We start from the raw sequence: 115,343 nt of genomic DNA, 5'->3' as shown, positions 1-115,343 counted from the left end.
TGCGGCGTTGGGGTCACTACCTCTAATCGATTTTATAAAAGCTGATACAATATCATAGTGTTGTTCACCAGTTTTATCATAACGAACTGTATTATTCTGAATTTTTGATAGTACAAGCTTATTTGTAATTTCAATTTTATTATCAGCAGCTACTAAAAGTTCAAAAATGTTTAATAATTTACGAGCATCACCACCAGATACTTGTAATAAAGCATCAGTTTCTTTTAATTTAATTTCCTTCTTAGAAATAAATTCGTCTTTTTTCATTGCTCTATGCAGCAATGCTATTAAATCATCTTTATCAAAGGAATTTAAAATATATACTTGACAACGAGAGAGTAGGGCAGGTATAACTTCAAAACTAGGGTTTTCTGTAGTAGCACCAATTAAAGTTACCCAACCTTTTTCTACAGCACCTAATAAAGAGTCTTGTTGTGATTTACTAAAACGATGAATCTCATCAATAAATAGAATTGGATTTTTTTGAGTGAACAATCCTCCACCTTTCTTGGCTTTCTCAATTACTTCTCGTACATCTTTTACGCCAGAACTTATCGCACTTAAAGTATAAAATGGACGACCAGATTCATTCGCAATAATATTAGCTAAAGTAGTTTTTCCGATTCCTGGAGGTCCCCAAAGTATTAAAGAAGGGATTATTCCTTGTTTTATGTGATTTGTTAAAATTCCGTTTTCACCTACTAAGTGTTGTTGACTAATATAGTCTGATAAATGTAGTGGACGTATTCTTTCTGCCAAAGGTTGATTCATGCCGTAAAAATAGAAAAGATTTATGACAGATGTTCCGAAAATATTGTTTGGATTTATTTTTGTTATTTTAAGAATGATGAAAACAAATAATCAATTAAAATTTTCGAACAGTATTTTTCTATTTCCATTCACTGCTGTTTTTCTAATATGGTTTATCTATTGGATTGAAATTAAATTTGGATTTAATTTCAATAAGTTTGGGATTTTCCCAAGGGAAATAAACGGGATATTAGGGGTTTTTAGTTCGCCGTTTATACATGGTGATACTAATCATTTATTTAATAATTCTATTCCTTTATTTGTGCTGTCTACTTGCCTTTTTTATTTTTATAAAAAGGTAGCAGTTAAAGTTTTGGTATACGGAGGTTTACTTACAGGTATTTTAACATGGATTATAGCAAGAGAGTCTTATCACATTGGTGCAAGTGGAATTGTATATTTGCTTTTTAGCTTTGTTTTTTTTAGTGGCTTAATAAAAAAACATTATAGATTAGTTTCAGTTTCTTTAATTACAATATTTTTATATGGAAGTATGATTTGGTATGTGCTACCAATAAAGGAAGGAATGTCGTGGGAGGGACATTTATCGGGATTAATTACAGGTGTTATTTTGTCTTTTTTATATAGAAAAAGCGGAATTGTAAAAGAAAAATATGAATTTTCAAAAACAGAATTTGATAAAATGTTTGATGAGAACGGTAATTATGTACCACCAGTAATATTAGAAGAAGATGAATTACCTGAATTAAATTATAAATATTTTTATAAAGAAGAGAAATAAAAAATCCTGCATAAAGCAGGATTTTTTATTTTTAGATATTATTTTCTTTGTCTTATTGTCTCATACAGAAATACTCCACAAGCAACCGAAACATTTAAAGATTCAATTTCTCCCAATAAAGGAAGTTTAGCTTTATAATCAGCCATTTTTAAGACAGAGTTACTTACTCCTTTATGTTCAGAGCCCATTATAATAGCAATAGGTTGATTAAAATCTACATCATATACATTATCTTCAGTTTTCTCTGTAGCTGCTACAAATTTAACACCAGCTGCCTGTAATTGAAACATTGCGTCCTTAATATGATCTACTTTGCAAATTGGCATTTTGAAAGCTGCACCAGCAGAAGTTTTTATTGTTTCTGCATTTACTGGAGCACTACCACTTTTTTGAATAATTATACCATCTACACCTGTACATTCTGCTGTTCTAATGATAGCACCAAAATTTCTTACGTCTGATACTTGATCTAAAAGTAAAAATAAAGGCGTTTTGTCCGATTCTAAAGTAGTTTCAATTAAGGTTTCCAAATCATGAAAATTAATTGGAGAAATTTTAGCTACCGCACCTTGATGATTACTATGTTTAGATAAACGATCTAATTTTTCAGTAGGCACAACACTTGTTGATATTTTATTTTTCCTTAATAACCTGTCTAGTTCAAAAAATAAATCTCCTCTAAGACCTTTTTGTAAATATACTTTATTAAGTGAAGCGTCACTTTCAATAGCTTCAATTATAGCTCTAATACCAAAAATAGTAGTGTTTTCTTCCATATTGCAAATGTATAGAGTTAATATTTATAAAAAAATTAAAAATAAAAAAACCTGTAGAAATTTATCTACAGGTTTTAAATATCAAATAAAAAGTTTATTTGATGATAGTTTTAATTAGTTAAGACTGATAGTTGCTGTTGTTAATGGTGCAGAACCAGTTCTACCTACTCTAATTTCACCATCAGGGCTAGAAGCTCCCGTAAGTGTTATCTCAAGTACTCTTGTAGTAGCTGATAATACTGTAACAACTATATCTTCGTTATCAGCAAGGTTATCATTAGCATCAGTACCTTGACTATGCATAATTACAACACTACCACCAGCAGTAGTAGCTCCAGCAATAGTATAATCAACACCAAATACAGCAGTTCCACCAAAAGTGTAAGTAACTGTAGTGTTATCAAGAGCATTTACATTATTAGGTATTTCAACACTAACATCTAAATCATCTCCATTAGACGCAGCTAAACTATAAGTATTAACTGCTCCATCTGGGTTAAAAGCTACATAGGTACCAGGAATAACTTCTAGGTTTAAACCAGCTTCATCTGCATCAAAATTGTCATTACATCCTACTAAAAGGCTTAAAGACATAAATAATAATAATATATTTTTTTTCATCTTACTTTTTTTTATTATAAGTTTTCAAACCACATTGGTGTATTTGTAGGCAAAGGACTTGGAGTATTTACATTCGCACCAATCTCATCTGGTGGATAGTTAAATCTTTTAAGAAAAGTCGGAATACTTGAACCAGGAGGCGTTGCTAATACCGGAACTTTATTTCTTCTAACATTATTCCAAGCTAATACAGGCATTAAAAACGAAGCTAAATATTGTTCATTATAAACATCATTAATTGTAGGAGTAGTTAAAGTCCCTAAATAAAGGGCAATATCTGCATCACTAACAGTATTAACAATATTAGACCCATCTTTACCCCACCATTCTATAGAGTTTTTAATTCCATTCTGGTAGTTAACCATTGCTGAACCAGCAGTTGCAAAACCTTCTAAAGCCAATTGCGCTTTATATAAATCTATCTCAGAAGGTTGCATTAATACATCCGCAAGGGTAGCTCTTATAACATTGTTACTTAAAACAGATGTAGAAGTATCTGGGAAAACTGCATTACCAGGAGCTGGAAGTGTATTTCTAGCTACCCATAAATCCCATCTAGGATCACCAGAGCCATTTAATAAATTATCAATTGGATCACCAGGGCCAAAAACGTTTTGACTTTCATTATCAGGACCAAAAAAAGCAGTAATAATTGTAAATGTACCATTGCTTGCTCCAGGACCTCCTGCGTACTCTAAAAAAGCAGCTTCAGAATTACTCTGCATTAAAGGTTGTGAAAGAGCTGCATTAATTTGAGTTGTAACATCAGCGCCACCAGATTTAAGAAGCATAAGAGATCTTAATTTTAATGAATTTGCCAATATTCTCCATTTACTCATGTCTCCACCATAATACATGTCTGAGTTAGGGTTTATAATAAATGCATCAGCAGGAATAGCATCTATTAAAACAATAGATTCGTCTAATAAACGAACAACACCATTCAATACTGTTTCTTGATTGTCAAATTTAGGTGAAGGAAATGCTACTCCATCAAGAGCTTCAGTAAAAGGAACATCTCCCCATATACTAGTAGCTTCATAAAAGGCGTTAGCACTAAGTATTTTAGCAATAGCATTTACGTTATTACTAGTAGCACCACTAGCTTCAGCATCATTTATTACAAGTTGTAAATTTCCTAATATTTGAGAGTATAACATACCCCATGTATTACCACTAAGAGTACCACTAACATTACCTAGCTTTGGACTATTAAATGTAGCTGAGATGTATTGTGATACATCACAAATTCTTGTACCTAATTCTGTAACTTTTCTTGCTGAATGTTGTACAAAGACATATGGTAAAATTACATTAGGATCGGCTGAACTAGCAGACAACGGATCTGTATTTATATCTAAAGTATCATTACATGCTGTAAAAGAAGCTATAGCAACTGAACAAGCAAGTACGATTGATTTTATTTTTTTCATTTTTTTAATTTTAATTTTATTTAAAATGTCATTTTAACACTAAGTCCTACACTTCTTGTAGAAGGAGTACTTGCTCTTTCTATACCAAAACCACCAGCACCACCAGATCCGAATAAATTAGATTCAGGGTCAATATGTGGAACTTTAGAGTATAATAAAGCTAAGTTTCTACCTTCTACACCGATAGAAAGAGTCTTAAAAAAACCATTTCCATTGTTTAAATAACGAGACGGAAATGCGTAATTTAAACTAACTTCTCTTAATTTTACAAAAGAAGCATCAAATATAAAAGGAGCAGATACAGAACCGTCATCTAAAGAAGTCCAAAAATCTTGAGCGTTTCTTAAAGGAACATCATTATCTTTTCTTGTTACGACTCCAGTAATAGGGTCCGTTGTAACAAGAATACCTTCCGTATCAATAACAGTACCTTCACGACCAACTAATGTTTCTTTAACTAAACCACCTGTTTGTAAATTTTCAACAGTAGATGACTTCATTACACCACCCCATTTAGCATCAATAGTAGCATTTAAAGTAAAACCTTTATAACTGATACGATTTGTAAAACCAGCTGTCCAGTCAGGTAAAACAGAACCAAAAGATTTAAAATCACCAGCTTGCCTTCTACCAGTAGTAGGATCTATTATTGGTCTACCTGTCTCTTCATCTCTAATATAATCGTTAGCATATAATTGAAAAGGTTTTCCTGGTTCAGCAATAACTTGTACGTTACCAAAAGCAGAAGAAAGTGTAATACGTTCTAAACCTTCAACTAATTCAATAACTTCAGAATTAGCCTTAGAGAAATTTATCCCAGTATTCCAAGAAAAATTTTCTGTAGATATTGCAGTTAAATCAAGACCGATTTCAAAACCTTTTTGGTCTACTCGACCTACATTTGCTGTTTTTTGAGCAAAACCTGTAGATTCAGGAATAGCAATATTTAATATTTGATCCTCATTTCTACTATTAAAGTAAGAGAAATCAATTGATAACTTGTTCTTAAACATACGAAGATCAAAACCAAATTCATAAGAAGTTTGTGACTCTGGCTTTAAATTTGCAGGAGGTATTGTATTACTTTTAGAATATGCTAAAGCCCCATTATAAGGAAAATTATTATTTAAACCATATTGGCCGTTAGCAGTACTTATAGGGTTATAAGTGAAATCTAGTTGATATGCACCAGTATCATTACCTACTTGTGCCCAACTTGTTCTGAATTTACCATAAGTTAAAATATCGTTTGAAATATCAAAAGCATCAGTAAACACAAAAGCTAAACTAGCTGAAGGGTAAAAAAATGAATTGTTATCTTTAGGTAATGTAGAAGACCAGTCATTACGAGCTGTTAATGTAAGAGTTGCCCAATTTTTATATCCAAGTTCTGCAGAACCATAAGCTCCTATTAACCTTGATTCAGCAAAATCTCTTGTAGCAATAGTTTGTGCTGCATTACCAGGGCTAAATAACTCAGGAACAGCTAAATCAGTACCTCGAATACGTTGTCTTTCAAACAGTCTTGAATTATATTGAATACCAGTTAAAAGATTTAAAGATAAATCATCACTTAAATTAGTAGTGTAATTTGCGATAAAATCTCCAGTCAATACATTACGTCTAATATTATCAGAATCAAAAGTACCTAATAATCTACCTACAGTAGTTTTACTATTCTCTAATAGTCGTCTATCATCTTCTAAATCGAAACCAACTCTAGCAGATAAAGATAAATCAGTAATTGGCTTATATGCTAATTGAAAATAACCGATATAACGATCATCTTCTCTATCATTCTGATTTTCATTTCTTAAAAATAGAGGATTGTTAGCTAAAACTCTATCATCTCCTTTAACATGGTTTATTTGATTTCCATTAGTGTCAACCCAAGGAGAAAATAATTTTTGATCTAATGTACTACTAAAACTACTTAAACCAATTATATTAGGATCATTAGCTCCTGAAGGAGCTGTACCTATAGTTTCTGCATTTGTATATTGAATACCAAATCTAGACTCTAACTTATCACTATGTTTAACACCAGCATTAAAGTTAAAGTTTAAACGATTAAATTCACTTCCAGGTACTATACCTGTTTGATTAAGAGATGTTATACTTAATCTGTAATCCATTCTTTCAGTAGCATCTGAAATAGAAAAATTATTAATGTTTGTGTATCCAGATCTAAAGAAATCACGGATACCATTATCTTTTACAGCTGTTAATTTCCCTGTTAAACCTGTTACAGGTAAGTTATCTACAATTTGACCACTAATCTTCGGACCCCAGTCAAAACCAACACTACCTCCATTAAACTTACCTTGAGTACCCATTGCATATTCTTGCTGATAATCAGGTACTCTAAATAAGTCATCAACTCTAAGAGAAGAACTAATTGATACTGTAGCATTACCATCAGGGCTTGCTTTACCTCTTTTAGTTGTTACAATAATAGCACCTGCAGCTGCTCTAGACCCATATAATGCAGTTGCTGCTGCACCTTTTAAAATAGTAAGAGATTCTACATCATCAGGATTAACAACAGAAGCACCGTTTCCGAAATCTCTATTTCCTGAAATTCTACTACCTCCTGCAGTTTGACTATCATTAATCAAAATACCATCAACAACCCAGATAGGGCTATTTCTACCAGATAAAGAAGAAACCCCTCTAATAATTATTTTACTAGATCCACCTACATTACCGCCAGAGTTTGTTATTTGAACACCGGTAGCTTTACCTTGAATAGAGTTAAGGATATTACTTTCTCTAGCTACTACTAGATCTTTACCTTTTACAACATCGGTACCATATCCTAATGTTCTCGCTTCTTTTTTTATACCTAAGGCGGTAACAACAACTTCTTCAAGGAGATTATCATTCTCCATAACAAGGTTGATTTTACTCGAGTTAGATACTGTTTTTTGAATGGTTTTCATACCAACAAAACTAAAAACAAGTACATCTCCTGTTTTTGATTTGATAGAATATTTACCTTCAAAATCTGTTTCTGTACCACTTGTGGTACCTTTTTTTAATACAGTAACTCCAGGTAGTGGTCCTGACTCATCAGTGACAGTTCCCGAAATTGTTCTGTCTTGTGCGAAAGATATTTGCACAATTAACGCTAGAAATAGCGTTAAAATTCCATTAAACTTTGTTCTCATTGTGTAATTATTTGAATTAATTAATTGCTAAAATCATAATTTTATCTTAAAAAAACAATTTTTTTAACATAAAAAACGCTCTGATAAAATCAGAACGTTAAAAAATTGTGAAAATTATTTAGTTAATTCATATCCCAAAACAACTTTTGTTCAGCTGTATCTGTTCCTATGGCTGCAGCTGCAGCAGTATAGTTACTACCGTTTAAAGTTTGTTCGATTACAGGGTATGTATATCTGTTTGGAAATCCAGAAACAGCATCGGCGGGTGTTGCCATTGCTGGGAAATCTAAAAGTCTTATTGATGTCCATGCTTCTAATCCTCGGTTGTATAATGCAATCCATTTTTGATTACCAATAACTTCTTTCCAAGGCATAGTCGCAGTACTAGCAGCTAAAACAGTTGCATAATCTACAGTTGGTGCAGCTAAGTATCCTACTGCATCAGCAGAAGAAAGACCCCAGTCTTCAAAAGAAGCTGTAATTGCAGCATCATAATGTTCTTTAGCAGTACCACCTACTACAAAAGTACGAGCAGCAGCTTCAGCTAATAAAAACTCTACCTCTGCATAATCAAGAAGAACTCCTTTAGTGGTAGCAGCTTGAACAAAATCAGATACATGAGAGTGTTTGCTAAAACCGGCAGTACTACCAATTCCTCCACCTAAATATACTGTTTGGCTTACTGAGGGATCAGCGTCTATATTTGAGTCAAAATAATAAGCCATTCTAGGGTCTGTAAATGTTACAGATCCTGGGACAACTGTTGCAGCATCTTTTGTGTCTATTGTTCCGTCTTCGTTAGTATCTGTCAAATATTCATAAAGTCTTGGTTGCATTATTTCTATAATAGTTTTTGCAGCAACAAAATCACTTCTACCACTTAATACTAAGTTGTCATGAATAGGGTTTGTGTTTGGATCCGCAGAATAGTAGGTGAAATCGGCATTATCAGTATTACTTGTGAAAATACCAGTAGCAATTGCTGATTCAACGGTAGATTTTGCTAATGTATTGTCTACGTCAGATAGTAAAATACCCATTCTTAATTTTAAAGAAGCTGCGAATTTTTTCCATTTTGTTACATCTCCATCGTAAACATTATCTGCTGTACGATAACTACCTAAACTAGTATCTAGTGAGTTAATTGCAGTTGTTAAACGAACAATTAGATCTTTATACACTGTTAATCCATCATCATACTTTGGTAATGGGTTGTCAATGTCTAAAGCTTCTGTATATGGTACATTTCCAAAAGTTTCAACTAATAGCGCATAAGTGTAAACATTTAAAATTTCAATAATAGCTAGTTTATTAGGTTTTAAAGCATTCAAATCAGAAGTTGTGTAATTTGTTGCTGTAATAACTTTTTCAGCCTCATTTAAATCTTTTAATACATCTTTAAATAATATATCCCAATGTTGTTGAGGAATATTTCGAGTCAATTGATCGTAGTTACTCTCGTCTGTATACGTTGTTTCCTGAAGAAACTGCGACCATAGTTTTGTGTTGTTATTGTTGACGTTTAGATCAACAACTTGATCCGCTAATGCCTTTTGTGCTCCAGAGAATAAGCTTTCTCCAGGTACAGTGGCAGGGTCTTTTATGTTCTGATTTAGACTTTCTAAATTGTCAGAACAAGAAGCAATAAATATTGCTGCTACTAAAATTAGTATTTTTTTCATTGTGTTTTTTTTTTAGAATTGTAATTTAACGTTAAATCCAAAATCTCTTGTTGTAGGAAGAGATCCTACAGAATATCCTTGTAAGTTACCTGCTGATAAACCAGATTCTGGATCAGCGTGTGGAAGGTTCTTGTGTATTATCCATAAGTTAGAACCAGTAAAGCTAATTGAACCACCTGTTAAGAAAGTGTTATTTAATAATTCTTTTGTGAAGTTATATGTAATAGCAACCTCTCTTAATTTGACATAACTAGCGTCATAAACAAAAGCCGAATTAGGTAATCCTCTTCTGTATCCAAAAGCCCCAAATCTATCAGCTCTAATACGAGTGGTATTTACAGAGCCATCAGCATTAACGCCAGAGTTAATAAAACCACCACTTGTAGCTACATAACCAGCTGAAGGTATTCCTGCTCCATCTGTATCATATTGATTAAATACTAATGGATTTCTTACAGGGTTTCCTAAGTCATTAGTGTAAGCCGTTTCAGCATACAAACCTGTTGCTAAACCATAATATTGATCTAAAGAGAAAATACTACCTCCTTTTTGAATATCAATCAAGAAACTTAAAGAGAAATTTTTATACTTAAAGTTGTTTGAAATACCCATTAACCAATCAGGGTTAGTATCTCCAATTACTTTATCAGAAGTAGTTGATTTAACATACTGACCAGTTGCTGCATCAACAACCTTTTCTCCATCTAAATACGTGTAATCTGTACCTTGAATAACACCGTACGGTTGACCTACTGTTGCGTTAATAGTTACTCCACCTTGAAAAGAACCTAACTGTAAATTAGTAATTCCATCTTCTAATGAAAGAACTTTACTTTTGTTTTTAGACCAATTTACATTAGTATTCCAAGTAAAATTATCAGTTTTTATAGGTGTACCTGTTAAAGATAATTCTATACCTTTATTCTCGATTTCTCCAGCATTTAGTACTTTGTTTAAGTAACCTGAAGCTGTTGATACGGGAACTCTTACAATCTGATCTACAGAATTAGTTTTGTAATAAGCTATATCGAAGCCTAAACGATTTTTTAATAATTTCATATCTAAACCAATTTCAAAACTTTTTGTTCTTTCAGGTTTTAAATTTGGGTTCTTTTTTGTGTTATCTACAGATGTACTTGATGTTCCTGGAGGAATATTTACATCGTAAGTGTCATATAAAAAATCAAAAGGAGCACTATTACCTACTTCAGCATAGTTGGCTCTTAATTTACCAAAAGATAACCAATCAAAATTAGTTAATTTAGAGAATACAAAACTACCTGCAAAAGAAGGGTAGATGAATGAACTGTTGTCTTTCGGTAAAGTAGAAGAATGGTCTCTTCTTACTGTCGCATCTATAAAGAAAGTGTCGTTATAACCAAAAGAAGCACTACCGTATATACCGTCTACCCCAATTCGTTCGTCTCTTTCGATAGCTAAAGGTAAAGGACCTCCACTGTTTTGTAAAGAATAAAGCTTAGGGACACTCAGCCCACCTGCAGTTGAAGAATAAATAGATTTAAAAGTGTTTCGTCTAATGTTTGTACCTACTATAGCTTTTAAGTTTATTTTTTCAGTTAAATCTTTGTCAAGATTAAACATTAAGTCATAATTAGTTTCAGTGTTTGAGATATTTCTTCTACCATATCCAGAATCTACATTTCCTCGACTTACTCCAAATGCTGAAGCAACACTACCGTTAGCTCTTCTTTCTTCTTGTATTTCATTATAAGTATCAGTAGCAATTCTACCAGTTACATTTAGCCAGTCATTTATTTCATAGTTTAATGAAACATTACCTACAAAACGATCTCTAGAGTCACTTTGGTAGTTTTCATATCTTGCCCAATAAGGGTTGTCCCAAAATATTGGAACAGATCCAGCTTTTGAGGTCTTTGGATTCCATGTTACATTTCTTCCTGTAGCGAAATAGCTGTCTTTTTGTTGTTTTAAGTCAACGTTTGTTTGCCACCATTGTCTAAACATCGAATTTATGTTGTCGCCATATCCAGTAGAGTTACGTCCTTTGGCGCTAGTTTTTATGTAGTTAGCGTAAGCTGTGGCTGTGAATTTATCATTCATTTTAAGACTTCCACTCATTGAGAAATTGTGCTTCTTTTGCGAACTATTTGGCATTAACCCTGATTGATCAAACTGAGTATAATTTATTCTATAGTTACCTTTTTCAGTAGATTGATCTAAAGATATAGAGTTTGTTATTGTTACAGGAGATTCGTAAAATGTAATAGGGCCATTTTTTGCGTTAACCCAAGGGGTTGCAGTCCTGTAATTCGGAGATTCTGGGTCAAAAGAATCCCATTGGTAAACAAGTAAGCTGGGGTCAAATGCGGCACCATAAGAGCCATCTTCAGTATATACTGCAACTTGGTCGTCATTTCCATCACCAGTTACATCTTCAATGTTCCAGTGACTACCTGGTCCAGAATAATATGGTCCATAACCAGCACCATATTTAGTTTGGTAATTGGCAAAAGTGCTTTTGTCAATTTTACCAAATGTCATTCCAGAGTTGATTGTTACACCTATTCCTTGTGAATCCTTCCCTTTTTTTGTTGTAATCATTATAACACCATTGGCAGCTCTCGATCCATATAATGCAGAAGCGGCAGCTCCTTTAAGAATATTGATAGATTCGATGTCCTCAGGATTGATATCTGAAGCGGCATTACCATAATCATAGTAGCCACCTACAGCATTACCTTGACTCGTTGAATTTGAGTTTGCGTTACTAATTGGTACACCATCAATAACAAATAAGGCTTGGTTACTTCCTGTAAGAGAAGCATTACCACGTATTACAACGTTAGTAGAACCACCCATATTGTTATTCTTCCTGATTTGAATACCAGAGGCTTTACCAGATAGTGCGTTAACAAAGTTACCACTCTTATTTGTTGTAAGTGCCTCGCCTTTAACTTCTTGAGTTGAATAACCTAATGATTTTTTGTCTCTAGATATACCTAAGGCAGTAACAACAATCTCGTCTAAAACATTGTCACTAACCATAGTAATGTTAATAGCTATTGAGGTATCAACAGTTTTTTCAACACTCTTCATTCCTACAAAATTAAATACTAAAACATCACCAGTTTTAGCTTTGATTGAGTATTTCCCATTGAAATCTGTTTCTACACCAAGTGTAGTACCTTTTTTCAGAATACTAACGCCTGGTAGTGGACCAGTTTCATCAGTAACAGTTCCCGAAATTGTTCTGTCTTGTGCAAAGGAAATTTGCACAATTAACGCTAGAAACAGCGTTAAAATCCCATTAAACTTTGTTTTCATTGTGTAATTATTTGAATTAATTAACCGCTAAATTCATGAATTTATATTAAAATGACAACTTTTTAACGTAAAAAATATAATTAATTTAATATGTTAAGAGTATTTTAAGGTTGGTGTTGGTTTTTCGTGAAATTTGTAAAGTATGTTGTCTTATAATAGTATGTCTGGGTTTTAAAAATAAGTGATTTGCTGATGAAAGACTTTATTAAGTTCTTTTTTAAAATAATTCATTGATATTTGAATAGTTAGAAATTAATTGTACATTTGCACACTCTTTTGAAAAGAGTAATGTTAGTACAAATTAAAAACAAGTAATAATAGTATGCCAACTATTCAACAATTAGTTCGTAAAGGAAGAACCAAAATAACTAAGAAGAGTAAATCGGCTGCATTACAAGCTTGTCCTCAGAGACGTGGAGTTTGTACGCGTGTGTATACCACTACACCTAAGAAACCTAACTCAGCGATGAGAAAGGTTGCAAGGGTTAGATTAACAAATGGTAACGAAATTAACGCGTATATCCCAGGTGAAGGACACAACTTGCAAGAGCACTCGATAGTATTAGTTAGAGGTGGAAGGGTAAAAGATTTGCCAGGTGTTAAGTATCACGTAGTTCGTGGTGCGCTAGATACTGCAGGAGTTGAGGGTAGAACCCAACGTAGGTCTAAATACGGTGCAAAACGCCCAAAGAAGTAAAATTAATCAATTAACTTTTTTAATGTAAAGACATGAGAAAAAGAAAAGCGAAAAAAAGAGTTCTTTTACCAGATCCAAGGTTTAATGACCAATTGGTAACACGTTTTGTAAACAACTTAATGTGGGATGGTAAAAAATCTGTAGCTTTTAAAGTATTTTACGATGCAATGGATATCGTAAACGAAAAAAAGACTGACGAAGAAAAATCAGCCTTAGAAGTTTGGAAAGATGGTTTGTCAAATGTAATGCCACATGTAGAGGTTCGTTCTCGTCGTGTTGGTGGAGCAACATTCCAAATTCCAATGCAAATTCGCCCAGACCGTAAAGTGTCTATGGCAATTAAATGGATGATTACTTATACGCGTAAGCGTAATGAGAAAACAATGGCACAACGTTTAGCCGCTGAAATTTTAGCAGCAGCTAAAGAAGAAGGGGCAGCTGTTAAAAAGCGTACAGATACGCATAAAATGGCCGAAGCTAACAAAGCATTCTCACACTTTAGATTCTAAGAAATGGCTAGAGATTTAAAATTTACTAGAAATATTGGAATTGCTGCTCATATTGATGCAGGTAAAACCACTACTACAGAACGTGTATTGTATTATACAGGTGTTAGTCATAAAATAGGTGAGGTACATGATGGTGCCGCAACTATGGATTGGATGGAGCAAGAGCAAGAAAGAGGTATTACAATTACTTCTGCTGCAACTACTTGTGAGTGGAAGTTTCCTTTGAATAATGGAGAACCAACTGATGAAACCAAAGGATATCACTTTAATATTATTGATACTCCAGGTCACGTTGATTTTACAGTTGAAGTAAATCGTTCATTAAGAGTACTTGATGGATTAGTTTTCTTATTTAGTGCAGTTGATGGTGTTGAGCCTCAATCTGAAACTAACTGGAGACTTGCTGATAATTATAAAGTACCACGTATTGGATTTGTTAATAAAATGGACCGTCAAGGATCTAATTTTATGGCAGTATGTCAGCAAGTTAAGGACATGTTAAAGTCAAATGCAGTGCCAATTGTAATGAACATTGGTGATGAAGATGATTTTAAAGGTATTGTAGATTTAGTGAAGAACCGTGCTATCGTATGGCATGATGAAACTCAAGGAGCTACATTTGATATCATTGATATTCCAGAAGATTTAAAAGAAGAGGCTGCTGAATTACGTGGTAAACTTATTGAAGAAGTTGCTGCTTATGATGAGAATCTTTTAGAAAAATACATGGAAGATGAAAATTCAATTACTGAAGATGAAGTGCATGCTGCGCTTCGTGCTGCAGTAATGGATATGTCTATCATTCCTATGATTTGTGGATCAGCGTTTAAAAATAAAGGTGTTCAGTTCTTATTAGATGCTGTATGTCGTTATTTACCTTCACCAATGGATAAGGAAGCTGTTATAGGTGTAAATCCAGACACAGATAAAGAAGAGAGAAGAAAGCCAGATGTAAAGGAGCCATTTGCTGCTTTAGCATTTAAAATAGCAACAGATCCTTTCGTTGGTCGTTTAGCCTTTTTTAGAGCATATTCTGGTCGTTTAAATGCAGGTTCTTACGTTTTAAATAACCGCTCAGGTAAAAAAGAACGTATTTCACGGATCTATCAAATGCATGCTAATAAGCAAAATGCTATCGATTATATCGAAGCAGGAGATATTGGTGCTGCAGTAGGATTTAAATCTATTAAAACAGGAGATACTTTATCTGATGAAAAGCATCCTATTGTTTTAGAATCGATGGACTTCCCTGATCCAGTAATTGGTATCGCGGTTGAGCCTAAAACTAAAGCAGATGTTGATAAATTAGGAATGTCTTTAGCTAAGTTAGCAGAAGAAGATCCTACATTTACAGTAAGAACAGATGAAGCTTCAGGACAGACTATTATTTCTGGAATGGGTGAGTTACACTTAGATATTATTGTTGATCGTTTAAAACGTGAATTCAAAGTAGAAGTTAACGAAGGTCAGCCACAAGTAGAATACAAAGAAGCTATTACAGCTGTTGCGGAACATAGAGAAGTTTATAAGAAACAATCTGGTGGTCGTGGTAAGTTTGCTGATATTGCATTTACTATGGAGCCAGCTGATGAAGGTGTTCAAGGTTTACAATTTAAATCTGTAATTAAAGGGGGTAACGTTCCTAAAGAGTTTATTCCTTCTGTAGAGAAAGGATTCAAAGAAGCTATGAAGAACGGTCCTTTAGCAGGATATGAAATGGATTCAATGAAAGTAACTTTAAGAGATGGATCTTTCCACCCTGTGGATTCTGATGCATTATCTTTTGAGTTAGCTGCAAAAATGGGTTATAAAGCTGCTTCTAAAGCTGCTAAAGCCAGAATTATGGAGCCATTAATGAAGGTTGAAGTATTAACTCCTGAAGAAAATATGGGAGATATCGTAGGAGATTTAAATAGAAGAAGAGGTCAGGTTAACGATATGAGTGATCGTGCTGGAGCTAAAGTTGTAAAAGCATTAGTACCATTATCTGAAATGTTCGGGTATGTTACTGCTTTAAGAACTATGTCTTCTGGTAGAGCTACTTCTACTATGGAATTTTCTCACTATACTGAAACTCCATCAAACGTTTCTGAGGATGTAATTGCAAAATCTAAAGGTTAATAAGATATTAAGATGAGCCAAAAAATTAGAATTAAATTAAAATCTTACGATTACAACTTAGTAGATAAATCTGCTGAAAAAATCGTAAAGACAGTAAAGTCAACTGGAGCTGTAGTAAACGGACCAATTCCTTTACCAACAAATAAAAAGATTTTTACTGTATTACGTTCACCACACGTAAACAAAAAATCTAGAGAGCAATTTCAATTATCTGCTTACAAAAGATTATTAGATATCTATAGTTCTTCTTCGAAAACTATTGATGCTTTAATGAAACTTGAGTTACCTAGTGGAGTTGAAGTTGAAATTAAAGTATAAGTAAATGACTAACTTTCGGTTTAATTTTGTTAAACCGAAAGTTTTTTATACTTTTGCACACCGAAATCTAGGTTTCGTGGTGTAAAAATTCTGGTTTTAATCAGAGTTTAACATGTCCTGAGGGTTTCGCGAAGGAAAAATGGTAAAAACAAATTCAGAGTGAAGATGTTTTTCGCTCTTTTTTTTACGTTAAATTTAAAAGGAAAACTGAAACATTTGTTTCAAATAATTATTATTAATAGACGCGCTGGATAAAAATCTATCGTCTTAAAATTAACAAATATGTCTGGGTTAATAGGTAGAAAAGTAGGTATGACCAGCTTATTCGATGCAAACGGGAAGAATATTCCTTGTACAGTAATCGAAGCAGGGCCATGCGTGGTTACCCAAGTCAGAACCGAAGAGGTAGACGGCTATAGTGCGGTACAACTTGGTTTCGATGACAAAAAAGCAAAAAGCTCGAATAAAGCTTTAGATGGACACTTTAAAAAAGCTGGTACATCTGCTAAGAAAAAAGTCATTGAATTTCAAGGATTTGACGGAGAGTATAAATTAGGTGATTCAATTACTGTTGAGCACTTTACTGAAGGAGAATTCGTAGATGTTTCTGGGGTTTCAAAAGGTAAAGGTTTTCAAGGTGTTGTTAAACGTCATGGATTTGCCGGTGTTGGTCAAGCAACTCACGGTCAACATAACCGTTTAAGAGCTCCTGGTTCGATTGGTGCTGCATCATATCCTGCAAGAGTATTCAAAGGAATGCGTATGGCAGGTCGTATGGGTGGAGACAAAGTAAAAGTTCAAAATTTAAAAGTATTAAAAGTGGTTGCTGATAAGAATCTTATCGTAGTAAAGGGAGCAATTCCTGGTCACAAGAATACTTTTGTAACTATCGAAAAATAATGAAAGTAGCAGTTTTAGATATTACAGGAAAAGATACCGGTAGAAAAGTTGAACTTTCTAACGAGGTATTCGGTATTGAACCAAATGATCACGCAATTTATTTAGATGTAAAGCAGTACTTGGCTAATCAAAGACAAGGAACTCACAAGTCTAAAGAAAGAGCAGAGATAGCTGGTAGTACAAGAAAGATTAAGAAGCAGAAAGGAACAGGTACTGCACGTGCTGGTTCTATCAAATCTGGAGTTTTCAGAGGTGGTGGACGTATGTTTGGACCAAGACCAAGAAGCTACTCTTTCAAGTTAAATAAGAACTTAAAGCGTTTAGCACGTAAGTCAGCTTTAAGTATACAAGCAAAAGATAATAATATAGTTGTTGTTGAAGATTTTAATTTTGAAACTCCAAAAACTAAAGAATTTATCAATGTTTTAAAAGCTTTAGAATTAGACTCTAAAAAGTCTTTATTTATATTAGGAGAAGCTAGTGACAATGTTTACTTATCATCTCGTAACATAAAAGAAACTAAAGTAGTAAATGCTACAGGAGTTATTACATACAGTGTTTTAGACGCTAAGAAAGTAATTATTTCTGAAAGCACTTTAGAAGGAATTCAATCTAACTTAAGTAAATAGGCAAAGAAATGAGTATTTTAATAAAACCTATTATTACGGAAAAAGCGACAAATGATAGTGAGGTGAATAACCGTTATGCATTTGTTGTAAACAGTAAAGCTAATAAATTGGAAATCAAAGGTGCTGTTGAAGCAACTTATGGTGTAGCAATAAAGTCTGTTAAGACAATGAATTATCCTCTTAAAAGAAAAACTAAGCATACTAAGAAAGGTTTAGTTACAGGAATAACAAGTGGATACAAAAAAGCGATCGTTCAGGTATCTGAAGGAGAAACTATTGATTTTTATAACAATCTTTAAGAAAAGACAAAATGTCAGTTAGAAAATTAAAACCAATAACACCAGGTCAGCGTTTTAGAGTTGTAAATGGGTTCGACACCATAACAACTGATAAGCCGGAGAAAAGTTTACTTGCTCCGAAAAAACGATCTGGAGGTCGAAACAACCAGGGTAGAATGACTACACGTAACATCGGTGGAGGTCATAAACAAAAATACCGTATTATCGATTTTAAAAGAGATAAACAAGGTATCCCTGCAACAGTAAAAACTATAGAGTACGATCCAAATCGTACTGCATTTATTGCTTTACTTAGTTATGCTGATGGTGAAAAGCGTTATGTAATTGCACAAAACGGTTTAACAGTAGGTCAGGTAATCGTTTCAGGTAAGAACTTAGCTCCAGAAATTGGAAATGCTATGTACTTAAGCGAAATTCCTTTAGGAACTACAATTTCTTGTATTGAGTTACATCCAGGTCAAGGAGCTGTTATGGCTCGTTCTGCTGGTTCATTCGCTCAATTAATGGCAAGAGATGGTAAATATGCAACAGTTAAGTTACCTTCAGGTGAAACAAGATTAATCTTGTTAACTTGTATGGCAACTATCGGGGTTGTATCTAATTCAGATCACCAATTACTAGTTTCTGGTAAAGCAGGTAGATCAAGATGGTTAGGTAAGAGACCAAGAGTTAATGCTGTACGTATGAATCCTGTTGATCACCCAATGGGTGGTGGTGAAGGACGTTCTTCAGGAGGACATCCAAGATCAAGAAACGGTATTCCAGCTAAAGGGTTTAAGACTAGATCTAAAACTAAAGCTAGTAATAAGTATATTATAGAACGTAGAAAGAAATAAACCATGGCAAGATCATTAAAAAAAGGACCTTTCGTTCACTATAAACTAGAGAAAAAAGTGTTAACTAACGTTGAAACTGAGAGTAAATCAGTTATCAAAACTTGGTCAAGAGCAAGTATGATTACTCCAGATTTCGTAGGGCAAACAATTGCTGTTCATAACGGACGTCAGTTTGTACCAGTTTACGTTACAGAAAACATGGTAGGTCATAAATTAGGCGAATTTTCACCAACACGTTCTTTTAGAGGGCACGCTGGTGCAAAAAATAAAGGAAAAAAATAGTAGGAAATTATGGGAAGTCGTAAACATAACATGGCATTACAGTTAAAAGAAGCAAGAAAGTCAAGAGCTTTTGCTAAAATAACTAATTGTCCTACATCACCAAGAAAAATGCGTTTGGTAGCAGATCTAGTAAGAGGAGTAGAGGTTGAAAAAGCTTTACAAATTTTAAAATTTAGTCCAAAAGAAGCATCAAGAAACTTAGAGAAATTGTTAATGTCTGCAATTGCAAACTGGCAAGCTAAGAATGAAGATGCTAGTATCGAAGATGCTGGATTATTTGTGAAGACTATTTGTGTTGATAGCGCAGGTATGTTAAAAAGATTAAGACCAGCTCCACAAGGTCGTGCACATAGAATTCGTAAGCGTTCTAATCACGTTACTTTAGAGTTAGGAAGTAAAAATATTCAAAGTAATTAATTGAAGTAGACATGGGACAAAAAACAAATCCAATAGGGAATCGTTTAGGAATTATCAGAGGATGGGAATCTAACTGGTATGGTGGAAATGACTACGGAGATAAATTAGCGGAAGATTTTAAAATAAGAGAGTATATTAATGCTCGTTTATTTAAAGCAAGTGTATCAAGAATAATTATTGAGCGCACACTTAAACTTGTAACCGTTACTATCACTACTGCTCGTCCAGGTATCATTATTGGTAAAGGAGGTCAAGAGGTAGACAAGTTAAAAGAAGAGCTTAAGAAAATTACAGGAAAAGAAGTTCAAATTAATATTTTTGAAATTAAGCGTCCAGAATTAGATGCTAAATTAGTTGCAGCAAGTGTTGCACGTCAAATTGAAAATAGAATTTCTTACAAGCGTGCTACTAAAATGGCTATTACTGCTGCAATGAGAATGAATTCAGAAGGGATTAAAATCCAAATATCTGGTCGTTTAAATGGAGCTGAAATGGCACGTTCTGAGCATTATAAAGAAGGAAGAATTCCTCTTTCTACTTTTAGAGCAGACATTGATTACGCACTTGTTGAGGCACATACACAATACGGAAGATTAGGTATTAAGGTATGGATCATGAAAGGTGAGGTTTATGGAAAACGCGAATTATCTCCATTAGTAGGATTATCTAAACAAAAAGGTGGTGCTAATAAAGGTGGTGGTAATAAACGTCCACAACAACCTCGCAGAAGAAAATAATTTTTAAAATTAGAAATTAAAAATGTTACAGCCAAAAAGAGTAAAATACCGTAAGGTACAGAAGGCGAAAGGAAATATGAATGGTAACTCTGGTAGAGGTACTCAACTTTCTAACGGAATGTTTGGTATCAAATCATTAGATCAGAACTTACTTACATCTCGCCAAATAGAGGCAGCTCGTATTGCGGCAACTCGTCATATGAAAAGAGAAGGTCAGCTTTGGATTAAAATATTTCCAGACAAACCTATTACCAAGAAGCCATTAGAAGTACGTATGGGTAAAGGTAAAGGTGCACCAGATCATTTCGTGTCAGTTATTAAACCAGGAAGAATTTTGTTTGAAGTTGGTGGAGTGCCAATGAATGTTGCAAAAGAAGCTTTACGTTTAGCAGCACAGAAACTTCCAGTGAAAACTAGGTTTGTTATCGCAAGAGATTTTGATTTTAACGCTTAATTCTATATAGAATGAAACAATCAGAAATTAAAGAATTAACAACTACCGACTTACAAGGAAGGTTAGTAACGTTAAAGAAAAATTATACGGATCTTAAGATGGCTCACGCCATAACTCCATTGGAAAACCCAATGCAGATTAAAAGCTTAAGAAAAACTGTAGCAAGAATTGCTACAGAGTTAACTAAAAGAGAATTACAATAATTCTAGTCAGTTTTAAAGATGGAAAAAAGAAATCTTAGAAAAGAGAGAATAGGTGTAGTATCTAGTAACAAAATGGAGAAATCTATTGTTGTTAACGAGGTAAAAAGAACCAAGCACCCAATGTACGGTAAATTCGTATTAAAGACGAAGAAGTACGTTGCACATGACGAGAAGAATGACTGCAACGAAGGTGATACAGTTAGGATAATGGAAACACGTCCTATGAGTAAATCTAAACGTTGGAGATTAGTAGAAATCTTAGAAAGAGCTAAATAATATGTTACAGACAGAATCAAGATTAAGAGTCGCAGATAACACTGGAGCAAAAGAAGTTTTAGTGATAAGAGTTTTAGGAGGAACAAGAAAGCGTTATGCTAGTGTTGGAGATAAAATTGTAGTTACTGTAAAGTCTGCAACTCCAAACGGAAGTGTAAAAAAAGGTCAAGTATCTCGTGCAGTTGTTGTTCGTACTAAAAAGGAAATTAGACGTAAGGACGGATCATATATCAGATTTGATGATAATGCTTGTGTACTTTTAAATCCTACAGAGGAGATGAGAGGAACACGTGTATTTGGTCCTGTTGCCCGTGAATTACGTGATAAGCAATTTATGAAGATAGTATCATTAGCACCTGAAGTGCTTTAAATCGACATTAAGATGAAGAAGTTCAAAATCAAATCAGGAGATACTGTTAAAGTATTAGCAGGAGATCATAAAGGATCGGAAGGTAAAGTTTTACAAATTCTTAGAGATAAGGATAGAGTGTTAGTAGAAGGAGTTAATATGGTGTCTAAACACACTAAACCAAGTGCTGCTAGTCCTCAAGGAGGAATTGTAAAAAAAGAAGCTTCACTACATATATCTAACTTAGCATTAATCGAAAATGGTGAAGCTGTAAAAGTTGGTTATAAAGTAGAGGGAGATAAGAAAATTAGATTTTCAAAGAAATCAGATAAAGCAATATAACAATGAGTTACGTACCAAGATTAAAAGAGGAGTACAAGAGCAGAGTTATAAAAGCTCTTACTGAAGAATTCGGTTATAGTAATATAATGCAAGTACCTAAGTTACAAAAAATTGTTGTAAATAAAGGTGTTGGTGCAGCTATAGCAGATAAGAAATTAATAGAATACGCTATTGACGAGTTAAGTACAATTACAGGTCAAAAAGCAGTTTCAACTATATCTAAGAAAGATGTTGCAAACTTTAAATTACGTAAAGGAATGCCAATTGGTGTGAAAGTTACGTTAAGAGGAGTTAAAATGTACGAATTTTTAGATAGATTAGTTACGGCTTCTTTACCACGTGTAAGAGATTTTAACGGAATTAAAGCGAATGGTTTTGATGGTAGAGGTAATTACAATTTAGGAATTACTGAACAAATCATTTACCCTGAAATTAATATTGATCAAGTAAAAAAAATTAGTGGTATGGATATTACTTTTGTAACATCTGCAAACACTGATAAAGAAGCTAAATCATTATTAACTGAATTAGGTTTACCATTTAAAAAGAACTAAAAGATGGCTAAAGAATCAATGAAAGCGCGTGAGCGCAAAAGAGCTAAAGTGGTAGCTAAGTATGCAGAGAAGAGAAAAGCTTTAAAAGAAGCTGGAGACTACGAAGGATTACAAAAGTTACCAAAGAATGCATCACCAGTTAGAATGCACAATCGTTGTAAATTAACAGGACGTCCTAAAGGATATATGCGTCAGTTCGGAGTTTCACGTGTTACTTTCCGTGAAATGGCTAACCAAGGATTAATTCCAGGAGTTAAGAAGGCAAGCTGGTAAACAGCACTTTTTATACATAAACATAAGGTATACAACTTTTAACAGTTGTATACCTTTTTTGTTTTTACCTATTTTTTTTTGCTGTTTTAATTGTCTTTCTATGAAAAAAATAAACACATTAATAGCCAATAAATTAAGACTCAAAATGATAAGTCTTAAAAAGGTTCTATTTTACAAAAGTTTATGTATATTTGCATTCTGTTTTTATAGGATGAATTATGCCTTGTAGGTAAATACTAGTAAATAGTATAATGCTTATGAGATTCACCAGAAAAAGCAAAAAAAGAATATTAACTGGTTTCAGGTTTGATAATTATAATAATTATCGAATACCAAAACCTCAATTTAATTAATTATGTATACAGATCCAATTGCGGATTTTCTTACTCGAGTGAGAAATGCTATTGCAGCAAATCATCGAGTAGTTGAGATTCCTGCTTCAAAACTGAAGAAGGAAATGACGAAAATTTTGTTCGATCAAGGTTATGTTTTAAGTTATCAGTTCAATGACGATAAAGTTCAGGGAACAATTAAGATTGCTTTAAAATACGACAGAGACACGAAAGAATCAGTAATCAGAAAGATTCAAAGAATTTCAACACCAGGTTTACGTAAATACGTTGGCTCTAAAGAGATGCCAAGAGTATTAAACGGTTTAGGTATTGCTATTGTTTCTACATCTAAAGGTGTAATGACAAACAAGAAAGCTAAACAAGAAAATGTTGGTGGAGAAGTATTATGTTACGTTTATTAATCACTTTGTACAATGAGTAGAATAGGAAAAAATCCAATCGCATTACCACAAGGTGTTGAAGTTAAAGTAGACGGAAATGTGGTTACAGTAAAAGGTAAACTAGGAGAATTAACTCAAGAGTTAAAATCTGAAATTACTGCAGAAATTGAAGATGGTGTTTTAAGAGTTAAAAGAGCATCAGATAGTAAAGATCATAGAGCAGCACACGGTTTATATCGTGCTTTAATCAGTAATATGATTGAAGGTGTTACTAAGGGTTATACTAAGGAATTAGAATTAGTTGGTGTAGGTTATAGAGCATCTAACCAAGGGCAAAAATTAGATTTAGCTTTAGGTTTTTCTCATAACATTGTTTTAAACTTAGCTCCTGAAGTAAAGGTTGAAACAGTATCTGACAAAGGTAAAAACCCAATCATTAAGTTATCTTCATTTGACAAACAATTAGTTGGTCAAGTTGCGGCTAAAATCCGTTCTTTCCGTGCTCCAGAGCCATATAAAGGGAAAGGTATTAAGTTTGTAGGAGAGATATTAAGAAGAAAAGCAGGTAAATCTGCATAATAAATAAGAGAAATTATTATGGCATTATCAAAGCTTGAAAGAAGACAACGAATAAAGTATAGAATTAGAAAAGTTATTACTGGAACAGCTGTTAAACCTAGGTTGTCAGTTTTTAGAAGTAACAAAGAAATTTATGCTCAATTAATTGATGACGTTACTGGTGTAACATTAGCATCTGCATCATCAAGAGATAAAGAAATTACATCTGGTTCTAAATCAGAAGCTGCTACTGCAGTAGGTAAAGCGATTGCTGAAAGAGCTGCAGCAAAAGGTTTTGAAGCTATTTCTTTTGATAGAAATGGGTTTTTATACCACGGTAGAGTTAAAGTATTAGCTGAAGCTGCTAGAGAAGCTGGTTTAAAATTTTAAGAAATTATATTATGTTAGGATATAAAAACGTAGAAAGAGTAAAACCAAGCGGATTAGAGCTTGTAGATAAGTTAGTAGGTGTACAACGTGTTACCAAAGTAACTAAAGGGGGTAGAGCATTTGGTTTCTCTGCAATCGTAATAGTTGGAGATGGTAACGGTGTTGTTGGTCATGGATTAGGAAAATCTAAAGATGTAGCTTCTGCAATTGCAAAAGCAATAGAAGATGCTAAGAAAAGTTTAGTACGTATTCCTCTTTTAGACGGGACCTTACCTCACGAACAAAAAGGTAAGTTTGGTGGTGCGAAAGTATTTATCAAGCCAGCCTCACATGGTACGGGAGTTATCGCCGGTGGAGCAGTACGTTCAGTACTTGAATCTGTTGGTATTAAAGACGTATTATCTAAATCTCAAGGATCATCAAACCCTCACAACGTAGTTAAAGCAACTTTTGATGCTTTATTACAATTACGTAATGCTGCAACTATTGCAAAGCAAAGAGGTATTTCTTTAGAGAAAGTTTTTAACGGTTAAAATTTAAGACGATGAGTAAAATTAAAGTTACACAAGTAAGAAGTAAAATCGGTCGCCTTAAAAGTCAAAAAGCAACGTTAGAGGCATTAGGTTTACGTAAATTAAACCAAACTGTAGAGCACAATGCAACAGCTACAATTTTGGGTATGGTAAAAACAGTTTCACACTTAGTTTCTGTAGAAGAAATTAAATAAGACAATATAAGATGAGTTTACACAACTTAAAACCTGCAGTAGGATCTACAAAGAGCGGTAAAAGAATCGCTCGTGGAGAAGGTTCTGGACATGGAGGTACCTCTACAAGAGGTCATAACGGTCAGAAATCTCGTTCTGGTTATTCTCGTAAAATAGGATTTGAAGGAGGTCAAATGCCACTTCAAAGACGTGTACCTAAATTTGGTTTCACAAACATTAATCGTAAAGAGTATGTTGGTGTTAATTTAGATAAGTTACAGGGATTAGTAGAAAACGGAAAAATTACAGATACAATTACTTTAGAGGTTTTAGTAGAAAACCGCTTAGCTCGTAAAACCGATTTAGTAAAAATACTAGGTGGTGGTGAGTTAAAAGCTAAATTAAACGTAACTGTACATAAATTTACTGCAACAGCAAAAGCGGCTATCGAAGCAGCAGGAGGTGAAGTAGTTACATTATAATCACTGTAAATGATGAATTTTATAAATACATTAAAGGACATTTGGAAGATAGAAGAGTTAAAGGAGAAATTACTTTTAACTTTAGGTTTAATTGCTGTTTACCGTTTTATGGCGGCAGTTCCATTACCTGGAATTGACCCAACTCAGTTATCAGCTTTACAAGACAGTACTTCTGGTGGACTTTTAGGTTTATTAAACGCATTTACAGGTGGGGCATTTGCTAGAGCGTCAGTAATGGCTCTTGGTATAATGCCTTATATTTCTGCATCAATTGTAGTTCAGTTAATGGGTATCGCGGTACCATATTTACAGAAGTTACAAAAAGATGGAGAAAGTGGACGTAAGAAGATTACACAAATAACAAGATGGCTTACAATTGCTATTACTTTGTTTCAAGCACCAACCTATATTGGGATTATTCAAAACCAAATGGGATTAGGACCTGAAGCATTTTTAGTAACAGGAGCTACTTTTTGGGTATCATCTATAATACTTTTAACTGCAGGAACAGTTTTTGCAATGTGGTTAGGAGAGCGTATTACAGACAAAGGAGTTGGTAATGGAATTTCATTATTAATTACTGTAGGTATTATAGCTAACTTCCCAGCGGCTTTTATTCAAGAATTAGTTTCTAAGAATTCAGCTGGAGCAGGAGGTATTATGATGATTCTAATCGAACTAATAGTTTGGTTTGTAGTAATTTTGTTAACCGTATTATTAGTTACAGCAGTACGTAAAGTTGCAGTTCAATACGCTCGTCGTACAGCAGTTACAGATATTAAAGATGTTGACGGTGCACGCCAGTACATTCCTTTAAAATTGAATGCATCTGGAGTAATGCCAATTATTTTTGCACAAGCTATTATGTTTTTACCTGTAGCTTTAGGACAAAAATTCCCAGCATTAAACAGTTTAACCGACAATTTCGGATTATGGTATAACGTTATATTTGCAGTCTTAATTATTATTTTTAGTTATTTTTATACGGCGATTACGATCCCAACTAATAAAATGGCTGAAGATTTAAAAAGAAGCAATGGTTTCGTTCCAGGATATAAGCCAGGAGAAGAAACTGCAAATTATTTAGACGCTGTGTTATCTAAGATAACTTTCCCAGGGTCTTTATTTTTAGCAGCTTTATCAATTTTACCTGCTATCATTGTAAAGTTTGGAGTTACTCAAAACTGGGCAATGTTTTTTGGAGGAACATCTTTAATCATTATGGTTGGAGTTGCGATAGATACTATTCAGCAAATAAACTCGTATTTATTAAACAGTCGTTACGATGGTTTAATGAAAACAGGTAACAGTAACAGAAAATCATTAAAATAATATGGCTAAACAACCAGCAATTCAACAAGACGGAACGATTACAGAAGCATTATCAAATGCAATGTTTCGTGTAGAATTAGAAAACGGACATGTTGTTACGGCTCACATTTCAGGTAAAATGCGTATGCATTATATCAAACTATTACCAGGAGATAAGGTAAAGTTAGAAATGAGTCCGTATGATTTATCAAAGGCAAGAATTACTTACAGATACTAAAAACACACACTGATGAAAGTAAGAGCATCATTAAAGAAAAGAAGTGCCGAGTGCAAGATTGTACGAAGAAAAGGCAGATTATACGTAATAAACAAAAAGAATCCTAGATTTAAACAAAGACAAGGGTAATGGCAAGAATAGCAGGTATTGATATTCCAAAGAATAAAAGAGGTGTTATCGCTTTAACTTACATCTTTGGTATAGGAAACAGCAGAGCTAAAGAAGTTTTAGCAGCAACAAAAATTGACGAGAGCATCAAAGTTCAAGATTGGAACGATGATCAAATTGCAGCGATTCGTGAGCAAATAGGAACTTTTACTATTGAAGGAGAGTTACGTTCAGAAGTTCAAATAAGTATTAAACGTTTAATGGACATCGGATGTCAAAGAGGTATTCGTCACAGACTTGGTCTTCCATTAAGAGGTCAAAGAACTAAGAATAACTCTCGTACAAGAAAAGGTAAGAGAAAAACTGTAGCTAACAAGAAAAAATAAGTTAGATAAGTAATAAAGATCTAATAATAGTTGTAAAACTATAAAGTTAGAAAACTAAATTACTAAAACTATAATAATCATGGCAAAGTCTAAAATAACAAAAAAGCGTAAAGTTGTAATAGAATCAGTAGGTGAAGCTCACGTAACTGCATCATTCAACAACATTATTATTTCTTTAACAAACAAAAAAGGTGACGTTATTTCTTGGTCATCTGCAGGTAAAATGGGTTTTAGAGGTTCTAAAAAGAATACTCCATACGCAGCTCAATTAGCCGCAGAAGATTGTGCAAACGTTGCAAAAGAAGCAGGATTACGTAAAGTAAAAGTGTACGTTAAAGGACCAGGTAACGGTAGAGAATCTGCAATCAGATCTATCCATAATGCTGGAATTGAAGTAACTGAAATCGTTGATGTTACTCCTATTCCTCACAATGGATGTCGTCCACCTAAAAGAAGAAGAGTATAAGCTGAATTAGTTTTCAACTTATATTTTATCTAGTGTACTTTTGTGCGCAATTAAAAATATTTTAACTAAGGTAGGAATAAGATTATCGAAGGAGTAAGCCTTAATTCATAATCCCTACTAAAACAATAAGAAATGGCAAGATATACAGGACCTAAAACTAAGATTTCTCGTAAATTTGGTGAAGCAATTTTTGGAGATGATAAAAATTTCGAAAAAAGAAACTACCCACCAGGACAGCATGGAAATGCTAGAAGAAGAGGTAAGAAATCTGAGTATTCTACTCAGTTAATGGAGAAGCAAAAAGCGAAATACATGTATGGTATTTTAGAACGTCAATTCTCTAATTTATTTAAAAGCGCTTCTGCTTCTAAAGGAATTACAGGTGAGGTTTTATTACAATTATGTGAGTCTCGTTTAGACAATGTAGTATACAGATTAGGAGTTTCTAACTCTCGTAGTGGAGCTCGTCAATTAGTATCTCACCGTCACATTACTGTAAATGGAGAAATTGTAAATATTCCTTCTTATAATTTACAAGCAGGTGATGTTGTTGCTGTAAGAGAAAAATCTAAATCATTAGTAGCTATTGAAAGTGCATTAACAAACAATAGTAATGTATACGAATGGTTAAGTTGGAATTCTGATTTAAAATCAGGAACTTTTATTAAAGCTCCAGAGAGATTACAGATCCCTGAAAATATCAAGGAACAATTAATTGTAGAATTATATTCTAAATAATAAATTATTTATATTGTTACTTAGCCAAAGGGTCTGTTGGTATTTCTTCAAACTAACAAACCGCGCAACTAAGTAACAATTAAAACGAAGAAAAATGGCAATTTTAAATTTTCAAAAGCCTGACAAGGTAATAATGATTGAATCTACTGATTTTACAGGTAGATTTGAATTCAGACCTCTTGAACCAGGTTTTGGATTAACAGTTGGAAACGCTTTAAGAAGAGTTTTATTATCTTCATTAGAAGGGTTTGCTATTACATCATTACGCGTAGACAGTGTTGATCATGAGTTCTCAACAATTCAAGGAGTAGTAGAAGATGCAACAGAAATCATCTTAAACTTAAAACAAGTTCGTTTTAAGAAGCAAATTGAAGAGACTGATAGAGAAACAGTATCTATTGCAGTATCAGGTCAAGAGCAATTAACTGCTGGAGATTTACAGAAATTTACATCAGGTTTTCAGGTACTAAATCCAGATTTAGTAATATGTAACATGGATAAATCTGTAAATTTCAATGCTGAAATTACTATCGAAAAAGGTAGAGGTTTTGTACCAGCAGAAGAAAACAAAAGAGCAGGTGCACCATTAGGAACAATTTTTACAGATTCTATTTACACTCCAATAAAGAATGTAAAATATGCTGTTGAAAATTATCGTGTAGAACAAAAGACAGATTACGAAAAATTAGTTTTCGATATCGATACTGACGGTTCTATAAACCCTAAAGATGCCTTAACAGAAGCAGCTAAGATTCTAATCCACCACTTTATGTTATTCTCTGATGAGCGTATCACTTTAGAGGCAGATGAAATAGCTCAAACTGAAACATATGATGAGGAGTCATTACATATGCGTCAGTTATTAAAGACGAAATTAGTTGATATGGATTTATCAGTTCGTGCTTTAAACTGTTTAAAAGCTGCTGAAGTTGATACTTTAGGAGATTTAGTATCTTTCAACAAAAGCGATTTAATGAAATTTAGAAATTTTGGTAAAAAATCATTAACTGAATTAGATGAGTTAGTGGCAAATAAGAGCCTTAATTTTGGAATGGACTTAAGCAAATACAAATTAGATAGAGATTAACCTTTCATATTTTGCTCCCCAGAAAGGGTTGTAGCAAGATGAAAGCCAAAACCAAATGTCATGAGACACGGAAAGAAATTTAATCATTTAGGAAGACAAACAGCGCACAGAAAAGCAATGTTAGCAAATATGGGATGTTCTTTAATTGAACATAAACGTATTAACACAACAGTAGCTAAAGCAAAAGCTTTTCGTACGTTTATCGAACCTATAATTACAAAGTCTAAAACAGATACGACTCATAATCGTCGTACAGTATTCAGTTATTTACGTAGCAAAGAAGCTGTAACCGAATTATTCAAAGAAATATCTGTAAAAGTAGCTGATAGACCAGGAGGATATATACGTATCATCAAATTAGGAAACCGTCAGGGAGATAATGCTCCTATGGCAATGGTAGAATTAGTTGATTATAACGAATTATACAATCCAAAAGGAAACAAAGCTAAGAAGAACACTCGTCGTAGTCGTCGTGGAGCAAAGACTGCTGATGCAGCTGTTGAAACTCAAACTTCACAAGAAGAAGAATAAAAATGAAAATTTTTATAAACTATATCAAAGGGATAAACATTTAATGTTTATCCCTTTTTTTTTATATTTTTGCACTCAAAAGATACAACACAACATACACTAAATGAAATATCAACAACGTAAAAAAGCATTAGTTCTTTTAGCAGATGGAACCATTTTCTACGGGAAATCTATTGGAATTGAGGGAACTTCAACAGGAGAAATTTGTTTCAATACAGGAATGACTGGTTATCAAGAAGTATTTACAGATCCTTCTTACTTTGGTCAATTAATGGTAACAACCAATGCACATATTGGTAATTATGGAATTAACAAAGAGGAAGTTGAGTCTGAAAGCATTAAAATTTCAGGATTAATTTGTCGTAATTTTAGCTTTACGCATTCTCGAGTAGATTCAGATGGGAATTTATTTGATTGGTTTAAGGAACATAATTTAGTAGCCATTTCTGATGTAGATACAAGAGCATTAGTAGCATACATAAGAGACAATGGAGCTATGAATGCTATTATTTCTACTGATGTAGATAATATTGACGCATTAAAGAAACAATTAGCTGATACGCCAAATATGGTTGGTTTAGAGTTAGCTTCTAAAGTGTCAACTAAAGAACCTTATTTTGTTGGAGATGAAAATTCATCAATAAAAATATCAGCTTTAGACATCGGTATAAAAAAGAATATTTTAAGAAACTTTGTTAAAAGAGGAGCGTATATAAAAGTATATCCTTATAATGTTACTTTTGAACAGATGAGTGATTTTAATCCTGATGGTTATTTTATTTCAAATGGACCAGGAGATCCTGAGCCTTTGGTAGATGCACAAAATACAGCAAAAGAAATTATAGCAAGAAATTTACCTTTATTTGGTATCTGTTTAGGGCACCAAGTAATTGCTTTAGCTAACGGAATTTCTACTTATAAAATGCATAATGGACATAGAGGTATTAATCACCCTGTAAAAAATTTAATTACAGGAAAAGGTGAAATTACTTCTCAGAATCATGGATTTGCTATTAATAGAGAAGAAACTGAAGCGCATAATGATGTTGAAATTACACATGTACATTTAAATGATCATACAGTTGCTGGAATTAGAATGAAGTCTAAAAATGTATTCTCTGTTCAATACCATCCAGAAGCAAGTCCTGGACCACATGATGCGGAATACTTATTTGATGAATTTATAGAAAACATCAAAAAACAAAAGTAAAAGCGTAAACGTTTTCGTAATTAGTTTTTTCTAACTAATTAAAAAACAACTACTATTTGTAAATTAGCAATTATAAAAATAACATTCCCGTGGTTTTAAAAATCACGGGAATCTATATTAAAAATATAAAACTATGAGTATTATAATCAACATTCACGCACGTCAAATTTTTGACTCAAGAGGTAATCCAACTGTAGAAGTAGATGTTACTACAGATAATGGTGTTATGGGAAGAGCAGCAGTTCCTTCAGGAGCTTCTACTGGAGAACATGAAGCTGTTGAGTTACGTGATGGCGGAAAAGATTATATGGGTAAAGGAGTATTAAATGCTGTAAAAAATGTGAATACACTAATTGCTCAAGAGTTATTAGGAGTATCTATATTTGAGCAAAACATGATTGATCAAATAATGATTGATTTAGATGCAACATCAAATAAATCTGTTTTAGGAGCAAATGCTATTTTAGGAGTTTCATTAGCAGTAGCTAAAGCAGCAGCTAATGAATTAGGATTACCTTTATATAGGTATGTCGGAGGTGTATCAGCAAATACATTACCAGTTCCAATGATGAATATTATCAATGGAGGTTCTCATTCTGATGCTCCGATTGCATTTCAAGAATTTATGATTGTACCTGTAAAAGCAAATAATTTTACGGAAGCAATGCAAGTAGGATCTGAGATTTTTCATAATTTAAAAAAGGTTTTACATGAACGTAATTTATCAACAGCAGTTGGTGATGAAGGTGGTTTTGCTCCAACTTTAGAAGGGACAGAGGATGCTATTGAAACAATAGCTTTAGCTACTGAAAATGCTGGCTATAAGTTTGGAGAAGAAGTAATGATTGCTTTAGATTGTGCTGCAGCTGAATTTTTTGTTGATGGTAAATATGATTATACTAAGTTTGAAGGAGCTAAAGGAAAAATAAGAACAAGTAAAGAACAAGCAGATTATTTAGCTGAATTAGCAGATAAATACCCAATTATCTCTATTGAAGATGGTATGGATGAAAATGACTGGGAAGGTTGGAAGTATTTAACTGAAATTTCTGGAAATAAAGTTCAATTAGTTGGAGACGATCTATTTGTAACTAATGTAAAGCGTTTATCTAGAGGAATTGAAAATGGAATTGCAAATTCAATTTTAATTAAAGTAAACCAAATAGGAACTTTAACAGAAACGATTGCAGCAGTAAACATGGCACATAATGCAGGGTATACATCTGTTATGAGCCACCGTTCAGGAGAAACAGAAGATAATACGATTGCAGATTTAGCAGTAGCATTAAACTGTGGTCAAATAAAAACTGGTTCAGCTTCTCGTTCAGATCGTATGGCTAAGTACAATCAATTATTACGTATAGAAGAAGAATTAGATGGAGTAGCATTTTATCCGCAAGAGAAGGCGTTCAAAATAAAATAAGCATATACTTAATTATGTTATAAAAACCTTGTTAGAACTTCTAACAAGGTTTTTATGTTTATAAGAATTAATTAATAGCCTTTGCATTTTTACGCTTTTAATGATAAAATTCTATCAAAACCAATTTTCAAAATACTACAAAAAATGGTATCTTCGCAATCAACTACAATCATTAAAATTTAAGAGATAAAAATGTCAGATATAGCAAAACTACAAATTGGTGATAACACGTATGAGTTTCCATTAATAAAAGGAACAGAAAATGAAACTGCGATTAATATTAAAACATTAAGAGGGGTTACCGAAGGTGTTATAACAATAGATCCAGGATATAAGAATACAGGCTCTTGCCAGAGTGCTATTACATTTTTAAATGGAGAAGAAGGAATTTTAAGATATAGAGGTTATTCAATTGAAGAATTAGCAGATAAAGCTGATTTTTTAGAAGTTGCTTATTTGTTAATTTTTGGAGAATTACCTACAAAAATTCAACTAGACAAGTTTCATAATGATATTAGAGAAAAAGCGATTGTAGATGAAGATATAAAAAAAATTATAGAAGCATTTCCTAGAACGGCTCATCCAATGGGTGTTTTATCTTCTTTAACAAGTGCATTAGTAGCATTTAATCCTACCTCTGTAAATGTTGATTCTGAAGAAGAAATGTACAATGCTATTGTTAAGATATTAGCAAAATTTCCTGTTTTAGTAGCTTGGACAATGCGTAAGAAGCAAGGTTTACCTTTAAATTATGGAAGTAATAATTTAGGTTATGTAGAGAATGTTATGAAAATGATGTTTGAAAAGCCAACAGAAGAGTACGTAATAAACCCAATAGTAAAAGACGCTCTTGATAAATTATTAATATTACATGCAGATCACGAACAAAACTGTTCTACATCTACAGTAAGAATTGTAGGCTCTTCTCATGCTGGATTATTTGCATCGCTTTCTGCAGGGATTTCTGCATTATGGGGACCATTACATGGTGGAGCAAACCAAGCAGTATTAGAAATGTTAGAAGCTATTAGGCAAGATGGTGGAGACACTAAAAAGTACATGTCGAAAGCAAAAGATAAAAACGACCCTTTCCGTTTAATGGGATTCGGACACCGTGTTTATAAGAATTTTGATCCAAGAGCAAAAATTATTAAAGTTGCTGCTGATGAAGTTTTAGCTGATTTAGGTATTGATGATCCAATTTTAGAAATTGCAAAATCATTAGAGCAAGAAGCATTAAATGATGAGTATTTCGTAAAACGTAAATTATATCCAAATGTAGATTTTTACTCAGGAATTATTTATCGTGCTATGGGTATTCCAGTAGAAATGTTTACAGTAATGTTTGCATTAGGTCGTTTACCAGGTTGGATTGCGCAATGGAAAGAAATGCGTTTAGGAAAAGAGCCTATCGGACGTCCACGTCAAGTTTATACAGGTGAAAACTACAGACCATTCGTAAAAGTAAGTAAAAGATAAAATAAACTAAAAATGTCATTTAAAATTTAAATGGCATTTTTTATTAAATATAATTGATGATGAAAGAAATTAAAATTATCAAAAACAGATCAGATATCGGAGCAGGAACACGTGGTTCTGATATGGGGATAGATGCTATTGAAATAGCAGCAATCAATCAAAATAACGATTTTTTTAATCGTTTTGAGTTTGAAGATGTTATCACAGAAAATGAATCTGTTTATAACAAAAAAAACAATTCGTTTGGTAAGCAAATAAGAAGTGTTTTTAATCAGTGTAAAAGAGTAAGTAACCACGTAAAGGTGAATTTACAGGAAGGTAAATTTCCTATAGTTATCTCTGGAGATCATTCATCTGCTTTAGGTACTATAAGTGGTGTTAAATCAGCAAACCCAACAAAAAGAGTTGGAGTTGTTTGGATTGATGCTCATGGAGATTTGCACACACCTTATACCTCTCCTTCAGGAAATATTCACGGAATGCCATTAGGAGCAGTCATTGCTGATGATAATTTAGATTGTCAGGTAAATGATGTTAGTAGGGAAACGGCAGAGCTATGGGATCGAATGAAAAATATTGGAATTCCAGGTCAGAAAGCGTTACCCGAGGATATTGTTTTTTTTGGAGTTCGAGATACTGAAGAACCAGAGGAAAAACAAATGGAAAAGTATGGTATTAAAAACTATATGGTTGCAGAGGTTCGTTATCGTGGGTTAGAAGTTTGTGTTAACGAAGCATTAGATAAATTATCTGATTGTGATGTTATTTATGTATCTTTTGATGTTGACGCAATGGATTGCGATATGATTTCTTATGGTACAGGTACACCTGTTCCTAAAGGTTTTGATGATAAAGAGATTGTAAAAATTATAAACGGACTATTAGAAAGTAAAAAAGTAGTTTGTGTTGAATTTGTAGAAGTAAATCCATTATTAGATTTTAAAGGGAATAAAATGGCAGAAACAGCTTTTGACGTACTTCAACAAGTTGCAAAAACTATTAAAGAGTTATAAAAAAGAATATTTTTACATAAACAAAGCCTGTCCTTTTAGTAAAAAAGACAGGCTTTTATTAATTATACTAATTATATTTAGCGTAATTAATTTGAGATCTACCGTATAAAGATTGATAAATATCAACAATTGCTTACCAAATAACCTTAGAAAGAGGTATCGAAGCAACGCACTTAAAACGATAATTTATATCAAATACAATTTACATTAATACTTAACTTGATGTGTAAATTACGTCTACAATCCGTTTAATGCCCCATTAAATACTTTATGATTTTCTGCTATTAAAGAGAGGTAAGCAGCCAATCCATCTTCAAATGTTTCTTTTTTGCTTATGTTTTAGTATTTATAATAAGTTTGGTTAGTTTACCTACTCATAAGGCTTTTCGGTTAGCGTATCCTATAAATTATCTCATAGAAAACGTTTTTCAAGTGGTTTTTACTCCACCTTTTATGTGTTTTATATGTTAAAAGTATAAGAAAAAAAGAGTTGTTTTTATGAAAAGGTTTTAACTGTTTGTTTTTTAGGTATAAGCGAATGATAATTGAGAAGGAGTATTAAATAACAAGAATAAAAAACTTGTTTTTTAAAAAATAAGAATACATTTGTCATGTAAACTTTAGGAGTAGCTATTAAATTAGTTTGAGAAAAATCCTTAGAACCTGATTTGGTTAATACCAGCGTAGGGAAAAGTTATCTTCGATAAAATTATATCGAGTTACTACCATTCGGTTTACAGTAATATTATATAAATATGATTACTATAAAAGTAAACCAAAAAGACCATCAAGTTTTAGAAAACCTAACATTACAAGAGTTTGTTGAATATTTAAAAATTCAAACAAACGGAATTGCTATTGCTATAAACAGTACTGTGGTAAAAAGAACAGATTGGTCTTTAAAGTTACTTCAAAATAATGATGATATTTTAATTATAAGATCTACTCAAGGAGGATGATTTTTATTTAAAAAGCAAACTACTTTATCAAATGAAGAACAAAGACACAGCACCAAAGCAAAACGGAATTACAAGAAAACCATTTCCGAATTCAAAGAAAATTTATGTAGACGGTAAAATTCACCCGCAAATTAAAGTAGCAATGCGTGAAATTTCGTTGAGTGACACGGTTGATTCTATGACGAAAAAGAAAACGCCAAATGAACCTGTAACAGTTTATGATACTTCAGGACCTTATACCGATCCTACTAAAGAAATTGATGTACACAGTGGAATTGAAAGAATTCGTGAATCTTGGATTAAAGACCGTGGTGATGTAGAGCAGTTAACAAAATTTTCTTCAGAATATTGTAACGAACGCTTAAACGATACTAGTTTAGATCATATGCGTTTTAAGTTATTAAAAAATCCTTTACGAGCTAAAAAAGGACAAAACGTAACACAATTACATTACGCTAAAAAAGGAATTATTACACCAGAAATGGAATACATAGCTATTCGTGAAAATCAGCGAATAGATGAAATGACCGAAATTAGAAAACAACACAAAGGAGAACATTTTGGGGCTTCTATTCCAGATAAAATTACACCAGAATTTGTACGATCAGAAGTAGCAAGAGGTCGTGCTATTATACCATCAAATATAAATCACCCAGAAGCTGAACCTATGATTTTAGGTCGAAATTTCTTAGTGAAAATAAATGCAAACATTGGTAATTCAGCAGTAACATCATCTATTGAAGAAGAAGTAGAAAAAGCAGTGTGGGCTTGTCGTTGGGGAGCAGATAATATTATGGATTTATCTACAGGAGAAAATATTCATGAAACACGTGAGTGGATTATTCGTAACTCACCAGTACCAGTAGGAACAGTACCAATTTATCAAGCATTAGAAAAAGTAAACGGAGTTGCAGAAGATTTAACATGGGAAATTTTTCGCGATACTTTAATAGAACAAGCAGAGCAAGGAGTAGATTATTTTACTATTCATGCTGGTGTACTATTGCGTTATGTGCCAATGACAGCAAAACGCGTTACAGGAATTGTATCTCGTGGAGGTTCTATTATGGCAAAATGGTGTTTAGCACATCATAAAGAAAGCTTTTTGTACACACATTTTGAAGATATTTGTGAAATATTAAAACAGTATGATGTTGCCTTTTCATTAGGAGACGGATTACGTCCAGGTTCGGTAGCTGATGCTAACGACGAAGCACAATTTGCTGAGTTAGAAACCTTAGGGGAATTAACACAAATAGCACGTAAACACGAAGTACAATGTTTTATTGAAGGGCCAGGGCATGTGCCAATGCATATGATTAAAGAAAATATGGAGAAGCAAATAGAACTTTGCGACGAAGCTCCTTTTTATACCTTAGGGCCTTTAACAACTGATATTGCACCAGGTTATGATCATATTACTTCGGGTATTGGAGCAGCTATGATTGGTTGGTATGGTTGCGCAATGTTATGTTATGTAACACCAAAAGAACATTTAGGTTTACCAAATAAGGAAGATGTACGAGTAGGGGTTATAACTTATAAGTTAGCAGCCCATGCTGCCGATTTAGCAAAAGGGCATCCTGGTTCTCAGCATAGAGATAACGCATTAAGTATGGCTCGTTTTGAGTTTCGTTGGGAAGATCAGTTTAATTTAGGATTAGATCCAGAACGTGCTCGTGAATATCACGATGAAACTTTGCCAGCGGCGGGAGCTAAAATTGCACATTTTTGTTCTATGTGTGGACCAAAATTCTGTTCTATGAAAATATCTCAAGAAGTACGTGATTTTGCAGCGCTTAATGATATTGTAGATAACGAAGTAATCGCAAAAGGTATGGAAGAGAAATCGAAAGAATTTAAAGAAAAAGGATCAGAAGTATATTTATAAAATAATTAGGAGGTTCCTACGCCTTGAAAAAAGGCGTAGTCGTGCTTTTCGTTATATCTTTTTTATTGTTTAACCTTTCGACTTCGCTCAAGGTGACAATAAAAAAGGATGCCACTACAATCCCTAACCCGAAAAAAACATCTGTCATTACGAGGAGGAAACGATGAAGTAATCTAGCATTTCAATAATAAATTAGATTATTTTTACAGAAAATTAGTAGTTACTAAAATCAAACTAATATGATTGTACTTATTGCCCCAGAAAAAGATGTAGAAAATGAAATTGTAATTCTGCACCAATTATTTGAAGCAGGGTTACAATATTATCATCTTAGAAAACCATTTAAAGATTATGAAGCGCATGTTTCGTATTTAAATCAGATAGAAAAAAAATATCATACTAAAATAGTTGTTCATTATTTTCATGAGTTAACAAATGAATTCAATTTAAAAGGAATCCATTTTCAAGAACAAAAAAGGCGAGATGCTTTAGAAAACGGAAGTAGATATTTTATAGGGCTAAATATGTTAGGAAAAACCATGAGTAGTTCTTTTCATGAACCAGAAGAGTTAGCAGCTTGTGATATTGAGTTTGATTACCATTTATTAAGTCCAGTTTTTTCATCTATTTCAAAAGAAGGGTATGAAGGACGAGGGTTTGATGTAACAAATATTGATAAACCAATTGTTGGAATGGGAGGAATTAACACCGAAACTATAGCTGAAACAATTCAATTAGGTTTTGAAGGAATAGGAGTTTTAGGAGGTGTTTGGAATACCGAAAACCCTGTAGAGAGTTTTAAAAAAATTAAGCGTCATTACGAGGAGGAAACGACGATGTAATCTGTCAGTAGAATAATAGATTGCTTCATGCTATTCGCAATGACAAGTAAAAAGTTATTATAAAAAAGTATAATTAAATAATTTTGTTGCTCTGTCAGTTCGAGCGAAGTCGAGAACTAAATAAAAAATAATTTGAATAATAAAAATTACATACTAACCATTGCAGGTTTAGACCCATCAAGCGGAGCAGGAATTACTTCAGATATTAAAACATTTGAAGCGCATGGTTTGTACGGGCTATCAGTATGTACCGCCGTTACTGTTCAAAATGATATTACATTTAAAGATTGTGTTTGGATAGATAAACAAATCATAATAGCTCAGATTGAAACATTGTTTGAACGTTTTTCAATTTCTGTAGTAAAAATAGGAATCATTCAATCTTGGGATATTTTATTAGAAGTCGTTCTAACTTTAAAAAAGTTAAATCCGGAGATAAAAATAGTTTTAGACCCAATCTTAAAAGCAAGTGCAGGGTTTGATTTCCATGAAGATGGAAGTCTAAATATATTTGAAAAAGTATTATGCAATTGTACTATTATTACACCAAATTATAACGAAATACAAGAATTATTTCCTAGTAAAAACATAGAAGAGACGATTGAGTTCATTTCAGAAAGAACAAATATTTATTTAAAAGGAGGTCATAGAGAAGATAAAAAAGGATGGGACGAAGTATATTATAGTAAAATAGTAAAAATGAATATTCCGCCTATCGCTGAAACTGTTTTTGAAAAGCATGGAAGCGGTTGTGTTTTGTCATCGGCATTGGCGGCAAACTTAGCGCTAGATATTCCTTTAGAAGATGCTTGTAAAAACACGAAATGGTATACAGAACAATTTTTAAATTCAAATGAATCTCTCTTAGGAACCCATAATTACAAATAATATGATAAGTAAATTACAGTATATAACACAAGGCAAAACGGCTCAAGAGCATTTAGATAATATACAAAATTCTTGTGCATCTGGAGCGGAATGGGTGCAACTTCGTTTAAAAGGTTTTGATCCTAAAACGATTTTAGAAACAGCAAAGCAAGCGAGAGAAATAACAATGCATTTTCAAACGCGATTAATTATAAACGATTACTATAAAGTTGCTAAAGAAGTAAAAGCAGATGGTGTTCATTTAGGAGAAAAAGATGCATGTCCGTTAAAAGTTCGCGATTATTTGGGTAAGTTTTATTCAATTGGTGGAACAGCAAATACGTTAGAAGATTGTAAAAAATTACTTGATAAAAAAGTTGATTACATTGGTTTAGGCCCTTTTCAATTCACAGAAACTAAAAAGAATTTAAGTCCTGTTTTAGGAGTTGAAGGATACAAGAAAATAGTTGAAGAGTTAGAAACAGAAACTCCAATAATAGCCATTGGTGGTATTACTTTAGATGATGTTGCAGGAATTGTACATGCTGGTGTTTATGGTGTAGCAGTATCAGGAGCAATAACAAATGATTTTACAAGTATTCCTGTTTTTCATAAAATTTTAAGTGCTCCAAGTATGCAAGAGCAAGTGTATAAAATGGATGACAAGTAGTTTTATATGTCTCTTCGAGCGCAGTCGAGCGATTTTTATTTTAAAAAAATTATAAAAAGGTCTCAACTACGATCAACCTAATAAGAAATAAGATGAATCAGTATTTAAAAATAGCAGATAAAGAATTTACATCACGTTTATTCACAGGAACAGGGAAATTTAGTTCTTCAATCTTGATGAAAGAAGCATTGTTAGCTTCTGAAAGCGAATTGGTAACTGTTGCTTTAAAAAGAGTAGATGTTCAAAATAAAGAAGATGATATTTTAGGGCATTTAAATCATGCTCATATTAATTTATTACCCAATACATCTGGAGTTAGAACGGCAAAAGAAGCGGTTTTTGCAGCAGAATTATCTAGAGAAGCGTTAGAAACAAATTGGGTGAAATTAGAAATACATCCCGATCCTAGGTATTTATTACCTGACGCTATTGAAACATTAAAAGCGGCAGAAGAATTGGTGAAATTAGGATTTATAGTAATGCCTTATATTCATGCCGATCCTGTTTTATGTAAGCGTTTAGAAGAGGTAGGAACACAATGCGTAATGCCATTAGGTGCACCGATAGGAAGTAATAAAGGCTTAAAAACACAAGATTTTTTAGAAATAATTATCGAACAGTCTAATGTTCCTGTAATTGTCGATGCAGGTATTGGAGCACCATCACATGCAGCATACGCAATGGAATTGGGAGCAGATGCGGTGTTGGTAAATACGGCGATTGCAGTATCTAAAAACCCAGTAGCAATGGCAAAGGCGTTTAAAATGGCGGTAGAAGCAGGTAGAATGGCTTATGAAGCAAAATTAGCTCCAATAAGGCAGCAAGCTGAAGCAAGCAGTCCGTTAACGTCGTTTCTGAATTAAGGTTATTACGAGGAGGTACGACGAAGTAATCTTTTACAATAGTAAGCAGATTGCTTTATTCCATTTTATTTAATTCGCAATGACGATGACAGCATTAAAAAAGTAAATTGTGGTAAAACAAAATTTTAAAACAACATTCGATACTTATAATTGGGAAGATACTTTAAAAAGCATCTTTCATAAAACAACCGTTGAGGTAGAACATGCTTTATCAAAAGATAAACTTGATTTAGAAGATTTTAAAGCCTTAATATCTCCAGCTGCACGTCCGTACATCGAGCAAATGGCACAGAAGAGTAGTTTACTTACTAAAAAACGATTTGGAAATACCATACAAATGTATGCGCCAATGTATTTAAGTAACGAATGTCAGAATATTTGTACATACTGTGGTTTTAGTATGACTAATAAAATACCTAGACGTACGTTAACTGATCCAGAAATTTTAAAAGAAGTCGCTTTTTTAAAAGAAAAAGGCTATGACCATATATTGTTAGTTACAGGTGAAGCGAATAAAACTGTAGGAGTTTCTTATATAAAAAATGCTATTCAATTAATTCGTTCTCAATTTTCAAATATTACGATTGAAGTGCAACCTTTAGATCAGGATGAATATGAATCGTTAATTGATGCAGGATTGTATGCGGTGTTGGTATATCAAGAAACGTATCATAGAGCAGCGTATAAGAAACATCATCCAAAGGGAAAAAAATCTAATTTTAATTATCGTTTAGATACGCCAGATAGATTAGGAAAAGCAGGAATTCATAAAATAGGTTTAGGTGCTTTATTCGGATTAGAAGATTGGCGTGCCGATAGTTTTTTTACAGCATTACATTTAAAGTATTTACAAAAAACATATTGGAAAACGAAGTATTCTATTTCGTTTCCAAGGTTACGACCACATTCTGGCGGATTAGAACCAAAAGTAGAAATGACTGATTCAGATTTAGTACAATTAATTTGTGCATTTCGTTTGTTTGATGAAGATATAGAATTATCAATGTCAACAAGAGAAAGTGAAGTTTTTAGAAATAATATTGTTAATTTAGGAACTACATCTATCAGTGCAGAATCAAAAACAAACCCAGGAGGTTATTCAGTAGAACCACAATCGTTAGAGCAGTTTGAAATTTCTGATGAACGAAGTACCGAAGAGGTTGTGAAAATGCTAAAAGAGCAAGGGTTAGAAGTTGTTTGGAAAGATTGGGAAGCCTTTAAAAATTAATTGCTAAGTAAATAAAAAATGAAATTATATACAAATTGTATGTCATGTAAGAAAGATGTGATTATAAAGTCAAAATCTCAAACAAGACCTGATTTGCAAATGGAAAAAGGCTCAGAGTTTTCTATAAACTGTCTGAGTTGTGGAAAAACAGATAAAAAACATGTTAATGACATTAAAGCAGAAATAGATAAAAAAATATTACTAATAGGAATTGGAATAGGAGTTGTTTTATCAATAGGATTGAGTATCTTTTATGGTGTAATAGCAACATTAATAATCTCATTTCCTTTATTATTTTGGCAACAACAAATGAAGTCTACAAAGTCATTTAATTCTTTTTTAATTAGAAGAAAATAATATAACAGAAGAAGAAATGAAGTTAACAGCGCAGGAACAAAAACAATACAACCGTCATCTTATTTTAGATAAAATAGGAGAAAAAGGGCAATTAAAATTAAAACAAGCGAAGGTTTTGGTAATAGGAGCTGGCGGATTGGGTTGCCCTGTATTGCAATATTTAACAGCAGTAGGTGTTGGAAACATCGGAATTATAGATGATGATGTAGTTGATCAAAGTAATTTACAACGTCAAATTTTATACAGAATTGATGATATTGGTTTTTCTAAAGCTGAAACAGCAGCAAAACGCTTATCAAAATTAAATCCCTTTGTGAATTTTTCTGTTTATAAAGAAAAATTGACGAGAGAAAATGCCATTTCATTATTCAATAAATATGATGTAATTGTAGATGGAAGTGATAACTTTTCCACAAGATACTTAACAAATGATGCTGCGGTAATAACAAACAAACCATTGGTGTATGGTGCAATCTTTAAATTTGAAGGACAAGTAAGTGTTTTTAATTATAAAGGAAGCGCTACGTACAGATGTTTATATCCAACACCACCAAAACCAGATGAATCACCAAACTGTTCACAAATTGGTGTTTTAGGTGTGTTACCAGGAATTATAGGAAGTTTACAAGCAAACGAAACGATTAAAATTATTTTAGAAATAGGTGAGGTGTTAGCAAATATACTATTGATGTATGATACTTTAAGTATGCGTCAAATGCTATTAAAATTTGAAAAATCAGCAAATATAGAGATCACTGAATTAGAAAAAGATTACGACTTTTTCTGTGGAATACATACTATTGAAAATGAAATTACTTTAGATGAATTACAAAATAATATAGCTAAGTATAATTTATTAGACGTACGTGAAAATTGGGAACGTGAACAAAATTATATTAACGGACAACATATTCCATTAGGAGAATTACCACAACGTTTTAAAGAGTTAAAAACAGATAAACCACTTGTAGTGTATTGTAAATCAGGTATGCGAAGTAAAAGGGCGATAGCGTTTTTAGAAGATGAAAATTTAGGTATGAGTTTTGTAAACTTAAAAGGAGGTTTCATGTAATTATTTTTTTATAAAAGATATATAAAGAAATTTATCTTGTTCTAAATAAGTTATATATTTAGAGTGTAAAAAAATGTAAAGCTTGAAATTAATTAAACAGAAAAAATTATATTTTTCAGACGAAAAATCAGACAAAGTTTATGAAGTAGATTTATGCGAGAGTCAAGATTTATTTGTTGTAAACTTTAGGTACGGTAGAAGAGGTGCAAATTTAAGAGAAGGAACAAAAACAGTTTTTCCTGTATCTTATGAAGAAGCTCAAAAAACTTTTAATAGCTTAGTGGAAAGCAAGGAGAAGAAAGGGTATTCAGAAATCTTACAAGAGTCGATTAAAGTAGACGAAAGTTTACATAAAGACGAAAACACTGCAAGAAAAGAAACAATTTTAAAATACTTAGCGCAAGCAATAAAAGGTACCTATACAAGAAATTGGAAAGTATCTAAAATTATTGCAAGAGTAGGCGTTTTAAAAATTAGAGAAGCAATACCACAAATAGCTCAATTTATCCATTCTTTAGATGAATTTGAGCAGTACAATACAATTACTGTATTAGCAGAATTTAACCAATCTAATTACGTAGCAGAAATTCTAAAGGTTTTTAAAAACCATCACCTAAAAACAATTGTAGGTAGAGTAGCTTGTGCTTATATATTAAGATATGGAAGTGCTAAGGATAAACAAATAGTACATGCCGAGGTTGCTAAACACATTTCTGAAGAAGAAATAACACCTTTAGCTTTACAGTTTTTAGGAAAGAACAAAGAAAACCCAATGTTCTTATTTTATGCATATTTATATGCGTATGATAATGATACTTTAAGGGATGAATTATTTAAATTATTAGAAAAAGTTCCTTTAAAAGTAAACACATTTAAATCTATACGTTATATATATAGAGCGGCTTGCATAATAAATGATACACATTTTTTTGCGCTACTATCTAAACAAATAGCAATTGGTAAAGCAGGTTATACTTCTGATTACCCAAGTGTAAAAGGAGAATGGGTTTATGCTTTTGAAGAAAAGAAAAAACAAAATCCAGGAATAGCTTTTTCTGGTAAAACAAAAGATTACTTTACTAAAAATAGTTATAAATATATATATAACTTAAGTGTTGAAAATCAAGAAACCTATATTCAATATGCCACTGAAATACTATGTGTTTTAGATGATGATGAAGATCAGGTAACAGAGAGTGTAGAGCATGATTATGTATATAATCCCGCAACAAGAAATTACGATGTAGAAAAGAAGTGTTATCCTAAATACCATCAATTTTCTGCTTTAATGTATATTTTATATGGTAGCTCAAGTAGGTTTAAAGAGCAAAAGAATAAATGGTATTATATAGAAAGTACAACTAACGAAGTTGTAAGAGAAGAAATGTTGTCTAGTGTTTGGAATAAAAAACCAACTGAAGTATTATACATACTAGCAAATGCTAAAAGTACAATTGCAGTAGATTTTTGTTTACGTATAATAAAAGATAACTCTCACTTTTTAGAAAACCTATCTGACGAAATATTTTCAAAATTACTAGCTCATAAACATCCAAAGGTATTAGATTTAGTAACAGCATTGTTAGAAGAAAAATATGCAACAAGTCAACCAGAAGAAACTATTTTAATAACATTGTTATCATCTAAAAATGATAAAGCAGTCGAATTAGGTTTAAATTGGTTAAAGAAATACAAGACTTCTTATTTAATAAGTAGTTCTTTGGTTACAAAACTATTACTTACTGATGAGGTTTTAGTAATAGATTATTTAAGAGATGTATATCAAAAAAGTATAGCTTATAATACTATTTTATCAATAGATTATTTGCAAGAATTATTTAAAGAGTCGTCTAATTACTCGCTCGATTTTCTAATAGCAGTAAATTATTTAATAGGAAATACTTTATTTGGTAAATTATTGAGTGGTACTCCTGTTAAAGTAATCGTGGAATTAGCAGCTTCAAATTCTGTAACAAATAAATTATTCGCAATCAACTTAGCGAAACATAACGCTACGCCTGCTTATGATTTATTTAAAGAAAATTATAAAGAATATATAACGTCAGAAGAAGAAGTGTTAAGAAGTGCAGGTATTGAACTTTTAACACACTTTCCTGATAAATATTTAATAGAAAATAAACAAGATATCGTTAGTTTTTGTTTTTCTGAATACTCTGAAGTAAGGAAGGCAATTCGACCTACGGTTGATAGATTAACAAAATTAGATAGCGAGTTTAAGGATGGCTTATTAAAACAATTATTAGCATATATAACAGAAGATGAAAATTATGAAGGCTTGCATGAGAACTGTTATGAAACTTTAATACAGTTATACGGAGCTGATTTAAAAGAGTTATCAAAAGAAGGAATAATAACATTAGTGCTATCAAAATATGAATTTGCACAAAAGCTAGGAACTCCGATTTTTGAAAGTAGCATAAGCATGAGTGCTCTAAGTATGTCAGATTTAATACGTTTAGCTCACAGTGATGTGTTTTCTATAAGAACAGGATTACAAACTTACTTTAAAAATAACGTAGCTAGGGTAAATTACGAATTAGAAGAAGCATTGCCTATTTTTAATACCAATTGGCAAGATGTTATTGACTGGGGATGTGATTATTTTAGTGAACATATAGATGCCAAAAATTGGACTGTACAAATGTTATTATATGTATGTGATCATGTAAAAGAGCAAGTGCAATACTTAGGACGAAGTATGGCGGTAAAACATTTTTCAGAAGAAAAAGGACTGCCTTTACTCGTTAGCTTACAAGAGCACCCAGCAAAGAGTATGCAGTTTTTTACAACCAATTACTTAGATACGTATGCTTCAGATAATGTAGGGGTAATTTTAAAATTAGAAGATTACTTTAAAACGACCTTGTTTTACATTAACTCTAATAGAGCTACAAAGACCAGAGTATACTCTTTTTTAGAAAAAGAATCTAAAAAATATAAAGAAGTAGCTTTAATGACAGTACGAATTTTAAATACCATTTTAGATACCAAAACGGTTACTGATAAAGATAAAATTATAGATATATTATTAACTATTTCTGAAAAGCACTCAGATGTAGCAATACCATTATTAATTAAATAAAGTTAAGAAGAAAAATGAAATTTAATTTTAAATATAGTGGTAGCAGTAGTGTTAATAACAGTATGTCTTCTACAGGGGTTAGTTTTGCGCCAGATGTATTAAGAGAACCTACTTATTTTGTAGGAAGTTTAGATAAAAAGATTCCATTTAGAGAAGCTATTTCAACCTTACATAGCGTTGTTACAGCTGATTTTAATTTTAAACCTAAAGATAATACCGAATATTTAGCTTGGTTAAAGAGCCAAGAAGATATTTGGGTAGCAGAAGCAACAGCAGCATTAGCTGGTGTAAAAACAGACGTAAAAAATATTCAGGAACAATTAAAAAAATTACGTTCTAAGAGAGAAGAAGTTACAAAGCCCTTTTACGAAGCACAACGAAAATATTTTAAGTATTTATACACACGAGATTATGCAGCTTGGTTAGTGTTAGATCCGGTGATTACAGTACATCCTGATCAGGTATTTTTTGAATGTTTTAGTAAAGATGAATCTGTTTATGGAAAATTATCATGTGGTTATGATGTTTTTAACAACATAAGTGAGTTTAAATGTGGTACTACAAATATCGATTATTCAAAAACATTGTATAATGAGTTTCAAAAGATACGTAGTTATAAAGAAACAGAATTTAAAGTAGATCCTAAAGGCTTTGATGTAAGAACAACAGGAGAAGATATTTATAGAGAAGTTAAAATTGATTTGCCAGATAGTTGGGTGCGCGGTTTTTTACAAGTAAGTACAGCTATGACAAGTGATAAAGTATCATTTGATTTAGATGCTGTTGATATCGCTAATTTTATAACTGTATTAAAAAGATACAAAGAAAAAAAAGGGCCAAGAGCTATAAAATATATATTAAAACCTGGGCAACCTATTGTAGCTGTTTTTGAACCTTGGAATATAGAAATTACATGTTTAAAATCTATATATAAAGGTAATGAAGCCCATGAAATTAGAGTTTGGGGAAGAAGACGTATAACTATTTTAGAAAGACTATTGCCAATTACGAATAAGTTTACAGTTCATTTATTGGGTAGCGGTATGCCGTCTTTTTATATAGCACACTTGGCAAATGATATGTATTTTACATTAGGATTGTCTGGTTGGACAGCTAATGATTGGACGAAAACCACGAATTTAGATTTGCTTTCTCCAAGAGGGCAAGTACCTGCAACCACCATGCAGAGTATTTATTTAGCGTTGCGTAAAGATTGGTTTAATACGGAAGAAAGTTTAGCCAAGAATTTGGCTTTAGATAAAACGGTTGTACAGCAATCGTTACAAACTTTTACACAGGCAGGAAAAGTAGTGTACGATTTAAAAAACAACGTATACCGAATTAGAGAATTAAAGAAAGATGGAATTGATTTAGAATCGTTACGTTTTTCGAATGAAATAGATAAAACAGCGTATCAATTAATGGAGTCAGGAGCTGTTTCGGAGTTAGAAATAGAAAATGATAGTAATGTTATAAAGATATATGCCGTAGTGAGTGATAGTTATAGAACAAGTGTACATATTAACAATGATTTTCAAATCGTTGATGCTAAGTGTACTTGCAGTTATTATCATCAAAATAAAATGACAAAAGGACCTTGTGAGCATATTTTAGCAACAAGAATCACTTTTGATAAAAAATAATTAATATATTTAAACCTTGGTAGTAATAAGATAAAAACCTTGCAATTTGATTGGTGTATCGCCAATCTAGCTTACAGACACCGAACGCGTCACTGACTCGAACTTAACTTGTGAAATAGGTACTAGTGTACCGTTTCCGGTTATACTTCTTCGAAGTGAAACAGTACACTAGTACCTATTTCACTGGAGTTGTTCAATTCAGTCTTTAGAATTGTACGAAGGGAAAAAAACATACATCTTATTGCTACCTTTTTTTGTTATGGATAATTCAGCTACGAGAAGACAAGAAATTTACGATAAAATTAAAGAATCATCTAAAGATGAATTTATTCTTTCAGAAATGAAACGATTAGGTTTTTGGGGTGATAATGAAGTAGATTTCGAAAAAGCAAATGCATTTTTAAAAGAAGAAAGAGAGCTTTCAAGTAATTTAACAGCACTTGTTAAAAAAGAGAAATCTATAGAAGATACAGAAGCTTTTATTGCAAATAAGCATAAAGAAAGAAAGAAGTTATCTAAAGAGAAACAAAAAGAAACTGCGTTAAAGAGAGCGTTAATCCGTAAGGAAAAAGCAGCAAAGTGGCAGCAAACAAAAAAAGAAGAGATTGTTTATATAGGTGATGGATATTCTCATCAATTAAATGATACTGAAACGAACGTTGCAAGACTTAAAGAAAACGATTTACCAGTTTATGAGTCAGCAAAAGAGTTAGCTGAAGCTATGAAAATAACGGTGAATGAACTCCGATTTTTAGCCTTTTCTAGAAAAAATTCAAAGATTCATCATTACAAACGATTTAAAGTAGCAAAGAAATCGGGAGGATACCGATTAATTTCAGCTCCAATGCCTCGATTAAAAAGAGCACAACACTTTATTTTAGAAAATATTTTAAATAAAGTAACGGTTCACAAAAAGGCGCATGGTTGTGTAAAAGAACGATCTATTGTTAGTAATGCTGAAACTCATGTAAATAAAGCGGTAGTTATTAATCAAGATTTACAAAACTTTTTTCCATCAGTAACTTATAAAAGAATAAAAGGAGTTTTTAAATCACTAGGATATTCAGAGCAATTAGCAGTGATCTTTTCATTATTATGTTCCGAATCTAAAATTTTAGACCTTTCTTTATTAGGTGAAAATTATTTTACACAAAGAGGCGATCGATTTTTACCACAAGGATCTCCATGTAGTCCGGCGATAACAAATATTTTATGTAGTAAAATGGATTATCGATTAGATGGTTTGGCTACTAAATATGGTTTTATGTATTCTCGTTATGTAGATGATACTACTTTTTCAGGAAATCAAGAACAGTTTAAACATATTACAGCGATATTAAAATATTCTAAAAAAATTATTACAGAAGAAAATTTTAAGTTACACCCTGATAAGTTACGAATTATGAAACGTAATGAAAGGCAAGAGGTAACAGGTATTGTAGTTAATGAAAAACTGAATATAAATAAGAAATCATTAAAACGTTTTAGAGCTTTATTGTTTCAAATAGAAAAAGAAGGAATACAAGGAAAAACATGGAATGGAGGGCTTAATGTATTGGCTGAAATTGATGGTTATGCAAATTATATTTATCAAGTAGATAAGATAAAGGGGGCTAAGTATAAAAGTCAAGTAGGAGAAATCTTAAAAGCGCATTCTTATAAAGAGAATCATGCAGCAAAATATGCAAGTAATAGTACTGAAGCTACAAATGAACACAAAGTATCTAGCTTCTTTAAAAAAATAGTTTCTTTCTTTAAAAAATAATAATTAAAAACGATGCGTTTCCCCCTTACTAATAAAAAAGGGAAAGGCATCGTTATAATATTTATGGATTGGTAGACCATAAAGAGGCACCTTTAAGCATAGCTCTTCTAGGTAAATTTAAACCAGCTACAATTAATTCGGCAAAATCATCAGGCTGTAATACTTTTTCAGGATTACCATCTGTAATTCCTAATTCTAAAGACATATCTGAAGCGATAGTACTCGGAGTAAGCGTACAAACTCTAATATTGTTTTTACGAACCTCTTTCATTAATGATTCAGACATACCCATTACTGCAAATTTTGAAGCAGAATAAGCTGAGGTAGTTGCATTACCACTTAAACCAGCAGTAGAAGAAATATTAATAATATCACCTTCATTTTTTTCAATTAAATAAGGTAAAACCTCTTTGGTAACGTAATACATTCCCATTAAGTTAGTTTGTATAATCCGAGTCCAGTCTTCTACTTTCATGTCGTTAAAAGTGCCAAAAGCAGCAATACCAGCATTGTTTACTAAGATGTCAACAGTACCAAATGTAGTTATGATATCATGTATCCCTTTTTTAACTTGGTCGTAGTTACTAACATCAAAAATAGCATAAGTAGCTTGTACACCGTATGTTTTTAATTCTGTAACAGTACTACGTAAACGTTCTTCGTTTCGCCCAGTAATAGCAACATCTATTCCTTGTTTAGCAAAAGCAATTGCAGTAGCTTTTCCTAAACCTCTACTACCTCCTGTAATTATAGCTTTTTTGCCAGATAAATTTTCCATTTCTATATGATTTTATATTAAAAATATTATTTTTTTTCAAGCAATAAAATTATTAAAAGTAAAATACTATTTAGTAGTAAATAGGTATCTAATTTTTAAAGTATTCTAAGAAATGAGGTTTTTATAATAAATATTACAATTATACTGAATAACTAAGATCTTATAGTTTTACCTTTGAAAAAGTAATAATAAAGAGGCTAAATGTTAGATTATATAATAATTGGAGGAGCACAAGCAGGATTATCTATGGCTTACCATTTAAAAAAGATGGATAAGGACTTTTTAGTTCTAGATGGAGAAAAAGAAATTGGAGCTTCTTGGTTAAATCGATGGGATTCTTTAAAGCTATTCACACCAACAGAGTATAATCATTTACCAGGTTTAAAGTTTGATGCTCCAAAAGGACATTATCCAACTAAATTTGAAGTTAGTGATTATTTTAAAACGTATGTGGAAAAAAACAGTATTCCTGTGCAGTTAAATACCTTAGTTACATCGGTACGTAAAACAGAAAAAGGTTTTCATGTAACTTACAAAGAGGGGGAGGTTGAAGCCAAAAATGTAATTATTGCTACAGGTCCTTTTCATATTCCATATACACCTCCTTGTCATACTAAAATATCAGAGGGTATACTTCAAATGCATAGTAATTACTATAAAAGTGCTGCCCAACTAAAAGAAGGTGATGCATTGGTTGTAGGAGGCGGAGATTCTGGATATCAAATTTTAAATGAAATATCTAAAGATACTTCTAGAAAAGTTTATTTTTCTGGAGATACTACTGTTAAATCATTACCTCAGCAATTTTTAGGTAAAACATTATGGTGGTGGTTTACAATAATAGGGTTTTTAAGTTATAGTAAATATAGTTGGATAGGAAAAAAAATTAGTTCTTTTTCACAGCCAGTTATTGGAACTGATGTTAAAGAAATTCTTTCTAGAAAAAATGTGATTTGTGTAGGTAGAACAAAAGATGCATTAAATAATGACATTACATTTGAGAAGAGTAAAGTATCTTCAATAAAAAATATTATTTGGTCAACAGGGTACCGCCCAAATTTTAAATGGATTGAAGGTTTAGAATTAGATGAAAATAGCTATCCTAAAAACTACAGAGGTGTAAGTAATATTGAAGGTTTATATTTTATTGGTTTACCATGGATGTTTACTAGAGGCTCTGCAACCTTGGGTGGCGTATCTAAAGATGCCAGCTATTTAGCAGATATAATAAGTAAGAAATAAATTAGAAAAATTAACAATTACACTTTTGCGCTATGCAACAAACTACCAATACTATTTTAATGGTTCGTCCAGCTAGTTTTAGAATGAACGAACAAACAGCTGTAAATAATTATTATCAGCAAGAATTATCAGGTATGTTACCTGTTACAGTTAATGCAAAAGCACAGCAAGAGTTTGATGCGTTTGTAGTTAAATTAAAAGCTAAGGGAATAGAGGTTATCATTATTAATGATACCAAAGAACCAGATACACCAGATGCGTTGTTTCCTAATAACTGGATTTCTTTTCATGAGAATGGCGATGTAGCTATTTATCCTATGTTTGCAGAAAATAGACGTTTAGAGAAACGTGAAGATGTATTAGAAGCTTTAGAAGAAAAAGGCTTTGAAATAAAGAATGTAATAGATTATTCTAAAGCAGAGGAGGAAGGTTTTTTCTTAGAAGGTACTGGAAGTATGATTTTAGATCGTGCAAATAGAAAAGCTTATTGCGCTTTATCTCCTAGAGCAGAGGAAGAATTATTTATTGAGTTTTGTGAAGATTTTGAGTATACCCCAATAATTTTTATTGCTAACCAGACTGTAAATGAAAAAAGAGAAGCAATTTATCATACCAATGTAATGATGTGTATTGCAGAAACCTTTGCAATTGTTTGTTTAGAGGCAATAGATGATAAAAAAGAGAAGAAAGAGTTAATAAAACAATTAAAAAATGATAATAAAGAGGTTATCGCTATTACTGAAAAGCAAGTAGTACAGTTTGCTGGAAATATGCTACAAGTAAAAGGAAGAGAGGAGCAACGTTTTTTAATTATGAGCTCATCAGCGTATAATTCATTAACAAAAGACCAACTACAAAAAATAAAAAAACACAATCAAATTATTCATTCATCACTAGAGACTATTGAAACTTGTGGTGGCGGAAGTGCGCGTTGTATGATGGCTGAGGTATTTTTGAAAAAAAAATAAGAAGCTTTTTATACTAAAATAAATAAAAATATGTTTAACAATACAAATAAATTAAATTAACAGTAATGAAAAAAAATTTCCTTCTATTATTAGTTGTAGTATTAGCAACTTCTTGTGTATCTAAAAAAAAATATGTTCAATTAGAAGAACAGTATAAATCTACCAAAGGAGCGCTTCAAAAAACAGCCTTAGAAAAAGAGCAATTGGAAGCTAAGTTTTCGAAAATTGAAAAAAGAGTTGATAATTACAATCAAAAAATAAATTCTTTAAAAGGAATCAATTCAGGTTTACAAAAAGAGAATGATGTAAAATTAGATATGGTCGAAGGGGCAGTGATATCTAATTCTATGAAAGTAAAAATGCGTAAAACTTTAGCAAATGTAGATTCAGCTGAATTAGCAAAAGCTAAGACTTTAAAAGACTCTATGAATATAGCGGTTTCTTATAAGTTAAAAAAGTCAATAAACGTTGCTGATTTAGAAAACTCAGATGATATTAATGTAAGTATTGATAAAACTGTTGTAATGATATCTATTTCAGATAAAATGCTATTTAAAACAGCTAGTTACAATGTAAATAGTAAAGCATACAAAACACTTAAGAAATTAGCAGATATTATTAAGTCTGAGCCAAGTATGGATGTAATGATTGAAGGACATACTGATTCAAGAAAAATTCACAATGAAGTAATACAAGATAACTGGGATTTAAGTGTAAAACGTGCTACATCTATAGTTAGAATTTTAGAAAAGAGATATGGTATTGATGCAAGCAGATTAATAGCATCAGGTAGAGGTTCATCTTTACCTTTAGTAGATAATAAAACTAGTGCTAACAGGTCTAGAAATAGAAGAACAAAAATTGTTATTTTACCGAACTTAGATAAATTTTTTGGATTATTAGCTGAAGAGCAAGTAATTCAGCCATAAACTCATCGTATATAATAAAAAAAAGCCTTCGATTTTAGTCGAAGGCTTTTTTTTATTGGTAAGAATTTATAAAAATAAGAAGTTATTTAACTTAAAGCTTCTTTTAAAATAGTAACAGGGTGCTTTGCTATACGTTTTGTACCGTCAAATATTTGGTGTCGACAACTTGTGCCCGCAGCAATAATTTCTGTTTCACTACCGCAGTTTCTAACTTTAGGAAATAAAGTATCTTCACCAACCTGCATGCTTACTTTATAATGTTCTTTTTCATAGCCAAAAGAACCAGCCATACCACAGCAACCAGTATTCATAATAGTTACTTTATAATTATTAGGGATGTTTAAAACAGTAAATGAAGCATGTGTACTTGATAATGCTTTTTGATGACAATGCCCGTGAATTTTAAGTTCTTTTGACTTTGAAGTAAAAAGAGAAGTATCTATATTTTCTTTTTTATGTTCTGATGCTAAAAATTCTTCAATTGTAAAACAGTTCTTAGAAAGTTTTTTTGCAGCTATTTTATCATTTGCTATTCGTAAATATTCATCTCTAAAAGTTAAAATTGCTGATGGTTCTATTCCTATAAGAGGGGAGTCAGCAGTAATTAAATTTTTAAAAATAGTAACGTTTTTATTTGCAATTTCTTTTGCTTCCTTTAAAAAACCTTTTGAAATATAACTACGCCCACTTTCTTCATGATTAATAGATCTTACTTCGTAGCCTAATTTTTCTAAAACGATTACAGCATCTTTACCTATTTCAGCATCATAAAAATTGGTAAATTCATCATTAAATAAATAAATTGTTTTTTTTGAAGACTGCTGGTTTTCACTTGAAGTAATGTTTTTGTTTTTTAACCAAGCAGCTAAAGTTTGTTTAGCTAATTTAGGAACCGTACGTTCTGTAGCAACACCCATTACTTTTTTAGCTATAAGTGTGTTGGTGAAAAAGTTTGTTATTGTAGGAACTTTACTTCCTAGTTTGTTATATTTTGCATTATTAGCAAATAATTTACTCCTAAAAGAATAGCCATTAGTTTCTTGATATTGATATAGAAACTCTGCTTTCATAGCAGCAATATCTACATTACTTGGGCATTCAGTAGCACAGGCTTTACAACTTAAACATAAATCTAAAACTTGTTTTAATTCTTCAGAATCAAATTTATTTTCAGCAGTATTATTTGTTAATACTTCACGTAGCATATTTGCTCTTGCACGTGTTGTTTCTTTCTCGTTTCTAGTAGCTCTATAACTTGGGCATAAAGTTCCGCCAGCTTCAGGAGATTTTCTACAATCACCAGATCCGTTACATTTTTCAGCCAATTTTAAAATACCTTCGCTTTCAGAAAAATCTTGAATGGTTTTTATGATAGGTTCGTTTCTGTCTACTTCATAACGTAAACTTTTATCCATCGGAAAAGCATCTGTAATTTTCCCTTTATTAAATACATTGTTAGGATCGAAAGCCTTTTTTATTCTACGCAATAATTGATAGTTTTTATCACCTATCATTAACGGGATAAATTCTGCACGTACAATTCCGTCTCCATGCTCACCACTAAATGAACCTTTATATTTTTTCACTAATTGAGCTGTTTCTGTTGTTATTTTTCTAAACAACACAACATCTTCTTGTTTCTTTAAATTTAAAATAGGGCGCAAGTGTAATTCACCAGCACCGGCGTGTGCATAATACACAGCATCTTGCTGGTATTTATCCATAATCTGAGTAAATTCCTCAATATACTCAGGTAAATCTTTTAGTGCAACAGCGGTATCTTCAATACATGCAACAGCTTTCATATCACCTACAATATTACCTAATAAGCCTAAACCAGCTTTTCGTAAATAATGCACTTTAGCAATATCTTCTCCATAAACTTTCGGGTAATGATATCCAAAATTATTGATTTTTAAGTCTTCTATTAATTTATCAGCTTGTATTTCGGCCTCTTCAATAGTATCTGCAGAAACTTCTAACATTAATACAGCTTCTGGATCACCTTGTAAAAAGAATCTGTTTTTAGCTTGTTCGCGATTATTCTTGGTACAATCTAAAATTACTTTATCCATTAATTCACAAGCATATAGTTTGTGATTCATAGCAGTAACCGTTGCTTTTAAACTTTCGTTAACACTTGTAAAATGCGGACAAACCATAATACTGTGCGTAGGAGGTAGGTCGTCTAACTGTATTGTAATTGCTGTTGAAAAAACTAAAGTACCTTCACTACCTGATAAGAATTTGGCAGGGTTAATTGTCGTTTCGTTTCCGCCAAATAAATCAGATGTTAAAAACTCATCTACAGCATAACCTGTATTTCTTCTATGAATTTCAGGTTTTGGAAATTCGTTTATTATTTCTTGTCGTATAACTTCTTGAGAAAGTTCTTTGTAAATTGCTTTATAAATGTTTCCTTCTAAAGAGTTTTCTATCTTTTTTTGTTTGAATTCTTGCGAAGTGATTTCAGAAAAGGTAACATCACTTCCGTCAGATAATAGTCCTTCAATAGTTATTACTTTATCACGTGTAACGCCATAACGAATTGATGTGCTTCCTGAAGAGTTATTACCGACCATTCCACCAATCATACAACGATTAGAGGTTGAGGTATTAGGTCCAAAAAACAATCCGAAAGGTTTTAAAAACCTATTTAAGTCATCACGAATAATACCTGGGGCAACAGTAATGGTTTTATTTTGCTCATCAAAAGCTAATATATCAGTAAAGTATTTAGAAACGTCTACTACAATTCCGTCACCAACACATTGTCCTGCTAGTGAAGTTCCAGCTGTTCTTGGAATTAAAGTAATGTTGTTTTTAGCAGCAAAAGCAATTAATACTTTAATATCTTTTGCATTTTTAGGATAGGCAACTGCTAATGGAATCTTACGATATACTGAGGCATCAGTAGCATATAAAGTTTTATGTAAATTATCAAAAAACAATTCACCTTTTAGGTTTTTTTCTAATGCTGATAATTGTGTGTCTTGTATCATTTTTCTATTATTCAATAGGGATATTCCTTTTAAAACAGGTGTCAAAACAAATAAAAGTATCGGTACCTGCTACACCGTTTATTAAATGAACGTTATCGTATAATATTTTTTGTAAATGCTCATTATCTCTGGCGTAAATTAATATGAAAATAGCATAGTTACCAGATACAAAATTACATTCGGTAATTTCAGGTATTTCCTCTAATTTTTTCATAACATCTTTTGCAAATCGTGCTTCACGTAAGCGAATACCAGTGTATGATTTTGTTTTATAACCTAGTTTATTTTCATCTAAAATAAATTCAGCATTTTGAATAACTTCCGCTTCGGTAAGTTTCTTTATTCGTTGATGTACAAGCGAATTAGATACTTTTAGTTCTTCAGCAATTTGCGAATAAGCCTTTCTTGCATCAGAACGTAATTTTGATAAAATTTGCTGGTCTATATAATCAAATTTATTTTTCAAAAGAATAGTTTTGTTATGTTTTTATCAGAAATTAGCCTAATTTAATGTAAAGGTAATCTCTTTTGCAAAAAAATATAGCCGAACATGTAGATATTCGACTATATAATTTAATATTAAGCATTTATTTGTGCTAAACATTTTTGAATGGTTTCATCTTGCATATCGTCATACCATTTCATTAATTTATAAACAGGTTCTCCTAAATCTTTTTCAAATAATGATTGATTTGAGGAGCCATCATACTCACGTTTTGCATCATTAGTACCTAAATTTGAAGCGAAAATTCCTGCAGCACTTACGGGTAAAAAATCTTCATAAACCATAGGTTCTATAGTTAAATATCCGTCTTTTAATAATTGATTTACATCTGTTTTAGTATACGCTTTATTTTTAGCTATACTTTTTACTTTATTGCTAGTGAAGTAATGAAAATAGGCTAGTTTTTCTAATTGCAATTCATTGTAGTTGTCAGGAAAAGCTTTAAAATTTTCTTTTAATAATTGATTGTATTCAGCGGCATTTTCAGCAGTTGGTGACCCACCAATTGCTTTACGTGTTTTACCTAATAACTCATTATATAAATCTAGTCCTTTTTGGGTTACTGCTACACCACGTTGTTCAATCTCACCAAAACGAGCTTTGTGTTCTCCAGTTTTTCCATTTTCAACACTATTTTTAAAAGTTACTTTTTCAGTTAACGCTTTAAAACTAGTTTGGCGTAATAAAATTGGACATTTTCTTGTAGGTGGGCCTTCTATATTATCTTTTGGAGGAATACTACGAGCTTCCATACTTGCTTGTACTTTATCTATATCTAGAGATCTAGGTGTTAGGTGGTTTATGTGAGGGCCTTTAAAAGCAACTACATCAGCAATTAACCTGTGTTGAGTCAATAAAGCTTCGTATACTTCATTATCTACCGTAGCAGTATCATGCCATCTAAAAGTTTCTAATGCTTCTTGAACAAAAGTTTCAGCATTTTCTTTATTTAATCCACCTTCTTTTTCAGATTTTTCAATTAATTGTAATGCTTTTTCTGTAAAAATAGTACGGTTTTCTAAAATAGTTTCAACATTATCACGAAGCTGATCATCATCAATTAAGTCTAAACGTAATAAAGAGGTGAAAACTCTAAAAGGAGCTTGATTAAGCGCTGTATTCTCAATAGCTCTAAATGCTGTAGAGTGTACAGGAACACCAGCTGGTGCTAAATCATAGTAACCAACAGGAAACATTCCCATAACTTTAAATAGACGTCTTATTGTAAATAGCTCTTGTGGTTTTCCTAAACGGATTGCACCATGACGCTCCATATTTAGCCGAGTAATTTCTCCAGTATTTGTTAATTGCTCTTTAATTTCTTTCGATTCTGAAAGAACATTGTTATTAATATCATGAACCAAATTAAGCAATTCACCGTAAAGAGGTACTTCGTCTTTGTACATGTTAGACATAATCGTAGAAAAACGATTACGAATATATTCAGGAGATACAAATGCTTTTGTAGACTCATTAAAATTAGTTGCTATATTTTTCGAAGACATACTGTATTTAATTTTACTACGAAATAAGTGAATTTAATTGTTTTTTTACTTAAAAAAGATAAAATTTACTTTTAAAATAGTTTTTTTATGTTTGTATGGTTTTTAAAAAGCTTTTTTTAAATTTTAAAAAACAACTTTAATTAAAAATGAGTTTTAAAAAAATCAATTTGACTTTGTTGTTAAATAAAAACTGTTTAGAATCTTAAAAAACGTTTTTTATGTATTAAAAGCTACAAAATAAATAAGGTATTGTTATTTTTTTCGTTAGCCAATGCAAAATTATATGCTGGTTTTATAGCAGGTTTAGTTGATAAGTTTTTTGAAGATACAGATATGAAAAAGGTGGTGTTAATATTTATACTATTTTAAATTATAGTAGATGTTATATTTGTAAAATATAAACAAAGTTGAAATAGAAGCTCAACTAATTTATTTAAATATTTGTTCTATAGAAGTTAGTAGTAAAAATGTACATAATTAACTACCTGTTTTTTAAGTATAGTGGCGCAATTTTTATTATAAGTTTAAGCATTACTGATATCAAAATGGCAAGAAAGTAACAAACGAAGTTTATGAGAACCATTAACTTGTTAAAAAAAGGTTTCGACTGCGCTCAATCAGATACTCCTCAAGGAGTTTTAATTAAAATATAGGTAATTATTTATTGCCCTTTCTCTCTATATTAAAAATCCCCCAAAAATGAATTCATTTTTGGGGGATTTAAACTTATTAATATTAAAATGTTATTTTATAAATTATGTTTATTAGTAATTATATGTAAAATCTGTAATTACTGGATTATGATCTGAAATATCTCCATTGTATACTAATCCACGCGCTTGAAGAGAAGATATTCTCATTATTGGATTTCCGTTAGGTAGCTTATGAACTTTACTATATAATATGTAATCTAATACTTTATTATAAGTACGATCAGCGTCAGCATGTGTATGGTACGTATTTTTAACTACTGTGTTGCTAAATGAATAAGTACCATCTGCCCCTGGTTGCAATGTCAAATTTACTTGTGCATCTAAAAACCTCACCATGGTGCTTTTTTCAAGGTCGGTTTCAATATTCATGTCTCCAAGATATATAACAGGCTCAGATATTGGTATTTTTAAACCCGATTTAAATTCTCTCATTTCAAGAAACTGGTTTCTTCTAACAACTGATGCAGGATAGCCTACTTGTTCTGAATTTGTATGTGTGTTAAAAAAATGAAATAATTCTCCATCTTTTCTTATTGCTGCATAGGTAACTCCTTTATTAGCGTATCCTTCATATGTATCTATTATTTTCGAATTCCAAGCATGTTCAGCTTTTTTTTCAATAGGGTATTTACTAAAAATTACAAGTCCACCATTAGTATAGAGAGGACTGGTAGCGGGAGTTCCACAATCTCCTGAGATCTTATCGTCACAAACTAGTCCTAAGAGTCTAGTTCTATGCGGGTATAATTTCTGGAATTCTACAGTATTAAAGAGATAGGTTTCTATGCTCTGATTAAATCCTTCTTGAATAGCAAGAACATCTGGAGCGTCTCCTTTTCGTTCTAGGTCTAAAAGTGCGCGATTTAAAGCTCGCGCTCTATCCTGTTCTGCATAACCAGTTCCGCTTTTTCCGAAGAAAAGAGCAGCAGCTGGTAATTGAAAAACATTGTAGCTCATTACTTTTAAATTAACTGTTTTATTTTGTTGTCTTGCACTTGTGTTTAAAGGTTCAACAATATCGTTATCTTCTTCTACTTGGCAAGAACCAAAAGTTATTAGTGATAACATAATTACTAGTGACTTACTTAAAGTCAGATTTTTAATTTGGAAGGATTTTTTCATCTTAAAGTTATTTTAATTTAGATTAAATATTAATAAGGATTACAAGAACGCATTGTTAAGAAGGATATTGCAGTTTTTTTTGTTTTAACATAACCTTAACATTCTGAGCTGAATAAGATTTTAATCAGTGTTCAACCCTTTTACCTGGCATAGCCTTATGCTTTTTTTATTTAATAGCATATTGATATGATTAAATATAGGCCCTTACTGATCTGACAATCGAATGATTAAAACTATTAATCTTCATTGTAGATTTTTTATCAGGAATACTATAGCTTCCACGATAAATTTTAATAATGCCTTCTGTGAAGTGTATAATGAAGTTGCATTTTTAATTGAAGAGTGTATTATTGATGATGATGATTTTGCTATTTAGAATTGAGTTTTTTTAATCTTCCAAATACCTGAGAATTGTAAAGAGTTCCAACTAGGTAACTATGTTGTTAAAATATTTTAGCAATTATTATTGTGATGAAAACCCCTATTGAATAGAAAAAAGCTAAGTAGAACAGTTTTTTATGAGTTTTCGAACTTTGTATTTTTTTATAATTTTTATAAGCTATTATCACTGTTATAAACGGACAAATTAAAAATAAGAAAAATGCTCCTAATGAAGCTAAAGCTGTCCACAAATTTAAAATACTTGTAATGATTAGCAATAGTACAGATATATAACAAAAGTATATAAATGATATTTGTTTTTTTGTTGATTGGGTTTCTTTTGTTATTTCAATCTTTTTCATTTTTTATAAACTTACATGGTAATAAATAACAATGTTATTTTGTAGAAAAAATAATTTATTGATACTTAAGTGTAAAAAAGGGGAATAGTTTTGCTTTTGTATCTATTTTTAGGGTTTTAGTTACACTTAATAAATCTCTATTTCTATTGGTTGTATAATTTATAAGTCAGCATAAATGTTATTGTATTTTTTAGTGATCATGCTTGTGGTTTTCACCATTCATATGTTTAACCTTGTCTCTTAATTGTTCTAATGTTTCTACTCCAAATTGAACTCTTTCTTTGTCTGTGATTTTGGTTGTGTCAATTTTAGCAAGAACCCAAGGTTTATTATACGCTTCTTTATAAAATTGGGTTCCATAAATTTGAGGATCTCCTATACTCAATAAATATCTGTCTGTTATTTCAGCTAAAGGCAATTTATTAATTGTGCTATCTAATTTAATAGCCTCTTTCATTAAAGTTATTGTTTTTAGGTAACTAATTGAATCATTTCCGCTTTTGAAAATCATTGAAGCATTCATATAGTCATTTGCAGTTTTTATTTCATTCGAGTTTAAAATAACATCAACTCTTTTTCTCCTAAGACTGTCTTTTTTAATGATTTCTAACCAAGTTATAGTATGATTTTTTTTATCGTTCTGATCATTTTTATAAATTTCAATTAATTCAGGGTTATCAATTTTAATATTTTGATTTTCTGATTCCTGTTTGTTTTTTGTTTTACAGCTGAAAACTATAATGATTAAAATTAGAATATAGGTATATTTCATGTGGTTTGACTCAATTGCGTTTAATATTTTTTTTCTACTAGTTATGTTATTAATAGAATTATACCAGATTATCTATCTAAAAAATCTTGATAAGCCTCTTGACTTATTGCTTTTCCTAGTGTATCTAATTCTTGATAGTTACCTTCTTTTATCACTGGTTTATTGCTTACATAATCATATACAAATGTTCCGTTTTTAGAAATGGTACCAAAACCTTTATTAAAAACAAAATGTACATATTGATTGTTAGAAGTATTAAAAATATGTTTACCATTTTCGAACTGCTTTGAGTTACCATCTAACATATTGGTTAAAGTATAAGCAAAATCACTTTGTGCACTAAAATTATTTACTGTAATACCTGTTTTAGCTAATGCACCACCTAACCAAACCATTGGGATCTGAAATTTTTTAGGAGAATTAAAATATCCTTTGTGTTTTGGTAGCGGATGTCCGTGATCAGACATAATTACGATTAAGGTATTATTCCACCAAGGTTGTTTTTTAGCATCTTCAACAAACTTACCAATAGCTTTGTCAGTATACGCTTGGGCACTCTTATATAAGTTTTCTTGAGAGTCTTTTCCAAATTTATACTCATCAGGAAACTCGTAAGGTTCATGACTTGTAAGTGTTAATCCGATTTCGAAAAAAGGCTGTTTTAAAGTTGGTTCAGATAAATCTTTCATAAAGCGATCTAAAAAAATATGATCGTGAGCTCCCCATTTAGAATTCCAATTCTCTTTATCAAACTCAGTTCCGTCAACAATTCTATCAATATCACCATTTCGTAAATAAGTAATCATATTCCCAAAATTACTATCACCACCATAATAAAAACCAGTGTAATAGCCCAATTTTTTCATTTCTCGGGTAAGCATAGGTAGTGATTTAGATTTATTAGGCATTTTCATGATACTCTTAGTTGGTTGCGGATAATAACCACTTAAAATAGCAGGTACTCCTTTATCGGTTCTATCGCCATTACCATAAAAATTAGTAAATAAAATTCCCTCTTTAGCTAGTTTATTTAGATTTTCAGTAACATTTGGTTCGCCTCCCAAAACACCAACAGACTTAGCGGAAAGACTTTCCCAAACAATTAAAATAACGTTAGGTTTTTTTGTTTTTAAAATTGAATCTGAACCGATTAAAAGTTGATTTCTAGTTTTATTGATAATACTTTTCGCTGTATCAGTTTTGTAATGTTCATACGGGTTTTTGTCGTCTATTTTGTGAGCTAAAGTGTTGGCGAAATTCCAAATAAAGTTTACAGCAGCATGGTTAGCAAACATTTTTGTAGAAAAATATACATTACTTTGGTTAATGGGAATATTCCCAAAACCACCTCTAATCGGAATAATTAAAGCACCAATTATTATAAGAAAAATAGGAGCTTCTAAAAATGTACCTTTAGTTAAATGAACATTAATTTTATTTAAAATTTTATTAAAAAAATATATAACAAAAAGGGAAATAACAATCAAAATTAAGACACCTCCAATAAGTTGCGTTGTAGAAACTGATGCTAGCATTATTTTAGGATTATTAATGTAGCTTACTAATGTAGAATCGATACGAACTCCCCATGATTTATATAGAATGATATCAATTAACATAAATAGATTAACACCAAAAATAACGAGGAAAGTATACCCTTTTATTAAGTTAATAATAATTTTTTTTGGAATCCATATTGAGAAAAGAATAATTAGAAATGGAATTGCGGCTAAGTAAGCAGCAAAAGAAAAATCTAACTGAATTCCATATAAAAAAGTTTTAAGTGTTGTAACAAAACCTAGCTCGGAGGTCTTATCAAAATAATAAGATAAAAATAAAAAACGTGCAAATATAAAATAAGCAACCCACAAAAAGTAGTACGTAATATTAAATAGTAGTCTGTTTTTAAAACTGTTCATTAGGGTGGTTTTATAAAGCGTTATTCAGTAACTTTTAATCGTGCTTTGGCAGTAACTGAAATGTTAGAATAATCATTAATTAAATGTTTTAAATAACCAGCAATAGCAATCATTGCAGCGTTATCGGTAGTGTATTCAAATTTAGGAACATAGGTTGTCCATCCCCAATGCTTTTCAGCTAAAGCTAAACGTTTTCTAATCTCAGAATTTGCAGAAACTCCACCAGCAATAGCTATGTGTTTTATGTTGGTTTGCTTAACGGTATTTTTCAATTTTTCCATTAATATTTCAGCAATAGTATGCTGAATAGAAGCACAAATATCATGTAGATTTTCTTTAATGAAATCAGGGTTTTCTTTTACATTACGTTGTGTAAAACGTAAAATGCCTGTTTTTAAGCCACTAAAACTAAATTGTAAATCACCTACTTTTGGTTTTGTAAATTGAAATGCTTTAGGATTTCCTAATTGCGCATATTTATCAATTAAAGGGCCACCAGGATAAGGTAAACCTAATATTTTTGCAGATTTATCAAAAGCTTCACCAACGGCATCATCAATGGTTTCACCTAAGATTTCCATTTCAAAATGATTGGTAACCTTAACAATTTGAGTGTGTCCTCCACTAATGGTTAAACATACAAACGGAAAAGGAGGTTTTTTAGAGTCTTCTTCTTCAATAAAATGAGCTAAAATATGCGCTTGCATATGATTTATATCTATTAGTGGAATGTTTAAACCTAAAGCTAAAGATTTAGCAAAAGAAGTACCTACCAATAACGACCCCATTAAACCAGGGCCACGTGTAAAAGCAATAGCATTTAAATCGTGTTTAGTAATATTTGCTTGCTCAATAGCTTGTTGTACTACGGGAACAATGTTTTGTTGATGTGCTCGTGAGGCTAATTCTGGTACAACACCACCGTATTTAGCATGTATCTCTTGGTTTGCAACAACATTACTTAATACTTTACCATTATAAATTACCGAAGCACTTGTATCATCACAAGAGCTTTCTATTCCTAATATGTAGCTTTCTTTTTTACTCAAAATATATGGTCTTAAGTTGCAAAAATATTGATATTGCGTTAGAATTTCGTTAAAATTGATATTTCTTTAAAATAAGGCAACATTTTTGCAGTTAGCTGATTACATTTGTTAGTAAGTAAAGATAAAGGAGATCATCAGAAAAATAGTTAAAATAATATGGAAATGGTTAAAGTACTTGCTGCTTTTTTTACTCTTGCTTATTGTTTTATTATCACTACCTGTTGTTCAAAGTAAATTAGCGGCGCAGGCAACTAATTGGGTAAATAAAGAATATAACACTAATATCGTTGTAAAAAAAGTTGATTTATCTTGGTTGTTAAGTGTTCAGTTAAAAGAAATTGAAATTAGAGACCATCATAATGATACGCTTATTTTTATTCAAAACTTAAGTACTTCACTATTAAATGCAAAGCGAGTATTAGATAATAATGTTAATTTAGGGGAAGCTTCTTTAACCGGAACTTATTTTAATATGAAAACCTATAAGGGAGAGAAGAATGATAATTTGTCTATTTTTATTGAGAGTTTTGATAGCGATAAACCAAAAGATAGTTTGTCAGGACCTTTTCTTTTAAATAGTGATAAGATTACACTTACTAATTTAACGTATAAGTTATTTAATGAAAATAAAAAAGAACCATTACAGTTTGCTGCATATAGTGCAAGTGGAACTTTACTCAATTTTTCAATAAAAGGGCCCGATGTTACTCTTAAATTAAGAGAAATGTCTTTTACAGAGAATAGAGGTATTCATGTAACTAATTTATCTACAAACTTTGTGTATACCAAAAAGTATATGCAGTTTTATGAAACTGTATTAGAAACAGATAATGATTCTAAAGTTGAAGGTGATATAAAGTTAACCTATAAACGAAAAGACCTAGTTCACTTTAATGATAAAGTAAATATTAAGGCTTCATTTTTAAAAAGCGCACTCTCAATAAAAGATTTAACAAAGCTTTACAAGGAATTAAGCGGAAACGATATTTTATACTTTACAGGAAATATTAATGGTGTTTTAAATAATTTTAGTGCTGATAATATTAAAATTCATTCTAAAAAAGGAATGAAAATTATTGGAAATATGGGATTTGTTAATGCGATTAAAACAAGTAGAGGTTTTGTTTTTGATGCAGATTTAGATAATGTTACGGCAAATTATTTTCAATTAAAAAATGTATTTCCAAATTTATTGGGTAAAACATTACCGTCAGAATTTCAGCGATTGGGTAATTTTACGCTTCAAGGAATTGTAAGAGTAACGCCTGAGCAGATGGATGCTACTGTTTCAGTAAATTCAGAAATTGGTACTACAATCTCTGATCTTCAGTTAACAAATATAGATACTATTGATGAAGCAATTTATACAGGAGAAGTTGAGTTTAAAAACTTTGATTTAGGAATATTTGCAAACGATCCGCTTTTAGGAAAAATTTCATTAAAAGCGGATGTGAATGGAAGTGGATTTAATGTAGATAATGTAAATACAGTTATTATAGGGAAAGTTAGTAGCCTAGGTTTTAATAAGTATGATTATAAGGATTTAAACGTTAATGGTCAGTTTCAAAACAAAAAATTTGATGGCTTATTAATTTCGGAAGATGATAATTTTAAATTGAAATTTGAAGGTTTAGCTGACTTCTCATCAGCAGTAAATAAATTTGATTTTATAGCGAACATTGCTAAGGTTGATTTAAAAAAGACAAACCTTTTTACGCGTGATAGTATTGCTGAGTTAAGAGGGAATATTAATTTAAACATTTCAGGAAATACGTTTGATGATATTGTCGGTAAAGCAACATTTAAAAACTTAGTATATACAAATCAAAAACAAGATTATTTATTTAAAAAATTTGAGATAAAATCATCAGTAAAAGACAGTATAAAAAAAATAGAATTTAATTCAGAAGATATTGTTAAAGGGCACTTAAAAGGTAAATTTACTTTTAATGAATTAATACCAATTACACAAAATGCATTAGGAAGCGTTTATACAAATTATCGACCACATGAAGTAGCACCAAATCAGTTCTTAGAATTTGATTTTTCTATCTACAACAAGATTATAGATGTTTTTTTACCAGAAATTTCTATTGGTAATAGTACAAGATTAAAAGGACGAATTAATTCAGATAAAAAAGCATTAAAACTAACTTTTACATCACCAGAAGTAGAAGCATATAAAAATGTTATAGAAAATGTAGTGTTAAGGATGGATACTAAGAATCCGTTATATAATACGCATTTAACAGCAAGTAAAATTAATACGAAGTATTATAATATAGAAAAGTTAAATCTATTAAACAGAACCCAAAATGACACACTGTATTTTAAATCAGTTTTTAAAGGAGGTAAAGACTATTCAGAAAGTTTTAATTTAGATTTTTATTATACGATTAACGAATTACAAAAATCGGTTGTAGGTATTCAAAAATCAACACTTAATTATAAAGGGTTTGATTGGGTTATAAATAAAAAACAAGATAAGAATCATAAAGTAGTACTTGATTTAAAGAAAAATAATTTTGCAATAAGTCCATTTGTATTTGAATCAGGAAAGCAAAAAATTAAATTCAAAGGAATTGTTAGAGACAGTACTTATAAAGATTTGCAAGCCAATTTTAATAAAGTAAAATTAGAAAGTTTTTTACCTCTTATAGATAATTTAAATTTGAAAGGAGATTTAAGTGGGGTTGTAGATTTTAAACAAGAAGGTGCTAAATTAGCACCAAAAGGAAATTTATTAATTGAAGAGTTTCAAATAAATGATTTTTCTCAAGGAGATTTAGCATTAAATATTACAGGAGATAACTCTTATAAAAAATATGATGTTAACCTTTCTTTAATTAGTGAAAAAGCGAAAAATATTTCTGCGACAGGTGGGGTAGATTTTTCAGGAAAGAGACCAACGGTTGATTTGAATGTGTTTTTGAAGGAATATGAAATCGCAGCATTTAGCCCATTGGGAGAAAATGTTTTAAATAAACTTAGAGGTAAAGTTACAGGGGATTTTACCGCAAAAGGATTTTTAAATAATCCTGATTTTCAAGGAGTATTAAACTTTGAAGAAGCAGGTTTAACTTTTCCTTATTTAAATATTGATTTTGATTTAAAAGGTAATACAAGTATTGTTTTAGATAAACAGCAGTTTAAGTTAGGTAATATTCTTTTAGAAGATACAAAACATAATACTCAAGGAGTTTTATCAGGCTACATAGCACATCAAAACTTTAAAGAATGGTATCTTAAATTAGATATTGATACCAAAAATTTATTGGTTTTAGATACTAAAGAGTCTGAGGGGTCATCGTATTATGGAACTGGTTTTTTAGATGGAAATGCAGAAATTAGGGGGCTTACCAATAATTTAGATATTGTCATTGAAGGTAAAACAAATAAAGGAACTGTGTTTGTAATACCTTTAAATGATGTAAAAACAATAGATAATTACAAGTTAATACGTTTTAAGACAGGTAAGCCAGAAGATGAAGAGTTAAATAAATACGTAAAAGATATTAAAGGTTTAGATTTAAAAATAAATTTAGAAGTAACAAAAGATGCAGTAGCCCAAGTGGTAATTGATAAAGTTTCAGGAAGCGAATTAAAAGGAAGTGGAGAAGGGAATTTACGAATAGATATAAATACACTTGGAAAGTTTAAAATGTACGGTGATTTTGAAATTGACAAAGGATTATACAATTTTAAATATGCAGGGATATCTAAACCGTTTATTGTTCAAAAAGGAGGTTCAATTTCTTGGAACGGAGATCCATATAATGCAGAACTAGCTTTAACAGCAATATATAAAACAAAAGCAAACCCAGCACAATTACTAGATAACATTAATTCGAATCGAAAAATTCCAATTGATTTATATACAAAAATTACAGGGGGGTTATTTAATTCAAAACAAGAGTTTGATATAAAAATTCCGAATGCAAATTCAACGGTTGCATCAGAATTAGAGTTTATTTTAAATGGAAACGATTTGAATACCAAAATGCAACACTTTTCATTTTTACTAGCTTTTGGTACTTTTTATAATGAAGATGCTATTGGTAATAGTGCAGCATCAGGTTTAACAGGTACAGCGTCTGAAATAGCCTCGAGTATTTTAACAAACATGTTAAACAGTAAAGGAAATAAATTTCAACTTGGATTAGGATATACGCAAGGAGATAATGGAAATGTTAACGATTTACGGTCTGATGATCAAGTAGATTTTTCTGTGTCAACACAATTTGGTGATAGAGTCCTAGTAAATGGTAAACTAGGGGTTCCTGTAGGGGCAAACACACAAACAAGTGTTGTTGGTGAGTTAAAGGTAGAGGTGTTATTAAATGAAGAAGGTAACCTAAGAGCTAATGTCTTTAACCGACAAAATGAGGTGCAATATTCAACAGAAGAAGAAGGGTATACACAAGGTATTGGTCTTTCATATCAAGTTAATTTTAATAACTTATCTGAACTTGGTGAAAAAATAGGTCTGAAGAAAAAAAATAAAAAAATAAAAAAAGACACTTTAAAACTTAGAAAAAAGAAGTTAATAAAGTTTAAAACAAGAGAAAAAAAGAATTAGATGAACAGAACAAATAAAGATTATGTAGTAATCATGCTAAAAGGAATGGCAATGGGAGCTGCCGATGTAGTTCCTGGTGTTTCTGGAGGAACAATCGCTTTTATTTCAGGTATTTATGAAGAGTTGCTAAGTTCAATTAGTAACGTTAATTTAAGTTTGTTTAAAACTTTAAAAAAGGATGGAATAAAAGCTGCTTGGAAACAATTAAACGGTAACTTTTTAGCATCACTTTTTATCGGTATTTTTATAAGTATTGTTTCTTTAGCAAAAGTAATTTCATGGTTGTTAGAAAGCCATCCAATATTATTATGGTCTTTTTTCTTTGGCTTAGTCTTAGCAAGTGTTATTTATATAGCAAAACAAATTACAAGGTGGAACTATATAGTAGTGTTGTTACTGCTTTTTGGAGCTGTTTTAGCATATTATATCACCACTTTAAACCCTATTGTGTCAGAAAATTCATCAACACTCTTTATGTTTTTTGCAGGTGCAATAGCTATATGCGCAATGATTTTACCAGGTATTTCAGGTTCTTTTATTTTAGTGCTTTTAGGAGCTTACAAACCTGTGTTAACTGCAATAAATAATAGAGATTTTACGACGATAGCAGCAGTAGGTTTAGGAGCTATTTTAGGTTTGTTATCTTTTTCTCGAATTTTAAAATATTTGTTTACTAACTATAAAAATTATACACTAGCAGTTTTAACAGGCTTTATTATTGGTTCATTAAACAAAATATGGCCATGGAAAAAAGTACTAACATTTAGAACAAATTCTCATGGAGAACAGGTGCCTTTTAATGAGTTATCAGTATCACCTTTTGCATACGAAGGAGATCCAAAACTTATTTATGCTTCTTTATTAATAGTTGCTGGATTTGCATTAATTTTAGTGCTCGAAAAATTGGCTGTAAAAAAATAAGCAGCATCTTTTAAGACTTATATATTCTATAAAATGTATAACCAACGTACACTATTACAAAAAACAACTCTTTTTTTTAAGGGGTTAGTTATGGGGGCAGCGAATAAAGTACCAGGGGTTTCTGGAGGTATGGTTGCATTTGTAATGGGGTTTTACAAAGAACTTATTTTTTCTTTTCAAAGAATAAATAGAAAAGCTTTTAAGTTACTTTTTAAAGGGCGATTTAAAAGTTTTGCAGAGTATATTAATTTACCTTTTTTAATCCTAGTTATGCTAGGAAGTATGTTTAGTTATTTTAGTGTTTCTTTAATTTTAGATTATTTTTTAAAAAATTACGAGCTATATGTTTGGGCATGGTTTTTCGGAATGATTATCGGTTCAATTTATTATATATCAAAAGATTTTAATGACTGGAAGGCTAAAAATATGATAGCTTTAATAATTGGAGCTTCTTTAGGGATAGCTATTAGTTTTATGACTCCAGCAAAAGAAAATGATAATTTATGGTTTGTCTTTGTTTGTGGTATTATTGGGGTTTCAGGAATGACTTTACCTGGTTTTTCAGGTTCGTTTATTTTAATATTATTAGGTAATTATGTTTTATTATTAGTTGATAGCGTAAATGTGTTAAGTAGCGTTGTGACAAGTCTTTTATCTGGTGATTTTGAAGTATTAAAAGATCAAGTGAAAATTAGGTATTTAAAAATTATAACAATTTTTACTTTAGGGTCGGCCTTTGGATTAGTATCTATGTCGCATATTTTAGGTTATGTTTTAAAAAGATGGAACCAAATAGTTACAGCGCTTATAATTGGTTTTATTACAGGCTCTTTGGGTATTGTTTGGCCTTGGAAAAAAACAATTTATAAAGTAAATAACGAATCGTTTTTATTTGATCAAAAAGGAAATAAAATTGTTGAAAATTATGAACGATTTATTCCTGATTTTTCATCGCAAGAAACTTGGGCTTCTATTGGTTTTATTGTTTTTGGTACTGCTTTAATTTTAATAATAGATTTTTATGGGGAAAAAAGAAAATAAACATGTTTATGCTTTAGTAGGAAGAAATATTTCCTATTCATTTTCAAAGGGATATTTTACTGAAAAATTTAAAGAATTAGAACTTAAAAATAGCGAGTATATTAACTTCGATATTCAGTCAATAAAAGAACTTTCTTTAAAGATAGAAGATTACAAAAAAGATTTAAAAGGAATGAACGTAACTATTCCTTATAAATTAGATGTCTTTAATTATTTAGATAAAATAGATAAAACAGCACAAAAAGTAGGGGCTGTAAACACTATAAAAATATCTAAAAAAGGAAAGTTAAAAGGATTTAATACTGATGTTTATGGTTTTAAAAAATCATTAAAACCTTTATTACAAGAACATCATAAAAGAGCATTAATTTTAGGTACAGGTGGTGCTTCAAAAGCAGTAGCTTTTGTGTTAAAAAAATTAGAGATTAAATATAAATTTGTTTCGAGAAACCCTATAGATAAGAAACAAATTTCATACAAAGATTTAAATAATGAACTTATAGCATCGCATCATGTAATAATTAATTGTACACCTTTAGGTACGCATCCTAATATTAATGACTGTCCTGATATTCCTTATCAATTTATATCAAAAAAACATTTATTATTCGATTTAATATACAACCCAGCTGAGACCTCTTTTTTAAGAAAAGGAAAAGAAAATGGAGCAACAGTAAAAAATGGACTAGAAATGTTAGAAAAACAAGCAGAAAAAGCCTGGAAAATATGGAATGATAAATAGTAAAGGTAATTTAAAAATAAAATTTGGTATTCTATAAGAATCCGTATCTTTATAAACTATAACTAAACTAAATAGGAACTTAAACATTGTAGATATGTTAGAAAATAACGAGGAAAAATTGCAACAACCAATTATCGAAGAAACTGCCGTAGTGATTAAAGAAATTGAGAAAGCAGTGAGTGAAGTAGAGAATGAAGTAGCTAATGAAGCTGAAAAGGTAGATGAAAAGCATGAAATAAAAATGCTTGATTATGCCGCTATGGAGTTGGAAACATTGGTGGATGAATTAAGAAAGTTATTAGGAAGTCATCAAATACAACAATTAAAAGCGAATGTAGATTCTCTTAAAAATGCATTTAACACCAAATTCGGAGCATTATTGGCCGAAAAAAAAGAAGCCTTTTTAGCAGAAGGAGGAAACTCTATAGATTTTCAATTTTCTAGTCCTATAAAATCAGAATACAATAAGTTATTAGGTGAGTATAAAGAAAAAAGAGATGCTTATTATGGTCAGTTAGAAAAACAATTAAAAGAAAATTTAGATAAAAGAAATGGTTTAATTGATGAGTTAAAAGCATTAATTGTAAATGCTGACCCTAAAACCATGTATAACGATTTCCAAGAAATTCAAAAAAAGTGGAGAACGATAGGGGCGGTGCCAAAAACAAAGTATAATGATACATGGAAAATATACCATCACCATGTAGAACGTTTTTATGATTTATTACATTTAAATAAAGATTTTAGAGAACTAGACTTTAAACATAATTTAGAAGAGAAGCTAAAGTTAATTAGTCGTGCAGAAGCTTTAAATGAAGTAGCAGATGTAAATGTAGCATTTAAAGATCTACAAGATTTACATCGTTTGTGGAAAGAAGAGATAGGGCCTGTTGGAAAAGAACACAGAGAAGATGTATGGGATAAGTTTAGTGAGGCTACAAAGAAAATACATGATAAACGTCACCAGTATTTTAAAGAATTAAAATCGAAGTATCAAGAAATGATTGATGCGAAGTTAGCTGTAGTCGAAGAAATTAATGCATTTGACACATCAAATAATAAATCACACAACGACTGGCAAAACAGCATTGTAGAGTTAGAAAAGCTACGTGAAAAATATTTTGATATAGGTAAGTTGCCTTATAATAAAAGCGAAGTAGTTTGGCAGCAATTTAAAAGTGCAACTAAAAAGTTTAACAGCTCAAAAAATGTTTTTTATAAGGGAGAAAAAAGTGCTCAAAATGATAACCTGAAAAGTAAAATTGCATTAATTGAGCTTGCTGAAAGTATAAAAGATAGTGATGATTGGCAGGAAGCAACGAATACGATGAAACGTATTCAATCTGATTGGAAAAAAATAGGGCACGTACCAAGAAAGTTTTCTGATGATATTTGGAAGCGTTTTAAAAGTGCCTGTAATTACTATTTTGATAGATTACATGCTCAGAAAAATGAACAGAATAAAGAACAAGTAGCTATTGTTGAGGCAAAAAAAGAATTTGTAGAAGAAATGAAAGTTTCTGAAAACTTAACTTTAGAAGATATTAAAGAACGTATTGCTAAGTGGAGAGCATTAGGAGTATTGCCAAGAAACGGACGCCATTTAGAAGAAAAATTTAATAAAGCTGTTGATGTCCATTTAGGAAACTTAAACATGAGTAAAAGCGACATTGAAATGATGAAGTTTAAAAATGTTGTAGAATCGTACTTAGCACAAGAAGATCATAAAAAACTAGATAACGAGCAGTATTTTATTCGTAAAAAAATAGATGAGACTGTTAAAGATATGCAACAACTAGAAAATAATTTAGGTTTTTTCTCAAACGCTAAAGATGATAATCCTTTAGTTGTAAATGTTCGCAAAGGAATTCAAGAATTTAAAGATCAATTAGATGTTTGGAAAGCGAAGTTGACTTACATTAAAAAATTAAATTATTAGTTTGATAATTGATGTAAATTAAAAAAAACTCGAATCATCTGATTCGAGTTTTTTGTGTTTGATAGTTGAGGTTTTTGCTAACATTTTATGTCTTAGTATTCCGCAGGGTGTTAAGAATTTTGTTAGCCTTTTATTTATATTTTTTATCAATAAATTTTGAATTTAAAAGCCTAGCTACTGCCATGTAGCTTGGTTTAAAATATATTTTACTTCCAATACTATATTTCTTTTTCCCCTCTTTTGTTGCATTCGTGCCAAGATCAACAACAAGCATGTCAGAGGTTATTCCAACGAATTCTAATTCTTTATCAATAAAATCAATATCGTTTTGATCAACATCTAACAACCCAAAATCAAGAATAGCTTTAAGTGAAGTTTCATTGACATTTTCTTCATTGAAATCTGCAGATTGCCCAATATTTGCATGACTTATTATGCCGTCTGGCACAATTTTTTTATCTTCAAGTTCAATGATGTTAGCGCTAAATTCAAAAGTGTCTACTGACAGTTCTTTAAACTGTTTGTTATCTAATGGACTGACTCCAAAAAACACAGCTTCTCCAACTCGAAAATGATTAATATCTTTGGGAATCGTTTTATTCTCAATAAGTGGCAAAGTGATAGATGTACCACCAGAAACATATTTCAAATCCTTATTAAATTTAGCAGAGATTAGTTCTTGATAAAGTGATAGTTGTAGTAATTTATCATATGAAGGTTCAACGCCATACATGCAGCCTAAATTTGAACCAATACCGATAACTTCAATACTCGGAAGTTGAAAAATACTTTCATAAAAACTTATTAACTCAGTTCTTTTTACACCTTCGCGTAATTCACCAAGTTCAATCATTATTATAATTTGGTGAATTTTATCAGCCTTTTTAGCTGCTTGGTTTAAAGCCAAAATAGTAGAGAAAGAACTGTTCAGAGAAATATCTGCGTACTTTACAATATCATCTGCATACATTTTTGCAGGAGGTTTAATGTAAATTGTTCGCATTTTAGGATTAACCATTTTTAAGTTTTTCAAACTGGTTAGTCTTGAATCTCCAATAGAATCAATTCTATCGATTACTTCATCAGTAAGTACCTGCTTTAGAAATTCTTTGTCTCCTGAAAAAACTTTGGTAATTAGACTCCAAGAAATATTATGTACATCAAAATAAGCACTTAAATACTTGATGTTGCCTTGAATTTTTTTAGTGTGAATTATTAACTCAGCCATAAGTTATTTCTTTAATCTCATTTCTAGGTAAGGATTTGTAAAACCTAATTTTTCATAGAGGTGTTTAGCAGGGTTGTTAGCTTCTACGTGAAGAGCAATATCCCCTTTTGAATAATCAATAGCTTTTTGCATTAACGTTCTCCCTAAGCCTTTACCTCTTTGGTTTTTATGTGTTGCGATGTAAACAAGAATATTTTCTGGAATATAACCCCCCATTCCTGTCTCATTAATTACAGTTGCCCCCAAAATTTGATTGTTTTCTTTAATAAGCATAGTGAATCCTCCAGGAGAAGTAAATTCCTTTATTGAGTAATTTATGGCTTTTTGAATGTCTTTTTTAGAATCACCGTATTGTTCAAGATTATCATATAAAAAATCGATTACTTCATTTTTTTCTAACTCATTTGGTTTGTTTACCACACTAAATATTTTTGTTTCAATCATAAATTAATTCGTTTTTAAATAATATAATAAAACTTAGGAGATGACCAAATTAATAGGTTTTTAATGACAAGTAACTATTCGTTTGAATGAATTTGTATTCAACGTTAGTGAAGCTGTCTAAGATAAGTTAAAAATCAAATCAAATTTAGCGTAATAAAAAAGCTCTCGGAAACGAGAGCTTTTAAAATATATTTAAAGAAAAAATTTAAACAAATAAGTTGTCTATCTTTTCTTTTTCTTCTTGTGCTAAAGCAGCGTCTATTAAAATACGACCACTATGCTCATCTATTGTAATTTTCTTACGGTTAGCAATTTCTAACTGTACTTGAGGCGGAATTGTAAAGAAAGAACCACCAGCAGCACCACGTTCAATAGCAACAACAGCTAATCCGTTTCTTACTTTAGAACGAATTCTATTATAAGCAGCTAATAAATGATCGTCAATAGATTCTGCATACTCTACTGATTTTTCTTTTAGTAACTTTTCTTCTTTTTCAGTTTCTTTTAAAATAGCATCAAGCTCATTTTTCTTGTGAGTTAAATGACTTTCTTGCTTTTTTAATTTTCCTTTACTAGTATCAATAACTTCGTTCTTCTGAGCTATCTTAACTTTAAATTCTTTAATTCTCTTTTCAGATAATTCAATTTCTAATTCTTGAAACTCAATTTCTTTTGTTAAAGAATCAAACTCACGATTGTTACGAACATTTTTTTGTTGTTCTTCGTATTTAGCAATTAATGTTTTAGATTCGGTAATTGCTAATTTTTTATTACTAATATCAGTATCTAAACTACTAGATTCTTCTTTTAACTTAGAAAGTCTTGTGTTTAATCCGGCAACTTCATCTTCTAAATCTTCAACTTCTAAAGGTAATTCACCACGAACGTTTCTGATTTCGTCAATTCTAGAATCGATTAACTGTAAATCGTATAACGCTCTTAATTTTTCTTCTACCGTTACTTCTTTTTTTGCCATCTGTTATATATAGTGTATTGGATTTGTACTTTTTTCACTTAAAATAATTGCAAAAGTACTAAATTTTTTACGAAGATAATCAATCAAAAGATTTTTTGTAAACTGTTCACTTTCATAATGTCCAACATCTGTAAGTAATATTCTTTTTTCAGCTTTAAAAAACTCATGATATTTAAAATCAGCACTAATATAAGCATCTGCATTCATATTTATAGCATTTTTTATAGCAAAGCTACCAGAGCCTCCTAAAACAGCAACACTTTTAATAGGCTTTTCTAATAAATCAGAATACCTAACACAATCTGTCTTAAATATTTTCTTTACAAAAGTTAAAAAATCTTTTTCTTTCATTGGGGTTGTAAATTCACCAATCATTCCCATTCCTATGTTTTGGTGACTATTATCTAGTGTAATTACTTCATAAGCAACTTCTTCATAAGGGTGAGAATTAAACAATGTTTTAAGTATCTTTCCTTCCAGATAACTATTAAAAGTTACTGATATACATGTTTCTTCTTTAAATATTAATTCACCCTTTTTACCTACTGTAGGATTAGACTTTTCATTACCTAAATAACTTTCTTTTCCAGAAACATTAAAAGAACAGTTACTGTAGTTACCAATGTTACCAGCACCAGCTTCAAAAAGATTTGTTCGTAAATTATCTGCGTTAGCCAACGGAACATAAGTGGTAAGTTTTTTTATAATACCTTTTTTAGGAATTAATGTTTTACAATTTTGTAAGCCTAAAACTTCACACATTTTAGCAGAAACACCATTGTTTACATTATCTAAAGCAGTATGAGTAGCGTAAATTGCAATATTATTTTGAATAGCTTTTAAAACAACTCTTTCAACGTAATTGTTTCCATTTATTTTTTTTAAACCACTAAAAATAATCGGGTGAAAGCTTACAATTAAATTACAATTTTCGGCAATAGCTTCATCAATTGTTTCTTCTAAAGTATCAAGAGTAACTAAAACTCCAGTTACATTAGTCGTATAATTTCCTATAAGTAATCCTACATTATCAAAATCTTCAGCATAAGATAACGGTGCTAGTTTTTCAATATAATTTGTAACGTCTTTTATTTGCATTTTTATAGTTTATAAGGATACTTCAAAGTTACTAAAACTTGTTATTACGACGAAAAATGACAATGTAATCTATTAAGTTTTAAAGATTGCTTGATTTTGGCTGCGTTATCGAAATAATTTTTACTTTTGATGCAATGAAATTATTTCGATTTTTATTGTTTCCGTTTGCTATTGCATACGATATTATTACTACAGTTCGTAATAAGTTTTTTGATATAGGTATTTTAAAATCAACCTCTTTTAATATTCCAGTTATTGCTGTTGGAAATTTAAGCGTAGGCGGAACAGGGAAATCACCACAAATAGAATATCTAATTCGATTATTAAAAGAACACTACAGAGTTGCTGTTTTAAGTCGCGGTTATAAACGAAAAACAAAAGGTTTTCAAGTTGTAAACGCTAACCATTCTGCCAAAGATGTTGGTGATGAGCCTTTGCAGTTTTATAAAAAATTTAAAAATGAAGTTACGGTTGCTGTTGATGCTGATAGAACTAACGGGATAGAAGAGTTATTAAAAAGAAAAGTAGCCCCACAAATAGTTTTATTAGACGATGCTTATCAGCATAGAAAAGTAAAAGCGAGTCATTATATTTTATTAACAAAGTATGATGATTTGTATACAGATGATTTTATTTTGCCTGTAGGTAATTTAAGAGAGGGGAAAAGAGGGGCAGATCGAGCAAATATAATAGTAGTTACTAAATGCCCTGAAGATTTATCAGAAATAAGAAAACAAGAAGTAAGAAATAAGATACGACTTAAAGCGAATCAACAATTATTTTTTACTATAATTTCTTATGATGAGAACTTAAAAGGGACAGATTTAGAACTTACAGTTTCTGATTTAAAAGAAAAAGAAGTATTGCTGGTTACAGGAATTGCAAACCCAAATTCATTATTACAGTTTTTGGATAAAAACGAAATTAATTATAAGCACTTAAAGTATCCAGATCATTATGATTTTACTGAAAGTGATATAAATAAAATAGAAAAAGAATTTCAAGAACTACCACAATTGAATAAGATAATAGTGACTACTGAAAAAGATTATATGCGTTTAGAAGGTAAGGTTGAAAATGTATCGTATATCTCAATTAAAAGTGAGTTTTTGCATGAAGGAGAATTATTTGATGAATTAATAGTTAATAGTATAAATAGATAGTGCTATTATCTTGGTATTATTTTTGAATAACATAAATTGAAAAAAAATAAATATAATGAGAAATTTTGTTTTAAATTTAATCTTGTGTCTAGTATGTAGTGTTTCTTTTTCACAAAAAACGGCTATGGCTAAAGAGAAAGAAAGTGTAAAATGGGAAGCGTCTTTTGATGTGGCTATTGAAAAGGCTAAAAATGAGAATAAACCTATTTTAATTTTCTTTACAGGTTCAGATTGGTGTCCACCATGTAAGCAAGTAGATAGAACATTATTTCATGCGGATAAATTTAAAGATTTTTCAGAGGCAAATTTAGTGCTTTATAAAGCCGATTTTCCTAGAAATAGATATCTTATTTCTTCAGAAGTAAAAAAAGAAAATAGTAAACTACAATATAAGTATAGGATACATGCTTTTCCTACAGTAGTTATGATAAATACTGCCGGAGATGTTTTAGGAAAGAAAAAGGGAGCTTATATGCCAAAGGATTATTATACTTTTTTTGAAGAAATTATAAAGAATAATTAAAAAGAAAACGAAGCTTTTTAGCTTCGTTTTCTTTTTAAGATAGTTTTAAAATGTTTTTTTAGCTGCTGCACTAATCTGTTTAATATCTTGCTCATCTTTTCGAGGGCAAATTAATAGTGTATCACCTTTTTCTACAATAATATAATCACTCAACCCTTGAATGATTACTTTCTTGCCGCTTTCAGTACGAACCATGTTTCCGTTAGCATCCCTAAAAATAGTTTCAGCACCAACAACAGCATTTTCTTGTGAATCTTTATTTAGTTTATTATATAAAGATCCCCAAGTACCTAGATCATTCCACCCAAAATCTACAGGTAAAATATGTACGTTGTTAGAGCGTTCCATAATTCCGTAATCAATAGAAATGTTTTCACATTTGGCATAATTGTTTTTTATGAAATCATCTTCAAAATCAGTATTGTAAACGTTATTTCCATCATCTAAAACGTTTAACATCTGTGGTAAATGTTTTTTAAAAGCGTTTAATATACTTTTAGTTGACCAAATAAAAATACCCGCATTCCATAAGTAATCACCACTAGCTAAAAATTGCTTAGCAGTTTGAAGATTAGGTTTTTCTGTAAAGTTTTTTACTTTTTTTATATCTGAAGAGTTTTCTTCAAATTTAATGTATCCATAACCTGTATTAGGTGAGTTGGGTTGAATACCTAAAGTCATTAAATTATCATTATTAGCAGATGCCTCAAAAGATGTTTTAATATTTTTTAAAAATTCAGTTTCGTTTTCAATCCAATGATCAGATGGCGCAACTAGCATTACTGCATCTGAATTCAGATTATGAATTTTTAAAGCAGCATATAAAATACAAGGAGCAGTGTTGCGCATTGTAGGTTCTAATAATAATTGCTTCTTTGTGGTTTTGGGTAGTTGCTCTAACACTAACTTTTCATAACGTTCATTAGTGGCAATTAATATGTTTTCAGACGGGATTAATTGATTAATTCTGTTAAAAGTACGTTGAATTAGTGATTCACCTGTACCTAACATGTCATGAAATTGCTTAGGATATTCTTCGGTGCTTACTGGCCAAAATCTTGAACCAACACCACCTGCCATAATTACTGCGTAATAGTTCTTATTCATAATAATTAATTATAATTCCTAAAGAATAGGAGTTTTATTTATATGTTTGAAGCTGTTAACTTCACTTCTGCATTTTGATTAAAAAGATACACTCGATTGTTCATTAAATTTAAACATTCATAACGAGTTCTACGTTTATTGCCTCTTTTATATAATGTGTCTTTAAATTGAAATACAGTTCCGTTTGGTATCTCAAATATAAAGCTTTTTCCACTTTCAGCTTTTCCACCTCGTAAAGCTAAAGATAAATTAACATCGGTATCAGTACTTGCTTTAGGATTTTTAAAATAATTAGCTAGGTAGGGAAGAATTTCATTAGGGTAAATGTCTGGTCGTAAAAAAGGTAACATTAAGTGTTGAAAAACTGTTTTCCAGTGTTTTCCATGAGGTTGTACTCTTCCAAATTTTTTATGCGTAACATGGTGTGCAATTTCATGAACTAGTGTTAGTAAGAACTGGTATTCATTTAAGTTATTGTTAACCGTTATTTGTGTTTGTCCATTCGGAAAAGTCCGAAAATCACCATGTTTGGTCTCTCGTTGATTTACAATTTTAAGATTAATCTTATGTTCATTAATTAAATATTCAACTAATGGAATTGCTTTTTCTGGAATATATTTTATAAGTGTTTTGTACAAAGAAAAATGTAGATTATTTTATGGAGTAGAACTAGATACTTGCAATACTTTTCCGTTATAAAATTTATTTCCTGTTAACGAAAAGTCAAAAATGTAATTAGCCATTTCTTTAGCAGATAAAGGAGCTACATAACCAGGGAAAGCTTCTTCTAGCATTTCGGTTTGCACAGCGCCTAAAGCTAAAACGTTGAATGCTATTTGTTGCTCCTTGTATTCTTCAGCTAATAATTCAGATAATGTTATAACGGCACCTTTAGCAGAACTGTAAGCAGCTAAACCAGGAAATTTCATACTTCCTTGAATTCCTCCCATAGAACTAACAGTAACGACATGGCTTCCTTTTGTAAGAAACGGAATTAATAACCTTGTTAATTCAGCAACAGCAAAAACATTTACTTTATATACTTCTTCAAAATCAACTGTCGTTAAATCAGTAAAAGGTTTGTTAATTAGTTTTCCCGCATTGTTTATTAAAACATCTACAGTTTTCCATTCTTTTTTAATGAAAGTAGTTGCTTTTTTTAAATCTTCATTATTAGATAAGTCAACAGATATCGTAGTAATATTCTTATGATTTATTTTTTTTAAAGGCTCAGTATTTCTCGATAATGCTAAAACGTTATGCCCTTCGTTAGCAAACTGTTGTGCTAATTCAAAACCAATACCTCTACTGGTTCCTGTAATTACAATATTCTTCATTTAATAGGATAAATTAAAGAAGCAATCTACTCAATTTTTTCATACATTTATAGTTCTAATTAAATTTTTTATAATGAAGAAAATCAATTTTTTACTTGCTTTTTTATTAGTTGTAACCTATTCTTTTGGTCAGCGTACATATATTTTATGTGGAAAGTTAATAGATACAAAGTCAGGAAAAGTTCAGGCAAAAAAAACCATTGTAGTTAATGGAAATAAAATCACAAAGGTTTTTGATGGGTATATAATGCCTAGAGATAAAACTTCAAAAACAATTGATTTACGAGATAAAGTTGTGATGCCTGGATTGATTGATATGCATGTGCACATAGAACAAGAGTTTGATAGAAAAACAAGGTTGAATAGATATGTTTTAAATGAAGCTGATGTAGCTTTTAACTCAGTTGGTTTTGCCAAAACAACGTTGTTAAATGGATTTACAACAGTAAGAGATTTAGGAGGGAGCGGCGTAAATATTTCGATAGCAAAGGCGATTGCTTCAGGAAAAATACCTGGACCAAGAGTTTTTACAGCAGGAAAATCATTAGCAACTACGGGAGGTCATGCAGATCCAACAAATGGTAGCAGTAGAAAATTAGTAGGAAATCCTGGGCCAAAAGAAGGAGTCGTTAATAGTGTAGAGGATGCTAAAAAAGCAGTACGTCAACGTTATAAAAATGGTGCAGATTGTATTAAAATTACTGCGACTGGAGGAGTATTAAGTGTAGCTAAATCAGGAGATAATCCACAGTTTACGATAGAAGAGATAAAAGCTATTTGTGATACCGCTAAAGATTACGGGATGCATGTTGCTGCTCATGCACATGGTGATGAAGGAATGAGGCGTGCAATTATTGGGGGTGTAAAAACAATTGAGCATGGTACTTATATGAGTGATGAGACAATGGAGTTGATGAAAAAACACAATGCTTTTTTAGTGCCTACTATTACAGCAGGAAAAGAAGTTGAAGAGAAAGCTAAAATAAAAGGGTTTTATCCAGATATCGTTGTGCCGAAAGCATTAGCTGTTGGTCCACAAATTCAAGGAACATTTGCAAGAGCATATAAAAAAGGAGTAGGTATTGCTTTTGGTACAGATGCAGGAGTTTTTAAGCATGGGAATAACGGAAAAGAATTTGGTTATATGGTAGAAGTAGGTATGCCGGCTATGGAAACCATACAAGCGGCAACAATTACAAATGCCAAAATTTTAAAAATGGAAGATGAAATTGGTCAGGTTGAAAAAGGTTTTTTTGCTGATATTATAGCTGTTAATGATGATCCAACCAAAAATATACATACAATGGAAAATGTTGTTTTTGTTATGAAAAACGGAATTGTTTATAAGAAAAAATAGTTGTGAAATATGTAACGAAACAAGAAATTAAACAACTAATATATAGACATTAATTATAAAGTTATATACTATGAAACAATTGTTTATTTCTCGTAATTACTTTTTTGTTTTTGGAATTCCATTACTATTAATATCAACACTTTTTTTAGTAGTAAACTCATCATTTTTTATAGAGTACCCAAAAGAATTATCAATAGGTATTACATTAGATTTACTGATAACAATTCCGTTTGTTTATTTTTTAATTATTAGAAAAAAGGAAATTCCTAAAATCACTGTTGTTAGTTTATTTGTAATAGGAATTGTAATTGTTAGTATAATTATTCCAAAAGAACATCAGGCGCTATTATCACAAATAAAAACGTTTATTTTACCTGCTGTTGAATTAGGAGTATTTAGTTTTTTAATTTTTAAAGCAAGAAAAATTATTCAAGAATTTAAAAAACAACATAGCAATCATTTAGTGTTTTATAATGCGATGCAACAAGCTGTTAGTGCTGTTTTTCCAAATAAAATAGGAGAACTGTTAGCAACTGAGATTTCTGTTATTTATTATGGGTTTTTAGCTTGGAAAAAGAGAATGTTAAAAGAAAATGAATTTTCTTATCATAAAAATGGAACTTCTGTATCAATTATTATGGGGTTGATATTAGTTGTTTTAATAGAAACAATTGCTGTTCACGCATTGGTGCAAAAATGGAATGTTATTGTTGCTTGGTTGTTAACTGTTTTAAGTATTTACACATGTTTACAGTTGTTTTCTTTAATGCGTTCTCTATCGAAAATCCCTATTGAAGTTGATTTAATAAATAAAATATTAACTTTAAAATATGGCTTTTTTGGTGAAGCAGTAATTCCTTTCGAAAATATAAAGGGTGTTGATTTAACAGAAAAGGATTTACCAACTGATAAAAGTATTATTCCTTTTTCTCCTCTAGGTAATTTAGATACTCATAATATAGTTCTTCATTTAAATAAAAAAGCAGTTTTTAAGAGTTTCTATGGAATGCAAAAAACATACATTTCTATTGCCTTTTTTGTAGATAAAAAACATCAATTTAAGAAAGTTATAGAGGATGTAAGTTTTAATCAAAAATAACATGTTGATATGCACCTATATCTGGATTTAAAGATCGGTTTATGCCTAAGATGTCTTCTGATATAGATGACGCTCTAGCTTTATTAATAGCATCGCTTTCTTCTCCGATAATAAACTCATTTTTAGAAACATCCTTAAAATGAGGGTTGCCGTTTAAAATAATATTTTGATAATGTGTTGTATCATCAAATTTCATTTCAACATTATCAGTAAAAGAATTATTGAAATCATTAAATTGAATCATTGAACTTTCAATATTGTAGTTAAATAAGTCACTACCTACTTTGTCTAAAATAAATTCAATATTATTATTTCCGTTAATAATACAATTTGTAAAATTAGCAGCTATTAAATCTCTTGTTAACGTTATTTCTTTATTGTTGTCATTTATATAACTAAAATGATTGTTTACTAAAACAGTTGGTAATTGTCGTAAACTATTGTTCCAGTAATTAGCAAAAGTTGAATGTGTAAAGTTGTAAGTACCTCCAAAAGTACAAGCTAAAGATGATTGCCCGGTATCACCGATAACAATATTTTCACCTTTAATATTGGTGTTTCTTCCTAAGATACCATAGTTAGCACTATTATAAATTTCAGAATTTTTTATCGTAAGAGTAGGAGAGGTGAGTGCCCCTATGCTATCGACTAAAATACCAACAACTCCATTTTTTATTAATGTATGATTAATCTCATTTTCTTTACTACCTGCAATCATCCAAATAGTTCCCCATTGCCCAGGTATTTTACTAAAACGATGTTCTAGCCTGTCTCCTTCAAAAGTAACTTTATCGTTAAGAGTTCCGTTAACTTTTAAACTTCCTTTTTTATCAACTATTAATCCTGAGTTTTTATGAAAATAAATTTTGGCGCCAGCATTAATTGTTAATGTTTTATCTGAAGGAACAGCTGCATAGCCATAAATAACATACGGTTTTTCATTTGTAAAGATAAGCTCAGTATCTGTTAAAAAACGACCTTGTATTTTAGAATCCTTACCATCTATAGTTAAGGTTTCAATTCCCATACTGTTTTTTGAAGGGAATATGAAATTTGCATCTTGTACTAAAGTAACTAAATTTACATTTTGTTGATTATTTCCGTTGTCAAATAATATTTTATCTATGTGTAGCGGATCTGTAACAGTACTAAAATTAATAGTAGTTTCTATGAAAACATAAATACTGTCATTTGCTAAAATATCAATATCTCTAAAGTTTTTACCAGAAAGACCATCAACATTTAAGCGATAATTAGAGTTGATTCCATTATCTAATTTTATTTCAGGAATTGTAATTGCTTTGCTGCTTCTGTTGTATACCTTTAAATTATAAGTAGCTGAACCTATATTAGAAAAAATAGTATCTAAAAACACGGTGTCTTTAGAAAATTCAAGTTTTCCAAAATTAGGAACCGTGTTAAAATCTTTTCTACACGAACTAACAGCAATTAAGATAATAATAGATAAAATTTGAAGGGAGTATCTCATATGTAAAAATAATGTTAGTTCGTTTAATCAATATTTAAAAGGCTAAGATATTATTTCTTAACTAATTCGATTTCAAATAATTTAGACCAATGTTTTCCTGTAACAAACAAACGGTTATTTTCGTTGTCATAGGCTATCCCGTTTAAAACATCATCTTGGTCAACTAATTTTTGTGTTTTTTCCATCTCTTTAACTAATTCAGTTAAATTAATAATTCCCTCAACAACTCCATTATCAGGATTAATAATTGCAATTAAAGGTTTTTGCCAATAATTTGCATAAATTTTTCCATTAATCCATTCTAATTCATTTAAGCTTTTTAAAGAAACTTTATTGGTATAAGCCTGTATAGCTCTTTTTTCTTTTTGATTTTTAATATCTAAAAACCAAATTTTATTTGATCCATCAGATTTTATTAACTCATTATTACCATGTGTTAATCCCCAACCTTCATTGCTACGGTTGTAGTTAAACTCATTAATTTGTTTAAAATTTTCTAAATCATAAACAAAACCTTTACGTGCTTGCCATGTTAACCAATAAATTTTATTGTTAACTATCGACATTCCTTCACCAAAATATTTTTTATCTAAAGCAATTTTTTGTAAAACCTCTCCGGTTTTTAAATCAACCTTTCTTAAAGAAGACTCACCTCTACGACCTGTTGTTTCATATAAAAAACCATCTTTATATTCTAGTCCTTGCGTATATGCTTTATCATCATGCGGGAAGGTGTTTATAATTTTAAAACCATAAAGAGTCGGAGCATCTTTGGCAAATACTTCGATTGAATTACTTATTTTTTTAGATTTTTGAGGGTAAAAAGCCAATGCTGTAACAGTATGTTTACCAACACCAAAGTTAGAAGTGTTAATAGCTAAGCTAGTTTCATTTTTATTTACTCGTTTATTATTAACGAATAAATGTACCGAATCAATCTCTTTTCCCTTAAGTTGTTCAAATTTAATAGCAGCCTTTTGCCCTAAAGTTGTTTTTTTAGAGGTGTTTAACTTAAATTTGTATTCTGATTGGCCACAAGAAGTGATTATAATTGTAGCTAAAGCTAAAGCAAAGTATGTATAAATACGCATATTTTATAGTTTGAATTCTAATTTATTCATTTATACTACAAATTAAAACAATTTATTTGTTTGAAAATTAAAAAATATGGTTAAATTTGCAGCCTCAAACAACCAAAGAATTTTCTTCGGTGTAAAACTTTACCATTTTTACAGTGTTTGATAAAAAAATAAAACAATATTTAAAAGTCATTTAAGATGCGTAAAGGAATACATCCAGAAAATTATAGAATGGTAGCTTTTAAAGATATGTCTAACGGAGATGTATTTTTAACACGTTCAACTGCTAACACTAAAGAAACTTTAGACGTAGAAGGAACTGAGTATCCATTAATAAAATTAGAAATTTCAAGAACTTCTCACCCTTTCTATACAGGTAAATCTAAACTGGTAGATACTGCAGGACGTATTGATAAGTTTAAAAACAAGTACTCGAAGTTTAAAAAATAATTTCAAGTATCTAAGATATCTAAGAGCTCTAACAATTGTTAGAGCTTTTTTTATGTTAGAAATCTTGTATTTTAGCTACCTAAATTCTTAAAAATGAGAGATACTATTTTAACAGTTATTATTGTTGTTAATATTTTATGTGGAGTGTTGGTTTATTTTATTCCTGATATGGGGAATTATATTCTTTTAACAATTGCTTCTGCTGTAACTTTGTTGGCACTATATGATGCTTTTTTTCAAGATAAACATTCTTTAATGAGGTCTTTTCCTGTTGTTGCTCGTTTACGATGGGTTTTTGAGGAGGAACGTGAGAAAATTCAACAATATTTTATTGAAGATGATTTAAATGGAACACCAATTAATCGTGAAAAAAGAAGTCTCGTTTATCAGCGATCAAAAAAAGAAATAGAAACAGTACCGTTTGGTACGCAGCATAATGTGTATGAAAAAGGTTACGAATTTGTAAAACATTCATTATTTCCTAAGGATCATCATCATATTGTAGGTGAAAGGGTGTTGGTTGGTTCTGATAAATGCACTCAAAAGTATGATGCATCAATAATTAATATATCAGCAATGTCGTTTGGTTCTTTGAGTAAAAACGCAATAATGGCCTTAAACCAAGGGGCTAAAATGGCTAATTTTGCACATAATACTGGTGAGGGTGGTATTTCTCCGTATCATTTACAAGGAGGTGACTTAATTTTTCAAGTAGGAACAGGGTATTTTGGTGCTGGGAAAAGTGTGGCTGGAAAACGTGTTTTTGATGATGAAGTTTTTAAAGAAAATGCTATTCGTAAAGAAGTGAAAATGATTGAAATTAAATTTTCTCAAGGAGCTAAACCAGGTCATGGAGGTATTTTACCTGCAAAAAAGAATACTGAAGAGATTGCTAAAATTCGTTCAGTAGAGCCATTTACGAGAGTAGATTCACCTCCTGGACATTCTTCATTTTCTAATTTTGAGGAGATGATTTCTTTTATTCAGAAAGTTAGGGAGTTGTCTAATGGAAAACCTGTTGGGGTTAAGTTTTGTGTGGGGAATAACGAAGAAATAGAAACAATGATAAAAACGTTTGCTGAAGCTGATAATTATCCTGATTTTATTTCGGTTGATGGAGGAGAAGGAGGTACAGGGTCTGCTCCTTTAGAATTTTCTAATTATGTAGGTACTCCGTTATTAGAGGGGTTGGCCTTTGTAAATAAAATGTTGAAGAAATATGGCTTAAAAGAGCAGGTTAAAATTATAGCGAGTGGTAAAGCAATTGACGCTTTTGATATTATTAAATATAAGGCTTTAGGTGCTGATGTTATTGGTATGGCACGTAGTTTTATGTTAAGTATTGGTTGTATTCAAGCACGTGAATGTAATTTAGATACTTGCCCAGTTGGTGTAGCTACTCAAGATGAAGATTTAGTAGAGGCTTTAGTTGTTGGTGATAAAAATATTCGTGTTAAAAATTACCATGATAAAACAATTGAGGCTGTAAAAGAAGTAGTGGCTGCTATGGGAAAAGAATCTATTGCAGAGGTGAAATCAGAAGATGTTTTTAGAAGAGGGAAAGCAGGAGATCTTATTTCTTTAAATAAAATTTACGATTTAAATTAAGTTATTTTCAAAGAAGGTTTTCTTAAGGAAGATAATTACAAAATATACAACTATTGGACACAAAATTATTATACAATTCTAAAGAATATCAATTAGCACGATATCCAAAAACAGATGATAAATCATTACGTGCTTGGAGCAGTGTAGAATTATTAGTTTTAGATTATATTACGGATAAAAAACAAGATAATATTCATTTATTTAATGACAGGTTCGGAATTTGGAATTCTGTATTGAGTAGTAAGAATCCAGTGACTGTTTGGGCCTATGCAAGCCAGAAGAAAGCAATTGTTCATAATTTAGAATTGAATAATTTATCTATCGATATTACTTATAAGACACCATTGGAAGATTTAGGTAAAGTTGACTTGGTGTTAATGAAAGTTCCAAAATCATTGGAATTATTTGAAGTTTTTTTACAGCAAATACATAAGTCTGCTGATAAGCAAACAGAAGTTGTTTGTGGATTTATGACTAAACATTTCTCTGCTTCTTTTCTTAAGATTGCTGAGCGGTATTTTGACGAGGTGGAGCAATCAAAAGCTTGGAAAAAAGCGCGATTACTTATCTTAAAAGAACCTAAAAAAGGAATTCAATATAAGGAGTTAACTAATGAAATTGATTGGAACGATAATTTACTTCAACAACATTATGGCGTATTTTCTTCAGGGAAGATTGATGTTGGAACGCAGTTTTTATTAGAGAATTTACAAGTGCAGTCTGATGAGTTAAAGGTGTTAGATGTTGCTTCAGGTAATGGGATTCTTGCAATTGAAACTTTGCGTCAAAATTCAAACGCTCAAGTAACCTTAGTTGATGATTTTAACTTAGCTGTTGCATCTTCTGAGATGAATGTAAAAGGTGAAAATGCTCAATTTATTTGTGAAGATAATCTAGATGATTTAGAAAAAGAAAGTTTTGATTTGGTAATTTCTAATCCTCCATTTCATTTCGAACATGAAAATAATATTGAGGTTTCTGTATTGCTTTTTAAAGGGGTGCGAAGTTGTTTGAGGAAAAATGGTCGATTTTTATTAGTAGCTAATTCTCATTTAAATTATAAAACGCATTTAAAGCAGGTTTTTACAGAAGTTAAAATTGTGAAATCAAATAGTAAGTTTGTTATTTATGAGTGTAGAGGGTAGATAGCGTGGGAGGTTATTTATTAGGAAGATAATTAATATTTTTTATTCAATTTTATTTGTTTTCTTAATTACATTATTTTGTAATTAAAAGTTATTAACAAATAATTAAGTAAGTTATTAACAGTTGTTGATAAAAAAATGTATATTTGCTCATTGATATTAATGTCATGTGTATTATTATAACCCCAAACTCCCCGTTTGTATGATTTTAAATAAAGCAATGCTTGTCGATGACAGCAAAGTTAAGTTATTAAAATTTCCTAAAATTAATGTGTTAGAGCATGAAATAGAGAAGGTAAACGAATTTATAAGACAACGAAAAGTCTTTTTTTTAAGAAACCTCAATAAGGAAAAATTTCAAATTTTTTACACAGACCATACTGGTTTAAAAAAAGTAGAGGCTTCAGTTTGGACTCTTTCTGAAAAAACAATTATTTTTAGAGATACAAGAGAAGTCCCTTATAGTAATATTGTAGCAGTAGCTTAAAAAAAACAAGCACGCTTTTAAAGCGTGCTTGTTTTTAATATAAAATATTCATAACTGTATAAATTAGCTTAATGAAAAATCGAAAGAAAATTCATCTTCAATAACAGGTTCTGAGCAATTTTTTACATCGTTAATAAAATTATCTATTTGATTTTTAGTTACGTTAGGCATACAAATCACGTGAGCTATATCACCTTCAGTAGCTAATTGCCATTTATCTTTAATACTTTTTGGCATTTTTGGTAGTACAACAGTAATAGCGTTGGGATTTCTCCATGCTTTGATACCTATGTTTTTTAATTCATTTTCACAGTATTCAGCAACTTCTAAACTATCTTTATAGCGTTTTTGTAAACCTTTTATGCCTAATTTTTTTAGAGCATACCATAAAAATAAAGGGGAATGACCATTACGAGAGCCGGTGATTGTTGTATCAGAAGAACCTATGTATGAAATTCCCTTAGCAATACGATCTCTGTTAGAACGTTTTGCCATTAGTACCCCAGTTGGTATTGGTGATCCTATAAATTTATGACCGCTAATAGAAATACTATCTGCTCCGTCAATAAAGTCGAAGGGTAATTTCGGTTTCATAAAAGGCCCATATGAACCAGCCAAGGCAGCATCACAATGAATATAATTATCTTGAATGGCTAAGCTACTTAAAATACGTTTTATTTTTGAAACATCGTCTTTTGCCTCTTTCATTGTAGTACCAAAGGTAGCTAAAACAATTACTGGCTTATGACGATTCATGCGTACAGTATTTTCAAAATCATCATAATCAATTTCACCATTTTCTTGAGACTTTATAACAATGCTTGGAATGTTTAGTAGATGAATATTTTTGCGAATGCTGTAATGAGTCGATTCAGAATAATATACAATAGCTTTTGGAAATAACTCTCTAGCAAGGTACAAGCCATATAAGTTACTTTCTGAGCCGCCATTGGTTACATAACCCCAAAAATCTTTAGGATTTGCTCTAAATAATTTAGCAAAAAAAGCAACTACCTCACGTTCCATTTCATGTGTTTGTACTCTGTAAGTTCCTTGTTCAAACGGGTCACCTAAATTATTAATAGGAAATTTAAAAAACTCATTTAAGGCTGAGTAATCAAAGTCTTTAGATACAGGGTATCCTAAAAATGTGTCACGAGCTGTGGTTAATTGCTCTTTGAGTGTTTTTAATTTTTGTAGAATTTCTTCAGGTAAATTTTTTGCATCTGACATAATATTGATATTTAGAGGTCAAAAGTAATTTACTGATTAATATAAAACTGTAATAATAATTAATTATAGATTTTAAATCTATAATTAATTTTATATTAGATTAATGATCTATTTATTAAAGAGGTTCTTACGCTTTTTTAGAATTTTTGTTTATTTTAAATTAAACTGTTATTAGATTTTATTGATAGTTATATAAAAGTTGATATCGACTTTAATGTCGTTCGCATTAATTGTTATTTCTTGCCAGTTTTTTGTTGGTTTTATTTGTAGTGATTTCTTGTTAACTATAATATTTAAAGGCATGTTAAAACCATCAACAATATTTTTCCAACGGTAAGAAAGTTTACCTTTTTTTATTTTGTATTCAAAGGCAGGTATTTTAACAGTACGTAAATATTGATCGAAAATTTTTGTTAAGTCTAATCCTGATTGTTTTATTAAATACTTCTCAACTTGTTGTGTTGTTACTGTTTTGTGATAGAACTCACTATTTAACCCACGTAAAACTTGTCGCCATTTCTCATCGTTATTAATTAAGGTTCTAATTATATGTAGCATATTAGCCCCTTTGTAGTACATGTCTCCTGAGCCTTCACTGTTTACATTATATTGTCCAATAATAGGAATGTCATTTTTAATGCTTTTACGAGTTCCTATAACATATTCTTGTGCAGCTTTTTTACCGTAATAGTAATCTAAAAATAAGTTTTCTGAATAAGCCGTAAAACTTTCGTGAATCCACATATCAGCAATATCTTTATTCGTAATATTATTAGCAAACCATTCGTGTCCTGATTCATGAATTATGATGAAATCGAATTTTAAACCCCAACCTGTTCCGGATAAATCTCTTCCTAAATAACCATTTTGATATTTGTTACCATAAGTAACAGAGCTTTGATGTTCCATTCCTAAGTAAGGAGCTTCTACTAGTTTAAATCCATCTTCATAGAAAGGGTATTTACCAAACCAATGTTCAAAAGCTTTCATCATTTTAGGAGCGTCCTTAAATTGTTTTTTTGCTTTTTCTAGATTATCTCGTAATACATAATAATCCATATCTAATAAACCATCTTCACCATTATATTTTTCTGAAAAATGTACATAATCTCCAATATTTACATTTATTCCGTAGTTATTAATAGGATTGTTTACAAACCAGTGATAAGTAGTTGTGTTGTCCTTATGTTGTTCTGTTTTACGAAGTTTTCCGTTAGATATGTTCATTAAGTTTTTAGGAATACGTACACTAATTGCCATACTATCTACTTCATCGTACATGTGGTCTTTATTCGGCCACCAAACACTTGCGCCTAAGCCTTGGCAAGATGTTGCAGCAAAGTGATTTCCATTGTTGTCTTTTTTCCAAGAAAAACCACCATCCCAAGGAGCACGTTCTGCTATTTTAGGATTTCCTTCGTAATAAACATCTAACGAGTTTATACTTCCGATTTTTTGAATTTCCTTTAACTGAATAAAATGAGCATTACCTTCAGAAACAACTTTTAGTTTTTTTCCGTTTTGGATTACCTTTGTTATTTTTAAAGGAGCCTGTAGGTCAATTTGTAGTACGTTATGAGGTTTCAATACCTTGTATTGTACAGTGTTTTTTCCATGTATAAATTTTTTATCAAGATTTACAGTAATATCTAAATGATAATAAGTTAAATTCCACCAAACTCTTTCTGGGGTTATTGTACCGCGTAAAGAGTCTTGACGTGTAAATTTTTCAGAGTGTTCAAACAAAGGTGATTGCCCTAATAAATTAAAACTGATAAGAAAAAATAAAGTATTAGATATTAATTTTTTATTCATAATAATTGTGTGCTTTCAAAAGATTGCTAATATAAGTGTTTAAAGTCTTTTTTTATTGCTGTTAACTTTAAGATATTTGTATAAAATAATCATAATGTCGAAAGTTATATTGATAACAGGAGCTTCTTCTGGAATAGGAAAAGCGATAGCTACTTATTTACATACTAAAAATTATACAGTTTACGGAACAAGTAGAAACCCTGATAAATTAAATTTACCTTTTGCTATGGTTGCTTTAGATGTTATAGATTCTAAAACAATTCAAGTAGCGGTAGAGAAGGTTATAGAGAAGGAGGGGAGAATAGATGTGTTGATTAATAATGCAGGTAAAGGAATAACAGGTTCGATTGAAGATACTCCAACCGATGAAATGCGCGATAATTTCAATACGAATTTTTTTGGAGTTATTGATGTTTCAAAAGCAGTGTTGCCACAAATGCGTAAGCAAAAATCAGGGATTATAATAAACGTAACTTCAATAGCGGGATATATGGGGTTGCCATTTAGGGGAATTTATTCAGCTAGTAAAGGAGCTTTAGAGTTAGTAACAGAGGCTTTGAGTATGGAGGTAAAAAGCTTTGGTATTAAAGTTATAAATGTAGCTCCAGGAGATTTTGAAACAAATATAGCTTCAGGTAGGTATCATACACCTGTGTTTGAAAACTCAGCATATAAAGAAAAGTATACTGAAAATTTAGCATTGATGGATAGTCATGTAAGTTCAGGAATGAACCCTGTGGTGATGGCAAAAGAAATTCATAAAATAATTGAAAAAAAGAATCCAAAAATACATTATAAAATTGGTGGGTTTATGGAGAAGTTTTCAGTAGCTTTAAAACGAATCTTACCAGATAAAATTTATGAAAAATTATTAATGAATCATTATAAATTGTAAATTTGGAACGTTTTAGAAAACAGGTTCTTAAATAAAAAATAATACAATAAGATAATACACATATATAGATGAAATTTTTTATAGATACAGCAAATTTAGATCAGATTAAAGAAGCACAAGCTTTAGGTATTTTAGATGGAGTAACAACAAACCCATCTTTAATGGCAAAAGAAGGAATTACAGGAGAAGAAAATATTATAAACCACTATAAAGCTATTTGTGAGATTGTAGATGGTGATGTTTCTGCAGAAGTTATTTCTACTGATTTTGAAGGAATGAAAAGAGAAGGAGATGCGTTAGCAGCTTTAAATCCTCAAATCGTGGTGAAATTACCAATGATTAAAGATGGTATTAAGGCATGTAAATATTTTTCTGATAAAGGAATTAAAACAAATGTAACGTTGGTTTTTTCTGCTGGTCAAGCATTATTGGCAGCTAAAGCAGGAGCAACTTATGTTTCTCCGTTTATCGGTCGTTTAGATGATATTTCGACAGATGGATTAAATTTAATTTCTGAAATTCGTCAAATTTATGATAACTATATGTTTGAAACACAAATATTAGCAGCATCAGTACGCCATACAATGCATATTATTGATTGTGCTAAATTAGGGTCTGATGTAATGACAGGACCATTGAGTGCTATAGAAGGGTTATTAAAACACCCATTAACAGATATTGGTTTAGCTAAGTTTTTAGCAGATTACAAAAAAGGAAACTAACCAGCCTCGTAGGTTTTTGTATAAATAAGTCAGAAAGTAAAAAATGTTTTACTTTCTGATTTTTTTTTTACGTTATAACTTTTTGACTTTGTAACTTTGCAGCCTTGTAATTAAATAGAATGTTCCCAAAAAAAGAACTTGCACAATTAGTTATCTCAGCATGTCTTCAGTATAATATTGATACAGTTGTGATATCACCAGGATCAAGAAATGCTCCGTTAACTATAGGGTTTTCAAATCACCTAGATATAGAAACGTTGAGTGTTGTTGATGAGCGTTGTGCTGCTTTTTTTGCAATGGGAATTGCACAGCAAAAGCAGAAGCCAGTGGCAATAATATGCTCATCTGGTTCAGCATTGCTAAATTATTATCCAGCAATAGCAGAAGCTTTTTATAGTAATATTCCGTTAGTTGTTATCTCTGCGGATAGACCCAAACATTTAATTGATATTGGTGATGGACAAACCATTCGACAAGAGAATGTGTTTAGAAACCATATTTTATTTTCAGCTAATTTAATAGAAGCTAAAAATCAGTTAGAGAATAATACTAATTTACTAGTTGAAGCCCTAGAAGCTGCTGTTTTTAAAAAAGGACCAATACATATTAATGTTCCTTTTGATGAACCATTGTATGAAACAGTTAAAGAATTAAATACTTTTAATTTTCCAGATGTCATTGCGAGTAAAACAAAGCAATCTATTAATTACAATAAATTCGTAGAAATTTGGAATTCTTCTTCTAAAAAAATGATTTTAGTAGGAAGTAGTTTTCCATATGAAGCGTTGCAGAATGTTTTAAGCAAATTTACTCAAGACGAAGCTGTTCTAGTTTTAACAGAAACTACTTCTAATTTATATCATTCAAAATTTATCAATGCTATTGATAAACTGATTTTTCCGCTAACTGAAAAGAGTTTTTTAGAATTACAACCAGAAGTGCTCTTAACTTTAGGAGGGATGGTTATTTCTAAAAAAATAAAACAGTTTTTAAGAAAATATCAACCAAAACATCATTGGCATATAGATACATTGAGATCTATGGATACTTACCATTGTTTATCTGAATTTGTGCAAGAAATACCAGTTGAATTTTTGCAAAGGTTAATAAGTGAAACAGTTGTGGTAAAAAGTAATTACCAAGCTAATTGGTTAACTAAAAATAAAGAAAGAGCTGAAAAACATAAGAAATATCTAGCAAATGCTGAATATTCAGATTTGAAATCTTTTGAAGCAGTTTTAAACTTTATTCCTGATAATTCTCAACTTCAAATAAGTAATAGTTCTATAATCAGATATTCTCAGCTTTTTGATTTAAATACTACTTTACGTGTTTTTTGTAACAGAGGAACAAGTGGAATAGATGGTAGTACAAGTACAGCAATCGGAGCGGCATTTGCAGGCAAAAAACAGACAACCTTCATAACAGGGGATCTAAGTTTTTTTTACGATAGTAATGCTTTATGGAATACAAATATCCCAAATAATTTTAGAATTATTATCTTAAATAATGCTGGCGGAGGAATTTTTAGATTCATTCCTGGACCAGCAACTACAAATGCGACTAATTATTTTGAGACACCACATAGCTTAACAGCTGAACATTTAGCAAAAATGTATAACTTTGACTATACTGCTGTTTCGAGCTTAGAAGAATTAAATATTGGATTGAATGACTTATATTCAGAGTCAGATCAACCAAAAATAATGGAGATATTTACTCCAAAAGAAATAAATGACGTAGTTTTAAAGAGCTATTTTAAAAACTTATAAAATGGAATTACAAGAAGGAGATCAGGTAAATTTGAAAATAGTTGAGCAAACGCCATTAGGATACAATGTTTTAATAGATGATGAATTTGATGGTTTATTGTTTAATAGCGAAGTGTATCAAGATATAGAAGAGGGTATGGAAACATATGGTTATGTTAAAAATATAAGAGAAGATGGTAAAATAGATATTTCTTTACGTCCTCAAGGTTTTAGAAATGTAATTGATACAGATGCGGATGTAATTCTACGTAAATTAGATGAGAAAGGGTTTTTAATGTTAACTGATAAAAGTTCTCCTGAATCAATTAAATTTCGATTACAAATGAGTAAGAAAGCTTTTAAAAGAGCTATTGGAGGTTTATATAAAGATAAAAAAATAGAGTTAAAAGAAGATAGAATAGAGTTGATAAAGTAAGAGCGATGTGTCTTAAATAAAAAATCCGCTACCTTAATTAAAGTAGCGGATTTTTATTTAAATAAAATTTTATTGTTTCTCTTCTTCGTTGTCTTCTTCAGGAACGTCCTCAATAATTTCTTCTTTAGGTTCACTACCTTTTAACTCTCCCATGCGTTTAATGTTCTCATAAAAAGCATTTGCATTAGGGTCAGATGGATTCATTTTACCAAAAGCAGCTTTGTAGTAAAATTCAGCTTTCTCGTAATCTTTTCCTAGTTCATGATATTTACCTACATAGAAATCCCCAATATGAGAATCAGGGTATTTAATTGCTACAAAATCACCTAGAACACGTAAGTAATCACCATCTAGTTTATCTATTACAATTCCTTCAATTGCAAATATATCATCTAATCGAACGTTTAAGTTAGAGCCATATAAAAATTGAATGTCTAAATACTTTTGTTCAACATATTTAATAGCTTTTAAAGGATCTAAATCTTTAATATTTGTATCAAATTCACTTTTAGTTATTTTAGCATATAAGTAAAACATTTTTTCAAAAGCTCTAGGTATTGTTTCTCCTATAACAGATAGATGATTAGGTGCATTCGTAAACTTATCGAAGGTAATATGCATGTTTTTTGAATCAAAAGAAGATAAATATGTACCTATTTCACTAAATCGATCATTTTGTTTAGCCGTTATATACTTTTGGTTATTACTAGCATATATAAAGTAAGAATTATCAATTGAGCTTAATCTTTTTAAAGAATAAGATTCTATTCTGCTACCGCTAAATTTAGTTAATTTAGGAGTAATGCAAATAAAAGAGTTAAAAATAGGGTCAGCATCTTTTAAAAAGTAAGTGATAAAATCTGCACCGCTCCCTTCACTGGTTATAGTCATAAAAGGAGAAGTTCTGTAATTTAACTCAATATGAGGAATCAATTCTTTTTTTATGAAATTTTGAAATTTTTGAGCATGAACAGTTAAAGCATTGTTAGATGGAATAATTGAAATATCTTTAGAATAAGTGTTGCTCATATTTATACCAACAACTATCTGTCTAGGAGCTTTATCAGTATTAGCATATAGCTTTGCATTACCAACATACATGTCAAAAAGATATTGATCACCTAAAACAATAGCTAGTGGATAACTAACAGTTTCATCTTGCTCATAATTTTCTGGAATGTAAATTTTTATAGTCCTACTTTTATTAAGTTCAGTAGAATTAATAGTTTCATTAATTATTTTTTGAGAAAAAAGACTTGTACTTAATAATAAAAAGAATAAAAAATATAGATGTTTCATAAGGGATTATATTATATCGTTCAAATATAGAAAAGAAAAACAAAGTTATTATGTTATTTTTGTGCTACTTTATTAACGATAATATTTTAAAATTATGATACAACCTCAATGGAAAGTTGCCAAAGAGTATGAAGATATTACTTATAAAAAATCACATAACGTAGCGAGAATAGCGTTTAACCGCCCAAATGTACGTAATGCATTTCGTCCGCATACAACATCAGAATTGTTAGACGCTTTTCAAGATGCGCATGAAGATACTAATATTGGTGTTGTTTTATTATCAGCAGAAGGACCATCTACAAAGGATGGAATTTGGAGTTTCTGTTCAGGTGGAGACCAAAATGCACGTGGAGAGAAAGGATATGTAGGTAAAGATGGTTATCATCGATTAAATATATTAGAAGTACAGCGATTAATTCGTTTTATGCCAAAAGCAGTAATTTGTGTTGTTCCTGGGTGGGCAGTAGGTGGCGGACATAGTTTGCATGTTGTTTGTGATTTAACATTAGCAAGTAAAGAACATGCCATTTTTAAACAAACAGACGCGGATGTAACATCTTTTGATGCAGGGTATGGGTCTGCGTATTTAGCAAAAATGGTAGGGCAGAAGAAAGCACGTGAAATTTTCTTTTTAGGAAGGAATTATTCAGCACAAGAAGCTTATGACATGGGGATGGTAAATGCAGTTGTACCTCATGACGAATTAGAGCAAACAGCTTTTGATTGGGCACAAGAAATTTTAGAAAAATCACCAACATCAATAAAAATGTTAAAATTCGCAATGAATTTAACTGATGACGGTATGGTTGGTCAGCAAGTATTTGCAGGTGAAGTTACACGTTTGGCATATATGACAGAAGAAGCAAAAGAAGGTAGGGATGCTTTTCTTGAAAAAAGGAAACCAAATTTTCCTAAAACATGGATTCCATAGAGAGTGGCTGTTTTACTGAAGTAATCTATCAAGTAAATTGCTTTGTTTTTTTTAAATGACACTTTAATCGAAAAAATAACCTTGTCATTACGAGGAAGTATAACGAAGTAATCTGTAAGGTAGGCTGCTTTATTTTATTCTCAATGATGCTTTTTAAATAAAAAATGAAAATAATTTGTATTGGGCGTAATTACGCTAAACATATCGAAGAATTAGCAAATGAAAAACCAGAAAGCCCTGTTGTTTTTCTAAAGCCAGATTCCGCAATTCTTCCGAAGAAAATGCCTTTTTTTATACCTGCCTTTTCTGATGATATTCATTATGAAGTAGAAGTTTTAGTTAAGATAAACAAAGTAGGAAAACATATTTCGTCAAAATTTGCACATAAATATTATGATGAAATAGGTTTAGGACTCGATTTTACTGCGCGTGATGTACAGGCGAAGTGTAAAGAAAAAGGACTGCCATGGGAAAAAGCAAAAGCTTTTGATGGTAGTGCTGTTATTGGGGAGTTTTATCCGAAAGAAGATTTTAATTTAGAAAATATTACTTTTCAGTTGCATAAAAACGAAGAAGTCGTTCAAGATGGAAATACGGAATCTATGCTATGGGAAATTGATGAGTTAATTAGTTATGTATCGGAATATTTTACTTTGAAAAAAGGAGATGTTATTTTTACAGGAACTCCCGCAGGAGTTGGTAGAATAGTAGAAAATGATGTATTAACAGGTGTTATTGATGGAAAAGAAGCTTTTCATATAAAAATTAAGTAAAAGTATTGTAAAACACATAGTTTAAAAGTCTTGTTTTTGTTGTAAAAACAAAAACAAGACTTTATGTTTATTTCTGTACTTATTTATTTTTTTAAATAAAGTTTTTAACTATTCCTGAATAGCTAAAAGGCTCGCAAATGTTGCTTCGTCAATAGAGTTAAGTACTTCGCTATGTAAAAGAGTACCGAATTCGAAGTGATGTGTGAAAGTTTTACTTTTCCAACCAAGAAAGGGAACTTTTATACTTATTTTAGCACTTATATCAAAACTAACTTGATCGTCATCGATAGAAAGGTTAGTAATAGTGAAGGTAACTTTAAGTTTACTAAAAGGTTGCCATATAAAGCTTACGTTACTATCAAAAGTAAAACTTTTGGTGTAACTACCAAAAGGTGTTTTAAGAGAAGCTTCTAAAGTAACTTCTCCATGCTCGGCAGATGCACGTGTACATACTTTAGACTTTAAGAATGAAGGTGAGCACCACTCTGCAGCATGTACAGTATCATACCCTTGAATTAATTCTCCATTTTGCACTAATTCTTTTTGTAATATAGTTGACATAATTTTTAATTTTTTAGACGGTTAAGTCTTATTAATAAGTTTGATTTCTTGGGCTATTATAGCTTTTTAGATATCGTTTTGCTGCAATTAATTATTGATAGTAGCTACTCAATCGAATACTTTAATTAATTGATAATCAAAGATAATTAAAGGTGATTAAAGTTAGTTTTTAAAAGGTTAAGGTTGCGTTAAGTGTTGGTAAACAGGTGGTAATAAGTTTGTGTTAAGGTATTCGTTTAAATGATTTTTTAAAAAAAATAAGTTATCTTTTTTTGTTAAACTGATGACTATTCTTGTGTGAAAAGTAATAGAAATGGTTATATATTTGTATGGTAAATAAAAACATTTTTTTTGAACGCAGAAATAATTACAATTGGAGATGAAATTCTCATAGGTCAAATTGTGGATACAAATTCACAGTGGATTGGTCAAGAATTAAATAAAATAGGAGTTTCTGTGTATCAAATATCATCTATTCAAGATGAAAAACAGCATATTTTAAACGCTTTAAAAGAAGCAGAAAATAGAGTTGATATTGTAATTCTAACTGGTGGACTTGGTCCAACTAAAGATGATATTACAAAAAAAACGATCGCAGAGTATTTCAACGATAATGAGTTTGTTGAGTATCCAGAAGTAATTGAACGTATTAAAAACTTATTTAAAAAGATTGGTCATCCGTTTAACGAAATTCAAAGATATCAAGCGCAATTGCCATCAAAAGCAAGGTTGTTAACGAATCAGTTTGGAACCGCTCCAGGAATGTGGTTTTACGAAAATGGTACTGTCTTCGTTTCATTACCAGGTGTACCTTATGAAATGAAAGGTTTGATGAGTAATGAAGTTTTACCTAGAATTCAAGAGGAATTTAAGCTGCCATTTATCCTTCATAAAACAATTATGACAGTAGGTGTTGGCGAAACTATTATTGCTGAAAGAATAGAAGAATGGGAAAATAGTTTACCTGAATATATAAAATTAGCATATTTACCATCGTTTGGTAAAGTTCGATTGCGAATTTCAGCAAAAGGAAACAATAAAGATCTTTTAGAAAAGGAAGTTGCTAAGAGAATTGTAGATCTAAATACATTAATTTCTGATGTTATTGTTGGCTACGATGACGACGCTTCTATAGAGAAGAGTGTAGGAGATTTATTAAAGAAATATAATAAAACACTAAGTGTAGCAGAAAGTTTAACGGGAGGTAAAATAGCTTCAGAGTTAGTGTCAATACCAGGATCTTCGGCTTATTTTAAAGGAGGTTTTATTGCATACACGGCTGAGTTAAAAAAGCAGTTACTTGGGGTGTCAAAACAGGTGATTGAGGAGTTTACGGTTGTAAGTAAAGAAGTTGCAAAAGAAATGGCAATTGGCTGCATAAAAAAGTTAAAAACAGACTACGCAATTGGGGTTACAGGAAATGCAGGACCAACTACCGATCATAATGATAAGAGTGTAGGATTAGTTTATATTGCCATTGCTAAAGAGAATAGTGTTGAGGTACATGAGTTTAATTTTGGGCAACCGAGAGAAAAAGTAATAAATAGAACGGTAACAAAAGCTTTAGAATTGTTGAGTGAAAACATCTTGAAAATATAATTAAGAGCTGTTTTTTAGGTTAGTGAGGTTCGTAATAAGCTATCTGCTAATAAGTTTTTAAATATTTACTGATATGAAGTATTTTTATTAATATAATTTTGTAAATTTGCCGACTGTTACGATTTCAGTAGGTTAGATGCTTAGCCTCAGTTAGAATATATCAAAAATAATAAGAATTTAAACGATAATTTTTTGCGCAATCAATATAAATGCGTAAATTTGCACCTCGTTTAGAAATAATACTAAAAACTGTCAAGAAGATGTCTAGAGTTTGTGAACTTACAGGAAAAAAAGCAATGGTTGGGAACAATGTTTCTCACGCATTAAATAGAACTAAAAGAAAATTTAACGCTAATTTAATGACTAAGCGTTTTTATATTCCAGAAGAAGATAAATGGGTTACTTTAAAAGTATCTGCTTCTGCATTAAAAAATATTAATAAAAAAGGGATCTCTGCTGTTATAAAAGAAGCTAGAGTAAACGGTTTCTTAACTAAATAATTCCTTACTAGATAAAACTTTAGAGAGATGGCAAAAAAAGGAAACAGAGTTCAAGTTATATTAGAATGTACTGAGCACAAAGCAACTGGTCAACCAGGAACTTCACGTTATATTACCACAAAAAACAAAAAGAACACTCCTGATAGAATGGAATTAAAGAAATTTAATTCTATCTTAAAGAAGATGACAGTACATAAAGAAATTAAATAATTTAGGACATGGCAAAGAAATCAGTAGCATCGTTACAAACAGGCGCAAAAAGGTTAACTAAAGCTATCAAAATGGTGAAATCTCCAAAATCAGGAGCTTACACATTTGTTGAAGCAATTATGGATCCTGCACAAGTAAAAGATTTTATCGCGAAAAATTAATACTTGTTTACAATATAAAAAAAAGCTATTTTCATTAGAAAGTAGCTTTTTTTTGTCTTAAAAAACTGTATTTTTGAATATTACCCTTAATTTAGGTTTATAAAAATCAGTTTGTAAAAAGTTGATACAAGATTTTATTAGGTAAATTTAAGAGTGACTGTATTAATGACAATTTGACCATATAATAAGTTTGGTATAGTTTTTACACTATATAAAATGATTGTAAAATTTAACTATGAGTTTTTTTAAGAAAATCTTCTCTAAAGAGAAAAAAGAAACATTAGACAAAGGATTAGAAAAAACGAAGTCAAGTTTTTTCTCGAAACTATCTAAAGCCGTTGCAGGAAAAACAAAGGTAGATGATGATGTTTTAGACAACCTAGAAGAAATATTAGTTTCTTCTGATGTTGGAGTAGACACAACATTAAAAATTATTGAAAGAATTGAAGTAAGAGTTGCCAAAGATAAATATGTTGGTACTGAAGAATTAAATCAAATCTTAAGAGAAGAAATAGCAGGCTTGCTTTCTGAAACAAATACAGAAAATGACACTGAGTTTACAATTCCAGAAAATAAGAAGCCTTATGTAATAATGGTTGTTGGAGTAAATGGAGTTGGTAAAACAACAACAATTGGCAAGTTAGCTTCTCAATTTAAGAAAAAAGGATTAAAAGTTGTTCTAGGAGCAGCAGATACATTTAGAGCAGCAGCAATTGATCAATTACAAGTTTGGGCAGATAGGACAGAAGTACCTATAGTTCGTCAAGAAATGGGGTCAGATCCTGCATCGGTAGCTTTTGATACCGTTAAATCAGGAGTAACGCAAGATGCAGATGTTATTATTATCGATACAGCAGGACGTTTGCATAATAAGGTTAATTTAATGAATGAATTAACAAAGATTAAGCGAGTAATGCAAAAAGTAATACCAGATGCACCGCATGATGTATTATTAGTTCTAGATGGTTCTACTGGTCAAAATGCTTTTGAACAAGCAAAACAATTTACGAAAGCTACAGAAGTAACATCATTAGCGGTAACTAAATTAGATGGGACAGCAAAAGGTGGAGTTGTAATTGGTATTTCAGATCAATTTCAAATCCCTGTAAAATATATTGGTGTAGGAGAGGGAATAGACGATTTACAAGTTTTTAATAAATTCGAATTTGTAGATAGTTTCTTTAAATAGCTTAAAAAACATTTATAAACATAAAAAACTCCTTACAGGAGTTTTTTATGTTTATAAATGTTTTTTACTTCCAAGATTACAGAAGTAAATATTTTAACTGCTTACTTTTAAAGCTCTTGCTTTAGTTTAAAATAATTTATTGAAGATATTTACATTTATTCTTAAATAATTTTGTGTTTTTTAATAAAGAGAGTGTTTATAAACGTATTTATATTTTTAAGTGTGTGTTATTTTTAGCAGAAGTTGCTTTAGAGGTTCTATTTATAAAAAAAATATAAAGAATATTGGTAAAGTATATATAGGAGTGTAAAATAAATAAGAAGAAAAAGAAGTGAGATACTTTTTAAAAAGAATTAATTTCATTCGATGTCATTTTTTAATATTGAGCTTTCATTACTCGTTTTTCAGTTTTACCAAAACAAAAAGAGCTAAAGCGACTGGTTGAATACTACAAGCAGAGCTAAAAGCAAAAAAAGATGCATTCTAAAAGCTTGAAAAACAAGACTAAATAAAATACTTGAAAAAAAGGTAAAATAAAGTATTGTCATGTTAGAAAAGGAATCTATATTTGCACCCGCTAAGGGTAAAACGCAAGTTTGAGATTGGTAAAAGTTCATTAAAATAGTTGTTATTATATCTTCAATAAAAGGTTAAAAATAAGTTAAATATAATTTGTTTAAATCGAAAGAAAGAAAGTATATTTGCAGTCCGTTTTAAAGACGATAGTTCATTAAAATATAGCAAAAACAAATTAAAAAAAACTTCAAAAATAGTTTTGTCAGTTTTAAAATAGTTTGTAGATTTGCAACCGCTTTAAGAAAGCGAAAAAATTAAGAAAATTTGGAAATGATTTATTAATAAAAATCAGTTAGTTCGATTCTAACGTTTCTACAAAAGTCTGAGAGGGCAATCAAGTTGAAAATACTTGAAGTGTCAACTCGACACGTTCATTGAAAATATTGAAATTGACAGCGTAAACAAAGAGTAGAATAACCATAACTTTTAATTAAGTTAAATTCTTTTGAAACTTATTCATTAATATTATTTAAAATATACAATGAAGAGTTTGATCCTGGCTCAGGATGAACGCTAGCGGCAGGCTTAACACATGCAAGTCGAGGGGTAACATTGTGCTTGCACAGATGACGACCGGCGAACGGGTGCGTAACGCGTATAGAATCTGCCTTGTACAGGAGGATAGCCTTTAGAAATGAAGATTAACACTCCATAATGTTAATGAGTGGCATCACTTATTAATTAAACATTTATGGGTACAAGATGACTATGCGTCCTATTAGCTAGATGGTAAGGTAACGGCTTACCATGGCAACGATAGGTAGGGGGTCTGAGAGGATTATCCCCCACACTGGTACTGAGACACGGACCAGACTCCTACGGGAGGCAGCAGTGAGGAATATTGGTCAATGGAGGCAACTCTGAACCAGCTATGCCGCGTGCAGGAAGACTGCCCTATGGGTTGTAAACTGCTTTTATACAGGAAGAAACCGATCTACGTGTAGATCCTTGACGGTACTGTAAGAATAAGGACCGGCTAACTCCGTGCCAGCAGCCGCGGTAATACGGAGGGTCCAAGCGTTATCCGGAATCATTGGGTTTAAAGGGTCCGCAGGCGGTCAATTAAGTCAGAGGTGAAAGCCCATCGCTCAACGATGGAACTGCCTTTGATACTGGTTGACTTGAGTTATACGGAAGTAGATAGAATAAGTAGTGTAGCGGTGAAATGCATAGATATTACTTAGAATACCGATTGCGAAGGCAGTCTACTACGTATATACTGACGCTCATGGACGAAAGCGTGGGGAGCGAACAGGATTAGATACCCTGGTAGTCCACGCCGTAAACGATGGATACTAGTTGTTGGGTTTCGACTCAGTGACTAAGCGAAAGTGATAAGTATCCCACCTGGGGAGTACGGTCGCAAGACTGAAACTCAAAGGAATTGACGGGGGCCCGCACAAGCGGTGGAGCATGTGGTTTAATTCGATGATACGCGAGGAACCTTACCAGGGCTTAAATGTGGTCTGACAGCTTTAGAGATAGAGTTTTCTTCGGACAGATCACAAGGTGCTGCATGGTTGTCGTCAGCTCGTGCCGTGAGGTGTCAGGTTAAGTCCTATAACGAGCGCAACCCCTATTGTTAGTTGCTAACAGGTAATGCTGAGGACTCTAGCGAGACTGCCGGTGCAAACCGTGAGGAAGGTGGGGATGACGTCAAATCATCACGGCCCTTACGTCCTGGGCTACACACGTGCTACAATGGTATGGACAATGAGCAGCCACTGGGCGACCAGGAGCGAATCTATAAACCATATCACAGTTCGGATCGGAGTCTGCAACTCGACTCCGTGAAGCTGGAATCGCTAGTAATCGGATATCAGCCATGATCCGGTGAATACGTTCCCGGGCCTTGTACACACCGCCCGTCAAGCCATGGAAGCTGGGAGTGCCTGAAGTTCGTTACCGCAAGGAGCGACCTAGGGTAAAACTGGTAACTAGGGCTAAGTCGTAACAAGGTAGCCGTACCGGAAGGTGCGGCTGGAACACCTCCTTTCTAGAGAAAGATGGTGAGTTACAAAAGGAAATTTTACTCTTTGCTGTTAATTTTAAAAAACACTAATAACAAGCTATTATAGTCTCATAGCTCAGCTGGTTAGAGCGCTACACTGATAATGTAGAGGTCGGCAGTTCGAGTCTGCCTGAGACTACAAAAAGGCAAGTTATTAGAAAGGAAATTCTAGAAATTAGAGGATTCGACATTCAAATCTCTGAATAGTATTCTAGGATTTATAATGGGGGATTAGCTCAGTTGGCTAGAGCGCTTGCCTTGCACGCAAGAGGTCATCGGTTCGACTCCGATATTCTCCACTAGGTAATGCCTAGGGATAAGTAAAATTATTCCAAGAGTATTGCAGAATTAAAGTTGATAAAATACTTATCAATTTCGATTCGCCATGTTCATTGACATATTGGTAAAATGATATCGTAAAGAAATCAAGATAGAGAGTTAATTGAAAGATTAACAACAATATTTTTATAATAAATTATAAAGAGCTCGTTCTAAACATTTATGTTTAGAGCAAAAAGTACAATAAGCTAAATAAGGGCGTATGGCGGATGCCTAGGCTTTCAGAGGCGATGAAGGACGCGATAAGCTGCGATAAGTAACGGGGAGAAGCACATATTTTATGATCCGTTAATTTCCGAATGGGGCAACCCAGCATGTTGAAGACATGTTACCTAGCAATAGGGGCAAACCCGGTGAACTGAAACATCTAAGTAACCGGAGGAAGAGAAAACAATAGTGATTCCGTTAGTAGTGGCGAGCGAACGCGGATTAGCCCAAACCAATACTGTTACGGCAGTATTGGGGTTGTAGGGCTGCGACATTAGAATCTAAGTGAACTAGAATTGTCTGGAAAGACAAACCAAAGATAGTGATAGTCTAGTATAGGTAAGCGAAGATAATATAGCAGTACCCTGAGTAGTGCGGGACACGAGTAATCCTGTATGAATCCACCGGGACCATCCGGTAAGGCTAAATACTCCTGAAAGACCGATAGTGAACTAGTACCGTGAGGGAAAGGTGAAAAGAACCCTAAGTAAGGGAGTGAAATAGAACCTGAAACCGTACGCCTACAAGCGGTCGGAGCACATTTACTGTGTGACGGCGTGCCTTTTGCATAATGAGCCTACGAGTTACTGTTACTAGCAAGGTTAAGGATTTAAGGTCCGGAGCCGTAGCGAAAGCGAGTCTGAATAGGGCGACCATAGTTAGTAGTAGTAGACGCGAAACCGAGTGATCTACCCATGGGCAGGTTGAAGCTGTAGTAACATACAGTGGAGGACCGAACCAGTTGACGTTGAAAAGTCTTTGGATGACCTGTGGGTAGGGGTGAAAGGCCAATCAAACTCGGAAATAGCTCGTACTCCCCGAAATGCATTTAGGTGCAGCGTTGAGCGAAAGTTTTATAGAGGTAGAGCTACTGATTGGATGCGGGGGCTTCACCGCCTACCAATTCCTGACAAACTCCGAATGCTATAAAATGTTACTCAGCAGTGAGGGCATGGGTGCTAAGGTCCATGTCCGAGAGGGAAAGAACCCAGACCATCAGCTAAGGTCCCCAAATATATGTTAAGTTGAACTAACGAGGTGAAACTGCTTAGACAGCTAGGATGTTGGCTTGGAAGCAGCCATTCATTTAAAGAGTGCGTAACAGCTCACTAGTCGAGCGGTTTTGCATGGATAATAATCGGGCATAAACATATTACCGAAGCTATGGATTTAGTTATTAAATTAATTAAGTGGTAGGGGAGCATTCTATTTGCGCCGAAGGTGTACTGTAAGGTATGCTGGAGCGGATAGAAAAGAAAATGTAGGCATAAGTAACGATAAAGGGGGCGAGAAACCCCCTCACCGAAAGACTAAGGTTTCCTCAGCGATGCTAATCAGCTGAGGGTTAGTCGGGTCCTAAGGCGAATCCGAAGGGAGTAGTCGATGGATAACAGGTTAATATTCCTGTACTTCTTATAATTGCGATGGGGTGACGGAGTAATGAAAGCACCGCGAACTGACGGAATAGTTCGTTGAAACATGTAGCTATTGGAACTGTAGGTAAATCCGCAGATCTAGGTGAAATGTGATAGTACAACAAATCTTCGGATGCGTTGATAGTGTGCCTAAAGGCTTCCAAGAAAAACCTCTAAGCTTCAGATTATAAGAACCCGTACCGTAAACCGACACAGGTAGTTGGGATGAGAATTCTAAGGTGCTCGAGTGATTCATGGCTAAGGAACTAGGCAAAATCGACCCGTAACTTCGGGAGAAGGGTCGCCCATCTTCGGATGGGCCGCAGTGAAAAGGTCCAGGCGACTGTTTATCAAAAACACAGGGCTTTGCTAAATTGAAAGATGATGTATAAGGCCTGACACCTGCCCGGTGCTGGAAGGTTAAGTGGAGTTGTTAGCTTCGGCGAGGCAATGAAATGAAGCCCCAGTAAACGGCGGCCGTAACTATAACGGTCCTAAGGTAGCGAAATTCCTTGTCGGGTAAGTTCCGACCTGCACGAATGGTGCAACGATCTGGACACTGTCTCAGCCATGAGCTCGGTGAAATTGTAGTATCGGTGAAGATGCCGATTACCCGCAGCGGGACGAAAAGACCCCGTGAACCTTTACTATAGCTTCGTATTGGTTTTGGATAAGTAATGTGTAGGATAGGTGGGAGACTATGAAGCGGCGTCGCTAGGCGTTGTGGAGTTGTCCTTGAAATACCACCCTTTGCTTATCTAGAATCTAACTCAGCAATGAGAACAGTGCGTGGTGGGTAGTTTGACTGGGGTGGTCGCCTCCAAAAGAGTAACGGAGGCTTCTAAAGGTTCCCTCAGCACGTTTGGTAACCGTGCGTAGAGTGCAATGGCATAAGGGAGCTTGACTGAGAGACATACAGGTCGATCAGGTACGAAAGTAGAGCATAGTGATCCGGTGGTTCCGCATGGAAGGGCCATCGCTCAAAGGATAAAAGGTACTCCGGGGATAACAGGCTGATCTCCCCCAAGAGCTCACATCGACGGGGGGGTTTGGCACCTCGATGTCGGCTCGTCACATCCTGGGGCTGGAGAAGGTCCCAAGGGTTGGGCTGTTCGCCCATTAAAGTGGCACGCGAGCTGGGTTCAGAACGTCGTGAGACAGTTCGGTCTCTATCTGCTGTGGGCGTTAGAAATTTGAGTGGATTTGACTTTAGTACGAGAGGACCGAGTTGAACTAACCTCTGGTGTATCTGTTGTTCCGCCAGGAGCATTGCAGAGTAGCTACGTTGGGAAGGGATAAGCGCTGAAAGCATATAAGCGCGAAACCCACCACAAGATGAGATTTCTTTAAAGGGTCGTGGAAGATTACCACGTTGATAGGATACAGGTGTAAAGGCAGTAATGTCATAGCCGAGTATTACTAATAACCCATAGGCTTATGTATAGTTCCCGACCTTCGGGTCGGGACGCAAACTCTTTTGATAATTTACGATATGATTTTACTAATATGTTAACTTATACAGTTGTAATATACTGAAACAATTTAAGGTGATTATCGCAATGGGGCTCACCTCTTTCCATCCCGAACAGAGAAGTTAAGCCCATTTGCGCCGATGGTACTGCCAATGGTGGGAGAGTAGGTCGTTGCCTTTCTTTTAAACCTCAATCTAGTTATAGATTGAGGTTTTTTTTTGCCCTAAACTCAAATGAAAACAATGAATATCTAAGTATGAAGCTTTATATAGAATGATCTTTATTTAAATAGTGATAAATAATTTTATTAGAAAAAAGATAGTTATGTCGTAGAAGATTATTAGATATAATTTAGGAATATGACTTCTATATTGGCTAGAGCAACAAAATTAATAAGATTATTTTTCTGTGACCATTTATATTTAAGTGTAAAAATATAGTGATGACTATAAATACTCATTTTTTTAGTATTTATAATTTTTTAGAACTTTAATGTAAGTAGCAACAATATAGTCTCTCTATTTAGTAAAGTTATTTTTTAACAAGTTTAAAAAGTACCACTTTAATATTATCAAACTAGTAAAGCATAATGATACAATGTAATAATTATGCCTTTTGTCTATCTTTAAAAAGCGTGAGGTATATCGCACACTAAGAATAAGTATCTTTTATAGTATAAAGGAGAAAAATAATTAACACATACATACTCTCTTTCTAAATATTTGAAGTTTTTTGCACGTGGTAGTAAAATAGGGCTAAAATAAATTTCGAAAAATGTTTTCTTGTAATCAGAATTACAAAATTAATAAGAGTGATCTTCTGTATGTATAAGAAAATTTTATAGGAAAAGGAGAATGTTGTTCAAATAAGAGTTTATTATAATAGGAGAGATCTGCTGTTTTCAAAATCAAAATATTTAAATATAAAAAAGGCTAAGTAGATTTACTAGAAGAATTAATGTAAAGAAGATTTATTATTAACTATATAGAACAGAAAAGTCATTAGTTAGAATCTACAAATTAAGATTATAAAGGTGATACCTCAGTTATAAAAACTTGAAATATGACTTTCAAATAAACAATTATACAGAAAACTTACTTTTATACTTCATAGAATTATATAATATAGATTTTGAAATATGGAAGAGGACTAAATTTTATTATAGAATTATAAAAAAACTATAAAAAGGAAGAATAAAGGTTAAAATACTAGAATAATAGTTTCCTAATCGATTACTAAAATAATAAGATTCTATAATTACATATTAAAAAGTAGATAAGAAACAGTATAATTGGTCTTTTGTTAGAAAGAAAACAGGCATAATAAAAGAAAATGATAGACTGATAAAAGGAGTAAATCAGAGTAAAAAAAGAATCAATAGAAATATAGGTTAAGATATACTGAGATCATCTAGAACTAAAGTACCCATTTTAATAGTGAAATTAATAAGTTAAGAATTATTTTTTGTTATATATCATTGGTAAAACTAATATAATTTTGTAGTTAAGAGATTGATAAATAGGCTAAGAGTAAGAAACAATAAAAAAAGGCAAAATAAAGTATTGTCATGTTAGAAAAGGAATCTATATTTGCACCCGCTAAGGGTAAAACGCAAGTTTGAGATTGGTAAAAGTTCATTAAAATAGTTGTTATTATATCTTCAATAAAAGGTTAAAAATAAGTTAAATATAATTTGTTTAAATCGAAAGAAAGAAAGTATATTTGCAGTCCGTTTTAAAGACGATAGTTCATTAAAATACAGCAAAAACAAATTAAAAAAAACTTCAAAAATAGTTTTGTCAGTTTTAAAATAGTTTGTAGATTTGCAACCGCTTTAAGAAAGCGAAAAAATCAAGAAAATTTGGAAATGATTTATTAATAAAAATCAGTTAGTTCGATTCTAACGTTTCTACAAAAGTCTGAGAGGGCAATCAAGTTGAAAACACTTGAAGTGTCAACTCGACACGTTCATTGAAAATATTGAAATTGACAGCGTAAACAAAGAGTAGAATAACCATAACTTTTAATTAAGTTAAATTCTTTTGAAACTTATTCATTAATATTATTTAAAATATACAATGAAGAGTTTGATCCTGGCTCAGGATGAACGCTAGCGGCAGGCTTAACACATGCAAGTCGAGGGGTAACATTGTGCTTGCACAGATGACGACCGGCGAACGGGTGCGTAACGCGTATAGAATCTGCCTTGTACAGGAGGATAGCCTTTAGAAATGAAGATTAACACTCCATAATGTTAATGAGTGGCATCACTTATTAATTAAACATTTATGGGTACAAGATGACTATGCGTCCTATTAGCTAGATGGTAAGGTAACGGCTTACCATGGCAACGATAGGTAGGGGGTCTGAGAGGATTATCCCCCACACTGGTACTGAGACACGGACCAGACTCCTACGGGAGGCAGCAGTGAGGAATATTGGTCAATGGAGGCAACTCTGAACCAGCTATGCCGCGTGCAGGAAGACTGCCCTATGGGTTGTAAACTGCTTTTATACAGGAAGAAACCGATCTACGTGTAGATCCTTGACGGTACTGTAAGAATAAGGACCGGCTAACTCCGTGCCAGCAGCCGCGGTAATACGGAGGGTCCAAGCGTTATCCGGAATCATTGGGTTTAAAGGGTCCGCAGGCGGTCAATTAAGTCAGAGGTGAAAGCCCATCGCTCAACGATGGAACTGCCTTTGATACTGGTTGACTTGAGTTATACGGAAGTAGATAGAATAAGTAGTGTAGCGGTGAAATGCATAGATATTACTTAGAATACCGATTGCGAAGGCAGTCTACTACGTATATACTGACGCTCATGGACGAAAGCGTGGGGAGCGAACAGGATTAGATACCCTGGTAGTCCACGCCGTAAACGATGGATACTAGTTGTTGGGTTTCGACTCAGTGACTAAGCGAAAGTGATAAGTATCCCACCTGGGGAGTACGGTCGCAAGACTGAAACTCAAAGGAATTGACGGGGGCCCGCACAAGCGGTGGAGCATGTGGTTTAATTCGATGATACGCGAGGAACCTTACCAGGGCTTAAATGTGGTCTGACAGCTTTAGAGATAGAGTTTTCTTCGGACAGATCACAAGGTGCTGCATGGTTGTCGTCAGCTCGTGCCGTGAGGTGTCAGGTTAAGTCCTATAACGAGCGCAACCCCTATTGTTAGTTGCTAACAGGTAATGCTGAGGACTCTAGCGAGACTGCCGGTGCAAACCGTGAGGAAGGTGGGGATGACGTCAAATCATCACGGCCCTTACGTCCTGGGCTACACACGTGCTACAATGGTATGGACAATGAGCAGCCACTGGGCGACC

Annotated in this window: 104 protein-coding genes, 2 tRNA genes, 4 rRNA genes and 1 riboswitch (2 of these 111 only partly in view); of the genes, 82 read left to right on the top strand and 28 right to left on the bottom strand. The window is 31.7% G+C overall.

The genetic code is table 11. From position 1 onward, the window contains the following. Positions 1–771, bottom strand: the 5' portion of a protein-coding gene (locus tag CXF68_RS19680) for a replication-associated recombination protein A (protein ID WP_101046983.1). The gene continues 501 nt to the left of window position 1, outside the view; the window shows 771 of its 1,272 coding nt (coding positions 1–771); it begins with the start codon at positions 769–771; its stop codon lies beyond the left edge, outside the window. Between the two features lie 22 nt (positions 772–793). Here CXF68_RS19680 and CXF68_RS19675 point away from each other — a divergent pair, with 22 nt between their 5' ends. Then, positions 794–1,552 carry a rhomboid family intramembrane serine protease gene (locus CXF68_RS19675; protein ID WP_369800543.1) on the top strand — a complete coding sequence of 253 codons (759 nt, stop codon included), beginning with the start codon at positions 794–796 and terminating at the stop codon, positions 1,550–1,552. 38 nt (positions 1,553–1,590) lie between these two features. Here the strand turns inward: CXF68_RS19675 and rlmB are convergent, their stop codons facing one another. From rlmB to CXF68_RS19645, 6 genes are all read right to left on the bottom strand, one after another. Beyond that, positions 1,591–2,328, bottom strand: a complete 738-nt coding sequence (gene rlmB / locus CXF68_RS19670) for a 23S rRNA (guanosine(2251)-2'-O)-methyltransferase RlmB (protein ID WP_101046981.1) — start codon at positions 2,326–2,328, stop codon at positions 1,591–1,593. 114 nt (positions 2,329–2,442) lie between these two features. Continuing rightward, positions 2,443–2,949 carry a hypothetical protein gene (locus CXF68_RS19665; protein WP_101046979.1) on the bottom strand — a complete coding sequence of 169 codons (507 nt, stop codon included), beginning with the start codon at positions 2,947–2,949 and terminating at the stop codon, positions 2,443–2,445. Positions 2,950–2,963: 14 nt separating this feature from the next. Then, positions 2,964–4,382: a SusD/RagB family nutrient-binding outer membrane lipoprotein gene (locus tag CXF68_RS19660; RefSeq protein WP_101046977.1), complete on the bottom strand. Its 1,419-nt coding sequence runs from the start codon at positions 4,380–4,382 to the stop codon at positions 2,964–2,966. 20 nt (positions 4,383–4,402) lie between these two features. Beyond that, positions 4,403–7,552, bottom strand: a complete 3,150-nt coding sequence (locus CXF68_RS19655) for a SusC/RagA family TonB-linked outer membrane protein (RefSeq protein WP_101046975.1) — start codon at positions 7,550–7,552, stop codon at positions 4,403–4,405. A 122-nt stretch (positions 7,553–7,674) separates the two neighbouring features. After that, positions 7,675–9,234: a SusD/RagB family nutrient-binding outer membrane lipoprotein gene (locus CXF68_RS19650; protein WP_101046973.1), complete on the bottom strand. Its 1,560-nt coding sequence runs from the start codon at positions 9,232–9,234 to the stop codon at positions 7,675–7,677. A gap of 12 nt (positions 9,235–9,246) precedes the next feature. Then, positions 9,247–12,540, bottom strand: coding sequence for a SusC/RagA family TonB-linked outer membrane protein (locus CXF68_RS19645; protein ID WP_101046971.1), 3,294 nt, complete (start codon positions 12,538–12,540; stop codon positions 9,247–9,249). Between the two features lie 322 nt (positions 12,541–12,862). On the opposite strand from CXF68_RS19645, the gene rpsL reads away from it, so the two are divergent. The 48 genes from rpsL to CXF68_RS19405 all read left to right on the top strand — a co-directional run bounded on the left by rpsL (position 12,863) and on the right by CXF68_RS19405 (position 50,855). Continuing rightward, positions 12,863–13,237 (top strand): 30S ribosomal protein S12, encoded by a 375-nt coding sequence (gene rpsL / locus CXF68_RS19640; protein ID WP_028887479.1) that lies wholly within the window; start codon positions 12,863–12,865, stop codon positions 13,235–13,237. Positions 13,238–13,269: 32 nt separating this feature from the next. After that, the gene (gene rpsG / locus CXF68_RS19635) at positions 13,270–13,746 is read left to right on the top strand and encodes a 30S ribosomal protein S7 (protein ID WP_028887478.1); all 477 of its coding nucleotides are present in this window, start codon (positions 13,270–13,272) and stop codon (positions 13,744–13,746) included. Between the two features lie 3 nt (positions 13,747–13,749). Further along, entirely contained in the window at positions 13,750–15,867 is a 2,118-nt protein-coding gene (gene fusA / locus CXF68_RS19630; RefSeq protein ID WP_101046969.1) for an elongation factor G, read from the top strand. 12 nt (positions 15,868–15,879) lie between these two features. After that, a complete protein-coding gene (rpsJ, locus tag CXF68_RS19625; RefSeq protein ID WP_024740605.1) occupies positions 15,880–16,185 on the top strand; it encodes a 30S ribosomal protein S10 in 306 nt (101 codons plus the stop codon). A 282-nt stretch (positions 16,186–16,467) separates the two neighbouring features. Next, a complete protein-coding gene (rplC, locus tag CXF68_RS19620; RefSeq protein WP_101046967.1) occupies positions 16,468–17,085 on the top strand; it encodes a 50S ribosomal protein L3 in 618 nt (205 codons plus the stop codon). Beyond that, the gene (gene rplD / locus CXF68_RS19615; RefSeq protein WP_101046965.1) at positions 17,085–17,714 is read left to right on the top strand and encodes a 50S ribosomal protein L4; all 630 of its coding nucleotides are present in this window, start codon (positions 17,085–17,087) and stop codon (positions 17,712–17,714) included. Before rplC ends, rplD begins: the two co-directional genes overlap by 1 nt. Positions 17,715–17,722: 8 nt before the next feature. Then, positions 17,723–18,013 (top strand): 50S ribosomal protein L23, encoded by a 291-nt coding sequence (rplW, locus tag CXF68_RS19610; protein WP_101046963.1) that lies wholly within the window; start codon positions 17,723–17,725, stop codon positions 18,011–18,013. A gap of 11 nt (positions 18,014–18,024) precedes the next feature. Beyond that, positions 18,025–18,849, top strand: a complete 825-nt coding sequence (gene rplB / locus CXF68_RS19605) for a 50S ribosomal protein L2 (RefSeq protein WP_101046961.1) — start codon at positions 18,025–18,027, stop codon at positions 18,847–18,849. 3 nt (positions 18,850–18,852) lie between these two features. Further along, positions 18,853–19,131, top strand: coding sequence for a 30S ribosomal protein S19 (rpsS, locus tag CXF68_RS19600; protein ID WP_028887472.1), 279 nt, complete (start codon positions 18,853–18,855; stop codon positions 19,129–19,131). A gap of 9 nt (positions 19,132–19,140) precedes the next feature. After that, a complete protein-coding gene (rplV, locus tag CXF68_RS19595; protein ID WP_101046959.1) occupies positions 19,141–19,548 on the top strand; it encodes a 50S ribosomal protein L22 in 408 nt (135 codons plus the stop codon). Between the two features lie 11 nt (positions 19,549–19,559). After that, on the top strand, positions 19,560–20,285 hold the full coding sequence (gene rpsC, locus CXF68_RS19590) for a 30S ribosomal protein S3 (RefSeq protein ID WP_101046957.1): 726 nt from the start codon (positions 19,560–19,562) through the stop codon (positions 20,283–20,285). A gap of 22 nt (positions 20,286–20,307) precedes the next feature. After that, entirely contained in the window at positions 20,308–20,739 is a 432-nt protein-coding gene (gene rplP / locus CXF68_RS19585; RefSeq protein WP_101046955.1) for a 50S ribosomal protein L16, read from the top strand. An 11-nt stretch (positions 20,740–20,750) separates the two neighbouring features. Beyond that, positions 20,751–20,942: a 50S ribosomal protein L29 gene (gene rpmC / locus CXF68_RS19580; RefSeq protein ID WP_028887468.1), complete on the top strand. Its 192-nt coding sequence runs from the start codon at positions 20,751–20,753 to the stop codon at positions 20,940–20,942. 18 nt (positions 20,943–20,960) lie between these two features. Beyond that, a complete protein-coding gene (rpsQ, locus tag CXF68_RS19575; protein WP_101046953.1) occupies positions 20,961–21,218 on the top strand; it encodes a 30S ribosomal protein S17 in 258 nt (85 codons plus the stop codon). Between the two features lies 1 nt (position 21,219). Further along, positions 21,220–21,588, top strand: a complete 369-nt coding sequence (gene rplN / locus CXF68_RS19570) for a 50S ribosomal protein L14 (RefSeq protein ID WP_028887466.1) — start codon at positions 21,220–21,222, stop codon at positions 21,586–21,588. A gap of 12 nt (positions 21,589–21,600) precedes the next feature. After that, a complete protein-coding gene (gene rplX, locus CXF68_RS19565; protein ID WP_101046951.1) occupies positions 21,601–21,909 on the top strand; it encodes a 50S ribosomal protein L24 in 309 nt (102 codons plus the stop codon). A 2-nt stretch (positions 21,910–21,911) separates the two neighbouring features. After that, positions 21,912–22,463 (top strand): 50S ribosomal protein L5, encoded by a 552-nt coding sequence (gene rplE / locus CXF68_RS19560; RefSeq protein ID WP_101046949.1) that lies wholly within the window; start codon positions 21,912–21,914, stop codon positions 22,461–22,463. A 3-nt stretch (positions 22,464–22,466) separates the two neighbouring features. After that, complete coding sequence (gene rpsN, locus CXF68_RS19555; RefSeq protein WP_101046946.1) at positions 22,467–22,736, top strand: 30S ribosomal protein S14; 270 nt, start codon at positions 22,467–22,469, stop codon at positions 22,734–22,736. Between the two features lie 355 nt (positions 22,737–23,091). Then, the gene (gene rpsH, locus CXF68_RS19550) at positions 23,092–23,490 is read left to right on the top strand and encodes a 30S ribosomal protein S8 (RefSeq protein WP_028887461.1); all 399 of its coding nucleotides are present in this window, start codon (positions 23,092–23,094) and stop codon (positions 23,488–23,490) included. A 12-nt stretch (positions 23,491–23,502) separates the two neighbouring features. Continuing rightward, the gene (gene rplF, locus CXF68_RS19545) at positions 23,503–24,048 is read left to right on the top strand and encodes a 50S ribosomal protein L6 (protein ID WP_101046944.1); all 546 of its coding nucleotides are present in this window, start codon (positions 23,503–23,505) and stop codon (positions 24,046–24,048) included. A gap of 18 nt (positions 24,049–24,066) precedes the next feature. Next, entirely contained in the window at positions 24,067–24,417 is a 351-nt protein-coding gene (gene rplR, locus CXF68_RS19540) for a 50S ribosomal protein L18 (RefSeq protein ID WP_101046942.1), read from the top strand. An 8-nt stretch (positions 24,418–24,425) separates the two neighbouring features. Next, positions 24,426–24,950: a 30S ribosomal protein S5 gene (gene rpsE / locus CXF68_RS19535; RefSeq protein ID WP_101046940.1), complete on the top strand. Its 525-nt coding sequence runs from the start codon at positions 24,426–24,428 to the stop codon at positions 24,948–24,950. Between the two features lie 11 nt (positions 24,951–24,961). Beyond that, positions 24,962–25,144, top strand: coding sequence for a 50S ribosomal protein L30 (gene rpmD / locus CXF68_RS19530; RefSeq protein WP_028887457.1), 183 nt, complete (start codon positions 24,962–24,964; stop codon positions 25,142–25,144). 11 nt (positions 25,145–25,155) lie between these two features. Next, positions 25,156–25,605: a 50S ribosomal protein L15 gene (rplO, locus tag CXF68_RS19525; protein ID WP_101046938.1), complete on the top strand. Its 450-nt coding sequence runs from the start codon at positions 25,156–25,158 to the stop codon at positions 25,603–25,605. A gap of 12 nt (positions 25,606–25,617) precedes the next feature. Further along, a complete protein-coding gene (gene secY, locus CXF68_RS19520; protein WP_101046936.1) occupies positions 25,618–26,937 on the top strand; it encodes a preprotein translocase subunit SecY in 1,320 nt (439 codons plus the stop codon). A 1-nt stretch (position 26,938) separates the two neighbouring features. After that, a complete protein-coding gene (infA, locus tag CXF68_RS19515; protein ID WP_028887454.1) occupies positions 26,939–27,154 on the top strand; it encodes a translation initiation factor IF-1 in 216 nt (71 codons plus the stop codon). A gap of 12 nt (positions 27,155–27,166) precedes the next feature. Next, entirely contained in the window at positions 27,167–27,283 is a 117-nt protein-coding gene (gene ykgO / locus CXF68_RS19510; protein WP_073316873.1) for a type B 50S ribosomal protein L36, read from the top strand. Continuing rightward, positions 27,283–27,648 carry a 30S ribosomal protein S13 gene (gene rpsM, locus CXF68_RS19505; RefSeq protein WP_101046934.1) on the top strand — a complete coding sequence of 122 codons (366 nt, stop codon included), beginning with the start codon at positions 27,283–27,285 and terminating at the stop codon, positions 27,646–27,648. The genes ykgO and rpsM overlap by 1 nt, the downstream gene beginning before the upstream one ends. 79 nt (positions 27,649–27,727) lie before the next feature. After that, positions 27,728–28,114, top strand: coding sequence for a 30S ribosomal protein S11 (rpsK, locus tag CXF68_RS19500; RefSeq protein ID WP_101046932.1), 387 nt, complete (start codon positions 27,728–27,730; stop codon positions 28,112–28,114). Positions 28,115–28,246: 132 nt separating this feature from the next. Next, on the top strand, positions 28,247–28,852 hold the full coding sequence (gene rpsD, locus CXF68_RS19495) for a 30S ribosomal protein S4 (protein WP_101046930.1): 606 nt from the start codon (positions 28,247–28,249) through the stop codon (positions 28,850–28,852). Positions 28,853–28,946: 94 nt separating this feature from the next. After that, a complete protein-coding gene (locus tag CXF68_RS19490; RefSeq protein ID WP_028887450.1) occupies positions 28,947–29,939 on the top strand; it encodes a DNA-directed RNA polymerase subunit alpha in 993 nt (330 codons plus the stop codon). A gap of 60 nt (positions 29,940–29,999) precedes the next feature. Continuing rightward, positions 30,000–30,470 (top strand): 50S ribosomal protein L17, encoded by a 471-nt coding sequence (gene rplQ, locus CXF68_RS19485; RefSeq protein WP_101046928.1) that lies wholly within the window; start codon positions 30,000–30,002, stop codon positions 30,468–30,470. Between the two features lie 103 nt (positions 30,471–30,573). Then, on the top strand, positions 30,574–31,680 hold the full coding sequence (gene carA / locus CXF68_RS19480; protein ID WP_101046926.1) for a glutamine-hydrolyzing carbamoyl-phosphate synthase small subunit: 1,107 nt from the start codon (positions 30,574–30,576) through the stop codon (positions 31,678–31,680). 133 nt (positions 31,681–31,813) lie between these two features. Further along, on the top strand, positions 31,814–33,103 hold the full coding sequence (eno, locus tag CXF68_RS19475) for a phosphopyruvate hydratase (protein WP_101046924.1): 1,290 nt from the start codon (positions 31,814–31,816) through the stop codon (positions 33,101–33,103). A 192-nt stretch (positions 33,104–33,295) separates the two neighbouring features. Next, positions 33,296–34,582, top strand: coding sequence for a citrate synthase (locus CXF68_RS19470; RefSeq protein WP_101046923.1), 1,287 nt, complete (start codon positions 33,296–33,298; stop codon positions 34,580–34,582). A 59-nt stretch (positions 34,583–34,641) separates the two neighbouring features. Further along, complete coding sequence (locus CXF68_RS19465; RefSeq protein ID WP_232771688.1) at positions 34,642–35,595, top strand: arginase; 954 nt, start codon at positions 34,642–34,644, stop codon at positions 35,593–35,595. Between the two features lie 612 nt (positions 35,596–36,207). Further along, positions 36,208–36,302: riboswitch (TPP riboswitch) on the top strand. 48 nt (positions 36,303–36,350) lie between these two features. After that, positions 36,351–36,554 carry a sulfur carrier protein ThiS gene (gene thiS, locus CXF68_RS19460; protein WP_028887444.1) on the top strand — a complete coding sequence of 68 codons (204 nt, stop codon included), beginning with the start codon at positions 36,351–36,353 and terminating at the stop codon, positions 36,552–36,554. Between the two features lie 31 nt (positions 36,555–36,585). Beyond that, positions 36,586–38,445: a phosphomethylpyrimidine synthase ThiC gene (gene thiC, locus CXF68_RS19455; RefSeq protein WP_101046919.1), complete on the top strand. Its 1,860-nt coding sequence runs from the start codon at positions 36,586–36,588 to the stop codon at positions 38,443–38,445. Between the two features lie 239 nt (positions 38,446–38,684). Further along, positions 38,685–39,287, top strand: a complete 603-nt coding sequence (locus tag CXF68_RS19450; RefSeq protein ID WP_101046917.1) for a thiamine phosphate synthase — start codon at positions 38,685–38,687, stop codon at positions 39,285–39,287. A 132-nt stretch (positions 39,288–39,419) separates the two neighbouring features. Continuing rightward, the gene (locus CXF68_RS19445; protein ID WP_101046915.1) at positions 39,420–40,175 is read left to right on the top strand and encodes a hydroxymethylpyrimidine/phosphomethylpyrimidine kinase; all 756 of its coding nucleotides are present in this window, start codon (positions 39,420–39,422) and stop codon (positions 40,173–40,175) included. 1 nt (position 40,176) lies between these two features. Beyond that, on the top strand, positions 40,177–40,824 hold the full coding sequence (thiE, locus tag CXF68_RS19440) for a thiamine phosphate synthase (RefSeq protein ID WP_101046913.1): 648 nt from the start codon (positions 40,177–40,179) through the stop codon (positions 40,822–40,824). A 92-nt stretch (positions 40,825–40,916) separates the two neighbouring features. Next, a complete protein-coding gene (locus tag CXF68_RS19435) occupies positions 40,917–41,687 on the top strand; it encodes a thiazole synthase (RefSeq protein WP_101046911.1) in 771 nt (256 codons plus the stop codon). A gap of 109 nt (positions 41,688–41,796) precedes the next feature. Next, complete coding sequence (thiH, locus tag CXF68_RS19430) at positions 41,797–42,915, top strand: 2-iminoacetate synthase ThiH (protein WP_101046909.1); 1,119 nt, start codon at positions 41,797–41,799, stop codon at positions 42,913–42,915. Between the two features lie 18 nt (positions 42,916–42,933). Then, positions 42,934–43,272 (top strand): hypothetical protein, encoded by a 339-nt coding sequence (locus CXF68_RS19425; protein ID WP_157822013.1) that lies wholly within the window; start codon positions 42,934–42,936, stop codon positions 43,270–43,272. Positions 43,273–43,288: 16 nt separating this feature from the next. Beyond that, positions 43,289–44,344 carry a HesA/MoeB/ThiF family protein gene (moeB, locus tag CXF68_RS19420; protein ID WP_101046905.1) on the top strand — a complete coding sequence of 352 codons (1,056 nt, stop codon included), beginning with the start codon at positions 43,289–43,291 and terminating at the stop codon, positions 44,342–44,344. Positions 44,345–44,426: 82 nt separating this feature from the next. Continuing rightward, positions 44,427–47,447 (top strand): WGR domain-containing protein, encoded by a 3,021-nt coding sequence (locus CXF68_RS19415; protein WP_101046903.1) that lies wholly within the window; start codon positions 44,427–44,429, stop codon positions 47,445–47,447. 14 nt (positions 47,448–47,461) lie between these two features. Beyond that, positions 47,462–49,090, top strand: a complete 1,629-nt coding sequence (locus tag CXF68_RS19410) for an SWIM zinc finger domain-containing protein (protein WP_101046901.1) — start codon at positions 47,462–47,464, stop codon at positions 49,088–49,090. A 259-nt stretch (positions 49,091–49,349) separates the two neighbouring features. Next, a complete protein-coding gene (locus tag CXF68_RS19405; RefSeq protein WP_101046899.1) occupies positions 49,350–50,855 on the top strand; it encodes a reverse transcriptase family protein in 1,506 nt (501 codons plus the stop codon). Between the two features lie 61 nt (positions 50,856–50,916). Here the strand turns inward: CXF68_RS19405 and CXF68_RS19400 are convergent, their stop codons facing one another. Further along, complete coding sequence (locus CXF68_RS19400) at positions 50,917–51,633, bottom strand: 3-ketoacyl-ACP reductase (RefSeq protein ID WP_101046897.1); 717 nt, start codon at positions 51,631–51,633, stop codon at positions 50,917–50,919. A gap of 201 nt (positions 51,634–51,834) precedes the next feature. On the opposite strand from CXF68_RS19400, the gene CXF68_RS19395 reads away from it, so the two are divergent. From CXF68_RS19395 to CXF68_RS19385, 3 genes are all read left to right on the top strand, one after another. After that, a complete protein-coding gene (locus CXF68_RS19395; protein ID WP_101046895.1) occupies positions 51,835–52,875 on the top strand; it encodes an NAD(P)/FAD-dependent oxidoreductase in 1,041 nt (346 codons plus the stop codon). A gap of 32 nt (positions 52,876–52,907) precedes the next feature. Beyond that, positions 52,908–53,843, top strand: a complete 936-nt coding sequence (ctlX, locus tag CXF68_RS19390; RefSeq protein WP_101046893.1) for a citrulline utilization hydrolase CtlX — start codon at positions 52,908–52,910, stop codon at positions 53,841–53,843. A 65-nt stretch (positions 53,844–53,908) separates the two neighbouring features. After that, entirely contained in the window at positions 53,909–54,772 is an 864-nt protein-coding gene (locus CXF68_RS19385; RefSeq protein WP_101046891.1) for an OmpA family protein, read from the top strand. 86 nt (positions 54,773–54,858) lie between these two features. Here CXF68_RS19385 and CXF68_RS19380 read toward each other — a convergent pair whose 3' ends face one another. The 7 genes from CXF68_RS19380 to tsaD form a co-directional block, all read right to left on the bottom strand. Further along, the gene (locus CXF68_RS19380) at positions 54,859–57,774 is read right to left on the bottom strand and encodes an FAD-binding and (Fe-S)-binding domain-containing protein (protein ID WP_101047607.1); all 2,916 of its coding nucleotides are present in this window, start codon (positions 57,772–57,774) and stop codon (positions 54,859–54,861) included. Between the two features lie 7 nt (positions 57,775–57,781). Further along, positions 57,782–58,240, bottom strand: coding sequence for an Lrp/AsnC family transcriptional regulator (locus tag CXF68_RS19375; protein ID WP_064966057.1), 459 nt, complete (start codon positions 58,238–58,240; stop codon positions 57,782–57,784). Between the two features lie 113 nt (positions 58,241–58,353). Further along, the gene (locus CXF68_RS19370; protein ID WP_101046889.1) at positions 58,354–59,784 is read right to left on the bottom strand and encodes a VOC family protein; all 1,431 of its coding nucleotides are present in this window, start codon (positions 59,782–59,784) and stop codon (positions 58,354–58,356) included. A gap of 764 nt (positions 59,785–60,548) precedes the next feature. After that, entirely contained in the window at positions 60,549–61,619 is a 1,071-nt protein-coding gene (locus CXF68_RS19365; RefSeq protein ID WP_101046887.1) for a sphingomyelin phosphodiesterase, read from the bottom strand. A gap of 933 nt (positions 61,620–62,552) precedes the next feature. Then, the gene (locus CXF68_RS19355; RefSeq protein WP_101046883.1) at positions 62,553–63,134 is read right to left on the bottom strand and encodes a hypothetical protein; all 582 of its coding nucleotides are present in this window, start codon (positions 63,132–63,134) and stop codon (positions 62,553–62,555) included. 68 nt (positions 63,135–63,202) lie between these two features. Then, the gene (locus CXF68_RS19350) at positions 63,203–65,053 is read right to left on the bottom strand and encodes an LTA synthase family protein (RefSeq protein ID WP_198553861.1); all 1,851 of its coding nucleotides are present in this window, start codon (positions 65,051–65,053) and stop codon (positions 63,203–63,205) included. 20 nt (positions 65,054–65,073) lie between these two features. Then, complete coding sequence (gene tsaD / locus CXF68_RS19345; RefSeq protein ID WP_101046880.1) at positions 65,074–66,102, bottom strand: tRNA (adenosine(37)-N6)-threonylcarbamoyltransferase complex transferase subunit TsaD; 1,029 nt, start codon at positions 66,100–66,102, stop codon at positions 65,074–65,076. A gap of 193 nt (positions 66,103–66,295) precedes the next feature. Here tsaD and CXF68_RS19340 point away from each other — a divergent pair, with 193 nt between their 5' ends. The 5 genes from CXF68_RS19340 to CXF68_RS19320 all read left to right on the top strand — a co-directional run bounded on the left by CXF68_RS19340 (position 66,296) and on the right by CXF68_RS19320 (position 75,324). After that, positions 66,296–70,681 (top strand): translocation/assembly module TamB domain-containing protein, encoded by a 4,386-nt coding sequence (locus CXF68_RS19340; protein ID WP_232771687.1) that lies wholly within the window; start codon positions 66,296–66,298, stop codon positions 70,679–70,681. Beyond that, positions 70,682–71,602 (top strand): DUF368 domain-containing protein, encoded by a 921-nt coding sequence (locus CXF68_RS19335; RefSeq protein ID WP_101046878.1) that lies wholly within the window; start codon positions 70,682–70,684, stop codon positions 71,600–71,602. Between the two features lie 33 nt (positions 71,603–71,635). Further along, positions 71,636–72,643 (top strand): DUF368 domain-containing protein, encoded by a 1,008-nt coding sequence (locus CXF68_RS19330; protein WP_101046876.1) that lies wholly within the window; start codon positions 71,636–71,638, stop codon positions 72,641–72,643. Continuing rightward, positions 72,624–73,385 carry a shikimate dehydrogenase gene (locus tag CXF68_RS19325; RefSeq protein WP_101046874.1) on the top strand — a complete coding sequence of 254 codons (762 nt, stop codon included), beginning with the start codon at positions 72,624–72,626 and terminating at the stop codon, positions 73,383–73,385. The genes CXF68_RS19330 and CXF68_RS19325 overlap by 20 nt, the downstream gene beginning before the upstream one ends. Before the next feature lie 94 nt (positions 73,386–73,479). Next, positions 73,480–75,324, top strand: a complete 1,845-nt coding sequence (locus CXF68_RS19320; RefSeq protein WP_101046872.1) for a DUF349 domain-containing protein — start codon at positions 73,480–73,482, stop codon at positions 75,322–75,324. Between the two features lie 130 nt (positions 75,325–75,454). Here the strand turns inward: CXF68_RS19320 and CXF68_RS19315 are convergent, their stop codons facing one another. The 4 genes from CXF68_RS19315 to CXF68_RS19300 all read right to left on the bottom strand — a co-directional run bounded on the left by CXF68_RS19315 (position 75,455) and on the right by CXF68_RS19300 (position 79,070). Continuing rightward, complete coding sequence (locus tag CXF68_RS19315) at positions 75,455–76,552, bottom strand: alanine racemase (protein ID WP_101046870.1); 1,098 nt, start codon at positions 76,550–76,552, stop codon at positions 75,455–75,457. A 3-nt stretch (positions 76,553–76,555) separates the two neighbouring features. Next, positions 76,556–76,996 carry a GNAT family N-acetyltransferase gene (locus CXF68_RS19310; RefSeq protein WP_101046868.1) on the bottom strand — a complete coding sequence of 147 codons (441 nt, stop codon included), beginning with the start codon at positions 76,994–76,996 and terminating at the stop codon, positions 76,556–76,558. Between the two features lie 205 nt (positions 76,997–77,201). After that, positions 77,202–77,972 carry a zinc ribbon domain-containing protein gene (locus CXF68_RS19305; RefSeq protein ID WP_101046866.1) on the bottom strand — a complete coding sequence of 257 codons (771 nt, stop codon included), beginning with the start codon at positions 77,970–77,972 and terminating at the stop codon, positions 77,202–77,204. A 3-nt stretch (positions 77,973–77,975) separates the two neighbouring features. Further along, positions 77,976–79,070: a Nif3-like dinuclear metal center hexameric protein gene (locus tag CXF68_RS19300; protein WP_101046864.1), complete on the bottom strand. Its 1,095-nt coding sequence runs from the start codon at positions 79,068–79,070 to the stop codon at positions 77,976–77,978. Between the two features lie 134 nt (positions 79,071–79,204). On the opposite strand from CXF68_RS19300, the gene lpxK reads away from it, so the two are divergent. Then, the gene (gene lpxK, locus CXF68_RS19295) at positions 79,205–80,233 is read left to right on the top strand and encodes a tetraacyldisaccharide 4'-kinase (RefSeq protein WP_101046862.1); all 1,029 of its coding nucleotides are present in this window, start codon (positions 79,205–79,207) and stop codon (positions 80,231–80,233) included. A 124-nt stretch (positions 80,234–80,357) separates the two neighbouring features. Further along, positions 80,358–80,756, top strand: coding sequence for a thioredoxin family protein (locus CXF68_RS19290; RefSeq protein ID WP_198553860.1), 399 nt, complete (start codon positions 80,358–80,360; stop codon positions 80,754–80,756). Between the two features lie 45 nt (positions 80,757–80,801). On the opposite strand, the gene CXF68_RS19285 is transcribed toward CXF68_RS19290, so the two are convergent. From CXF68_RS19285 to CXF68_RS19275, 3 genes are read right to left on the bottom strand one after another with little or no spacing between them, the layout of a single operon-like run. Further along, on the bottom strand, positions 80,802–81,863 hold the full coding sequence (locus CXF68_RS19285) for a mannose-1-phosphate guanylyltransferase (protein WP_101046858.1): 1,062 nt from the start codon (positions 81,861–81,863) through the stop codon (positions 80,802–80,804). Positions 81,864–81,901: 38 nt separating this feature from the next. Further along, entirely contained in the window at positions 81,902–82,501 is a 600-nt protein-coding gene (locus CXF68_RS19280) for a SprT-like domain-containing protein (RefSeq protein WP_101046856.1), read from the bottom strand. Positions 82,502–82,519: 18 nt separating this feature from the next. Continuing rightward, positions 82,520–83,200, bottom strand: coding sequence for an SDR family oxidoreductase (locus CXF68_RS19275; RefSeq protein ID WP_101046854.1), 681 nt, complete (start codon positions 83,198–83,200; stop codon positions 82,520–82,522). A 73-nt stretch (positions 83,201–83,273) separates the two neighbouring features. Here CXF68_RS19275 and CXF68_RS19270 point away from each other — a divergent pair, with 73 nt between their 5' ends. After that, entirely contained in the window at positions 83,274–84,557 is a 1,284-nt protein-coding gene (locus CXF68_RS19270; RefSeq protein WP_101046852.1) for an amidohydrolase family protein, read from the top strand. A gap of 70 nt (positions 84,558–84,627) precedes the next feature. After that, positions 84,628–85,656 carry a hypothetical protein gene (locus CXF68_RS19265; protein ID WP_101046850.1) on the top strand — a complete coding sequence of 343 codons (1,029 nt, stop codon included), beginning with the start codon at positions 84,628–84,630 and terminating at the stop codon, positions 85,654–85,656. On the opposite strand, the gene CXF68_RS19260 is transcribed toward CXF68_RS19265, so the two are convergent. Next, positions 85,643–87,145, bottom strand: coding sequence for a hypothetical protein (locus CXF68_RS19260; protein WP_101046848.1), 1,503 nt, complete (start codon positions 87,143–87,145; stop codon positions 85,643–85,645). The genes CXF68_RS19265 and CXF68_RS19260 overlap by 14 nt on opposite strands. Positions 87,146–87,195: 50 nt before the next feature. Beyond that, positions 87,196–88,236, bottom strand: a complete 1,041-nt coding sequence (locus CXF68_RS19255; protein ID WP_101046846.1) for a glutaminyl-peptide cyclotransferase — start codon at positions 88,234–88,236, stop codon at positions 87,196–87,198. Between the two features lie 186 nt (positions 88,237–88,422). Between CXF68_RS19255 and CXF68_RS19250 the strand changes: the two genes are divergently transcribed. The 4 genes from CXF68_RS19250 to CXF68_RS19235 all read left to right on the top strand — a co-directional run bounded on the left by CXF68_RS19250 (position 88,423) and on the right by CXF68_RS19235 (position 91,914). Beyond that, positions 88,423–88,674 (top strand): type B 50S ribosomal protein L31, encoded by a 252-nt coding sequence (locus CXF68_RS19250; RefSeq protein WP_028887403.1) that lies wholly within the window; start codon positions 88,423–88,425, stop codon positions 88,672–88,674. A 93-nt stretch (positions 88,675–88,767) separates the two neighbouring features. Next, positions 88,768–90,282: an FMN-binding glutamate synthase family protein gene (locus CXF68_RS19245; RefSeq protein WP_101046844.1), complete on the top strand. Its 1,515-nt coding sequence runs from the start codon at positions 88,768–88,770 to the stop codon at positions 90,280–90,282. Between the two features lie 53 nt (positions 90,283–90,335). Continuing rightward, entirely contained in the window at positions 90,336–91,427 is a 1,092-nt protein-coding gene (locus CXF68_RS19240; protein ID WP_101046842.1) for a class I SAM-dependent methyltransferase, read from the top strand. 202 nt (positions 91,428–91,629) lie between these two features. Beyond that, entirely contained in the window at positions 91,630–91,914 is a 285-nt protein-coding gene (locus CXF68_RS19235) for a hypothetical protein (protein WP_101046840.1), read from the top strand. 63 nt (positions 91,915–91,977) lie between these two features. Here the strand turns inward: CXF68_RS19235 and CXF68_RS19230 are convergent, their stop codons facing one another. Further along, positions 91,978–93,147 carry a histidine decarboxylase gene (locus CXF68_RS19230; protein ID WP_101046838.1) on the bottom strand — a complete coding sequence of 390 codons (1,170 nt, stop codon included), beginning with the start codon at positions 93,145–93,147 and terminating at the stop codon, positions 91,978–91,980. A 171-nt stretch (positions 93,148–93,318) separates the two neighbouring features. Further along, entirely contained in the window at positions 93,319–94,962 is a 1,644-nt protein-coding gene (locus CXF68_RS19225; protein WP_101046836.1) for a M1 family metallopeptidase, read from the bottom strand. Between the two features lie 94 nt (positions 94,963–95,056). On the opposite strand from CXF68_RS19225, the gene CXF68_RS19220 reads away from it, so the two are divergent. The 4 genes from CXF68_RS19220 (at position 95,057) to CXF68_RS19205 (ending at position 98,766) form a co-directional block, all read left to right on the top strand. After that, entirely contained in the window at positions 95,057–95,857 is an 801-nt protein-coding gene (locus CXF68_RS19220) for an SDR family oxidoreductase (protein WP_101046834.1), read from the top strand. A 68-nt stretch (positions 95,858–95,925) separates the two neighbouring features. Further along, a complete protein-coding gene (fsa, locus tag CXF68_RS19215; RefSeq protein ID WP_101046832.1) occupies positions 95,926–96,579 on the top strand; it encodes a fructose-6-phosphate aldolase in 654 nt (217 codons plus the stop codon). 119 nt (positions 96,580–96,698) lie between these two features. After that, on the top strand, positions 96,699–98,351 hold the full coding sequence (menD, locus tag CXF68_RS19210; RefSeq protein WP_101046830.1) for a 2-succinyl-5-enolpyruvyl-6-hydroxy-3-cyclohexene-1-carboxylic-acid synthase: 1,653 nt from the start codon (positions 96,699–96,701) through the stop codon (positions 98,349–98,351). Position 98,352: 1 nt separating this feature from the next. After that, positions 98,353–98,766 carry a DNA-binding protein gene (locus CXF68_RS19205; RefSeq protein WP_101046828.1) on the top strand — a complete coding sequence of 138 codons (414 nt, stop codon included), beginning with the start codon at positions 98,353–98,355 and terminating at the stop codon, positions 98,764–98,766. A gap of 69 nt (positions 98,767–98,835) precedes the next feature. Here CXF68_RS19205 and CXF68_RS19200 read toward each other — a convergent pair whose 3' ends face one another. After that, entirely contained in the window at positions 98,836–100,065 is a 1,230-nt protein-coding gene (locus CXF68_RS19200) for an alpha/beta hydrolase-fold protein (protein ID WP_101046826.1), read from the bottom strand. Positions 100,066–100,159: 94 nt separating this feature from the next. On the opposite strand from CXF68_RS19200, the gene CXF68_RS19195 reads away from it, so the two are divergent. Then, positions 100,160–100,999 carry a 1,4-dihydroxy-2-naphthoyl-CoA synthase gene (locus CXF68_RS19195; protein WP_101046824.1) on the top strand — a complete coding sequence of 280 codons (840 nt, stop codon included), beginning with the start codon at positions 100,160–100,162 and terminating at the stop codon, positions 100,997–100,999. A 164-nt stretch (positions 101,000–101,163) separates the two neighbouring features. After that, positions 101,164–101,772, top strand: a complete 609-nt coding sequence (locus CXF68_RS19190; RefSeq protein ID WP_101046822.1) for a fumarylacetoacetate hydrolase family protein — start codon at positions 101,164–101,166, stop codon at positions 101,770–101,772. Between the two features lie 108 nt (positions 101,773–101,880). Here the strand turns inward: CXF68_RS19190 and CXF68_RS19185 are convergent, their stop codons facing one another. Beyond that, on the bottom strand, positions 101,881–102,333 hold the full coding sequence (locus CXF68_RS19185; protein ID WP_101046820.1) for a hypothetical protein: 453 nt from the start codon (positions 102,331–102,333) through the stop codon (positions 101,881–101,883). Positions 102,334–102,684: 351 nt separating this feature from the next. Between CXF68_RS19185 and CXF68_RS19180 the strand changes: the two genes are divergently transcribed. The 11 genes from CXF68_RS19180 to CXF68_RS19130 all read left to right on the top strand — a co-directional run. Continuing rightward, a complete protein-coding gene (locus tag CXF68_RS19180) occupies positions 102,685–103,932 on the top strand; it encodes a competence/damage-inducible protein A (RefSeq protein ID WP_101046817.1) in 1,248 nt (415 codons plus the stop codon). Between the two features lie 260 nt (positions 103,933–104,192). Continuing rightward, complete coding sequence (gene rpmB / locus CXF68_RS19175; protein ID WP_101047601.1) at positions 104,193–104,432, top strand: 50S ribosomal protein L28; 240 nt, start codon at positions 104,193–104,195, stop codon at positions 104,430–104,432. Between the two features lie 27 nt (positions 104,433–104,459). Next, a complete protein-coding gene (rpmG, locus tag CXF68_RS19170; protein WP_101046815.1) occupies positions 104,460–104,642 on the top strand; it encodes a 50S ribosomal protein L33 in 183 nt (60 codons plus the stop codon). An 8-nt stretch (positions 104,643–104,650) separates the two neighbouring features. Then, on the top strand, positions 104,651–104,803 hold the full coding sequence (locus CXF68_RS19165; protein WP_064966084.1) for a DUF4295 domain-containing protein: 153 nt from the start codon (positions 104,651–104,653) through the stop codon (positions 104,801–104,803). Between the two features lie 235 nt (positions 104,804–105,038). After that, entirely contained in the window at positions 105,039–105,992 is a 954-nt protein-coding gene (gene ftsY, locus CXF68_RS19160) for a signal recognition particle-docking protein FtsY (protein ID WP_101046813.1), read from the top strand. Between the two features lie 1,054 nt (positions 105,993–107,046). After that, positions 107,047–108,564 (top strand): 16S ribosomal RNA (locus tag CXF68_RS19155). An 80-nt stretch (positions 108,565–108,644) separates the two neighbouring features. Beyond that, a tRNA-Ile gene (locus tag CXF68_RS19150) sits at positions 108,645–108,718 on the top strand. A gap of 86 nt (positions 108,719–108,804) precedes the next feature. Then, a tRNA-Ala gene (locus CXF68_RS19145) sits at positions 108,805–108,878 on the top strand. A gap of 221 nt (positions 108,879–109,099) precedes the next feature. Next, positions 109,100–111,983: ribosomal RNA gene (locus tag CXF68_RS19140) — 23S ribosomal RNA — on the top strand. Positions 111,984–112,083: 100 nt separating this feature from the next. After that, positions 112,084–112,192 (top strand): 5S ribosomal RNA (gene rrf / locus CXF68_RS19135). A 1,895-nt stretch (positions 112,193–114,087) separates the two neighbouring features. Then, positions 114,088–115,343: ribosomal RNA gene (locus tag CXF68_RS19130) — 16S ribosomal RNA — on the top strand (it continues 262 nt past the right edge of the window). Together the 16S, 23S and 5S rRNA genes with 2 tRNA genes alongside form the textbook arrangement of a ribosomal RNA operon.

It is taken from the genome of Tenacibaculum sp. Bg11-29 (assembly GCF_002836595.1).
Lineage (GTDB): Bacteria > Bacteroidota > Bacteroidia > Flavobacteriales > Flavobacteriaceae > Polaribacter.
Note: the sequence above shows the minus strand (reverse complement) of the source record. Positions and strands in the feature narration are given on the sequence as shown.

What these genes read in the sequence shown, in the direction of transcription:
- CXF68_RS19675 (WP_369800543.1), top strand. Translation starts at nt 794, where the DNA reads ATGACAGATGTTCCGAAAATATTGTTTGGATTTATTTTTGTTATTTTA.
- rlmB (WP_101046981.1), bottom strand. Translation starts at nt 2,328, where the DNA reads ATGGAAGAAAACACTACTATTTTTGGTATTAGAGCTATAATTGAAGCT.
- CXF68_RS19665 (WP_101046979.1), bottom strand. Translation starts at nt 2,949, where the DNA reads ATGAAAAAAAATATATTATTATTATTTATGTCTTTAAGCCTTTTAGTA.
- CXF68_RS19660 (WP_101046977.1), bottom strand. Translation starts at nt 4,382, where the DNA reads ATGAAAAAAATAAAATCAATCGTACTTGCTTGTTCAGTTGCTATAGCT.
- CXF68_RS19655 (WP_101046975.1), bottom strand. Translation starts at nt 7,552, where the DNA reads ATGAGAACAAAGTTTAATGGAATTTTAACGCTATTTCTAGCGTTAATT.
- CXF68_RS19650 (WP_101046973.1), bottom strand. Translation starts at nt 9,234, where the DNA reads ATGAAAAAAATACTAATTTTAGTAGCAGCAATATTTATTGCTTCTTGT.
- CXF68_RS19645 (WP_101046971.1), bottom strand. Translation starts at nt 12,540, where the DNA reads ATGAAAACAAAGTTTAATGGGATTTTAACGCTGTTTCTAGCGTTAATT.
- rpsL (WP_028887479.1), top strand. Translation starts at nt 12,863, where the DNA reads ATGCCAACTATTCAACAATTAGTTCGTAAAGGAAGAACCAAAATAACT.
- rpsG (WP_028887478.1), top strand. Translation starts at nt 13,270, where the DNA reads ATGAGAAAAAGAAAAGCGAAAAAAAGAGTTCTTTTACCAGATCCAAGG.
- fusA (WP_101046969.1), top strand. Translation starts at nt 13,750, where the DNA reads ATGGCTAGAGATTTAAAATTTACTAGAAATATTGGAATTGCTGCTCAT.
- rpsJ (WP_024740605.1), top strand. Translation starts at nt 15,880, where the DNA reads ATGAGCCAAAAAATTAGAATTAAATTAAAATCTTACGATTACAACTTA.
- rplC (WP_101046967.1), top strand. Translation starts at nt 16,468, where the DNA reads ATGTCTGGGTTAATAGGTAGAAAAGTAGGTATGACCAGCTTATTCGAT.
- rplD (WP_101046965.1), top strand. Translation starts at nt 17,085, where the DNA reads ATGAAAGTAGCAGTTTTAGATATTACAGGAAAAGATACCGGTAGAAAA.
- rplW (WP_101046963.1), top strand. Translation starts at nt 17,723, where the DNA reads ATGAGTATTTTAATAAAACCTATTATTACGGAAAAAGCGACAAATGAT.
- rplB (WP_101046961.1), top strand. Translation starts at nt 18,025, where the DNA reads ATGTCAGTTAGAAAATTAAAACCAATAACACCAGGTCAGCGTTTTAGA.
- rpsS (WP_028887472.1), top strand. Translation starts at nt 18,853, where the DNA reads ATGGCAAGATCATTAAAAAAAGGACCTTTCGTTCACTATAAACTAGAG.
- rplV (WP_101046959.1), top strand. Translation starts at nt 19,141, where the DNA reads ATGGGAAGTCGTAAACATAACATGGCATTACAGTTAAAAGAAGCAAGA.
- rpsC (WP_101046957.1), top strand. Translation starts at nt 19,560, where the DNA reads ATGGGACAAAAAACAAATCCAATAGGGAATCGTTTAGGAATTATCAGA.
- rplP (WP_101046955.1), top strand. Translation starts at nt 20,308, where the DNA reads ATGTTACAGCCAAAAAGAGTAAAATACCGTAAGGTACAGAAGGCGAAA.
- rpmC (WP_028887468.1), top strand. Translation starts at nt 20,751, where the DNA reads ATGAAACAATCAGAAATTAAAGAATTAACAACTACCGACTTACAAGGA.
- rpsQ (WP_101046953.1), top strand. Translation starts at nt 20,961, where the DNA reads ATGGAAAAAAGAAATCTTAGAAAAGAGAGAATAGGTGTAGTATCTAGT.
- rplN (WP_028887466.1), top strand. Translation starts at nt 21,220, where the DNA reads ATGTTACAGACAGAATCAAGATTAAGAGTCGCAGATAACACTGGAGCA.
- rplX (WP_101046951.1), top strand. Translation starts at nt 21,601, where the DNA reads ATGAAGAAGTTCAAAATCAAATCAGGAGATACTGTTAAAGTATTAGCA.
- rplE (WP_101046949.1), top strand. Translation starts at nt 21,912, where the DNA reads ATGAGTTACGTACCAAGATTAAAAGAGGAGTACAAGAGCAGAGTTATA.
- rpsN (WP_101046946.1), top strand. Translation starts at nt 22,467, where the DNA reads ATGGCTAAAGAATCAATGAAAGCGCGTGAGCGCAAAAGAGCTAAAGTG.
- rpsH (WP_028887461.1), top strand. Translation starts at nt 23,092, where the DNA reads ATGTATACAGATCCAATTGCGGATTTTCTTACTCGAGTGAGAAATGCT.
- rplF (WP_101046944.1), top strand. Translation starts at nt 23,503, where the DNA reads ATGAGTAGAATAGGAAAAAATCCAATCGCATTACCACAAGGTGTTGAA.
- rplR (WP_101046942.1), top strand. Translation starts at nt 24,067, where the DNA reads ATGGCATTATCAAAGCTTGAAAGAAGACAACGAATAAAGTATAGAATT.
- rpmD (WP_028887457.1), top strand. Translation starts at nt 24,962, where the DNA reads ATGAGTAAAATTAAAGTTACACAAGTAAGAAGTAAAATCGGTCGCCTT.
- rplO (WP_101046938.1), top strand. Translation starts at nt 25,156, where the DNA reads ATGAGTTTACACAACTTAAAACCTGCAGTAGGATCTACAAAGAGCGGT.
- secY (WP_101046936.1), top strand. Translation starts at nt 25,618, where the DNA reads ATGAATTTTATAAATACATTAAAGGACATTTGGAAGATAGAAGAGTTA.
- infA (WP_028887454.1), top strand. Translation starts at nt 26,939, where the DNA reads ATGGCTAAACAACCAGCAATTCAACAAGACGGAACGATTACAGAAGCA.
- ykgO (WP_073316873.1), top strand. Translation starts at nt 27,167, where the DNA reads ATGAAAGTAAGAGCATCATTAAAGAAAAGAAGTGCCGAGTGCAAGATT.
- rpsM (WP_101046934.1), top strand. Translation starts at nt 27,283, where the DNA reads ATGGCAAGAATAGCAGGTATTGATATTCCAAAGAATAAAAGAGGTGTT.
- rpsK (WP_101046932.1), top strand. Translation starts at nt 27,728, where the DNA reads ATGGCAAAGTCTAAAATAACAAAAAAGCGTAAAGTTGTAATAGAATCA.
- rpsD (WP_101046930.1), top strand. Translation starts at nt 28,247, where the DNA reads ATGGCAAGATATACAGGACCTAAAACTAAGATTTCTCGTAAATTTGGT.
- CXF68_RS19490 (WP_028887450.1), top strand. Translation starts at nt 28,947, where the DNA reads ATGGCAATTTTAAATTTTCAAAAGCCTGACAAGGTAATAATGATTGAA.
- rplQ (WP_101046928.1), top strand. Translation starts at nt 30,000, where the DNA reads ATGAGACACGGAAAGAAATTTAATCATTTAGGAAGACAAACAGCGCAC.
- carA (WP_101046926.1), top strand. Translation starts at nt 30,574, where the DNA reads ATGAAATATCAACAACGTAAAAAAGCATTAGTTCTTTTAGCAGATGGA.
- eno (WP_101046924.1), top strand. Translation starts at nt 31,814, where the DNA reads ATGAGTATTATAATCAACATTCACGCACGTCAAATTTTTGACTCAAGA.
- CXF68_RS19470 (WP_101046923.1), top strand. Translation starts at nt 33,296, where the DNA reads ATGTCAGATATAGCAAAACTACAAATTGGTGATAACACGTATGAGTTT.
- CXF68_RS19465 (WP_232771688.1), top strand. Translation starts at nt 34,642, where the DNA reads ATGAAAGAAATTAAAATTATCAAAAACAGATCAGATATCGGAGCAGGA.
- thiS (WP_028887444.1), top strand. Translation starts at nt 36,351, where the DNA reads ATGATTACTATAAAAGTAAACCAAAAAGACCATCAAGTTTTAGAAAAC.
- thiC (WP_101046919.1), top strand. Translation starts at nt 36,586, where the DNA reads ATGAAGAACAAAGACACAGCACCAAAGCAAAACGGAATTACAAGAAAA.
- CXF68_RS19450 (WP_101046917.1), top strand. Translation starts at nt 38,685, where the DNA reads ATGATTGTACTTATTGCCCCAGAAAAAGATGTAGAAAATGAAATTGTA.
- thiE (WP_101046913.1), top strand. Translation starts at nt 40,177, where the DNA reads ATGATAAGTAAATTACAGTATATAACACAAGGCAAAACGGCTCAAGAG.
- CXF68_RS19435 (WP_101046911.1), top strand. Translation starts at nt 40,917, where the DNA reads ATGAATCAGTATTTAAAAATAGCAGATAAAGAATTTACATCACGTTTA.
- CXF68_RS19425 (WP_157822013.1), top strand. Translation starts at nt 42,934, where the DNA reads ATGAAATTATATACAAATTGTATGTCATGTAAGAAAGATGTGATTATA.
- moeB (WP_101046905.1), top strand. Translation starts at nt 43,289, where the DNA reads ATGAAGTTAACAGCGCAGGAACAAAAACAATACAACCGTCATCTTATT.
- CXF68_RS19410 (WP_101046901.1), top strand. Translation starts at nt 47,462, where the DNA reads ATGAAATTTAATTTTAAATATAGTGGTAGCAGTAGTGTTAATAACAGT.
- CXF68_RS19405 (WP_101046899.1), top strand. Translation starts at nt 49,350, where the DNA reads ATGGATAATTCAGCTACGAGAAGACAAGAAATTTACGATAAAATTAAA.
- CXF68_RS19400 (WP_101046897.1), bottom strand. Translation starts at nt 51,633, where the DNA reads ATGGAAAATTTATCTGGCAAAAAAGCTATAATTACAGGAGGTAGTAGA.
- CXF68_RS19395 (WP_101046895.1), top strand. Translation starts at nt 51,835, where the DNA reads ATGTTAGATTATATAATAATTGGAGGAGCACAAGCAGGATTATCTATG.
- ctlX (WP_101046893.1), top strand. Translation starts at nt 52,908, where the DNA reads ATGCAACAAACTACCAATACTATTTTAATGGTTCGTCCAGCTAGTTTT.
- CXF68_RS19385 (WP_101046891.1), top strand. Translation starts at nt 53,909, where the DNA reads ATGAAAAAAAATTTCCTTCTATTATTAGTTGTAGTATTAGCAACTTCT.
- CXF68_RS19380 (WP_101047607.1), bottom strand. Translation starts at nt 57,774, where the DNA reads ATGATACAAGACACACAATTATCAGCATTAGAAAAAAACCTAAAAGGT.
- CXF68_RS19370 (WP_101046889.1), bottom strand. Translation starts at nt 59,784, where the DNA reads ATGTCTTCGAAAAATATAGCAACTAATTTTAATGAGTCTACAAAAGCA.
- CXF68_RS19365 (WP_101046887.1), bottom strand. Translation starts at nt 61,619, where the DNA reads ATGAAAAAATCCTTCCAAATTAAAAATCTGACTTTAAGTAAGTCACTA.
- CXF68_RS19355 (WP_101046883.1), bottom strand. Translation starts at nt 63,134, where the DNA reads ATGAAATATACCTATATTCTAATTTTAATCATTATAGTTTTCAGCTGT.
- CXF68_RS19350 (WP_198553861.1), bottom strand. Translation starts at nt 65,053, where the DNA reads ATGAACAGTTTTAAAAACAGACTACTATTTAATATTACGTACTACTTT.
- CXF68_RS19335 (WP_101046878.1), top strand. Translation starts at nt 70,682, where the DNA reads ATGAACAGAACAAATAAAGATTATGTAGTAATCATGCTAAAAGGAATG.
- CXF68_RS19330 (WP_101046876.1), top strand. Translation starts at nt 71,636, where the DNA reads ATGTATAACCAACGTACACTATTACAAAAAACAACTCTTTTTTTTAAG.
- CXF68_RS19325 (WP_101046874.1), top strand. Translation starts at nt 72,624, where the DNA reads ATGGGGAAAAAAGAAAATAAACATGTTTATGCTTTAGTAGGAAGAAAT.
- CXF68_RS19320 (WP_101046872.1), top strand. Translation starts at nt 73,480, where the DNA reads ATGTTAGAAAATAACGAGGAAAAATTGCAACAACCAATTATCGAAGAA.
- CXF68_RS19315 (WP_101046870.1), bottom strand. Translation starts at nt 76,552, where the DNA reads ATGGCTGAGTTAATAATTCACACTAAAAAAATTCAAGGCAACATCAAG.
- CXF68_RS19310 (WP_101046868.1), bottom strand. Translation starts at nt 76,996, where the DNA reads ATGATTGAAACAAAAATATTTAGTGTGGTAAACAAACCAAATGAGTTA.
- CXF68_RS19305 (WP_101046866.1), bottom strand. Translation starts at nt 77,972, where the DNA reads ATGGCAAAAAAAGAAGTAACGGTAGAAGAAAAATTAAGAGCGTTATAC.
- CXF68_RS19300 (WP_101046864.1), bottom strand. Translation starts at nt 79,070, where the DNA reads ATGCAAATAAAAGACGTTACAAATTATATTGAAAAACTAGCACCGTTA.
- lpxK (WP_101046862.1), top strand. Translation starts at nt 79,205, where the DNA reads ATGAAATTATTTCGATTTTTATTGTTTCCGTTTGCTATTGCATACGAT.
- CXF68_RS19290 (WP_198553860.1), top strand. Translation starts at nt 80,358, where the DNA reads ATGGCTAAAGAGAAAGAAAGTGTAAAATGGGAAGCGTCTTTTGATGTG.
- CXF68_RS19285 (WP_101046858.1), bottom strand. Translation starts at nt 81,863, where the DNA reads ATGAATAAGAACTATTACGCAGTAATTATGGCAGGTGGTGTTGGTTCA.
- CXF68_RS19275 (WP_101046854.1), bottom strand. Translation starts at nt 83,200, where the DNA reads ATGAAGAATATTGTAATTACAGGAACCAGTAGAGGTATTGGTTTTGAA.
- CXF68_RS19270 (WP_101046852.1), top strand. Translation starts at nt 83,274, where the DNA reads ATGAAGAAAATCAATTTTTTACTTGCTTTTTTATTAGTTGTAACCTAT.
- CXF68_RS19265 (WP_101046850.1), top strand. Translation starts at nt 84,628, where the DNA reads ATGAAACAATTGTTTATTTCTCGTAATTACTTTTTTGTTTTTGGAATT.
- CXF68_RS19260 (WP_101046848.1), bottom strand. Translation starts at nt 87,145, where the DNA reads ATGAGATACTCCCTTCAAATTTTATCTATTATTATCTTAATTGCTGTT.
- CXF68_RS19255 (WP_101046846.1), bottom strand. Translation starts at nt 88,236, where the DNA reads ATGCGTATTTATACATACTTTGCTTTAGCTTTAGCTACAATTATAATC.
- CXF68_RS19250 (WP_028887403.1), top strand. Translation starts at nt 88,423, where the DNA reads ATGCGTAAAGGAATACATCCAGAAAATTATAGAATGGTAGCTTTTAAA.
- CXF68_RS19245 (WP_101046844.1), top strand. Translation starts at nt 88,768, where the DNA reads ATGAGAGATACTATTTTAACAGTTATTATTGTTGTTAATATTTTATGT.
- CXF68_RS19235 (WP_101046840.1), top strand. Translation starts at nt 91,630, where the DNA reads ATGATTTTAAATAAAGCAATGCTTGTCGATGACAGCAAAGTTAAGTTA.
- CXF68_RS19230 (WP_101046838.1), bottom strand. Translation starts at nt 93,147, where the DNA reads ATGTCAGATGCAAAAAATTTACCTGAAGAAATTCTACAAAAATTAAAA.
- CXF68_RS19225 (WP_101046836.1), bottom strand. Translation starts at nt 94,962, where the DNA reads ATGAATAAAAAATTAATATCTAATACTTTATTTTTTCTTATCAGTTTT.
- CXF68_RS19220 (WP_101046834.1), top strand. Translation starts at nt 95,057, where the DNA reads ATGTCGAAAGTTATATTGATAACAGGAGCTTCTTCTGGAATAGGAAAA.
- fsa (WP_101046832.1), top strand. Translation starts at nt 95,926, where the DNA reads ATGAAATTTTTTATAGATACAGCAAATTTAGATCAGATTAAAGAAGCA.
- menD (WP_101046830.1), top strand. Translation starts at nt 96,699, where the DNA reads ATGTTCCCAAAAAAAGAACTTGCACAATTAGTTATCTCAGCATGTCTT.
- CXF68_RS19205 (WP_101046828.1), top strand. Translation starts at nt 98,353, where the DNA reads ATGGAATTACAAGAAGGAGATCAGGTAAATTTGAAAATAGTTGAGCAA.
- CXF68_RS19200 (WP_101046826.1), bottom strand. Translation starts at nt 100,065, where the DNA reads ATGAAACATCTATATTTTTTATTCTTTTTATTATTAAGTACAAGTCTT.
- CXF68_RS19195 (WP_101046824.1), top strand. Translation starts at nt 100,160, where the DNA reads ATGATACAACCTCAATGGAAAGTTGCCAAAGAGTATGAAGATATTACT.
- CXF68_RS19190 (WP_101046822.1), top strand. Translation starts at nt 101,164, where the DNA reads ATGAAAATAATTTGTATTGGGCGTAATTACGCTAAACATATCGAAGAA.
- CXF68_RS19185 (WP_101046820.1), bottom strand. Translation starts at nt 102,333, where the DNA reads ATGTCAACTATATTACAAAAAGAATTAGTGCAAAATGGAGAATTAATT.
- rpmB (WP_101047601.1), top strand. Translation starts at nt 104,193, where the DNA reads ATGTCTAGAGTTTGTGAACTTACAGGAAAAAAAGCAATGGTTGGGAAC.
- rpmG (WP_101046815.1), top strand. Translation starts at nt 104,460, where the DNA reads ATGGCAAAAAAAGGAAACAGAGTTCAAGTTATATTAGAATGTACTGAG.
- CXF68_RS19165 (WP_064966084.1), top strand. Translation starts at nt 104,651, where the DNA reads ATGGCAAAGAAATCAGTAGCATCGTTACAAACAGGCGCAAAAAGGTTA.
- ftsY (WP_101046813.1), top strand. Translation starts at nt 105,039, where the DNA reads ATGAGTTTTTTTAAGAAAATCTTCTCTAAAGAGAAAAAAGAAACATTA.